Here is a 114,298-nt window from a genome sequence, read left to right on the forward strand (position 1 = left end):
GAATCGGACCACGAAAATCCGACCCGCCTGGTGATCGTCCCGCGCTCCAACCGGGTGGATATGGAGCAGGTGATGAACCACCTGTTCGCCACCACCGATCTGGAGAAGAGCTACCGCATCAACCTCAATATGATCGGTCTCGACGGCCGCCCGGCGGTAAAAAACCTGCTGGAGATCCTCAGCGAATGGCTGGTGTTCCGTCGCGATACCGTACGTCGCCGTCTGAACCACCGGTTAGAGAAGGTCCTTAAGCGCCTGCATATCCTTGAAGGTTTGCTGGTGGCGTTCCTCAATATTGATGAAGTCATCGAGATCATCCGCACGGAAGATGAGCCGAAGCCAGCCCTGATGTCGCGCTTTGCCATCAGCGAAACCCAGGCGGAAGCGATTCTGGAACTGAAACTGCGCCATCTCGCCAAACTGGAAGAGATGAAGATCCGCGGCGAACAGAACGAGCTGGAAAAAGAGCGCGATCAGCTGCAGGCGATTCTGGCCTCTGAACGTAAGATGAACAACCTGCTGAAGAAAGAGCTGCAGGCCGATGCCGATGCTTTCGGCGACGATCGCCGCTCGCCGCTTCACGAGCGTGAAGAAGCGAAAGCGATGAGCGAGCATGATATGCTGCCGTCTGAGCCGGTCACCATCGTTCTGTCGCAGATGGGCTGGGTGCGCAGCGCCAAAGGGCACGACATCGACGCCCAGGGGCTGAGCTATAAAGCGGGCGACAGCTGGAAAGCCTCGGCGAAGGGCAAGAGCAACCAGCCGGTGGTGTTTATCGATACCACCGGGCGCAGCTATGCCATCGATCCGATTACCCTGCCCTCGGCGCGTGGCCAGGGTGAGCCGCTGACCGGCAAGCTGACGCTGCCGCCGGGCGCGACCGTGGAACATATGCTGATGGAAGGCGACGATCAGAAACTGCTGATGGCCTCCGACGCCGGCTACGGTTTTGTCTGCACCTTCAACGATCTGGTGGCGCGCAACCGCGCCGGCAAAGCGTTGATCACCCTGCCTGACAACGCGCATGTGATGCCGCCGCTGGTCATTGAGGACGAGTCCGATATGCTGCTGGCCATCACCGCCGCCGGGCGGATGCTGATGTTCCCGGTCAGCGATCTGCCGCAGCTGTCGAAAGGCAAGGGCAACAAAATCATCAACATTCCTGCGGCGGAAGCCGCCGCCGGCCAGGACGGTCTCGCACATCTGTTTGTCCTGCCGCCGCAGAGTACGCTGACCATTCATGTCGGCAAACGGAAGATCAAACTGCGTCCGGAAGAGCTGCAAAAAGTCACCGGCGAGCGCGGCCGCCGCGGTTCGCTGATGCGCGGTCTGCAGAAGATTGACCGTGTTGAAATTGACTCGCCGCGCCGCGCCGCGGCAGGCGATAGCGAAGAGTAAGCGCTTCTCCTCCCGTCTTTGACGGGAGGAGGCGAAAAAAAGCCGCAAAATCGTTGTTTATTCAGGCGTTGCGATTAACAATGTCCATCATCAGGGGCCCAGGAAGAACGGTCCCGGCCTGCGCAGAACTTGTGAGCCTGCCTTCTGCCAGCAGCGAATAATTCTAAGCGGTTTGGGTTTTAGAGGTAGCTATGCTATTCATTTTTCGAGTAATTTTTGTGGTCATTTATTGCATCGTAGTGTGCATACTTGGCTGTCTGTACTGCTTGTTCAGCCCGCGTAATCCAAAACATGTTGCCACTTTCGGCCATCTGTTTGGCCGCTTATCCCCGGTGTTTGGTCTGAAGGTGGAGCTGCGCAAACCTGCCGATGCGGAAAGCTATGGCAACGCGATCTACATCGCTAACCACCAGAACAACTATGATATGGTGACGGCATCTAACATCGTGCAGGCCCCGACGGTCACCGTGGGGAAAAAGAGCCTGTTGTGGATCCCGTTCTTTGGCCAGCTGTACTGGCTGACCGGTAATCTGCTGATTGACCGCAATAACCGAACCAAAGCGCACGGCACCATTGCCGAGGTCGTCAACGCCTTTAAAAAGCGTAAAATTTCGTTCTGGATGTTCCCGGAAGGGACCCGCAGCCGCGGTCGCGGTCTGCTGCCGTTTAAAACCGGCGCCTTCCACGCGGCTATTGCCGCCGGCGTGCCGATTATTCCGGTGTGTGTCTCGAATACATCGAATAAAATAAAGCTCAATCGCTGGAACAACGGTCTGGTGATTGTGGAAATGCTGCCGCCGGTGGATACCAGCCAGTTCGGTAAAGACAACGTGCGCGCGCTGGCGACGCATTGCCGCGAGCTGATGGCCGCCAAAATCGCTGAGCTGGACAACGAAGTGGCCGAGCGCGAAGCGGCCGGTAAGCAATAAGACAGGAAACGCCGCCAACGCGCGCGTATTGCTGGCGGGAAACGAATTCCCTTTTTCATTTGTCAGTATGTCATGGAGTTAATATGTCACTCAGTCGGCGTCAGTTTATTAAGGCTTCCGGCGTAGCGCTGTGCGCTGGCGCCGCGCCGCTGAAGGCCCATGCCGCCGGCCAGCAGCCTGCGCTGCCGGTTCCGCCGCTGCTGGAGTCCCGTCGCGGTCAGCCGCTGTTTCTGACGCTGCAGCGTTCACACTGGTCGTTTACGCCAGGCACCCGCGCCCCCGTCTGGGGGATCAATGGCCGCTATATGGGGCCGACGATCCGCGTCTGGAGCGGGGACGACGTCAAGCTTATCTACAGCAACCGTCTGACGGAGAACGTCGCGATGACCATCCGCGGCCTGCAGGTGCCTGGCCCGCTGATCGGCGGCGCGGCGCGCATGATGTCGCCGAACGCCGACTGGGCGCCGGTGCTGCCGATCCGGCAGAGTGCGGCGACGCTGTGGTACCAGGCCAATACGCCGAACCGGATGGCGAAGCAGGTCTATAACGGTCTGGCCGGCATGTGGCTGGTGGAGGATGAGGTGAGCAAGAACCTGCCGATCCCTAACCACTATGGCGTCGATGACTTCCCGGTGATAATTCAGGACAAACGGCTGGATAACTTCGGCACGCCGGAATATAGCGAACCGGGCAGCGGCGGCTTCGTCGGCGATACGCTGCTGGTCAATGGCGTGCAGAGCCCCTATGTCGAAGTGTCCCGCGGCTGGGTGCGTCTGCGCCTGCTGAACGCTTCCAACTCCCGGCGCTATCAGCTACAGATGAGCGATGGCCGACTGCTGCATGTCATTTCCGGCGACCAGGGGTTCCTGCCGGCGCCGGTTTCGCTCAAGCAGCTGTCGCTGGCGCCGGGGGAACGGCGTGAAATTCTGGTCGATATGACCAACGGCGATGAAGTGTCCATTACCTGCGGCGAAGCGGCGAGCATCGTCGACCGTATCCGCGGCTTTTTTGAACCGTCCAGCATTCTGGTCTCCACGCTGGTGCTGACCCTGCGCCCGACCGGGCTGCTGCCGCTGGTCACCGACAGCCTGCCGGCGCGTCTGCTGCCGACTGAGCTGCTCTCCGGCACGCCGATCCGCAGCCGGGATATCACGCTCGGCGACGATCCGGGGATTAATGGCCAGCTGTGGGATCCGCAGCGTATCGATATCACGGCGCAGCAGGGGACCTGGGAGCGCTGGACGGTGCGCGCCGACCGCCCGCAGTCGTTCCATATTGAAGGGGTAATGTTCCAGATCCGTAACGTCAACGGCTCGACCCCTTTCCCGGAAGACCGCGGCTGGAAGGACACCGTGTGGGTCGACGGGCAGGTTGAACTGCTGGTCTACTACGCCCAGCCGTCGTGGCCGCACTTCCCGTTCCAGTATCTGAGCCAGACGCTGGAGCTGGCCGACCGCGGTTCGATTGGCCAGATGCTGGTGAATCCCGCACCGTAAACTCTTCGACCCTGGCCGGCATACGGTCAGGGTTTGAGAAAATCCTCCTTCATTTCCACTATCATTCCGGCTTATAATCCACGCCCTTTTGGTTATTTTTTTATCATTTCCCCGGAAGCAATATGAGCGCAATATCCCTGATCCAACCGGATCGTGACCTTTTTTCCTGGCCGCAATACTGGGCTGCCTGTTTTGGCCCTGCGCCATTTTTACCGATGTCGCGTGAAGAGATGGATCAACTTGGCTGGGATAGCTGCGACATTATTCTGGTCACCGGCGACGCCTACGTCGACCACCCGAGCTTCGGGATGGCTATCTGCGGCCGCATGCTGGAAGCGCAGGGGTTCCGCGTGGGGATCATCTCCCAACCGGACTGGAACACCAAAGACGACTTCATGCGTCTGGGCAAACCGAACCTGTTCTTCGGGGTGACCGCCGGCAACATGGACTCGATGATCAACCGCTACACCGCCGACCGTAAGCTGCGCCATGACGACGCTTACACCGCCGGCAACGTGGCGGGCAAGCGCCCGGACCGCGCCACCCTGGTGTATACCCAGCGCTGTAAAGAGGCGTGGAAAGATGTGCCCGTGATCCTCGGCGGTATCGAAGCCAGCCTGCGCCGTACCGCGCATTATGATTATTGGTCCGATACCGTGCGCCGCTCGGTGCTGGTGGACTCCAAGGCCGATATGCTGATGTTCGGCAACGGCGAGCGTCCGCTAGTGGAAGTGGCCCATCGCCTGGCGATGGGCGAAACCATCGACCAGATCCGCGATGTGCGCAATACCGCCATCATGGTGAAAGAGGCTCTCCCGGGCTGGAGCGGCGTAGACTCCACCCGTCTGGATACCCCGGGCAAAATCGACCCCATCCCGCACCCGTATGGTGAAGATCTGCCGTGCGCCGATAACAAACCGGTCGCGCCGAAGAAACAGGAAGCGAAAAGCATCACTGTGCAGCCGCCGCGGCCAAAACCGTGGGAAAAAACCTATGTGCTGCTGCCTTCTTTCGAGAAGGTGAAAGGCGATAAGGTCCTGTACGCTCACGCCTCGCGCATTCTGCACCATGAAACCAACCCCGGCTGCGCCCGGGCGCTGATGCAAAAGCACGGCGAGCGCTACATCTGGATCAACCCGCCGGCAATCCCGCTCTCCACCGAAGAGATGGACAGCGTTTTCGCGCTGCCCTACAAGCGCGTGCCGCATCCTTCCTATGGCGATGCGCGCATCCCGGCGTATGAGATGATCCGCTTCTCGATCAACATCATGCGCGGCTGCTTCGGCGGCTGTTCGTTCTGCTCGATCACCGAGCACGAAGGACGCATTATCCAGAGCCGTTCTGAGGATTCGATCATCAATGAGATCGAAGCCATTCGCGACACGGTGCCGGGCTTTACCGGCGTGATCTCCGATCTCGGCGGACCCACCGCCAACATGTATATGCTGCGCTGCAAATCGCCACGCGCCGAGCAGACCTGTCGCCGTCTCTCCTGCGTCTACCCGGATATCTGCCCGCACATGGATACCAACCATGAGCCGACGATCAACCTTTACCGTCGCGCCCGCGAGCTGAAGGGCATCAAGAAGATCCTTATCGCTTCCGGGGTACGCTATGACATCGCGGTCGAAGATCCGCGCTATATCAAAGAGTTGGCGACCCACCACGTCGGCGGCTATCTGAAGATCGCGCCGGAGCATACCGAAGAGGGCCCGCTGTCGAAGATGATGAAGCCGGGAATGGGCAGCTACGACCGCTTTAAAGAGCTGTTCGACACCTATTCGAAGCAGGCGGGTAAAGAGCAGTATCTGATCCCGTACTTTATCTCCGCCCACCCGGGGACCCGTGATGAAGACATGGTGAACCTGGCGCTGTGGCTGAAGAAGCACCGCTTCCGTCTCGACCAGGTGCAGAACTTCTATCCGTCGCCGCTGGCGAACTCGACCACCATGTATTACACCGGCAAAAACCCGCTGGGCAAGATCGGCTATAAGAGTGAAGAGGTGGTGGTGCCGAAGGGCGATAAACAGCGCCGTCTGCACAAAGCGCTGCTGCGCTATCACGATCCGGCCAACTGGCCGCTGATCCGTCAGGCGCTGGAGGCGATGGGCAAGAAACACCTGATTGGCTCACGTCGCGACTGCCTGGTGCCGGCGCCGACTCTCGATGAGATGCGCGAAGCGCGTCGCCAGAACCGTCATACCCGCCCGGCGCTGACCAAGCACACGCCGATTGTGCATCAGCGTTCTAACGGTGGCGCAACGGCGAAAAAGCCCGTTAAACGGGGTAAAGTCGCCGGGCGTTAAGCCTGACTTTGCGCCCGGCAGCGTTTCGCTGACCGGGCGGTTTCTCAAGCCGGACACGCGTCAGCGCTGCCCGGCTTTTTTACCTGTTATCCGCCGAACTGATCCGGGTCGGGCCCCAGACGCTTGCCCTGATCCAGCCTGGCAATCTCCCCCAATTCTTCTTTATCCAGGCGGAAATCCCAGACGTTAAAGTTTTCGGCGATGCGCGACGGCGTGACGGATTTCGGGATCACCACCAGACCGCTGTCGAGATGCCAGCGGATGACAATCTGCGCCGGCGTTTTGCCATATTTATCAGCCAGCTGATGGATAACTTTCTGATCGAAGACGCCCTTACCGCCCTGGGCCAGCGGGCTCCAGGATTCGGTCTGGATCTTGTGGGTGGCGTTCCAGGCGTGCAGCTGCCGCTGCTGCAGCAGCGGATGCAGCTCTATCTGGTTGATCACCGGCGCGACGCCGGTTTCATCAATCAGCTTCTGCAGATGCGGCACCTGGAAATTACACACGCCGATGCTCTTCGCCAGCCCCTGCTGCTGCAGCTCAATCAGCGCCTGCCAGGCCTCGACGTAATGGCCGATAGCCGGCACCGGCCAGTGGATTAAATAGAGATCCACATAGTCCAGCTTCAGCTTGCTGAGGCTCTCTTTCAGCGCCTCGTGCGGCCGTTTTTGATCGTCGTTCCACAGCTTGGTGGTGATGAATAGCTCATCGCGATTGACGCCAGCGCTTTGCAGGGCGTTGCCGACGCCAGCCTCATTTTGGTACGCGGCGGCGGTGTCAAAAGAGCGATAACCGACTTCCAGCGCCTTATGAATGGCGGAGACGACTTCCTCGTTGCCAGCTTTCCACACGCCGAGACCCAGCTGCGGCATCAGGTTGCCGTCGTGTAGTTTTATAACGGTTGGATGTGTCATGCCTTCCTCCTGTTAATGAACTCGGCGAAGCAGGATCCGCCGAGGGGTAGCATTAAGTCTGGACGAAATAGCTAAAAACGGTAGTAAAAACACCTCTCCCCGACGTTTGTTTAACGTAAGGGGAGGTGAATCAGGCGGGGTAACTTAGCGGGCAGCCTCGTAGATACGACGGCTGACGTCCAGGGTGATATCCTGGTGCTCGCCCAGTTTGGTCATGCCGTGCTCTTCCAGTTTCGCCAGCAGCGCCGGGATGGAGCTACCGTCGAGACCGTAATCGGAGAGGCGGGTCGGCACGCCCATCTGCTCGAAGAACTGGCGCGTCGCGGCGATGGCGGCATCGATGCGCTGGTCGTCTGAGCCCTCGGTGATATGCCACACGCGCTCCGCATATTGCAGCAGCTTCTCGCGCTTGGTATCGCGCTTCTCATTCCACAGCGCCGGCAGAACGATAGCCAGCGTCTGGGCGTGATCGAGACCATGCATCGCCGTCAGTTCGTGACCAAGCATATGCGTTGCCCAGTCCTGTGGCACGCCAGCGCCGATCAGGCCGTTCAGCGCCTGGGTCGCGGCCCACATAATGTTGGCGCGCACGTTATAGTTTTCCGGCTCCTGCAGCGCTTTCGGGCCATCCTCGATCAGGGTCAGGAGAATGCCTTCGGCGAAGCGGTCCTGAATTTTGCCGTCAACCGGGTAGGTGACGTACTGTTCTACGGTATGGACGAAGGCGTCAACCACGCCGTTGGCGACCTGGCGCGGCGGCAGGGTATAGGTGTAGACCGGATCGAGGATCGCGAACTGCGGCTGAACGTGGGAAGACATAAACGCACGTTTGTCGCCGGTGGTTTTCCGCGAAATCACCGCCCCTTTGTTTGATTCAGAACCGGTCGCCGGCAGAGTGAGAACCGAGCCCATTGGAATGGCGCTGGCGATCTTACTGCCATAGGTTTCCAGAATTTCCCACGGATCGATGTTGGCGTCATAGTGCGCTGCTGCCGCGATAAATTTGGTGCCATCCAGCACCGAACCGCCGCCGACCGCCAGCAGGAAGGTGACCTTCTCTTCGCGGGCGAGCTTCACCGCGTTCATCAAGGTTTCGTAAGACGGGTTCGGCTCGATGCCGCCAAATTCAAGGACGTCCAGGCCATTCAGGGCGGTCAGTACCTGATCCAGGACGCCCGTTTTTTTCACGCTGCCGCCGCCGTAGGTGATCAGTACGCGAGCTTCCGCCGGGATCTGTTCACGCAGTTTTTCAATCGCGCCTTTGCCAAACAGAATGCGGGTTGGGGTATGCAGGTCAAAATTATTCATTGCTTGAGTCCTCAAAAGAGTAAAACCGCCGACAGGGACGATACCGCTGCCCGATGACGGTTATTGTGGTCCTGGCGCCGTTGCCCCTCAATGCACATTTCTGCCTATGTCTTGCCTATTTCTCCATATGGCTGGAGAATTTGCGGCGGCCTGCGCACAATGTACGGGTGAAGAAACATCGGGAGAGACGGTGGCAATGCAACACGCAGAGATATGTCAGACTCTGACAGAAAAGGTTAACCAGCTGAAAGATAAGCACGAAATGTTAAGTTCGCTACTACCCGACGTCCGCCTGCTGTACGGGACGCAGCCGGGACCGCGGATGCCGGTGATGTACCAGCCGGGGATCGTTTTTCTCTTTTCTGGCCATAAAATTGGTTATATCAATGAGCGGACGTTTCGCTACGATACAAACGAATATCTGCTGCTGACCGTACCGCTGCCTTTCGAATGCGAAACCTTTGCCACCCCGGAGGTGCCCCTGGCCGGCATGCGCCTGAACGTCGATATCCTGCAACTGCAGGAGCTGCTGATGGATATTGGCGAGGATCCGCTGTTTCAGCCCGCCGTCGCCTCCAGCGGGATAAACTCCGCAGTGCTCTCGGAGGATATCTTGTGCGCTGCTGAACGGCTGCTCGACGTGATGGAGCGGCCGCTGGACGCGCGGATCCTTGGCAAGCAGATCGTCCGCGAAATTCTCTACTATGTGCTGACGGGACCCTGCGGCGGCGCGCTGCAGGCGCTGGTCAGCCGGCAGACCCACTTCAGCCTGATTAGCCGCGTACTCAAGCATATCGAGAGTCAATACACCGAAAACCTCAGCGTCGATCGGCTGGCGGCGGAAGCGAATATGAGCGTGTCGGCGTTTCACCATAATTTTAAATCGGTGACCAGTACTTCGCCGCTGCAGTATCTGAAAACCTACCGTCTGCACAAGGCGCGCATGCTGATGATCCATGACGGGATGAAGGCCAGCGCGGCGGCGATACAGGTGGGCTATGAAAGCCCTTCCCAGTTCAGTCGCGAGTTTAAGCGCTACTTCGGGATGACGCCCGGGGAAGACGCCGCGCGTATTCGTACGATGCAGGGAATGTAATACCGGGGAGGGAGCAGGCCGGGCGGGCGCAGCCCCCCGGCAGTCGACATCAGGCGCTGCAGTATTTCTTTTTGATCACCACGAACAGCGTGCCGAGCAGGCCAGCCAGCAGCAGGGCAATCGGCAGGATCATCAGGCAGGTCATCACCTGATCTTCATGACGCTTCACGAATGGGATCATGCTCAGCGCATAGCCGAGGCCCGTGACCACGCCGACCCACAGCAGGGCGCTCAGCCAGTTGAAGAACTGGAAGCGGCGGTTCGGCAGACCGGAAATCCCCGCCATGGTTGGCAGCAGGGTACGGACAAATGCCAGAAAGCGGCCCGCGAGCAGCGCCAGCAGACCGTGGCGGTCAAACATGCAGGTGGCGCGCTGATGGTATTTATGCGGCAGGTGCGCCAGCCAGCCTTTCACCGTTTGCGTATTGCCCAGCCAGCGCCCCTGTACATAGCTCAACCAGCAGCCGAGGCTGGCGGCGGCGGTCAGAATGGCGATAGTGGGCACAAAGTCCATGACGCCTTTAGCAATCAGCGCGCCGGCGAGCAGCAGCAGGCTGTCTCCAGGTAAAAAGGAGGCAGGCAGCAGCCCGTTTTCCAGAAACAGGGTCGCGAACATAACCAGATATACAACGCCCACAACATGAGGGTTCGCCAGTGCGGCAAAATCATGTTGCCACAGCGCGGCGACAATCTCTTGAATGACAACCATGGACTTTCCTAAGTGGTACCGTATTGTTGACTAGTGTACTCCTGAAGAGACCCGAGCACCTTGATCCCGGGCGCAACAAAAGCGGCCGCTCCGATAAAAAGCGTCCGCTATTGTTGCCACTGACTGTCACTTTACACGATACGCGCGAAGCCCGCTGCTAAATCCGCCTGCAGATCGTCAACATTTTCGAGACCAATGTGCAAACGGATCAGCGTGCCGCTGAAGTCGACTTCCGCATCCGGTCGGATGTGAGCGATTTGCTCCGGCTGATTGGCCAGAATCAGCGATTCAAAGCCGCCCCACGAGTAGGCCATGCTGAACAGGCTGAAGTTGTCGAGATACGCTGCCAGCTCAGCGTCGTTGAGACGCTTGTTGAGCACAAAAGAGAACAGCCCGCTGCTGCCGGTAAAATCGCGCTTCCAGAACTCATGGCCTTTACTGCCGGGCAGAGCGGGGTGGTTGACCCGCGCCACCTGCGGATGCTGCGCCAGCCACTCGGCGATGCGCAGGCTGCTTTCATGATGCTGACGCAGGCGGACGCCCAGCGTGCGCAGGCCGCGGCTGGTCATATAGGCGGTATCGGCGTCCAGCATTTGCCCCATCAGATAGGCATTCTCACGCAGCTGCGGCCAGCAGCGCGCGTTCGCCACCGCGGTGCCGACCATGGCGTCGGAGTGGCCGATCAGGTATTTGGTGCCTGCCTGAATAGAAATATCAATGCCAAAATCCAGCGCTTTGAACAGGATCCCCGCCGCCCAGGTGTTATCGATCATGATAATCGCTTCCGGGGCGACCTGACGCACGGCGGCGACAATCGCCGGCACATCGTGCACTTCCATGGTGATGGAGCCGGGCGATTCCAGGAACACCACCCGGGTCTCAGGGCGAACCAGACGGGCAATATCGGCGCCGATTAAGGGATCGAACCAGCTGGTGGTCACGCCGAGTTTGGCGAGAATTTTGGTACAAAAATCCTGGCTTGGCTCATAGGCGGTATTGGTCATCAGCACATGGTCGCCCTGCTCGACAAACGCCAGGATAGTGTTGGCCACCGCGGCGGCGCCGCAGGGGAAGAGGGCGCAGCCGGCGCCGCCCTCCAGCTCGCACATCGCTTCCTGCAGCGAGAAGTGGGTCAGGGTGCCGCGACGCCCGTAGAACAGCTCGCCGTTGGCCCGATTGCGGGTGGCGTGCTTTTTGGCCTCTACGGTGTCGAAAACCAGCGATGACGCGCGCTGGATCACGCTGTTCACTGAGCCCTGGGTATATTTTTTGCTCCGCCCGGCGTTGACCAGCGCGGTATCAAGATGTTTATCAGCCATGTTGATGAACCTGTTTTTATACGTCTGGACGTCTAAACTAGCATGAATCTTCTTTTCTGTACCAGCGCGCTGCCGATACAGGCGAAAATTTTACCAGGCCCGCGGTTAGCCACTTTTTTACTGCGTAAGCGCAAGGAAAATAAACGTGATTTGCTGCACAGTGTAAATACTAATGAGAACCACTATCAATTCGATGTCGTTTTGATATTATTGTGGGCAGATTTTGTGATTATCGTCGTGGAGATAGAGCGTGGGTAATAATTTGATGCAGGCGGATCTCTCCGTTTGGGGTATGTATCATCATGCCGATATTGTCGTTAAGGTGGTGATGATTGGCCTGATTCTGGCGTCGGTCGTCACCTGGGCCATCTTCTTCGGTAAAGGGGCGGAAATCCTCGCCAGCAAGCGTCGCCTCAAACGTGAACAGCAGCAGCTGGCGGAAGCCCGCTCTCTCGATCAGGCCAGCGATATCGCCAGCGCCTTTGAGGCGAAAAGCCTCACCACCCAGCTTATCAATGAAGCGCAGAACGAACTCGAACTCTCCGCCGGTGCCGAAGACAATGAAGGCATCAAGGAACGAACCGGTTTCCGCCTTGAGCGCCGCGTCGCGGCCGTCGGTCGCCATATGGGGCGCGGCAACGGCTATCTGGCCACCATCGGCGCCATTTCGCCGTTCGTGGGCCTGTTCGGCACCGTCTGGGGCATCATGAACAGCTTTATCGGCATCGCCCAGACCCAGACCACCAACCTTGCGGTGGTGGCGCCGGGCATCGCGGAAGCGCTGCTGGCGACAGCTATCGGTCTGTTCGCCGCCATCCCGGCGGTGGTCATCTATAACATCTTCGCCCGCATGATCGGCAGCTATAAGGCCTCGCTCGGCGACGTCGCCGCTCAGGTCCTCCTGCTGCAAAGCCGCGACCTGGACCTCAGCGCCAGCGGCGTGAAGCCGGTGCGCAGCGCGCAGAAATTACGGGTAGGTTGATCGGCTATGGCGATGCGTCTTAATGAAAATCTGGACGATAACGGCGAAATGCATGAGATCAACGTGACGCCGTTTATCGACGTCATGCTGGTTCTGCTGATTATCTTCATGGTAGCCGCGCCGCTGGCGACGGTCGACGTGAAGGTGAATCTGCCGGCCTCCTCCAGCCAGCCGCAACCGCGACCGGAAAAACCTATCTACCTGTCGGTGAAGGCGGATAAGAGCATGTTCCTCGGCAACGACCCGGTGACCGAAGCGAATATGATTAACGCCCTGGATAGCCTGACCGCCGGCAAAAAAGATACCACCGTCTTCTTCCGCGCGGATAAAACCGTCGATTACGAGACGATGATGAAAGTGATGGATACCCTGCATCAGGCGGGCTATCTCAAGATCGGGCTGGTGGGCGAAGAGACCGTCAAAGCCAAATAACCCGATGCTTTTCCTGAAAAGGCTGGCCGCGCGCCGGCCTTTTTTATTGTCCTCTGCCAGCGAAGTGTTGGCCTGGCGTTGCCATCACGTTATCTGTCTGAGATATAATGTCGCTTCTTTTTGTTAACTGACAGGATCTTATGGAACGCTTTCTGGAAAATGCTATGTACGCCTCGCGCTGGCTGCTGGCGCCGGTTTATTTTGGCCTCTCGCTTGGTCTGATTGCGCTGACCATCAAATTTTTTCAGGAGATCTTCCACATACTGCCGCATATTTTTAGCGTCAGTGAGTCGGATATGATTCTGACCCTGCTGTCGCTGGTGGATATGACCCTGGTGGGCGGTTTGCTGGTGATGGTGATGTTCTCCGGGTATGAAAATTTTGTCTCGCAGCTGGATATTAACGAGGGTAAAGAAAAACTCAGCTGGTTGGGCAAAATGGACGCGACGTCGCTGAAAAATAAGGTTGCCGCCTCCATCGTGGCGATCTCCTCTATTCACCTGCTGCGGGTGTTTATGGATGCGAAAAACGTCCCGGACAATAAGCTGATGTGGTATGTCATCATCCATCTGACCTTTGTGCTGTCGGCCTTTGTGATGGGCTACCTCGATCGTCTGACCAAAGTGAAACACTGATCCTTTCTCTCCCGGCGGCGTTAGCCGCTGGGCTGTTTCTCCCCGTTTCTGCTGTTCTGCGCTGGCGTATGTCCGGGCTTCTGCTTTGCTTAAAGGGCGCTTAACAACGGAGGCAGGGTGATGACGCGATTAACGGCCAAAGATTTCCCGCAGCAGCTGCTCGAGTATTATGACTACTATGCCCACGGTAAAATCAGCAAACGCGAGTTTCTCCAGCTGGCGGGGAAATATACCGTCGGCGGGATGACCGCGCTGGCGCTGTTTAATCTGCTGAAGCCCGACTATGCCCTGGCAGAGCAGGTACCGTTCACCGACCCGGATATCCGCCCGGAGTATATTCATTATCCCTCTCCTGATGGCCACAGCGAAGTGCGGGCTTACCTGGTGACGCCGACGAAAATAGCCGACAAAGCGCCCGCCGTGGTGGTGGTTCATGAGAACCGCGGCCTGAACCCCTATATTGAAGACGTAGCCCGGCGGGTAGCGAAAGCGGGGTATATCGCGCTGGCGCCCGATGGCCTGAGCTCCGTCGGCGGCTATCCGGGGAATGATGATGAAGGCCGCGCGCTACAGCAGAAAGTCGATCCCGTGAAGCTGATGAATGACTTTTTTGCGGCGGTCGAATTTATGGCGAAGCATCCGCAGGCGACGGGGAAGGTCGGTATCACCGGTTTTTGCTACGGCGGCGGCGTCAGCAACGCGGCGGCGGTGGCGATCCCGGAGCTGGCCTGCGCGGTGCCGTTTTACGGCCGCCAGCCGCCGCTGAAGGAGGTCGATAAAATTAAAGCGCCGCTGCTGCTGCACTATGCCGGCCTCGATAGCGGCATTAATGAAGGCTGGCCCGCCTATGAACAGGCGTTGAAGGAACACCATAAAGTCTATGAGGCCTATCTCTATCAGGGCGTGAATCACGGCTTTCATAATGATTCCACGCCGCGCTACGATCGGGCTGCGGCGGACCTGGCCTGGCAACGCACGCTGGCATGGTTTGAGAAGTATTTACGCTAGCGCAAACGTCATAAATAGCGCTACCGCTCGCTCAAAAAAACGCTATATAATTTATTATATAACGATTGGGAGAGCTTGATGGAAAATCATTTTGGCAAAGGCTTAATGGCGGGGCTACAGGCATCCTATGCTGATACCGCCGCGCATGCGGCGAATTTTTGCGCCGACTATAAACGCGGGTTTGTGCTTGGTTACTCGCACCGCATGTTTGAAAAAACCGGCGACCGCCAGCTCAGCGCGTGGGAAGCGGGGATCCTGACCCGTCGCTATGGCCTTGACAGAGATATGGTGATGGACTTCTTCAAAGAGAGTGGTTCCTCGACCGCGATGCGCTACTTTATGGCGGGCTATCGGCTGGAAAGCTAACAACCGGAGGCGGTTGCCTCCGGCTGGTCAGAGCGTTACGCCTGGCGCTTATCTTCCGTTTGGGTGTCAAAGTCGCGGGCGTCGTGGCGCTCATGCAGCTGCTCATTGAGCGGGCCGTTGGTGCGGTTCACGATGCGTCCCCGCTTGACGGCGGGGCGGTTGCCGACATCCTGCGCCCAGCGCAGCACGTTGGTGTAGCTCCCGGCGTCGAGGAACTCCGCCGCGTTATAGACATTGCCCAGCACCACGTTGCCATACCATGGCCAGACCGCCATATCGGCGATGGTATACTCCTCGCCGGCCACATAGCGACCGCGGGCGAGCTGTTTGTCCAGCACGTCGAGCTGGCGTTTGGCTTCCATGGTAAAGCGATCGATCGCGTACTCGATCTTCACCGGCGCATAGTTATAGAAGTGGCCGAAGCCGCCGCCGAGGAAGGGCGCGGCGCCCTGCAGCCAGAACAGCCAGTTAAGGGTTTCAGTGCGGCCGGCGGGATCCTTCGGCAGGAAGAAGCCAAATTTTTCCGCCAGATAGAGAAGAATGTTGCCGGATTCGAATACTCGGGTGGGCGGCGTGGTGGAGTGATCGCTCAGCGCCGGGATCTTCGAGTTCGGGTTGATGTCGACAAAGCCGCTGGAAAACTGATCGCCTTCGCCAATGCGTATCAGCCAGGCGTCGTACTCCGCGCCGCTGACGCCCAGCGCCAGCAGCTCCTCCAGCATGATCGTCACCTTCTGGCCGTTGGGCGTGCCAAGTGAGTATAGCTGGAGCGGATGGGTTCCCACCGGCAGGACGCGTTCATGAGTCGCGCCGGAAACGGGACGGTTGATGTTGGCGAACGCGCCGCCGCTGTTTTGCTTCCATTCCCACACTTTTGGTGGCTGGTAGTTTTGCTCTGACATGCTGGTTTGCCTTTTTCGTGGATGTACAAAAAGTGTAGCAGGTGACCTCAGGCCATAATCCGCGCGGCCCACACGCTGACATCATCGCCGCTGCCCAGATCCGGCTGCACCAGACCATTGACCATAAAGGTCGGCGAGACATGGATGCCGTTCTGGCGGGCATATTTGCTGTGCCACTTGATCACGTCCTGCAGCTCCGGGCGGGCAAAGGCGGCTCCCAGCAGGACGTGACTGTAGCGCTCAATGCGTTCAATGATTTGCTGCGGCGTGGCGTTCATGTTCGGCCCGCTGCAGTGATCGGTAAATTCAAACTCTTCCCGATGGTCTGCCACGGCCTGCATCACCTTATGCGCCTGCTCTCTGCCATGCGGCAGGGTGGACGCGGCGAGGATGCAGCGGACAATCACCCCGGAGAACAGATGCCACGGCTGCGACTGCAGCCGTATCTTGATGGTTACGTTATCGGCGCCGACCTCATCGAGCAGATCGTCGAGTTTATTAAACGCGCGGACAGAGTAGGGGCAGGTGGGCTCAAGGAACACCTCAAACGTCCGCGGGCCGTGTCCCCAGACCAGCGGTTGGGCATTCAGATGCGAGGGTGTGCTCATTGTCGACTCCTGATGTTGCGTTGTTTTTTTGTTATATCACCGATAACGATATCACTTCTGCTTTCGGCTGCAGGGTTATTTTCCTTAACGGCACGATTAGCGAAACGAATGAGTGGTATCATCGTTACACCTCTGTCTGGTAAGTGCCTGCGGCAGGATAAGAAGAGGGAGTTTTGTTTCGCCAACTGCCCGGGCTGCATTTATTTGAGGTCAGGCTAAATGAGCAAAGGATCGACAAGCAGTGACGCCCCGTTTGGGACATTGTTAGGCTACGCGCCCGGCGGCGTGGCAATTTATTCATCGAATTACAGTAGCTTAAATCCGCAGGACTATCCGGATGACGCGACGTTTCGCAGCTACATCGGCAATGAGTATATGGGGCATAAATGGCAGTGCGTTGAATTTGCGCGCCGCTTTCTGTTCCTGACCTACGGGTTTGTCTTTACCGATGTGGGGATGGCCTATGAAATCTTCTCCCTGCGCTTTCTGCGCGAAGTGGTCAATGACAATATTCTCCCGCTGCAGGCCTTCGCCAACGGCGCCCGTCGTCCGCCGATCGCCGGTTCGCTGCTGATCTGGCAGAAGGGCGGCGAGTTTAAGCACACCGGCCACGTCGCGGTGATCACCCAGCTTGTCGGCAATAAGGTGCGTATCGCCGAGCAGAACGTCATTCACTCGCCGCTGCCGCAGGGCCAGCAGTGGACCCGCGAGCTGACCCTCGAGGTCAACGCCGGCCGGTACACCATCAAAGATACCTTTGCCGATACCGAAATTTTAGGCTGGATGATCCAGACCGCCGATACCGAACACAGCCTGCCGCAGCCGGTACTGCCGGGCGAGGCGATGGCGATCAAGGGCGCGCGGCTGCCGAACAACGGCCAGTTCCGCGGCAAATGGCTGAACGAGAAAGATCCGCTGCAGAAAGCCTACGTGGCGGCCAACGGCCATTTTATCAATCAGGATCCCTATCAGTATTTCACCATCAGCGAAAGCGCCGAACAGGAGCTGATTAAAGCCACCAACGAGCTGCACCTGATGTATCTGCACGCCACCGATAAGGTAATGAAGGATGATAACCTGCTGGCGCTGTTTGATATCCCGAAAATCCTCTGGCCGCGTCTGCGTCTCTCGTGGCAGCGCCGGCGTCATCATATGATCACCGGGCGCATGGATTTTTGCATGGACGAGCGCGGGCTGAAGGTGTACGAGTACAATGCCGACTCCGCCTCCTGCCATACCGAAGGCGGGCTGATCCTCGAGCAGTGGCTGAAGCAGGGCTACTACGGCACGGGTCACAATCCGGCCGAAGGTCTGCTCGATGAGCTGGCGGGGGCGTGGAAACACAGCCGGGCGCGGCCATTCGTGCACATCATGCAGGACAAGGATCTGGAAGAGAATTACCACGCGAAGTTTATCCAGCGTTCGCTGACCCAGGCCGGTTTTGAGAGCAAAATTCTCTTTGGCCTCGATGAACTGCGCTGGGATGCCGCCGGCCAGCTGATCGACGCCGACGGGCGGCTGGTCAACTGCGTCTGGAAAACCTGGGCATGGGAAACCGCCATTGAGCAGGTGCGCGAAGTCAGTGCCGATGAGTACGCGGCGGTGCCGATTCGTACCGGACATCCGCAGAATGAGGTGCGACTGATTGACGTCCTGCTGCGTCCTGAAGTATTGGTATTCGAACCCCTGTGGACGGTGATCCCGGGCAACAAAGCGATCCTGCCGGTGCTATGGTCGCTGTTCCCGCATCATCGCTATCTGCTGGATACCGATTTCGTGGTTAACGACGAGCTGGCGAAAACCGGTTATGCCGTGAAGCCCATTTCCGGACGCTGCGGGAACAATATCGATCTGATCGGGCCTCAGGATGAGGTTCTGGATCAGACCAGCGGCCAGTTTGTCGATCGTAAGAATATCTACCAGCAGCTGTGGTGCCTGCCGAAAGTGGATGGCAAGTATATCCAGGTGTGCACCTTTACCGTCGGCGGTAACTACGGCGGTACCTGCCTGCGCGGCGATTCGTCGCTGGTGGTGAAAAAAGAGAGCGACATAGAGCCGCTGATCGTATTGAAAGATAAAGCGTGATGTGCTGACCCCGGATAGCGGCTCGCGCCCTGTCCGGGGAGAGCGCAGAGACACGAACCAGGATAGCCCGGTCCGGTAAGCGCCGCCGGGGACCACCTGCAACAAAGCCAAGATAATTAACACAACAACAAGACAGAAAAGGAAAATAGTATGCACGATCGGCGTCTCGCCGCCCGCGCGGGTGAACTCAAGCCCTCCGCCGTCCGCGAACTTCTCAAGCACAGTAAACTGCCGGGCGTGATCTCGCTTGGCGGCGGCATTCCGGCCCCGGAACTGTTTGATACCGAAGGCCTGGAGCTGGCGGTGCAGAAGGTGATGAGCGAGCGTTTTCATGACGCATTTCAGTACGGTCTGACCGAGGGCTACCCGCCGCTGCGTCAGGCGGTGAGTGAAATCTGCCACTCCCGTGGCGTGACCTGTTCAGCCGCTCAGGTCTATATCACCTCCGGCTCCCAGCAATCGCTGGATATCGTTGCCCGCACGCTGCTCGATCCAGGCGATACTATCGTCGTTGAGCGACCCACCTATCTGGCGGCGCTGCAGGTGTTTCAGCTGGCGCAGGCCAATATTCTCAGCGTCGATACCGATGATGACGGGATGCTGGTGGAGCAGCTGGCTGACCTGCTGGAGACCACCCGCGTCAAAGCTGTTTACCTGGTGCCGACGTTCGGCAACCCCGGCGGTAAAACGCTGAGCGAGGCGCGTCGTCGCCGGCTGGTCGAGCTGGCGAAAAAATATGACTTCGTCATTCTGGAAGACGATCCCTACGGTGAAATTAGCTTTACTGACGCCGTGCGACGCCCGCTCTATCAGCACGCTGTTGAGCTGGGCTGTGAAGATCAGGTGGTTTACACCTCGACGTTTTCAAAGATCCTCGCGCCGGGGATGCGTATCGGCTGGATCGTCATGCCGGACTGGCTGGCGCAGCAGACGGTGATCGTGAAGCAGGCGGCGGATCTGCATACCAATATGCTGTCGCAGGTGATCACCGCGGAATACCTCAGCCTGAACCGGCTGGATAACCAGATTGCGTTGATTCGCGAAGACTATCGCAAGAAGTGCGTGGCGCTGGCCGATGCGCTGGAAAGCCGCCTTGGCGAGCACCTGGAATTCAGCCGCCCGCAGGGGGGGATGTTCCTGTGGGCGCGTTTCCGCTATCCGTTCGATACCATGGAATGGATGAAGAAAACGCTGGAAAACGGCGTGGTATACGTTCCGGGGGAAGCGTTTTATCACGATAATCCGGATACCCGTACCCTGCGTCTTTCCTACTCAACGGTGTCGGAAGCGGGGCTGCTGACCGCCGTTGAGCGGCTGGCGGCCTCCCTGTAACGGTCCTGCTGTGCGCCGCTTAGCGGCGGCGCATCCTCTTCGCTTCAATAGCGAGAGGGAGTGACGCTAGCGTTCAGCGCTGGGGTCACTCCGTATCGACGATGCGATCATCCAGCCAGACCAACATCAGCGCTGCGAGAAAAGCCACCGCAAAGGTACCAATAAACAACCACATAGATGTCCCTCACGGGTTAATTATTTTGCTGATTTTACCGGAGAGCGATCGTTTCGGTCGGAGATGGAGATTTTTGTCCCAGCCGAGTGGCTGGCGAGAGAGAAAAAGTCATCGGCATCAATATCGAAGTTAAGAATAATTTCCCTGTATTCCCCACCGTTAATTAACGCTTTGGCTTCTTTAACACTACTGGCAATAATGACAGGCATCAGTTTTATCTCATTTTGAAAACTGAGAAGCAAAATAAGAGTTAGTTCGTACCAGATCAACTACTTTTTATCGTATGCGACCGCAGAAAAAAACGTCCTCCTGTGGCTCGGTGATAGAGGAGGATTTTGTGACAGCGATCGGCTCGTCAACAGCGGGATCTTATCGGGCGCTGTGACGGGCTGCGGTTTCGCCAGCCCGCCGGGATTATTTACCCTGCTGTTTTGCTCGTAATATCTCGCCACAGCGCTGCTGGTCCTGACGCAGCGCCTGCTGTTCCTGCGGGCTGAGCTGATGCCAGGTGTCCAGCATCCGCTGCCCCAGCGCCGGCAGGTAATGTGCTTTATGCAGCGCGTAGTCAGAATTCCCCCCCTCGACGATGTTTTGCATATCGTGGAGGAACTGGCGGCTGTCGTCATGATCGATCACGCAAAATACCGCCCGGTAGTAAGCTTCGTCTTCCTCGGTGTAATGCGGAGTGAACCACCAGACCAGCAGCACGGTAAGCGCCAGCAGCGGGATAATTAAGGATAATTTTTTCAACATCAGTTTTTCGGCCGGAGACAATCAGCCGTCAGTGTACCTGCAACGACGGCCTGATGTAAGCGCCGGCCCCGGCGGGCCGGCACAGGCTAGTAGCCGACCGGGTAGATGCGGCCGGTTTGCACCCCTTCAATGCTGCGGCGATAGGCCTGTGCTACGGCGGCGGCGGGAACGCTGGCAAAGCCAGGGAAAAAGTCGCCGTAGGCCGCCAGCGACTCGCTGAGCACGGTGGGGCTGATGAGATTAATGCGGATCCCGCGCGGTAGTTCGCAGGCGGCGGCGCGCACAAAGCCTTCCAGACCGGCGTTAACCGTCGTGGCATTGACGCCCTGAGCAATCGGCTCCTGCGCGACAATGCCGCTGACCAGAGTAATCGACCCGCCGTCGCGCAGGAAATGCTGGCCGATCAGCGCCAGACGAATTTGCCCCAGCAGCTTGTCCTGCAGACCGAGGTTGAACTGGCTATCGGTCATGGTGCTTAACGGCCCAAAGTGCAGATTGCCGGTGGTGGAGACGATGGCGTCTACTTCGCCGGTCTGCGCAAACAGCGCCTCGACGCTCCCCTGGGAGGTAATATCCACCTGATAATCCCCCCGGGTGCGGCCGACGCGGATAACGTCATGTCTCTGGCCCAGTTCTTCGCTGACCGCGCGACCAATGGTGCCGCTGGCACCGATAACGATAATTTTCATGGCTGACTCCTGGTGAGGTGAAAGCCTATTCTTTAATAAAATGGATATCGGATAAACTGGCTAAAAGTTAGAACATTACTAACCAGAGGTTAGCAATATGGATAAGCTGCGAGGGATGGAGACGTTTATTGCCGTGGTGGAGTGCGGCAGCTTTACCGGGGCGGCGTCGCGCCTGGGGCTGTCGGCGGTAATGGTCGGGAAATACATCGCCCATCTGGAAGCCCAGCTGGCGACGCGTCTGCTAGAGCGTAACACCCGACGCCAGAGCCTCACCGACGCCGGGCGGGTCTATTTTGACGAAGCGAAACGGGTGATGGAGCAGGTCTCCATCGCCGAAAGCGCCGTTGAGCGGCTGCGGCTGGCGCCCGCCGGCACCCTGCGGGTGAGCGCGCCCACCTCGTTCGGCGCCAGCGTGATCGCCCCCCTGACCGCCACCTTTCTGCAGGCCTGGCCAGCGGTCCGGGTGGAACTGGATCTGACCAACCGGATGGTCGATCTGGTGGATGAAGGTTTCGATCTGGCGATCCGCATTGGCGAGATCCATCAGGAGGATCTGGTGGCCCGCTATCTGGCGCCCTATCGGATGGTGATCTGCGCCGCGCCGGCTTATCTGGCGCGTTACGGAACGCCAGGGACGCCGGAAGATCTCGCCGATCATCTCTGCCTGTCCCATACGGTCTGGACCGCCCGCAACGAGTGGCGGCTGCCGGGCATGGAGGGGGAAGTGCGCTGGAAGCGCGATGCGGTTTTGCGCTGCAACGATGGCTATGCGCTGCGCCAGGCGGCGATCGCCGGGGCCGGGCTGCTGATGCAGCCGGAGGTGCTGCTGGCCGATGCGCTGGCCAGCGGCAGCCTGATGCGGGTGCTGGAGGCGTGGACCCCACAGCCGAGGCCCGTGCATCTGCTCTGGCGCCAGGATCGCCGGCCCCTGCCGAAGCTGACGCAGTTTATCGCCCACCTTCAGGAGGGAATGGCCGACGCGCTGGCGACGACCCGCGCGTCGGAATAATCACTCCTCCCGTAGCGCCTGCTGCCAGTCGGCAATCAGATCGTGAGGATCTTCGATCCCGACCGACAGGCGGATCAGCTGCGGCGTGATGCCGTTCGCCAGGCGCTTCTCCAGCGGGATCGAGGCATGGGTCATGCTGAAGGGCTGGCTCACCAGGCTCTCCACGCCGCCCAGACTCTCCGCAAGGGTGAACCAGCGCAACTTGTTGATAATGCGTTCGGCGTAACCGTCATCGCCCTTCACCACGACGGAAATCATGCCGCCGGGCAGGGCCATTTGCTGGCGCGCCAGCTGATGGTGCGGGTGCGAGGCCAGCCAGGGGAACCAGACTCGCTCCACCTCCGGCTGTTGTTCCAGCCATTCGGCGAGCTGCAGCGCGTTCGCGCTGTGTCGCTCCATCCGCAGCGCCAGGGTGCGGATGCCGCGTAGCGTCAGGAAGCTGCTGAACGGGTCGAGTACACCGCCTACCGCATTCTGCAGGTAGCCAAGCTTTTCCGCGAGCTCAGCGTTATCGCCAACCACCGCCAGGCCGGCGACGACATCGGAATGGCCGTTGAGGTACTTGGTCGCGGAGTGGACCACCATATCAAACCCATACTCCAGCGGGCGATGGATCGCCGGCGAGGCGAAAGTGTTATCGGCGACGCTGATCAGGTTATGGCGGCGCGCGATGGCGGCGATGGCGCTGAGATCCGCCAGCTTCAGCAGCGGGTTGGTGGGCGTCTCCACCCAGATCATGCGCGTATCGGGGCGGATCGCCGCTTCAATCCCCACCAGGTCGTCGGGTTTCACCCAGCTCACCTGCAGACCAGCGCTACGGCGGCGAACGTTTTCCAGCAGGCGGTAAGTACCGCCATACACATCATCGACCGCCACCAGGTGGCTGTCCTTATCCAGCAGCTCCAGCACGGTGGAGATGGCGGCCAGCCCGGAGGCGAACGCGTAGCCGTGCGTGCCGTTTTCCAGGTCGGCGATCGCCGTCTCCAGCGCGTGGCGGGTAGGATTCCCGCTACGGGAATATTCATAGCCGGTATGCTGCCCCGGCGCCGGCTGAGCAAAAGTGGAGGTGGCATAAATCGGCGGCATCACTGCGCCGTGGCTGTCGGTGAAGGTTCCGCTATGTACGCTCAGGGTGTGGATAGATGACATAAAAAATTCCTTATTGTGCGACTCGGTTACGCCAGGCGGTCAGTACATCGCTGCGGGTGACCAGGCCAAGAAAACGCGCGTTGTCAGCGATCACTGCCACCAGACCGCGATCGAGAATGGCCTGCAGTTCGCTCTCTGGCGCACGCTTATCGAGAGTTTCAACATGGCGGCTCATCGCTTCACTGACCGGCAGAGAGAAGCGTTGGCGATCGCCCTTTACGTGGCGGATCAAATCCCACTCATCGACGATGCCGACCACGCGGCCATCCTCCAGCACCGGCAGCTGGGAGATGTCATACAGCCGCATGCGGGTAAATACTGCGGCCAGGGTGTCGTCCGGCGCGGCCGTGACGGTGGCGCCTTCGTCATGGCGCAGGGCGATAAAATCACTGAGATCGCCCTGTTCGGGGCGGGCGATCAGCCCCTGCTGGCGCATCCAGTCGTCGTTGAACATTTTTGACAGGTATTTATTGCCGCTGTCGCAGGCGAAGGTCACTACCCGCTTCGGACGGCTTTGCGCCCGGCAGTAGCGCAGCGCGGCGCTGAGCAGGGTGCCGGTGGAGGAGCCGGCCAGCACCCCCTCGACCTGCAGCAGCTGGCGCGCGGTGAGGAACGCTTCGCGGTCGCTGACGCGATAGGCGGTATGCACCCCTTCCAGCCTGGCCAGCGGCGGGATGAAATCTTCTCCAATCCCTTCGACCAGCCAGGATCCCGTTTCGCCGTAGCGTCCGGTATCAACCTGATCGGCAAGGATCGAGCCCGCCGGATCGGCGAGGATAAATTCCGTTTTCGGCGAATGTTCTGCAAACCAGGCCTGAAGCCCGCCCAGCGTGCCGCCGGAGCCAACGCCGACGACGATGGCGTCTATGTCGCCCTCCAGCTGCTGGAAAAGTTCTGGCGCGGTGGAGGTAGCGTGCGCCAGCGGATTAGCGTCGTTGTTAAACTGGTCGATGTAAAAAGCCCCCGGCGTTTCATCGGCAAGGCGGCGGGCATAATCCTGGTAGTAGGCCGGGTGGCCTTTATTGACGTCGGAGCGGGTGAGCAGCACCGTCGCGCCCAGCGCCCGCAGGTGAAAGATTTTCTCGCGGCTCATTTTGTCCGGCACCACCAGGATCAGGCGGTAATTTTTCTGCGCCGCAATCAGCGCCAGGCCGAGGCCGGTATTGCCGGCGGTGGCTTCGATAATTGTCCCGCCGGGCGCCAGTTTGCCCTGGCGCTCGGCTTCGTTAATCATCGACAGCGCAACCCGATCTTTAATTGAGCCGCCCGGGTTCTGATTTTCCAGTTTTAAAAACAGACTGCAGGGGCCGGTATCCAGTTTGTGCAACTGGAGCAGGGGAGTATGACCGATCAGGTCGCTCACGGAATGAAACAGTGACATAACCATTTACCCACTCGTTTAAGATATTTTTGCATGGTAGGTCTGTGAAATCGGTTATTTAAAGAATATTTCTCTGTCATTTAGCGCAAAATGGAATATAAGATGCTGTTTAGCCATCCGGAGGGAAAGCGGGGTAGCCGCCTGGGCGGATCGATTGCCAGAAAAGGGCGTTTTTAGCCGCTTTTGGCGAAAAAAAGGCGATTTTAATCAGCGTGTTATCTGATATCTGGCAATGTATTTGCGAAAAGATTCTATGGGGAATAGGCCTGCGCTTGCCGTTAAGTGGCAGCGGGCTGGCCAGGAGAAAAACGCAGCAGGGAAATCACGGCTTAACGGAGTTCGATGGAGAGTCCGGATGCAGAAAAGCAAAAACCCGCCTTTTGGGCGGGTTCTTTAAATAGTGGTGCTGGAGCAGCAACTTAGCGCGTTACCTGACGGGCTGGGACAGCGGATGCTGGACGATCTGGCTGGCCGCATGAAAGCGACAGAGGTCAGGAACGTCACGGCCTACCTGCTGGCGAACCTTAAACAGGCAAGGGAAGGGCAGTTTAACGTTGGTGATACGGGGGCAGCACATCCGTCTGCAAAGCCAAAATCGGTTGTAGTGCCACCATTTGCTGGGAAAAAAGAGGTCAAACGTGCCTAAAGAGAGTTTGGATCCGGTGTGATGGCTGAGATCCGGGAGCATTATTTCAGGTCATAATGTTAACAGTGTTGACAGTGTCAACAGTGGTAGTTGTTGAGCTTTACCTCGGGATGTATCATTCCAAAGACTGCTGTGAAATGACGACGTACATAATATATTTATAAGGAAAAAAAGTGAGTAATTCGACCAAATATCATTGGACTGAGGAATATCATGACACTTTGAAGGATATGAATCCTAATGATGCAATTAAAGATGTCGAGAGTATGAGTGATCATGATGTACTATATAGAGTTAATATGCGAAAGTTTCAACAGGACTATATAGCGGATTATCTTGAGTATTTATGGGAACTCAGCCCTAAGGATTTCTGGCGTCATATTGAAATTATGTTTTCCGATGAAACAGAGCTTCTATTATCTGATAATATGAATTTTGTTTGTATTTTATGCAATGAAGTTGCCCCTGTGTCAGTAATAAATAGTGTTGTGAAATATACTGTGGATAAATGGATTGGTGATGGGTTCGAGACGATTAATGAATCTTTATATAAGGATATTTTATCTGAAATAATCCAAGAGCAAAATAAACTTTCAATTTCAGGTATTAAATTAATAGATATCTACCCTAGTGATCAATCAGGGATGGATGAGTTAGAGAAAGCATTCAATGAAATAATTGGTAGGGAAATACGAAACTCCTATAAAAGCTGGTGATATCATGGTTCAATACAACTCATTCACGATTGATTATATCTCTGGAATAATTAATTGTCTTGATATAGAGTTAGATAATGATGGGAATGCCATTATTTTTCCTGATGATGTGTCTGTTAAGAAGTTGAGTGCCTTGAAAGAACATTTCAGTTCTATATGGGAGAGGGCGAATAGTGCTATAGATATATGTGTTCAAAAGCATGATGCTAAGATTCAATCTGGAATGTTCGGGTTGGTTAATGATTTTAAAAGGGCAATGCAGATTGGTTTTTTAATATCGGATCGTGTCGTATTAATTGATTACTTATATGAAAGAATATTAAATAGAAAAGATTTGGCGGAAGTTAATATTCCTCATTTATGCACTGTTGTTACTGAGCTGGCTAGCTTACTACCTCTTGCTCAGACTGGTCGTGTCGTTATTATACCCACTCCTTTTCAGTGGCATGAAGAATCGAAGAGAATGATGGTCGAATGCATTAAAAATGATGTAGAGATTAATGTAAGTATTATGTCATTTATTAACTTGTGGTCGATTACTAAAAAATGCAACTTACACCCTTATACGATTGCTGAATCTAAAGATAACTATGATGAATTGATGTCAGTCAACATTACATCTAGTAAAATACTAACAAAAACCTCATTAGATTATGCATACAAAGGTCTGTTAGGCGCTCTTCTAACAGAAGATATGCTGGCGAAGGAGGGTTTTGTGACTATTGATAATATTTCCCTGTCTAATTTCCAAAATATTGTTCAATCTGAAAAAAAATTCCATTATGAGTTTATTAATAGAATTAATGCTGGTGGGGAAATTAATCTTAATGAAATGGCTATTGATTTAGAAAAAGCTATTTTAGATGAAATAAAAAACACAGATAAGAATAAATTAAAAAATTTTCTCCCTCAAGGGATAGCTGCCTCATCCATTGGTAGTTATGGATTGGCTTATTTTTGTTCTGCATCATTAACTCTGAATGCAATGGCCTCGATACTGGGCATTTCTTCTACGATTCTAGGATTGTTAAATAAGGATAATGAAAGTAATGATCCTGTTGTTAAGGTTTTTTGTGAGTTGAGAAAACATGGTTTTTAATTCATATGCAGAAAATAATGTCAAATATAATTAGAATGGTTATGTAGGTGGGATAAATGGGATATTTTATGGGCAACGTATGGTTTTATTGCCCATATATTTCGAGCTATTTATTATTCGGATTTTTTTTTATGTTTATCAAGTAAGTCAAGACATAACTCTGCACAAATGATTGCATGTTCAGCAGCATCCTGCCCGATAGCTAGAATATCATGCGCAGCACTATTCCCCTCCTCCCTTAAACTATCGGCTATATAAAAAAGATGATGCTCAAGTTTTTCTACATCAATATGTTTATATACATCGTTTCTGTCTATATCTTTCCTTTTCTTTTTATTATCCCTGATCTCTGGTACTAATAGATGTTCAAGCCGTTTTGCTAATGAAGGCATTTCATTTTCTTTATCGGTTTTATCCGTGTTATAAGGGTTGTTTATTCTCCATATCTTTTGAGTCTCAATATCAATTATCTTTCTACAGACGATACCAACAGCATCCCACGCGCTAATTCTAAAGCAACTTTTGGCTTGGGTCAGAAGATCATATGGTGACGTAACTAGAGGAGATTCGAAATATTGGGGTGGGTCAATAGGGGGAATATCAAAGTCAATAATAATATCTTCATTTTCCGATAGTGTAAGTGTTTTGTTAGCATAACTTTCAAGTGTAGATTCTTGGGTAATCTTATCATTATTGATCGAAATATTTGCGGTAACGTAATTTTTACAATTGTCACAGTAGGTTGCAACTGAGAAAGCATGAAAACAAAATGTCTTCCACTCATCATGATGAAAAATATCGTACGCCAAAGCACTATTTTCAGAACTGATTGCTAAAGCTATAAATCTTTGTTTTTGACTGCACTTTGGACAAATTGCATGAAAATTCAATTTCATTATTCAAAACTCCGTGTAAAGAAATATGCTCGACTATCTTTACTGTAACTGATATCTATCCGTGAGGAATTAATTATTATTGTTTTATAGTTTTTTATTGTGATCAGTTTCAAAAATCCATGACCATTTCCATCACGTTAACTTTCAACGGATGGATTCCCATGTCAGACAAAACAGAAAAGAAAGTAGGTGCGCTGCATTCTGAATTGCGCATCGAGCTACATACCCAATATGCTATTAACACCTGGAGCGGGCGACCAGCCTCAGATGGCAAGCCTTCACTTATCGGGATGCCACTGTTTTTCCGACTCATTTCCCGGATTAACCGCGATTCACTGGCCGATAATCCGTGGGCGGATGCGGCCCTGGTTGAAGTGGAAACATTACTGGAGACAGCCAGTCAGCAGCTCCAGAAATGGCTGAACGATATTGATGCCGTGATGGCGATGCTGCCAGCGAACGCTTCTGTTTCCGGGGTCACCTCCAAAGCGCCGCTAAATATCGGCGTTCACAGCCATACCCCACTGGGATACCGCTGCGTTTACCTCCTTGTTGGATTTGATCAGCTTATTCTGCGTGTCTTTCAGGCGCATCATTACGGCCTGATGTCGCTTAAAGAGCGCAAAGCCTGGTTACATCGTGGTAGCCATCAAATTCGTCGTATCTTCTCTGTTGCTCTGCGTTACCGTTCTCATCCCGTTACCCGCCAGGATATTGCCTCAGATAACGACATTGCCCGACAGGCTATCGAACAATTTGGGGAACTGGACAGGGCGATCCTGCTGGGAACCCGCCGTTCCCGCTTTTCTCCGCCGGTAAGCGCCGAAAGTATTAAGGCGCTGAAAGCCGCCTTCAAACGTCAGTCACGCAAAGAGAAAGCGGCAAAGCAGGAGGTGCAGGATGAGCAGCAATAAAACAGCTTTTACCGGATTGTTCATCCTGAGTACCAGCCTGAGTGGGTGTGCGAGTGTTGACAGTGTCAACAGTGCGATAAACCAGATTAGCGGCGGGATCTTCTCAATCGGTTCCGCACCGGCAGACAGTGGTCCGGCGGTGTTGTCAAAAGGCGTACCGCAGGCCAGCCACAAAATTGCGCAGGAATACCGTGTTCCAGTTGATGTTGATACCGCAGCTGCGCGGGTAAAACGCTACTACCGCTTTATCTCTGCTGAAGAAGTAGCGCAGCTACGTAACAACGGTACGCAAAGTGGAGGGTGGACTGCCGCTTCAGTAGCCGATGGTGCATGGGTAGGGGAGAAGGCGACATTTACTTATTCACCCCACCGCGTGGCCGGGCATAACTGCCTGGCCGTTCAGGTAGTGGGGAAGACGGGAACGGTTAACCTGCTGCTGACAGTTACTGGCAGTCTGCGCTGGCCTACGATGGATGATTATAAGCATGGGGTACGCTGGTATATCAATATGCCTGATGCTGTGGATGTGGTTTATTTGGTTAGAGAGTTAGCTAATCTTATCTGAGTTGTGATATTTGCTTTTGGTATGGCATACTGTTTTTTACAAAAAAATATAGTTTAAGGGGGGCGTGTGATTAATTTAGAACAATCATTAGAAGCATTTGTTAAATCTGAACATCATGTGATGGTTATTAAAGGCGATTGGGGTGTTGGGAAAACATATGCTTGGAATAAGTATATAGAAACTCACGGTGGTAGTTTGACTCAAATTGCATATTCTTATATATCTCTTTTTGGGAAGAATTCTCTTCAAGATATTAAGAAGAGTATTTTTCATTCCGCGAAAGCGATCAGTTCAAAAGAACAGGTCGAAAATGAGATGAGAAAACAGTTAGAAACTGCTAGTAGTCTATTTAATCATGTGCCTTGGTTAAAAGATAATTTATTTGTGACTTATGTAAATCAGGCTTTTTTCTGGATTAAAAAAGCTGTTGCTAAAATTGGAGTTGTGTCTCGGCACGCTGATTCAATTCCATACGTGAACAAAGCACTAGGTGTAGTTTCTACTCTTGAGTATGCTTTGGTTAATAATTATATTATTTGCTTTGATGATCTGGAAAGAAAGGGGAACGGTCTAAGTGTAAAGGATATTATGGGTTTAATTGATGAGTTAGCACAAAGGAAAAAATGTAAAATAATTCTTGTCTTTAATGAAGATTCTCTTTCAGACGAAAATGATAAAAAAACATTTAAAGAATATAGGGAGAAAATTGTTGACCTAGAATTAAAATATGATCCTGTCGTAAAGGATAATTTTGATTGTGTTTTTGCAAAAAGTTATTCCCATTATGAGTGTATATTTAATGTTTCTGATAAGTTAAATATTAGGAACATTAGAGTGCTAAAAAAAATAAGGAATGCAATTAATTCCTTCGAACCTTTTTTATCTGATGCTGACAATTTGGTCCGAAATGAGTTTGTGTTGCATGTAACATTACTTTGCTGGAGTTACTACACCCACTTAGACGATCTTTCTTATGAAGAGTTTCGGAGGTTATTAAGGGATAAGTCGTGGTTGAGTTTTGCTGGTAAAAAAGAAAATGAATACACATTAGCAGAAAAGTTATACGCTAGTCTAGCAAGTTCTTTAAATTTTAGAAAATCTGTTTTTGATGATGAGATAGATTTTTTCATAAAAAATGGATATGTGAGAGATCGCAATGGATTCAGAGATATAATTAGTCAAAAAAATAATGAAGCAAAAATTTCTAGGTTAGAGGAGCGAATACAGCAGGCATGGTCCATTTATCATGGATCTTTTGTAGATAATAAAGATACATTTATCGAAGCGTTAGTTAGTATATTAGATTGTGAATTAAACGATGTGGATGTTAGAAGTTTTGACTCTATGATTTCAATATTGCAAGACTTCAATTATCCGGTTGAATCTTATATCAAAAAGTATAGTGAAATATTAAGGGCTACACGAGATTTTTCAGATGCAAGAAGTAGGATGATTCTACGGGATATTAGGAGTAAACCTCTTCGTGAAAAGATTAATGAATTAATTGAGGGTGGAAAAAACCATACTATTGACGAAGTTGCGGAAGCATTGATGAAGTCAAATGGTTGGGATTCTGATGTAATTGATTATCTATCACAAGTATCAGTGGAGGAACTTGTTGGTTGGATGAAGTCGAATCCAATTGAATTAATCGATAAAATTAGATATGGTTTGCTCAAATTTAGTAATGTGCAATCATCTGATCCAAAATATTCAATCATAACCGAAAATGTCACCGCTGCTTTAAAAATAATTGCCAGTGAAAATGACTTCAATAGATTTAGAATAGAGAATATGTTTGGTATTAAGTTGGACGGTGTTTAAGCGCAAATAGTCGATTAAATTTTAATGTTGAAGTTATAATTTTTTGCAGCTTGTTTTTCTAATACCGCGCACCCTGTGATTTTCCCCATCACAGGAGTGCTCTATGACACCTTCAAAGTTCTTGATCCCGCTGCTGGCCGTTGCTGTTCAGACACCGGCAGCGACCATTGTCTACACCGACAGCCATCATCCCCCATTAAATGCTTCCAGCGGTCAGGTGATTTACCTGGATGCCCCGGATATCGATTGATGGAACAACATCGGGACGCTGAGACAGGGGAGGGGAACAGCAGTATGTTCAACGGTCGCAGAAATGCGCTACTCCCGGCGTGGTTCTGGCTAACGGTGATGAATGTTTTTCGCTATACGGCCATACGGCAGAACCAGCTTCTGCATATCCGGTTGGGCGATATCAACCTTGAGGAACGGTGGATTGACCTGAACATCGAGGGGGCTAAAAACCATCGGGAGCATCGTGTGCCGATAGTGTCAGCGTTGTATCCGTCGCTGGAGGAATTGGTCAGAAAAGCCGGTGAGGCAGGGATGGAGTCGGGTGATCAGGTATTCAATGTGGGCTGGTTTGACCTGATGAGAAAAAGTAAGTACCCGGAGGTGATGAACGAGTACCCGCTGAGGGCGTTCTTCCGCCGCTTGTCCCGGGAGTGTAAGTTCACGATCACACCGCACCGGTTCCGCCATACGGTGGCAACGCACATGATGAAATCACCCGAACGTAATTTATACGCGGTGAAGAAACTGCTGGGCCATGTCAGCATAACATCAACGCTGGAATACATTGATGAAAGTGTTGATAGCCTGCGGGATATACTGGAAACCGAATTGATGTAGTGAGAAAGACTTCAGGAATGGCGTCAAATACTTACATTATTTGACATTGAAAAGATTTCTTGCAAATATCAGACGCGAAAAAACAGACTTGCGTGAACAAGTCTGTTTCTCAAGAGCCTTTCTTCAACAGCAAGTAACAGCGTTACATCGTGTTTTTACTGGCTCGCCTTCGTGTCCGTCAGAGTTGCATCTTGCAAAACTGACCAACCGGCTTTGAATAAGTGGTGCCCGGACTCGGAATCGAACCAAGGACACGGGGATTTTCAATCCCCTGCTCTACCGACTGAGCTATCCGGGCAACGGGGCGCATTAAACCGTAATCGCCGCGCCTCGTCAACGAAATTTATCTGTTTTGCAGCAGACTGAACAATCTATCACCACATTGCGCTAAAAGCACGCGTCTTCAGGCAAAAAACAGCGTCCAGGCCGCTGAAATCGGCATCGCCAGCACCAGCGCAGGCAGCATATTCACCACGGCAAACATTTTTATTCCGCAGATGCGCAGCCCGGTGGCCACCAGCAGCATACCGCCGACGGCGCTGAAATCCGCCAGCATCATCGGCGTGGTGAGCGGCATAATGATCGCCGCGCAGGCCGCGAGGGTCAGCTGGATAAGCAGCATCGGCACGCTGATGGCGGCGACGGCAATGCCCAGGGTGCAGGCGAAAATGGTGGCGGTGAAAAAATCAAGAAACGCTTTGGCAATCAGAATGCTGGCGTCGCCGGTCATCCCTTCGCGCATGGCGCCGAAGACGCCGGTGCCGCTGGCGCAGAACAGGACGATAATCGCCACATAGCTCTGAATATAGGAGTCATGAGCCGAGGCCTTTTTCTTACCCTTCGATGACAGCAACTGCTGAAGCTGACTGACCAGCGTATTTATGCCTTTTTCCATATTGCATATTTCGCCGAGCAGCGTTCCCACCAGGGTCGACAGCACCATCACCGGCAGATTGGCGCATTTAATCACCAGTAAAATACCGATGCCTAATGACGCCAGGCCAAAAATTGAGGTCATGGATGTGCGGATCCGTTCCGGCAACCGCTGGCTGAGTAAGGCGCCTAACACGCCGCCGACCAGCACCGCGCTGGCATTAATAAAAGGTCCTGTAACCACGCTGACTCCTGTTAAATATCCCTGATAACCGACTGATTATGACGTTAACCCGCCGTGAAAGCTTGTGTATCCGTGATATAAGTGCATACGGTTTTCATCTTGCGCCTGTCAGGGAAAGGTGCCATGATTGCGCGAATTTTCTCCTCCCTGATATGAGGCCGCCGATGACGACACTGCCATTACCTCGCCAGCGACGCCGCGCACAGATGCGTGGGCTGCCTCATCTTGCTACGCTTACCCCTCCGTTCACCATGCGGTGAAGGACACGTATGCTCACTGTAGGGCAACAGTAAGATCGGACGCGTCTGCTTTTACTGATGTCCGGCGGTCGGAGCTGAATCCGTCAGACCCGGACACATCGTTGGGCAAGGTTTCCCTTGTCTGAGATTTTTACACTCCCGATACGGGCATTTGCGCTTATGAAATCCATGCACATTGCCGCCAGCTGCGAGCTGGTCACCCGCTTGTCCACCCACCGCCGCGTTGTGGCGCTGGACAGTACCGATTTTACCGATGTGGCGGCAGTCGTCATCACCGCCGCGGACAGTCGCAGCGGTATCCTAGCCCTCCTCAGGCGTAGCGGATTTAACCTGCCGGTCTACCTGCTGAGCGAGACGGCGGTCGATAAGCCGGAGGGGGTACAGGCGGTGATCGCCGGTAAAGATCAGGAGTGGCTCGAGCTGGAAGCGGCGGCCTGCGATTATGAAGCGCGTCTGCTGCCGCCGTTTTTCAATACGCTGACCCAGTACGTCGAAATGGATAACAGCACCTTTGCCTGTCCGGGACACCAGCACGGGGCCTTTTTCAAAAAGCACCCCGCAGGCCGTCAGTTCTATGACTTTTTTGGCGAAAACGTCTTTCGCGCCGATATGTGTAACGCCGACGTAAAATTAGGCGATCTGCTGATCCACGAAGGGTCGGCCAAGCATGCGCAGAAGTTCGCCGCGAAGGTCTTTAATGCGGATAAAACCTACTTCGTCCTAAACGGCACCTCGGCGGCCAACAAAGTTGTGACCAACGCGCTGTTGACCCGCGGCGATCTGGTGCTGTTCGATCGCAACAACCACAAGTCAAACCATCACGGGGCGCTGATTCAGGCAGGGGCGACGCCTGTCTATCTTGAAGCCGCGCGCAATCCGTTCGGCTTTATCGGCGGCATTGACGAGCGTTGCTTTGATGAGCGCTACCTGCGGGATCTCATCCGCGAAGCGGCGCCTGAGAAAGCCACGGCCGCTCGCCCGTTTCGCCTGGCGGTGATCCAGCTCGGGACCTATGACGGCACGGTCTATAACGCCCGCCAGGTGGTCGATAAAATCGGCCACCTCTGCGATTACATCCTGTTCGACTCGGCGTGGGTGGGCTATGAGCAGTTTATCCCGATGATGGCCGACTGTTCGCCGCTGCTGCTGGAGCTGACGCCGGACGATCCGGGCATTTTTGTCACCCAGTCCGTACACAAGCAGCAGGCCGGTTTCTCGCAGACGTCGCAGATCCATAAAAAGGATAACCATCTGCGCGGCCAGGCGCGCTTCTGTCCGCACAAACGGCTGAATAACGCCTTTATGCTGCATGCCTCCACCAGCCCGTTTTATCCGCTGTTCGCCGCGCTGGACGTCAACGCCAAAATTCACGAAGGCGAGAGCGGCCGCCGCCTGTGGGCCGAATGCGTGGCGCTGGGCATCGAGGCGCGCAAAGCGATCATCGCCAACTGTAAGATGATTCAGCCCTTTATTCCGCCGATGGTGGCGGGGCGCCCATGGCAGGATCACCCGACCGAAGCGATCGCCCGGGAGCGTCGTTTCTTCAGCTTCGAACCGGGCGCGCGCTGGCATGGTTTCGAGGGCTATGCCGACGACCAGTATTTTGTCGACCCGTGCAAGCTGTTGTTGACCACCCCTGGCATCGACGCGGAGAGCGGGGAGTACAGTGAGTTCGGCATCCCGGCGACCATTCTGGCGCATTACCTGCGGGAAAACGGCATCGTGCCGGAGAAGTGCGATCTCAACTCGATTCTGTTCCTGCTGACGCCGGCGGAAAGCGCCGAAAAAATGGCGCAGCTGGTGGCGATGCTGGGGCAGTTTGAACAGCATATTGAAGCGGATACGCCGCTGGCCGATGTGTTGCCGACCATCTACAACAAATATCCGGTGCGCTATCGCGACTATACCCTGCGCGAGTTGTGCCAGGAGATGCACGATCTGTACGTCAGCTTTGACGTGAAGAGCCTGCAAAAAGAGATGTTCCGTAAACGGAGCTTCCCGCGGGTGGTGATGAATCCCCAGGATGCCAACCGCGAATTTATCCGCGGCGACGTGGAGCTGGTGCGTCTGAGCGAGGCGGAGGGCCGCGTCGCGGCGGAAGGGGCGCTGCCGTATCCGCCGGGGGTATTATGCGTGGTGCCCGGTGAGGTCTGGGGGGGCGCTGTGCTGCGCTATTTCCTCGCGCTGGAGGAGGGGGTCAATATGCTGCCGGGCTTCTCGCCGGAGCTGCAGGGAGTCTATAGCGAGACGGATCCGGACGGCATTAAGCGGCTGTATGGCTACGTGTTGAAGGGATAAAAAAACGCCCCGCCGAACAGGCGGGGCGTTTTACTTTTGCCGATCACGCGCTCTGCTGCGCGGCGGTCGGCTGTCTGACGTGTTTGTATTTGAACAGCGCCACGAAGGCAAAAGCCAGCGCCAGCGAATAGCCGGCGAAAATCAGCCACACGCTCTGCCAGTTAGTGATCCCTTCGACGGTAAAGTACTCCACCACTTTGCCGCTCACCATGCCACCGAGAATACAGCCGAAGCCGTTGGTCATCATCAGGAACATCCCCTGGGCGCTGGCGCGGATTTCCGGGCGCACCTCTTTCTCAACGAACACTGAACCGGAGATGTTGAAGAAGTCGAAGGCGCAACCGTAGACGATCATCGACAGTACCAGCAGCACGGTGCCGAACGGCGTCGGGTCGCCAAAGGCGAACAGGCCGAAGCGCAGCATCCACGCCACGATACTCATCAGCATGACGTTCTTAATGCCATAGCGGCTGAGGAAGAACGGGATGGTCAGGATAAACAGGGTCTCGGAGATCTGCGAGATCGACATCAGCACCGAGGCGTGTTCGACGATAAAGCTGCCGGCAAACAGCGGATCTTTATCGAAGCTGTGCAGGAAGGTATTACCGAACATGTTGGTGATTTGCAGCTCGGCGCCGAGCATCATTGAGAAGATAAAGAAGATGGCCATGCGCTTGTTTTTAAACAGCGCGAAAGCGTTAAGCCCCAGCATCTCCGTCCAGCTTTGATTACGCTGGGCGTTAGCCACCGGGATCGTCGGCAGCGTCAGGGTGAACAGCGCCAGCAATACCGACAGCGTCGCACCGATGTACAACTGCATATGGCTCAGCTCAAAGCCGGAGAAGCTGACGCCCCACATGGCGAAGATAAAGCCGATAGTGCCCCAGATACGGATCGGCGGAAAATCGGTAACGATATCCAGCCCCGCCGACTGCAGGCGATAGTAAGAGATGGTGTTAATCAGCCCCAGCGTCGGCATATAGGCCAGTGAGTTGAGGAGGATCACGAGGAACATTTCGCCCGGCGTGGTGACCTGCGCCGCCAGATACAGCGTCAGCGCACCCACCAGGTGACAAACGGCATACACCCATTTGGCGCTAATCCACTTATCGGCGACGATGCCGAGCAGCGTCGGCATCAGCACCGCGGCGATACCGAGCGAGCTATAAACCGCGCCGATTGCTGCGCCGTCAAACTTCAGGGTGACAAACATGTATGAGCCAAGCGTGGTAAGCCAGCTCCCCCAAAGACAGAACTGCAGGAACGACAGTATTTTGAGCTGCAGCTTAAGATTCATGTAGTTATCCTCACGAATATGGGCTTGTTATGTTTTTAAAATAACATTAAACCCGTTATTTTGATGCGATTCTATCATTCGCCAACCGAAGGCTTCTGTTAACTGCCGCAGAAAACCGAAAGATATTGCACCGTATGGCGCAGAAAAAACGCGGCCTCAGCGCGGGGCTGAGGCCGGTGTCAGGAGGGGGTTATTTACGGCGGTAGCTTTTCTGCGCCGTGTTAACTTTATACAGATAGCGGCGCGATTCCGCCGAAGGATGACGGGTAGTCAGGGTCTGGTAGACGTCCCCTGGCGCCATGCTGTTGATGATATTCGCCGCCTGGACTTTATCGCTGGAGAAGACCCGCAGCACGCTGCCGGCGCCGCCGTTATAGGCGGTGATCACCGCGTAGCGACGCGAGGTGGGGTTATCGATGCCGGCGAGGTAGACATTGTTCAGCATCGCCAGGTAGGCGGTACCGGTGTCAATGTTATTCGCCGGGTCGAACAGATAGCTGCGGCTTGGCAGGCCCGATTTACCCTGGGAACGGAAGACGTCTCTGCCGGCGCTGTGCTGGACCACCTGCATCAGCCCCATGGCGTCGGCATGGCTGACCGCATAAGGGTTAAAGGAGGATTCGGTCTGCATAATCGCGAGGATCAGCGACTCATCAACCCCATACTTACGCGAGGCCTGACGCACCATGCCGAGGTATTTATGCGCACGTTTGTCGAGGTGGTTCGGCACCAGGTTAATGGTGATGCTGTAGACCACGCGCAGGCCGTTGTTGCGGCTCTTCAGGCGGGTTTGCAGCAGATAGTCGGCAAAGCGCGCGGCGCGCCACTCCCAGCGAATCGATGCCCCGGTGTTATCCACCACCTGGCCATAGAGGAACGGCTCTTTGGAGATCTGAATGTCATCGACATCGGAATAGAGGTCGATGGAGTTGGGGTCATCGCCCATCAGCAGGGTTTTGACGATCGCCTGGCGCAGTCGTCCGCGCGGATCGGTGCCGGCGATGGTCTCGACGGTGATTGTCCCTTCATCGAAGTTGATGTGGCTGCGGGTTTGATACTGGTCGGTGTATTTGACGTAGTCCTTCGGCCCGGCGAGCAGGACTTCGTTGTACCCCCAAATGTTCTCGATGTTGTGGGCAAACTGGCCCATCAGGATATCAAAACCGTTGGTATCCTTGACCCAGGCCTCGTTGTATTCGGCGCCTTTTTTATTGGAGCTGGAACACGAAACGAGCAACGGCGCAATCAGCGCGAGCGCTAAGTATTTTTTCATCATTCCGGGCGTGCGTGTTGTGTTTGTTTTTAAAAGGCCGCAGGGCCCTTACTGTTTTTCCGGCGGCGTATAGCCTTCGATGTGCACGTCTTTCCCTTCAAACAGGAACTGCACCATCTCCTGCTCCAGCAGCTTGCGGTGCTCCGGGTTCATCATGCTGAGCTTTTTCTCGTTGATCAGCATGGTCTGCTTGTGCTGCCACTGCGCCCAGGCTTCTTTGGAGATTTCGTTGTAAATGCGCTTCCCGAGTTCGCCCGGATACAGCTGAAAATCCTGGCCGTCCGCTTCACGCTGCAGGAAGGTACAAAAAATGGTTCTGCTCATAATCAATCCTCTTTGATAGCCGAAAATTTATACCGGCGTTCCGGCTTTTAACTGTTGCAACAAACGCTCCACGGGGGCCGCCAGACCGACCGACGGCGGCTGCGCTAAGTTATACCAGAGTGCGTTGCCTTCATCCATGCATGCGCCAGATGAGTGCACTGTAAGCCACATCGGCACAATATCCAGATGGAAATGGCTGAAAGTGTGGCGAAAAGCGGTGAGCTGCGTCAGATTATCGGCCTTAATCTGGCGCTGTGCCAGCCACTCGCGCAGGCCCGCTTCGTCGGCAAACTGCGGAAAACAGAACAATCCGCCCCACAGGCCCACCGGCGGACGCTGGGCGAGAAACACCTCGTCGCCGTGCTGCATCAGCAGGAAATAGCCGGTGCGTTCCGGAATGGTCTGCTTCGGTTTTTTGCCCGGATATTCTGCCCATGAATGATTGGCGTAGGCCACGCAGCCGTTGCTCAGCGGGCACAGTTCGCACTTCGGCTTCGAGCGGGTGCAGACCATCGCCCCGAGGTCCATCATCGCCTGGTTAAAGCGCTCCACGCCTTTCGCCGGCGTGACCGCTTCGCTGATCTCCCACAGCCGTTTTTCCACCTCTTTTTTCCCCGGCCAGCCGCTGACAGCATAGCAGCGGGCGAGCACGCGCTTCACGTTGCCGTCGAGAATCGGATAATGCTGACCGAGCGAAAGGGATAAAATGGCCCCCGCCGTTGAGCGCCCGACGCCGGGAAGCGCCGCCACTTCGTCAAAGGTCTGCGGGAATTCGCCGCCGTGCTGCGTTGCCACCTGCTGCGCCGCTTTGTGTAAGTTGCGCGCCCGCGCGTAGTAACCCAGTCCGGTCCACAGATGCAGCACCTCATCCAGCGGCGCGTTGGCGAGATCGACCACCGTGGGGAAACGCGCCATAAAGCGTTCAAAATACGGGATAACCGTGGTCACCTGGGTTTGTTGCAACATCACTTCGGAGAGCCATACTTTGTAGGGCGTCTTGGCGATTTGCCAGGGCAGGGTTTTACGCCCGTATTTGTCGTACCAGTCCAGGACCTGGGCTGAAAATTGCGTGGCGAGAAAAGTCAAAGCTACGGCTCCGGGATCGCGATTACAGGGTGGCAGATTGCAGCACAAGGCCGAGTGGCTGTAAACCCTTGCATCCGCCGGGTAACTTTGGATAATGCCCGTTTTCCGAACACTTTCACTAGCAGACCTAACTTTTATGAAAAACGACGTCATCTCTCCGGAATTTGATGAAAACGGCCGTCCGCTGCGCCGTATTCGTAGCTTCGTCCGTCGCCAGGGCCGCCTGACGAAAGGGCAGCAGCATGCGCTGGATAACATTTGGCCGGTGATGGGCGTTGAATTCAACGATGCGCCGCTCGATTTCGCCGCCCTGTTTGGCCGCGAAGCGCCGGTCACCCTCGAAATTGGCTTCGGGATGGGCGCCTCGCTGGTGGCGATGGCAAAAGCCAAACCGGAACAGAATTTCCTCGGCATCGAAGTGCACTCCCCGGGCGTCGGCGCCTGTCTGGCCTCGGCCGAAGAAGAAGGTGTGCAAAACCTGCGCGTGATGTGTCACGATGCGGTGGAAGTGCTGCACACTATGATTCCGGATAACTCGCTGAATATGGTGCAGCTGTTTTTCCCTGACCCGTGGCACAAAGCGCGCCATAATAAACGTCGTATCGTGCAGCCGCCTTTCGCCGAGCTGGTGAAAAGTAAACTGAAGCTCGGCGGCGTCTTCCATATGGCGACCGACTGGGAAGCCTATGCCGTCCATATGCTGGAAGTGATGTCCTCGCTGGAAGGATACCGTAACCAGTCGGCAAGCAACGATTACGTACCGCGCCCGGAATCGCGCCCGGTAACCAAATTTGAACAGCGTGGCCATCGTCTCGGCCACGGCGTATGGGACTTAATGTTCGAGAGGGTGAAATAATGGCCAAGAATCGTAGCCGTCGTCTGCGGAAAAAAATGCATATCGACGAGTTTCAGGAGTTAGGCTTCTCCGTCGCCTGGCGTTTCCCGGAAGGGACCAGCGAAGAACAGATCGACCAGACGGTCAACGATCTGATCGAAGAGGTGATTGAGCCGAACAAGCTGGCCTTTGACGGCAGCGGCTATCTCTCCTGGGAGGGGCTGATCTGCATGCAGGAGATCGGTAAATGTACCGAAGAGCATCAGGCCATCGTGCGCCAATGGCTGGAAGCGCGTAAGTTAGAGGATGTGCGCACCAGCGAACTTTTTGACGTCTGGTGGGACTAAGTTTGACAAGGGTCGGCAACTGCCGGCCCGTTTTGTCTTAAGGGAGTTTTATGATGCGTAAAACGCTGCTGGCGGTGGCGCTCTCCGTCACCGCTTTGTCTGCCCATGCAGACTACCAGTGTAGCGTCACGCCGCGTGACGATGTGATCCTCACCCCGCAGCAGGTCCAGGTGAAAGGGGAAAATGGCAATCTGGTGATCAAACCGGACGGTAACCTGACCTTTAACGGCAAGGCCTATGCCCTCAGCGCCGCCCAGCGCGAGCAGGCCCAGGATTATCAGGCCGGTCTGCGCAGCAGCCTGCCGTGGATTGACGAAGGCGCGCGTTCGCGAGTCGAAAAAGGCCGCAAGGCGCTGGATAAAATCATTACCGAACAGGTCGGCGCCGACAGCAGTATGCACGGTCGTCTGACTAAGCTGGACGCGCAGCTGAAAGAACAGATGAACCGCATTATTGAGCGCCGCAGCGATGGCCTGACCTTCCACTATAAAGCCATCGACCAGGTGCGCGCCGACGGCCAGCAGCTGGTGAATCAGGCGATGGGCGGCATTCTGCAGGACAGCATTAACGAGATGGGGGCGAAAGCGGTGCTCAAAGGCGGCGGCAACCCGCTGCAGGGCATTCTCGGCAGCCTCGGCGGTCTGCAAACCGCGATTCAGGACGAGTGGAAAAACCAGGAGGCCGATTTCCAGCAGTTTGGTAAAGACGTCTGCAGCCGAGTGGTCTCCCTTGAGGACAGCCGCAAAGCGCTGGTGGGCTCGTTAAAGTAAGCGACATCCCGCTACCTGCGTCCGCAGGTAGCAAAATCAGATTTCATTTATCCTGCCTGCGGTGGCGAACGCCTTATGATGCCTGCTGTATTCATAAAAGGAATTTGCTGATGAAAGAGGCATGGAAAACGCTCACCGTCCTGATGATCGCTTCCCCTTGTTACGTGCTGGCGGATGCCAACACGCCAACAGACGACGTGGTGAAAAAGCAGTTTGCTGAACAGACTGGCGGGATTATGCGCTTGCAAAGTGTGACGCTAAAGCAGCTCGACGCCCGGGGAAATCAGGCGACCTATATGCTGGAAGGCGATATGGCCGCCGCGGAAGATCTCTATATTTGCGTCGGCGTCGCGGGAGATTACTTTTTTTATGAGCGAGTCTGGACCAGGGGGCGGCCGGTAAAATTCTCCGCCATGATGACCTCGGTAGGGACCAAAGACTCCGGCTGGCAGACCGAATTCTTTTCGCTGCAAATGGCGGCGAAGAGGGGCGGGAGAACCTTGAAGGAAATCGGAGGGGATGAAAGTAAAAACCTGATCGTTAATGACCACAAATTTATGGCGCAATTTGCCAAAATTAACGCCAGCTTTGCCGCCAGCAAAGCCACGATGAAGACGTTGCAAGGGCAACAGGATGCGCTGAAAACCGAGATCGCCGCGTTAGAGGAGCAGATTAACCGTTCATGGGGTACGGATGCGAACGGCAAGACGCTCGATCGCAGCGACGTGCAGCAGGCGATGCTGGAAAAAATGTATGAAGTAGATCGGCAAAACGATCCGCTGAAATTCGAGAATCATTACTACAAAACTATCTATGAACCCGCCCTGACCGCCTGTCAGAAAAAAGCGGTTTGCGATGCCGGGCCGCTGCGCGCCGAGCGCGATGCTGTGCTGAATGAGCAGAAGCGTAACTATTATCGCCAGCATAAAGAGATGAGTGAAAATATCAAAGCGGAGATGGCCGCGCGCGATAAAAAGATAGCGCCGCTGCAGAAGCAAAAAGGCGAACTGAGCGCTCAGCTGATGGCGCTGGAGATACGCTATCGGGATTTGGCTCGCGACGAAAAATACTGGCAGGAGGGGCTGGAGAAGATGCGCCGCGACGGGGTCCTTAAGTAGCCGAATCAGGTTCGGAATGGCCCGGCTGCGCCTGGCGGGTATAGGCTTGTCGGATGACACAATGTTCTGATATTGAAGATTTTTGCCTGACGGGCAGGGCGCTAAGCGCCGCCCGGGCAGAAGCGTTAGCACGGGGGCTAACGCTCGTTTTTCCTCAGGGAGGAGAGCCCCTTCTCTTGGGCAAAACCCTACATCAGCCCCAGCAGCTGTGGAATAAACAGCGAGATCGGCGGGATATAAACAATCATCATCAGCGCGATCAGCAGGGCGGCGTAGAACGGCAGCAACGGTTTGATGAGCTGCTGAATTTTCACTCCTGAAATGGAGCAGCCGACAAACAGCGCGCTGCCTACCGGCGGGGTCAGCAGGCCGATGCACAGGTTAGCGACCATCATGATGCCGAAATGAACCGGATTCATGCCTAAATCCTCAGCAATGGGCAGAAATATCGGCGTGAAAATCAGCACAGCTGGGGTCATATCCATAAAAATGCCAACGATTAGCAGCACGATATTTATCAACATCAGGATCACCACCGGGTTTTCCGACACCCCCATTAGCGCATCGCTTATCATGTAGGGAATGTCGGCGTTGGTCATCGCCCACGACATGCCCACGGAAAAGCCAATCAGCAGCAGCACAATAGAGGTCATGACTACCGATTCCAGAATCAGCTTCGGCAGATCGCGCCACTTCACTTCCCGATAGATCAGTACCGACAGGATAAAGGTGTAGACCACGGCGATGGCAGAGGCTTCCGTCGCGGTAAAAATGCCGCCAAGGATCCCGCCCATCACAATGATGACCAGCAGCAGGCTGGGCAGAGCATCGAAAGAGGCCTTTGCCGCCTGGGCGCAGGTCGGCCGTTCGGAAACCGGATAGCCGCGGCGTTTAGCGATGCAGCCGCAGACCAGCATAATAGCCAGGCCCATCAGGATGCCCGGCAGATAACCGGCCATAAACAGCGAGGCCACCGAGACGCCGCCAGCTGTCAGGGAAAAGACAATAAGGACGTTTGACGGCGGAATAAGCAGACCCGTGATGCAGGATGAGACGTTTACCGCTGTGGAAAAGGTCGGATCGTAGCCTTTCTGAGTCTGAATGGGGTTGAGCGTGCCGCCTACCGCCGCGGCGGCGGCGACGGCTGAACCGGAAATCGAGCCGAACATCATATTGGCCAGCACGTTGACGTGGCCCAGAGAGCCCGGCACGCGTCCGACCATCACCTGCGCCAGATTGATTAAACGTATGGCAATCCCGCCGCTGTTCATCAGGGTTCCGGCAAAGATAAAAAAGGGGATGGCCAGCAGCGCGAAGTTATCAAGCCCGTTCGCCAGGCGTTGAGACACGGTAATCACCGCGATATCCCAGGGAAACATCAGCAGCATTGAACCAACGGTAGCGATACCGATGGCGAAGGAGATGGGAACGCCAATACAAACCAGAATAAAGAAAGCGCCAAACAGCGTCAGTGCAATATAGCTATCCATGAGTGCTCCTTATTCTGCATGTTTGATGTTTTTCAGGCCGTTACTGATAAAACACAATGCGTAAAACATCATCATGATGCCGGTGAGCGGCAGGATCAGATACACGTAGCCCATAGGGATCTGCATCGCGGCTGAGACCTGGGCGGTCGACAGCGTTTTTGCAATCAGTTTTACGCCGCCGGTCACAATAACTGCGCCGGCAAACAGCAGGATCAGCAGGTTAATGATGACGCTGAAAAGCGCCTGCCTGCGGGGAGAGAGCGTCATGGTGAGTAAATCAATCGCCAGGTGACGCTGGGCGCCGACCGTATAGGCCGCGCCCAGTAGCCCGACCCAGATCATTAAGAAGCGCGCCAGCTCGTCGGTCAGGGTGCTTGGCTGGTTGAGCACGTAGCGGCTGAATACCTGCCAGACGACGCAGACAACCAGCGCAATCATTACAGCGACAGAGAAGGCGGCGATGGTGCGGTCCACCGCCAGCTTAATGCGGTTAAGTATCATCGTTGATTTCCTGGTGCAAACGGGCCAGCGGCCGGCCCGTTAAAGGTTATTCCGCGGCAGCTTCAAATTTGGCCAGCAGGGCGGCCTGGCTGGGATCTTTTTTAAAGTCATCGTATAGCGGCTGCACGGCGGCGCGGAACGGCGCTTTATCTACTTTGACTATTTCTCCGCCCAGGGCTTTGGCCTGCGCGCGGGTATCGGCATCGATCTTCCGCCACAGCTGTTGCTGATAAATCTCTGAGGCTTTCGCCGCTTTGATCAGAATGTGCTGCTGATCCGGCGTCAGCTTGTCCCAGGTTTTGCTGGAGATAACTAGGAAGTCAGGGATGGAGGCGTGCTCATCTTCAGAGAAGACTTTCGCGATTTCGATATGGCGCGTCTGCACCCAGGAGGGAACGTTATTTTCCGCGCCGTCAACCACCCCCTGCTGCATGGCGGTATAAACTTCACCAAAGGAGATGGGGGTCGGGGAACCGCCCATTAATTCGACCATTTTTAACGTTGTCGGACTGGCCTGGACGCGGATCTTCAGTCCTTTTAAATCTTCCGGTTTAGTAATGGGCTTTTTGGCATAAAAGCTTCGCGTCCCGGCGACATAAGCGGAAAGGGCAAAGAATCCTTTCTCTTTCGTCGAGTTCATTATTTCCTTGCCCACCTCGCCGAAGACGACTTTATTGAAGTGATTCTGGTCGTTAAACAGGAAGGGTAAATTATAAATGGCGTAAATATTATCGAAAGACTCCAGATCGCTGGCGGAACCTTTGGTCATATCCAGCGCGCCATTTTGTAATAACTCCATGGTCTCGCGCGCGCTGCCCATCTGACTACTGGGGTAAATACGAATCTTCATCTTACCGTCAGAAAGCTGGTTTACCTCTCTGGACATCTCCTCCAGCGCCTGATGCACCACATGGCTGCGCTCAAGGTTATGTGCCAGTTTTAACGTGACTTTTTCAGCCGCGACGGCCCCTGCGGAGAGTAGGGCCAGTAAAGCTATACCTACCAGAGAACGATAAAAAGGGTATTTTTTCATGAGTTGGCTCCATGCACTTGGGATAATTGGTCAATATCTTTAGCATCATGCTTTATTTCTGTATGACATATTATCTTTGTTGTCGTACATCTTTAAGCTACCTGACTCACACTTTCTGGCAATGAGGTAAGGAAATAACCGATCTTATTGCTGGATTGATATTTGGCTTGTATTAATTAATGCAAATTAATTTGAGGGTGGAATATTTAATAAGAATGAATCGGATATAATAAGGTAGATATGGCGGAGGAATCGAGTTATTCCCATTCCCGCACTCTGCCTGGCGGGAATGGGATAACGATATTTATTCGCTAAGGAATAGTTCGAGAAGAGAATTTAAAAACAGCTTTCCATGCTCGGTGATCTGCCAGTTCTCCTCGTCTTCCTGCAGATAGCCCTGAGCTATCGCCGCGTCCAGCTGCGGACGGATCGCCGCTTCATCAAGACCGGTATAACGGCGGAATTCCGCGCGCGGCGCGGCCTCCAGCAGGCGAAAACGGTTCATAAAGAACTCAAACGGTTTATCCGCCTCTTCCACATCATGCTGACGTTCGAGGTAGCGGCCTTCCATATAGCCGCGCGGGTGGCGAGTTTTGGCGGTACGCAGAATGCGCCCGTCCGGGAAGGTTATCTTGCCGTGCGCGCCGCAGCCGATGCCAAGGTAGTCGCCAAAGCGCCAGTAATTGAGATTATGCTGACACTGATAGCCCGGTTTGGCGTAAGCGGAAGTCTCGTACTGCTGGTAGCCGGCGGCGCTCAGCAGCTGATGCCCCTGCTCGAAAATATCCCATAGCGCGTCGTCATCCGGCAGCACCGGCGGCCGGGAGCCGAACAAGGTGTTCGGCTCAATGGTCAGCTGGTACCACGAGAGATGCGGCGGGTTGAGAGCAATGGCCTGACGCAGATCGTCCAGCGCCTCCTCCAGAGACTGGTCCGGCAAACCGTGCATCAGGTCGAGATTGAAACTGCGCAGGCCCAGGCCGCTGGCGAGGCGTGCCGCGCGTTTGGCCTCTTCCGGGCCGTGGATCCGCCCCAGCCGCTGCAGCTTCGGTTCGCTAAAGCTTTGTACGCCGATGGAGATGCGATTCACCCCGGCGCGCTGGTAATCAACGAAGCGATCGGCCTCCACGGTGCCCGGGTTGGCTTCCATGGTGATTTCCGCCCCGGCGGCCAGCGGCAGGCAGGCGCGGACGCCATCGAGCAGGGTTTGCATGGCCGGGCCGGACAGCAGGCTCGGCGTACCGCCGCCGATAAAAATGGTGCCTATTTCCCTTCCCTGGGCATACTGCGCATCGGCCCGCAAATCGTTCAGCAGATGCTGGACGTAGTCATCGTGCGGCACTTCGCCTTTCAGCGCATGCGAATTAAAGTCGCAGTACGGGCATTTCTGCACGCACCAGGGAATATGGATATAGAGACTCAGCGGCGGCAAATTAGCCATTACGTAATGCTTCCAGTAACAGTTTCAGCGCCTGCCCGCGATGGGAAATAGCGCTCTTTTCTTCACGGCTCAGTTCGGCCGCGGTTTTTCCTTCTGACGGGACGAAGAAGATCGGATCGTAGCCGAAACCGCCCTGACCCGCGGCTTTCCGGGCGATCACCCCAGGCCAGCTGCCGTGGCACACCAGCGGCGTGGGATCCTCGGCATGGCGCAGATAGACCAGTACGCAGTGGAATTGCGCCTGGCGCTGGTCGTCCGGCACGTCCTGCATGGCGTCGAGCAGTTTCTCAAGGTTCTGCTGGTCGCTGGCGTCGACGCCGGCATAGCGGGCGGAGTAGATGCCCGGCGCGCCGCCCAGGGCATCGACGGCCAGACCGGAATCGTCGGCGATAGCCGGCAGGCCGGTGACCTGCGCCGCATGACGCGCCTTCAGAATCGCATTTTCAATAAAGGTCAGGCCGGTCTCTTCCGCAGACTCGACGCCCAGCTCGGTCTGAGCGACGATATCGAGACCAAAATCTTCCAGCAGCGAGGCCAGTTCGCGCACTTTACCGGCGTTGCCGGTAGCGAGGACGACTTTTTGCATGATGAATCCTGTTTATTCAGTTAGCGCCGCGACCGCAGTCGGGATCTGTTGTGGGGCGATGATTTTAACTTGCTTATGGCGGCCCAGCTCGCCTTTTTCAATCAGTACCTGGCTTTTGGCGACGCGGAACTGTTTGGCGAGAAATTTCACCAGATGGGCATTGGCCTGGCCATCAACGGGCGGGGCGGTAATGGCGACTTTGAGCTCGTCGCCATGCACGCCCACGATGCTGTCGCGGCTGGCCTTCGGCTGAATATACAGCCTCAGCACCAGCCCGTCAGCGCAGCTTTCAACGGCACTCATAGCGCCATCCACAGCCCCGGCAGCAGTACGTTACCGGTGGCCTGCAGCACCTCGGCGATACCCATATTGATCACGTACAGCAGCAGCACCAGCACCATCGGTGAGAAATCGATACCGCCCATCGACGGCAGCAGGTTGCGGATAGGGCGCAGCAGCGGGTCCGCCAGCTGCATCAGCACATACTCCACCGGGCTGCGTCCCTGGCTGACCCAGCTCATGATCGCCATCAGCAGGAGCACCCAGAAGATCAGCGAGCCGATGGTTTTCAGCAGAATAAGCAGGGCGGAGATCCAGATGATCGGCTGGAAGGTGATCACCATAAACAGTACGATCGCTTTGATGACGCAGAGGATGAATGCCACCAGCAGCGAGGCGCTGTCAATCGGCCCCATTGCCGGGATAATCCGGCGCAGCGGCCCGACAATCGGCTGCGTGGCCTTTACCACAAACTGCGAAAACGGGTTGTAAAAGTCGCAGCGCGCCCACTGCATCCAGACGCGTAACAACACGACCATCGTGTAAAGCTCAATGACCGTTGAAAGCAGGAAAGTCAACGTCTTCATGGCGTTCCTCAGATTCCTTATTATTTGCTGTAGTCGCGCGCACCAAAAATGGCCGTGCCGATGCGCACCATTGTGCTTCCCGCCGCGATAGCGGCTTCCATATCGTCCGACATTCCCAGAGACAACGTATCGACCGTGGGGTACCGCGTTTTTAACCGCGCAAATGCTACCGCCATTTGCTGGGCGACGGCAAACTGCCTTACATATTCTGACTCAGGCGCGGGGATCGCCATCAGGCCGCGCAGCTCCAGATGAGGTAACTCAGCGATCTCCGCCGCCAAGGCATCGAGCGCTTCCAGCGGGATGCCGGATTTACTCTGCTCATCGCTAATGTTGATTTGAATCAGTACCTTCAGCGGCGGTAAATGCGCCGGGCGCTGCTCGTTCAGGCGGGTGGCGATTTTCAACCGATCGACGGTGTGGCACCAGTCAAAATGTTCGGCCACCAGCCGGCTTTTGTTGGACTGCAGGGGGCCAATAAAGTGCCACTGCAGACCGCTGACGCCTGCCTGCTGGAAATGGTTAATCTTCTCCACGCCCTCCTGGACGTAGTTTTCACCAAATGCCCGCTGGCCTGCCGCGATGGCTTCTTCGATCGCGCTCGCAGGTTTCGTTTTACTCACTGCAAGCAATGTCACTTCTTCTGGCGCACGCCCGCAACGGGCGGCGGCACCGGAGATTTTGTCCCGGACCTGTGCCAGGTTATGCGCAATATCGTTCATATTCCGAGGATGAGTTATGAAGCTGGAAGAAATCGTAGCCCTTAGTGTAAAGCATAATGTCTCCGATCTACACCTGTGCAATTCCGCCGCACCGCGCTGGCGGCGGCAGGGCAAGCTGGAGGCCGCTCCCTTTCCCGCGCCGGATATCGCGGATTTACTCAACGACTGGCTCGATGCCGCACAGTTCCAGCACTGGCAGGAGCACGGCCAGATTGACTTTGCGCTGACTCTGGCCTGCGGTTCGCGGCTACGCGCCAGCGCTTTCGCCCATACGCGCGGAATATCGCTGGTGCTGCGTCTGCTGCCCGTCCAGTGCCCGCGTCTGGAGACGCTGGGCGCGCCGCCTGCGCTAAGCGAACTACTGGCGGAAGAGAGTGGCTTGCTGCTGGTCACCGGGGCGACGGGCAGCGGCAAGTCGACTACCCTGGCGGCGATGGTCGGGCATCTCAACCAGCATCTTGATGGCCATATTCTGACGCTGGAGGATCCGGTGGAGTTTATTCATCACAGCGAGCGCTGCCTGATCCAGCAGCGGGAGATTGGCCGTCACTGTCCTTCGTTCTCCGCGGCGCTTCGGGTGGCGCTGCGCCAGGACCCGGATGTGATCCTGCTTGGGGAGTTACGCGACAGCGAAACCATCCGTCTGGCGTTGACGGCTGCGGAAACCGGGCATCTGGTGATGGCGACATTACACACCCGCGGCGCGGCGCCGGCGGTGGAGAGATTGATCGATGTCTTTCCGGCAGAGGAGAAAGATCAGGTTCGGAGTCAGCTGGCCGGAAGCCTGTGCGCGGTGCTGGCGCAAAAATTATTACCCGCACGTCAGGGCGGCAGAGTTGCGCTATACGAGCTTCTGGTCAATACGCCGGCGGTGGCGAATTTGATCCGCGAAGGAAAAGTGCACCAGCTGCCCGGTGTAATGCAGACCGGGATGCAGGCCGGAATGCTGACATTTACCCAGAGTTTTCAGCAACGTGTGGCCACAGGCCAGCTGTAAGGGGGGCGTGAAGCGGGTTGGGTGGTTAAAATGATGTGTTAACTGAATGTTTAAATACTGTTTCTGGATATTATTTGATAATACAAATAATCTTTCTGAATAAATTCAAATAAGACATTCAGCTGAGATATTTCGACAGTGAATACGCATTTCCAGGAAAAAAGTTTGATTACCTTTTGACAGCTTTGCGGTATTCGATTTATGCTGTTTACGGGAATAGGATGATTCTCATGGAATAACGTTTCAATTTGTAAATTGCTAAGGCTATTTATAAATTCATGACTGATAGTATATTTTTTTATTCATTTAACCACCATGACGGTGGATAGCAGCTAAGGAGAGTTTTAAGTGATTAATTTAAATGGAAATTCATCATCTTCTCGTCAGGTTACATTTATTACCCACCCGTCAATCCAGAGTAAAGCCTTTGCCAGCTATCTCAGCGAAACCCTGATGGCACCGGTAGTTTTACAAAATATTAATAAACCGCTGGCGCAGCGACTGGCGAAAGACTCTGTAATATTATTTGATATCGCCGTTTCAAATAAGAAATTAAACGGGGTGTGGCGAGATATTATTCGGCTGCAGTCAGATAATCCCCGCTTGCTGATTATCAACAGCGCGCAAAAGTATGAGTTATACGAAATGGCGCAGTGGCCGGCTTTATATGGCGTGTTCCGCCATGACGATGATGAATCGCGCTTAATTGAGGGCGTCAAGGCCGTGCTGAACGGCGAACAGACGGCTGAATTGAGCGTGATGCACCCGGCGATGTACGCTGCGGACCATACATCGGCGCCGGTTGAAAACTCGCCGCTGACCGAACGAGAATGCGAGATCCTCAACGAACTGCGCTGCGGCGCGACCAACCTGGATATTGCCCGCGCGCTGTTTATCAGCGAGAACACGGTGCGGACGCACCTGTATAACGTGTTCCGTAAGCTGAGCGTTAAGAATCGCACCCAGGCGGTGAGCTGGGCTAACGAACATCTGCGCCACTAGGCGGGAGGATCTGCGCCGTTAGCGGTTCGCCGGCGGCGCAGAAGACAGAGCTTAAAAGCTCTGCTCGAAGTAGCTTTCCAGAATGACCACCGCAGAGGCCGAATCGACGCTGCCTTTATTCAGCGCCCGATAGCCGCCGTGTTCGAACAGGCCCGCCCGGGCCTCAACCGTACTCAGACGTTCATCGTGGAGAAGGATCGCGACGCCAAAGCGGCCATGAATTTTATTGGCGAAATTACGTGCGCGCGCCGTCAGCGGTTGCTCGGTGCCGTCCATATTCAGCGGCAGGCCGACGATCACCGCCTCAGGCTGCCACTCCTTAAGCAGTTTTTCGATGATATTCCAGTCCGGTTTGCCGTCCTGCGCCTTCAGCGCCGGCAGTGGCCGGGCGGTGGCGGTGATGCGTTGCCCCACCGCCACACCGATGCTTTTCGTCCCGAAATCAAAGCCGAGAAAGGTTCCGCTCATCATGCATGCCCCGCGACGCCTGGCATCGTCACGATGTCGATGCCAATCAGTTTAGCCGCCTCGCGCCAGCGATCGGCGATGGGCGTACGGAAAAGAATATTCTGGTCCGCCGGGGCGGTGAGCCAGGCATTATCTAAAATCTCCTGCTCCAGCTGCCCTTTCTCCCACGAGGAGTAGCCCAGCGCAACCAGCACGTTGCCCGGCTGCCGGTCGGTGCCTAAGGTTTCGAGGACATCCCGCGAGGTGGTGATCACCGTGTTATCCGAGATACGGATGCTTGAGGAAAAGTCAGAGGGCGGGGTATGTAAAATAAAGCCGCGGTCTTCCGCCAGCGGGCCGCCCAGCATCACCGGTTTATCCAGGCGGATCTCCGGATTACGCGGCTCCGGGACAATTTTGAGCTTCTCAAGGATCCCTTCCACCTGCAGATTTTCCAGCGGCTTATTGATAATAATGCCCATGGCACCCTCGTCGTTATACTCGCAGATATAGACCACGGAGCGGCGGAAAATGGGGTCCTGAAGCGCAGGCATGGCAATCAGAAAGTGATGCTGTAAATTCATTGTCAGAGGTTCTGTTCCTGGTTCAAAAAGCAACACCCAGTATGCGGGCAAAGTAGAATGGTGTCGATGCACTTTATCTGGCAGGCGCCTGAGCGGCGCCTGGCTGGAAGGGTTTCACCAGCGCGGCGATCCGCGCTCGCTGTGCCCTGAGCGGACGTTCGTCCGCCGTAGTGCTTATCGGGCGAGACGTCTTTCAATAGCGTCCATCAGCATGCCGGTGATCGAAATATCCGGGAAGGCGGCTTCGATCTCACGTACGCAGGTGGGGCTGGTGACGTTAATTTCCGTCAGACGGTCGCCGATGATATCCAGGCCGACGAAGATAAGACCTTTGGCCTTCAGCGTCGGGCCGACGCGGCGGGCGATGTCCCAGTCGCTTTCGGTTAGCGGGCGGGCTCCGCCGCGGCCGCCGGCGGCCAGATTGCCGCGGGTCTCGCCGCCCTGCGGAATGCGCGCCAGGCAGTAAGGCACCGGCTCGCCATCCACCACCAGCACGCGCTTGTCGCCATCTTTAATGGCTGGCAGATAGTTCTGCGCCATGCAGTAGCGGCTGCCCAGCTCGGTCAGCGTCTCGGCGATAACCCCAAGGTTCGGATCGCCGGCTTTGACGCGGAAAATAGAGGCGCCGCCCATGCCGTCGAGCGGCTTCATGATGATATCGCCGTGCTTTTCCCAGAAGGCTTTCAGCTGGGCTTTATTGCGGGTGACCAGCGTTTCCGGGGTCAGCTCGGAGAACCAGGCGGTGAACAGCTTCTCGTTACAGTCGCGCAGGCTCTGCGGCTTGTTGACGATAAGCGTGCCTTTCTCTTCCGCTCGCTCCAGAATATAGGTCGCATAAATAAATTCGGTATCAAACGGCGGATCCTTACGCATCAGAATGACGTCAAGATCCGCCAGCGGCAGGTCCTGTTCGCCGGTGAAGTCATACCATTTGTCGTAGTTCTGTTCGACGCTCAGCGTGCGCGTCCGGGCGCGGGCTTCGCCGTTGATCAAATAGAGGTCGTTCATCTCCATATAATGGAGTTCATAGCCGCGACGCTGCGCCTCCAGCAACATAGCGAAGCTGGTGTCTTTCTTGATGTTGATGGTTGCGATGGGATCCATCACGATGCCGAGCTTGATCATGGTTCTTCTCCGTTAACGCCTCAACCTAAGTCGCCAAAACGCACCTGCAGGGCGGTGATGGCGGTGAGCGCAGTAGTCTCTGTACGCAGAACGCGCGGTCCCAACAGGATATCAGTAAACTGGTATTTCGCGGTCATCGCTATCTCTTCAGCCGACAGCCCGCCTTCCGGGCCAATCAGCAGACGGACGCGTTCAACCGGCAGCGGCAGCGTGTTAATGCTGGCGCTGGCGCGCGGGTGCAGGTTGAGCTTCAGCCCGCTGTCCTGCTCGGCGCACCACTCCTCCAGCTGCATCGCCGGACGAATTTCCGGTACCACGTTACGACCGCTCTGTTCGCAGGCGGCAATAGCGATTTTCTGCCACTGCTGGATCTTTTTCTGCAAACGTTCAGCGTCCAGTTTAACGCCGCAGCGCTCGGAAAACAGTGGCGTTATGAGGCTTACCCCGAGTTCGATCGATTTCTGGATGGTGAATTCCATTTTTTCGCCGCGGGACATCACCTGGCCTAAATGGATATGCAGCGGCGATTCCCGATCGTCGGGTTCGCCACTGAGGACTTCAACCGCGACGTTTTTCTTACCGGCCTCGGTGATGACGGCGTCAAACACCTGGTTACTGCCGTCGAAGAGCTGAAGGTGCTGACCAGCGGTCATGCGCAGGACGCGGCCGACGTGGTTGGCCGCGTCATCGCTCAACGCGATCAGGCTGCCGACAATGAGGCGTTCTGGATGATGGATGCGAGGAATGCGCATGCTTGATATTCCGTTCTTTGCGCAGATGCCAGCTTCCCGCCATTGGGCGGGAAGCACAGGGCTGCAAATTAACAATTGCCGCTAGTGTAGGTTAGCTCTTTTGCGCCTGGCAAGCCTGCAGGACATACGGATTATGGTTGCCCTGTACTTTCGCGATGCGTTCATCGCGTTCACACTCCCAGGCGGTGACCGGGTACTGTTTATTCCAGGCAGTAAACAGCTGAGTTTGCTGGCGGGAAAGATTCAGCTGGTAGCGGTCGCGCATATAGAAGTAGGTGCGGGCGATGGCGCCGCGTGCGCGGTCAGGGGGCTCGGCGATTTTATCTTTAAAATCGACCTTCATGGTGCACTGGCCGTACTGGCCTTCACCGCCGTTCCACTGGCTGTACATAAAGTTGCCGCGATCGCCATTCACTTCTCCCACCGCCGGCTGCAGATTGTGCATGTCGCTTTCCATCTTGCGGTACTCCGGATCTTTGGCGCAGTTTTTACGTCCGCCCTCCTGCCAGCACTGGCGCTGATGGCCGAACTGCCACGCCGGCACCACGTGTTCCCATTCAACCCGGCTGGCGCGGTTCTCATTTTTACGCACTTTATAGCCGCAAGATTCCAGATCGATAACGCCTTTTTTACCCTGCCAGTCAATTTTACAGCCGCAGTAAAAGTCGCCGGGAACGTCGGCGTTTACTTTGACGCCAGCGGCCTTGGCCTGGGAAAAGCTGGTAATTTCGGCGGCCGCAAGCGGGCCACTCACTGCCGTGCACAATACTGCAACGGCTAAAACATGCATACGGGACATCGTTCACTCCGTGTCAAAACGAGCCCGCAACGTAGCGAATGAGGGTGCCGGATGCAATCAGTCAGATCAGAAAGTTTCTAATTAATTCCAATGGTTATTTTTCAGCCACCAGCAGATCGCCGCAGCGCACGCAGCGGTAAGTGGCTTCGCCGCGCACCACCCGGTTATGGCGACGAACGGTGAGCTGATGCTGCTGGCAGCGGCAGCGGTAGGGGAAGGTATTCTGGCGGACCGAATCAAGTTCAAAACGGTGGGTGCGACGCGCGGGAACGCCCAGGACGCTCTCCATCATCCATTTCCACTCTTTGCCGTGCGGGGCTACCCGGCCAAAGTGTTGCCACACCAGCAGGTGCGCCAGCTCATGGGGCACCACTTCATCGATAAACTCCTGCTGATTCTCCAGCAGCAGCACCGGGTTTAAACGAATTTCGTTTTTCTCCAGCCAGGCGGTGCCGGCGGAGGTACCGCGCTGCTGGTAGACCAGTGTCGGCTCCGCGTAGCGGCGTTCCAGCTTGAGGTTCGCTTTGGCGAGATGCTCCCGCAGGCTGCGCATCACGGCCTGCTGAATAGCGATGGGAATACGGGGTGTTTTCATAGCGCCAGAGGATAGTGCGGCGGAGGGGGGAGAGCAAGAGGAAGCTTCCTCCCGTGAGGGGAGGAAGCTCAGGCGGGTTAATCGCGGGCGCCGATCTCGCGCAGCGGACGACCCTGCATCAGGTTGCGTTCGATATGTTCCAGCGAGACGTTTTTGGTTTCCGGGATCAGCCACAGCGTCAGCAGGATAAACAGCACGTTCAGACCGCCGTACACCCAGAAGGTGTTGGCGCTGCCCAGCGAATTAAGCATGGTCAGGAAGGTGGCCCCGACAATCATGTTGGCAATCCAGTTGGTCGCCGTGGAGCAGGTGATACCGAAGTCGCGGCCTTTCAGCGGCTGGATTTCGGAACACAGTACCCAAATCAGCGGGCCGGCGCTCATGGCGAAACCGACGATAAACATCAGCAGCATCAGGACGGCGATGTACTGGGCGGTTGAGGAGTGAATGCCGATGTGCATCATGCTGCCCAGCACGCCCATCCCCGCGGCCATGACGATAAAGCCAAGGATCAGCGTCGGTTTACGGCCCCAGCGGTCGACCAGACCGATGGCGATAAAGGTAGCCAGCACGTTAGTCAGGCCGACGATCACCGTCCCCCACATCTGCTCGGTGGTGTTGGCATAGCCCGCCAGCTCAAAGATCTTCGGCGCGTAGTACATGATGACGTTCATCCCGGTGAACTGCTGCATCACCTGCAGCAGAATGCCGAGGAACACCGCGCGGCGGAAGTTGCTGTTGTCTTTAAACAGCGACCAGCCGGACTGTTTTACCTTCAGGCTTTCGCGGATCTCGTCGAGTTCGCGTTTCGCTTCGGCGCTGGTATCGCGCAGGCGCAGCAGCACGCGCTCGGCATCGACAAAGCGACGTTTAGCGGCGAACCAGCGCGGGCTGTCCGGCAGGAAGATAACGCCGATCAGCAGCAATACCGCCGGAATAATGATTACGCCGAGCATCCAGCGCCATGCGCCGCTGTAGCTGAAAGCGGTGTCGGAGAGGTAGGCGCCAAGAATACCGATGGTGATCATCAGCTGGTACATGGAAATCATACTGCCGCGAATTTTCTCCGGAGCGATTTCCGACAGATACAGCGGCGCGGTGTAGGAGGCGACGCCCACCGCCAGGCCCAGCAGCACGCGGGAAACCAGCAGGATCTCGACGTTTGGCGCGGCGGCGGAGAACAGAGAGCCGGCGACGAAGAGGATGGCGCCGATCATCAGGCTCTTTTTACGGCCCAGTTTGAAGGAGAGCCAGCCGCTGCCGACCGCACCGACGGCGGCGCCGAACATCATGGAGCTGACCACCCACTCCTGAGTGTGAGCGGAAATCTGGAACTCATTGGCAATAAAGGGTAACGCACCCGCAATAACACCGATATCAAGGCCGAACAGCAGGCCAGCCAGCGCGGCGAGGAAACAGACGAAGAACGTCATGGTCTTGTTTGAACGCCCTTGTTTTTTGTTGTCAGGCATAACGCCCTCCAGTTGAGTTATTGATTCTGTCGATGGTTAGCGTAGGACACTCGTCGGTAAAAAAACGTGATTATAGTCACGGCTGTGTAATCGTTTCCACAAAGGTAAAGAAACGTAATTCATTAAATGCTTTTTAAATCAGCAATATAAATAAGGATAGACGACAATTTTAAAAACGGTAATCAGAGTTAACCGAAACAATATGTAACATTGTGAAAAATGCACGCATGAGAAGGCGCTTGCAGGCAGCAATCGACCATTGTCATGATGTAATCGCTTTCATTGCATCGCCGCGGTTCGCTGAAGCAGGGCATGGGAGGGTGGGTAACGGACATAAAAAGGCCAGCGCGAGACTGGCCTTGAAGAGTGGAAGCGGGGAGATTATTTCAGACCAGCCGCTTCGCGCAGCAAGGCCGCTTTGTCGGTTTTTTCCCATGGGAAATGTTCGCGACCAAAGTGACCGTAGGCAGCGGTTTCTTTGTAGATCGGGTGCAGCAGATCCAGCATCTGAATCAGGCCGTACGGACGCAGGTCGAAGAACTCGCGCACCAGCAGGGTCAGCTGTTCAGAAGGCACTTTTTCTGTACCAAAGGTTTCCACCATGATGGAAGTCGGCTCTGCAACGCCGATGGCGTAGGAAACCTGAATTTCGCAACGGTCAGCCAGGCCTGCGGCAACGATGTTTTTCGCCACATAGCGCGCCGCATAGGCTGCGGAACGGTCAACTTTAGATGGATCCTTACCGGAGAAGGCGCCGCCGCCGTGACGAGCCATGCCGCCGTAGGTATCGACGATGATCTTACGACCGGTCAGACCGCAGTCGCCCATCGGGCCGCCGATAACGAAACGGCCGGTTGGGTTGATGAAGAATTTAGTGGACGCGCTCAGCCATTCGGTTGGCAGAATCGGTTTGATGATCTCTTCCATCACCGCTTCCTGCAGCGATTTCTGGTCGATATCTTCCGCGTGCTGCGTGGACAGCACCACCGCGTCGATGCCGACGATTTTGCCGTCGTCATACTGGAAGGTCACCTGGCTTTTCGCATCCGGACGCAGCCACGGCAGGGTGCCGTTTTTACGTACTTCAGCCTGGCGCTGCACCAGACGGTGAGCGTAGGTCACCGGCGCCGGCATCAGCACGTCGGTTTCGTTGGTGGCGTAGCCAAACATCAGCCCCTGGTCGCCTGCGCCCTGTTCCAGCGGATCGGCACGGTCAACGCCCTGGTTGATGTCCGGAGACTGTTTACCAATGGCGCTCAGTACGGCACACGAGTTGGCGTCAAAGCCCATATCGGAATGCACGTAGCCAATTTCGCGGACGGTGTTGCGGGTGATCTCTTCAATGTCAACCCATGCGCTGGTGGTGATTTCGCCGCCTACCAGCACCATGCCAGTTTTGACATAGGTTTCACATGCGACACGCGCTTTCGGATCCTGCTCGAGGATCGCATCCAGCACGGCATCGGAGATTTGGTCAGCAATTTTGTCAGGATGCCCTTCTGATACGGACTCAGACGTAAAAAGGTGTTTTGCCATATTTTATTTCACCTGTGGACGATTCGGATAGCTCATACTGTTGTGTAATGTGGCTTTGGTGGATAATCAGCGCAAAGCCGCGCAGGTAGCGACACGAGCAGTCTGAGTGTTAATCAGTATAGACGGATTAACTTCTGGACGGCTATTTTAGGTCAAATCTTAAGCCCATTTCCAGCCTTTTTTGATGGCGGTCGCATTTATCGGAAAACTCGCCTGGCAAATTTTCCTGACAACCGCGCAAACCTGCACATTTTTATTTTGCTTTTTACCCCGCTTCTCGGTATAAAACGCCGCGCGCGGCTCATTAAAAAAGCGCACGGGGATCTCCCCGTGGTGCCACTTCCAGCCGGGTTAAGCAGTCTGTATTTACAGAATCTCGCAACGGCATAGCGCCTGTTGCCCGGTATGTATAGCTTTGGCTTGTCGCCGACCCTGACCCAGGGCGGTGTGGAGGTGATACCAGATAATGAACCAACGTTTTTCGCTTGATTCGTCGCGTCGTTCTGTCGCGCGTCAGCACTCCGCAACCTGCATCTCTCTCATGCAAACCAGCCGATGTTCACCCCATCTCGGCGCTTCTCAGGATTCCAGGGCCGGTCGGTCGTCAGAAAACTGAACAAGGGCGCTCTTGCCTGGCAAGAGTTTTCTCGTGGTTTCTCCGGACTGTCATACTCTGTTCGGCTACGTGTTTTACGATGATATGAATAAAAAACCGGTCGCGCAGTCGCAAAACCAGCAGATAGTGCTGGGCTTTAGGACTGTTCATGGGTTGTTATCGCATCTTTGGACTGCGATAGTAGTTAACTGTCTTACACTTATTATTAAAAATTGAGGTTCGCTATGTCTGACGACATGTCTATGGTTTCGCCTTCGTCAGCAGGCGAACACGGTGTACTACGTTCCATGCAGGAGGTAGCGATGAGCTCCCAGGAAGCCAGCAAGATGCTGCGTACTTATAATATTGCCTGGTGGGGCAATAACTATTATGACGTCAACGAACTGGGCCACATCAGCGTTTGCCCGGATCCGGACGTCCCGGAAGCGCGCGTTGACCTCGCTGAATTAGTCAAAGCGCGCGAAGCGCAAGGGCAACGCTTGCCGGCGCTGTTCTGCTTCCCGCAGATCCTGCAGCACCGCCTGCGCTCAATCAACGCCGCATTCAAGCGCGCGCGCGAATCCTACGGCTATAACGGCGATTACTTCCTGGTCTACCCGATCAAGGTGAACCAGCATCGTCGCGTCATCGAATCGTTGATCCATTCCGGCGAGCCGCTGGGTCTGGAAGCCGGTTCGAAAGCGGAACTGATGGCCGTGCTGGCGCACGCCGGGATGACCCGCAGCGTCATCGTCTGTAACGGCTATAAAGACCGCGAATACATCCGCCTGGCGCTGGTGGGCGAGAAGATGGGCCACAAGGTCTATCTGGTCATCGAGAAGATGTCGGAGATCGCCATCGTGCTGGAAGAGGCCGAGCGCCTGAACGTGGTGCCGCGCCTTGGCGTGCGCGCGCGTCTGGCCTCGCAGGGGTCCGGTAAATGGCAGTCTTCCGGCGGCGAGAAGTCCAAGTTCGGCCTCGCGGCGACCCAGGTTCTGCAGCTGGTGGAGATCCTGCGTGCCGCAGGACACCTCGACAGCCTGCAGCTGCTGCACTTCCACCTCGGCTCGCAAATGGCTAACATTCGCGATATCGCCACCGGCGTGCGTGAATCGGCGCGTTTCTACGTCGAGTTGCATAAGCTGGGCGTCAATATCCAGTGCTTCGACGTCGGCGGCGGCCTGGGCGTGGATTACGAAGGCACCCGCTCGCAGTCTGACTGCTCGGTGAACTACGGCCTGAACGAATACGCTAACAATATCATCTGGGCCATCGGCGACGCCTGCGAAGAGAACGGCCTGCCGCACCCGACGGTGATCACCGAGTCCGGCCGCGCGGTGACCGCGCACCACACCGTGCTGGTTTCCAACATCATCGGCGTGGAGCGCAACGAATACACCGAGGCGACCCCGCCGGCGGAAGACGCCGCGCGCCCGCTGCAGAGCATGTGGGAAACCTGGCTGGAGATGCACGAAACCGGCAATCGCCGCTCGCTGCGCGAATGGCTGCACGACAGCCAGATGGACCTGCACGATATCCATATCGGCTACTCCTCCGGCACTTTCAACCTGCAGGAGCGCGCCTGGGCAGAACAGCTGTATCTGAACATGTGTCATGAAGTGCAGAAGCAACTCGACCCGAGCAACCGCGCCCATCGCCCGATTATTGATGAGCTGCAGGAGCGCATGGCGGATAAAATCTACGTCAACTTCTCGCTGTTCCAGTCGATGCCGGATGCGTGGGGGATCGATCAGCTGTTCCCGGTGATGCCGCTGGAAGGGCTGAACAAGTCGCCGGAGCGCCGCGCGGTGCTGCTGGACATCACCTGCGACTCGGATGGCGCCATCGATCACTACGTGGACGGCGACGGGATCGCCACCACCATGCCGATGCCGGAATATGACCCGGAGAACCCGCCGATGCTGGGCTTCTTTATGGTCGGCGCCTATCAGGAAATCCTTGGCAACATGCACAACCTGTTCGGCGATACCGAGGCGGTAGACGTGTTCGTCTTCCCTGACGGCAGCGTTGAGGTTGAGCTGTCCGACGAGGGCGATACCGTGGCGGATATGCTGCAGTACGTGCAGCTGGATCCCAACACGCTGCTGACCCAGTTCCGCGATCAGGTGAAAAACACCGGCCTGGACGACGCGCTGCAGCAGCAGTTCCTCGAAGAGTTCGAGGCGGGTCTGTACGGGTACACTTATCTGGAAGACGAGTAACCACTGATGCCCGGTGGCGCTGCGCTTACCGGGCCTGCGTATGGCGGCCGCCTAAGGCGAAGCCGTCATCCGGCAGAAGGCGATACTCACTTGAACCCGTATGCATTACCGGCGATAATTCACGCCAATAAGCGATTTATCTATCAAACCCTTCCTCGTCGGGCCTAACGACGCGGAGGGGTTTTTTTATACTTATTTTTTACGTTCCACGACTGTGAAAAGAGGTCATATCCATGAGCACTTTAGGTCATCAATACGATAACTCCCTGGTATCCAATGCCTTTGGCTTCCTGCGTCTGCCGATGAATTTCATGCCCTACGACAGCGATGCTGACTGGGTGATCACCGGCGTCCCGTTCGATATGGCGACCTCCGGGCGCGCGGGCGGCCGTCATGGCCCGGCGGCGATCCGTCAGGTTTCCACCAATCTCGCCTGGGAGCACAACCGTTTTCCGTGGAACTTCGACATGCGCGAACGCCTGAACGTGGTTGACTGCGGGGATCTGGTGTACGCCTTCGGCGACGCGCGCGAAATGAGCGAGAAGCTGCAGGCCCACGCCGAGAAGCTGCTGGCGGCCGGCAAGCGCATGCTCTCCTTTGGCGGCGACCACTTCGTTACGCTGCCGCTGCTGCGCGCCCACGCCAAGCACTTCGGTAAAATGGCGCTGGTGCATTTCGATGCCCACACCGACACTTACGCCAACGGCTGCGAGTTCGACCACGGCACCATGTTCTACACCGCGCCGAACGAAGGGCTCATCGATCCGAACCACTCCGTACAGATCGGTATTCGCACCGAATTCGATAAAGATAACGGTTTCACCGTGCTTGATGCGGGCCAGGTTAACGACCGCAGCGTCGATGACGTGATTGCCCAGGTGAAGCAGATCGTTGGCGATATGCCGGTGTACCTGACCTTTGATATCGACTGCCTGGATCCGGCGTTTGCGCCAGGAACCGGTACCCCGGTTATCGGTGGGCTCACCTCTGACCGCGCGATCAAGCTGGTGCGCGGTCTGAAGGATCTGAACATCGTCGGGATGGACGTGGTGGAGGTCGCCCCGGCCTACGATCAGTCCGAAATCACCGCCCTGGCGGCGGCGACCCTCGCGCTGGAGATGCTGTACATCCAGGCGGCGAAGAAGGGCGAATAACCCGAGGTCACCCCAACCCTCTCCCTTCCGGGGAGAGGGTACCGCACGGCACAGGGGGTTAATCAAGGCGCCGGACGGTTGCTCCTGCTGGCCGGGAGAGGGCCGACCCGCAGGAGAGGGTTCATCAGGTGCTTAAAACACGTTAAATGGATATTCGACGTAGAACCGCACTTCATTACCGCTGACGTTATAGTCGCTGGCGTTGCTGGAAACCCGCAGTACCGAATAGCGAAGCCTGAATTTCAAATCTTTCGCCGCCCCGTTTTGCACCTGGTATTGAACCTGGTTGAACCATTCATGTTCTTTGCCGTTGCTGGTCTCTGACGTTTTAATGTTATCCCCGCGCACGTAGGCGGTGGTCCAGGTCAGTCCCGGTAGCCCCAGCCCGGCAAAATCCAGTCCATACGATGCCTGCCAGGAGCGTTCATCTTCCCCGTTAAAATCAGACCAGTAGGAGTTGGCCAGCCAGATGGTGTTCCCGCCATCGCCGACGCCGCCCTGGTTCTGGTAGCCGCCGTAGTGGTAGCCGGTGCTGCCGCTGCTTTGCTGGTAAGCAACCTTAAAGGTATGGATATCCCAGATGTAGCTGGCGGCCAGGCTCCAGATACTGTTGCTGCGTCCGGTGTCATTGGCATCGGCATATTGCTGATCCAGGCGTGAGTGATAGCCGTTGAAGTCGAGAACCAGCTGTTGGTTGGCGGCGAACGGCTGCTGATAGTTCAGGCCGAGATACTGTTTGTTCAGCACATCTTCGACATGCGACGCATACAGCGCGCCGCTGAGCTGGTCGTTGAACCGGTAGCTGGCGCCGCCGAAGGACAGGCTTTTCAGACCGCTGTTATGGCTGTCGTCGCTTTTACGCTGCTGATCGGTCAGGTAGCCGGCGTTAATTTCCAGACCGTCGATTTCGCGTGAGGTCAGCATGGTGCCGGTATAGCTCTCGTACAGCAGACGTGAATCATCGGCGTAGACGATGGGCAACATCGGGCGCTGACTGCCGTAGCTGAGCACGGTATTCGAAAAGCGCATTTTGCCGGTGGCGCCGAATTTCGCGAGGTCGGATTTTGCCCGGCCGTCGTCATCCTGGGCGAAAAAGTCAATGCCGCCCGCGCCGCTGCGGCCGCGGCCGCCGTCGAGGCGCACGGCGTACTGGGCGATGCCGTCCACGCCGAAGCCGACCGGTCCCTCGGTAAAGCCGGATTCGAAGGTGGCGATAATTCCCTGGCCCCATTCGGCTTTATCCGGCAGCCCATCGCGATAATCGCGTTTGATATACGCGTTACGTAAAAAGAGATCCAGATGGCTGTCTTCAATAAAGCCCTGGCTGGTAGATTGTTGGCTGGCGAAAGCCGGCGCGGCGGCAATAATGCCAAGTGCGATGAATGATAATTCTTTTTTCACTGAGGGCACTTCTCTGTCTGTCGATATATTCAAGGGAATCACTGCAATCGCGATATTCTCCTGAAATAATGTCAAAAGCAATCATTGTGTGAGCAATGGTATCGGCAGGAAACAAGCGGTGTGGCGCATGCTGGCCAGGTTTGGCGAAGAGGGGTGGACTATTTAATATTTGGTCTAACCCGGCTCTGAAAGGCGGATTGTGTACGCCGTTTTTCATTTGCCAAATAATATTTTGCTGAGTGACAGCATATAAAATAATTGGCTGCGACGAGGTGAAATAATAATTAACGGTTTGTGCGCTTAAGTTATCAATTGATGCGGCTAAATATTTTTACTGGCAGATATAAAAGGGAGGCAGTCATGCCTCCCGCTGGCGATTATTTAATCCCGTCGGCCTTCATGCGATCGCGAATATGCTGGGCGCGCGCTTCTGAGGCCGGGTGATCGTCAAACATCGAGCTCTGACGGCCGGCTTCCAGCTTGGCCAGTTTCTCGAAGCTGGTGGCCAGTCCCGACGGATTGATGCCGCGCTTACGCAGCAGGTCGTAAGAGTAGTCGTCCGCTTCCGATTCCTGGCGCTGGGAGAACTGCGAGTTCACCAGTTTTTCACCCAGATCGCCGAGCTGCGACTGGGACAAGCTGCCGACGATGCCGCCGGCGGAGGCCGCCGCCGCGCGCACGGCGTTGGTGCCCAGGGCGACCTGCATGCCTTTCTTCACATGGCCCAGCGCGACGTGGCCCATTTCGTGGCCGATCACCGCCTCGACTTCATTATCGTTCATCAGATCCATCAGCCCGCTGTAGACGCGGATGCAGCCGTTAGCCATGGCGAAGGCGTTGACATCCTTGGTCTCATAGACCTTGTAGTTCACGGGCTGACCATTGATGTTATCGCCCAGCGCGGCCGCGATTTTGTTCAGCCGCTGGCTGTATTCACTGCTGGCCGGGGCGATTTTCGCTTTGGCGTCCATCTCTTTACAGGCCTGGTCGCTTAAGGTTTTCACCTGCGCGTCGCTGAGGGAGTATGCCTGGAAGGCTTCGGCCCCTGAGCTGAGCAGACCGTTGGAGTCCATGTTCTGACATCCGGTGAGCGTTGCTGCGATCCCAAGAGCAAGTACGGTTGAGCGAATTTTCATTTTTTATCTTCCACAATCTTATGGTTGTTTATCCGACAATACGGCGACGGCAGGGAACCGTATTCTGCGTAAATTATAAAGAGTATCGCAGGATGCGGGCGAGCGGATTCCGGCGTAGCACAACCTGTTCCAGAGATTTCTTAAAGGGCAAAAGGATGCTCCATGTACATGACTTGTCGCTTGGGTTACATTGTTCACACTTTTTTCCGGCGTAGCCCAAAACGCGCTCTCGTCAAGTCGTTAAGGGCATGGCCTTCAACAGTCCGAACTGGAGTCAAAATGTCCTCACGTAAAGAGCTTGCTAACGCTATTCGTGCGCTGAGCATGGACGCTGTACAGAAAGCCAAATCCGGCCACCCGGGTGCCCCGATGGGTATGGCTGACATTGCCGAAGTGCTGTGGCGTGATTTCCTGAACCATAACCCGAACAATCCGGCCTGGGCTGACCGTGACCGTTTTGTACTGTCCAATGGCCATGGTTCGATGCTGATTTACAGCCTGCTGCACCTCACTGGCTACGATCTGCCGATTGAAGAGCTGAAAAACTTCCGCCAGCTGCACTCTAAAACCCCGGGTCACCCGGAAGTCGGCTACACCGCGGGCGTGGAAACCACCACCGGTCCGCTGGGCCAGGGTATCGCTAACGCGGTCGGGATGGCTATCGCCGAGAAAACTCTGGCGGCGCAGTTCAACCGTCCGGGCCACGACATCGTCGACCACTACACCTACGCCTTCATGGGCGACGGCTGCATGATGGAAGGCATTTCTCACGAAGTGTGCTCTCTGGCCGGTACCCTGAAGCTGGGCAAACTGGTGGCCTTCTATGATGACAACGGCATCTCTATCGACGGCCACGTTGAAGGCTGGTTCACCGACGATACCGCCAAACGCTTTGAAGCCTACGGCTGGCACGTGGTGCGCGGCGTTGACGGTCACGACGCTGACGCCATCAAACGCGCAGTAGAAGAAGCGCGCGCGGTCACCGACAAACCGTCCCTGCTGATGTGCAAAACCATCATCGGCTTCGGTTCGCCGAACAAAGCCGGTACCCACGACTCCCACGGCGCGCCGCTGGGCGACGCCGAAATCGCCCTGACCCGCGAAGCGCTGGGCTGGAAACACGCGCCGTTTGACATCCCGTCTGACATCTATGCGCAGTGGGATGCCAAAGAAGCCGGTCAGGCGAAAGAAGCGGCATGGAATGAGAAGTTCGCTGCTTACGCCAAAGCCTTCCCGCAGGAAGCAGCCGAATTCACCCGTCGTATGAAAGGCGAGATGCCGTCTGACTTCGACGCGAAAGCCAACGAGTTCATCGCGAAGCTGCAGGCCAACCCGGCGAAAATCGCCAGCCGTAAAGCCTCTCAGAACGCCATCGAAGCTTTCGGTCCGCTGCTGCCGGAATTCCTCGGCGGTTCCGCTGACCTGGCGCCGTCCAACCTGACCCTGTGGTCTGGTTCTAAGCCGATCAACGAAGACACCGCGGGTAACTACATTCACTACGGCGTGCGTGAGTTCGGTATGACCGCTATCGCCAACGGTATCGCGCTGCACGGCGGCTTCCTGCCGTACACCTCCACCTTCCTGATGTTCGTGGAATACGCGCGTAATGCGGTACGTATGGCCGCGCTGATGAAACAGCGTCAGGTTATGGTCTACACCCACGACTCCATCGGTCTGGGCGAAGATGGCCCGACTCACCAGCCGTTAGAGCAGGTGGCTTCTCTGCGCGTAACGCCGAACATGTCCACCTGGCGTCCGTGTGACCAGGTTGAATCCGCGATTGCGTGGAAATATGGCGTCGAGCGTCAGGACGGTCCGACCGCGCTGATCCTCTCCCGTCAGAACCTGGCGCAGCAGGAGCGTACCGAAGAGCAGCTGGCGAACGTGGCCCGCGGCGGTTACGTGCTGAAAGATTGCGCCGGCCAGCCGGAGCTGATCTTCATCGCCACCGGTTCCGAAGTGGAGCTGGCGGTGGCCGCGTGGGACAAACTGACCGCCGAAGGCGTGAAGGCGCGGGTGGTCTCCATGCCGTCCACCGACGCGTTCGACAAGCAGGATGCGGCCTACCGTGAAACCGTACTGCCGAAAGCCGTGACCGCGCGCGTTGCCGTGGAAGCGGGTATTGCTGATTACTGGTTCAAATACGTTGGCCTGAACGGGGCGATCGTTGGCATGACCACCTTCGGTGAGTCTGCGCCGGCTGAGCAGCTGTTCGAAGAGTTCGGCTTCACCGTCGACAACGTGGTCGCTAAAGCGAAAGCGCTGCTGTAATTGCGGTTACGGTGCGGGCTGATGCCCGCACCGTAACCCTCTCCCACAGGTGAGGGGGCAAACGCCAAAAACGGTAACCCCTGGGTTACCGTTTTGCTTTTACCTCGCCACCCGGCTTTTTTGTATCTGCTATTCCTGAACCATGTAATACGGTTGTAAATTATTCCAGCAAAAATGTGATGTGAGTCATATAGCTGGTTTATTACGCTGGACAAACATTCCTTTTATTCCTCGTTTGGCTTATTCTAGCTGAAGCGTTTCAGTCGTTTAAATGTTCGACAATTAATCAATCAGTCGCAGTTTGCAGCTGGTAAGGTTTCCCTCAGAGCGTAGCTGGATTACTCTGTCAGCCACCTCATAACAGGGACAGCCTTGCAGGAGATCTATGACCATTCGCATCGCGATTAATGGCTTCGGTCGTATTGGACGCAACGTGGTTCGTGCGCTATATGAATCCGGGCGCCGTGCGGAAATCACCGTGGTGGCTATCAATGAGCTGGCGGATGCTGCGGGCATCGCGCATTTGTTGAAATATGACACCAGCCATGGCCGTTTCGCCTGGGATGTTCGTCAGGAGCGCGAGCAGCTGTTTGTTGGCGATGATGCCATCCGTCTGCTGCACGAGCCGACCATTGCGGCGCTGCCCTGGCGCGAGCTGGCGGTAGACGTGGTGCTCGACTGCACCGGCGTTTACGGGAGCCGTGAACACGGTGAGGCGCACCTGCAGGCTGGGGCGAAGAAAGTGCTCTTCTCCCATCCCGGCGGCAACGACCTCGACGCGACGGTGGTGTACGGCGTCAATCAGGATGAACTCCGCGCCGAGCATCGCATTGTCTCCAACGCCTCCTGCACCACCAACTGCATTATTCCGATCATTAAACTGTTAGATGATGCCTATGGCATCGAGTCCGGCACCGTCACCACCATTCACTCGGCGATGCATGACCAGCAGGTGATTGACGCCTACCATCCGGATCTCCGGCGTACCCGCGCGGCCAGCCAGTCGATCATTCCGGTGGATACCAAACTGGCGGCAGGGATCACCCGTATTTTCCCGCAGTTTAATGACCGTTTTGAAGCGATTGCCGTGCGGGTGCCGACGATAAACGTGACGGCAATTGACCTGAGCGTGACGGTCAAAAAACCGGTAAAAGCATGTGAAGTCAACCAGTTGCTGCAAAAAGCAGCACAAGGTGCATTTCATGGTATAGTTGACTATACGGAATTACCGTTGGTCTCAACAGATTTTAACCACGATCCGCACAGCGCCATCGTCGATGGCACGCAAACCCGGGTCAGTGGCGCGCATCTGATCAAAACGCTGGTCTGGTGCGATAACGAATGGGGCTTTGCTAACCGAATGCTCGACACGACGTTAGCGATGGCGGCTATTGGTTTCAGGTTCGACGCGTAAACGTCGACAAAACTTTATGAATCAACGAGAGGATTCACCATGTCTGTAATTAAGATGACCGATCTGGATCTGGCTGGTAAACGCGTTTTTATCCGTGCGGATCTGAACGTACCAGTTAAAGACGGGAAAGTAACCAGCGACGCACGTATCCGTGCCTCTCTGCCGACCATTGAACTGGCGCTGAAGCAGGGCGCGAAAGTCATGGTTACTTCTCACCTGGGTCGTCCGACCGAAGGCGAGTACAACGAAGAATTCTCTCTGCTGCCGGTTGTTAATTACCTGAAAGACAAACTGTCCAGCCCGGTACGTCTGGTTAAAGACTACCTGGACGGCGTGGAAGTCGCTGCCGGCGAGCTGGTGGTGCTGGAAAACGTTCGCTTCAACAAAGGCGAGAAAAAAGACGACGAAGCGCTGTCCAAAAAATACGCCGCGCTGTGCGACGTGTTCGTGATGGACGCTTTCGGTACCGCGCACCGCGCGCAGGCTTCCACCCACGGTATCGGCAAATTTGCTGACGTGGCGTGCGCAGGCCCGCTGCTGGCCGCTGAACTGGACGCGCTGGGTAAAGCGCTGAAAGAGCCGGCTCGTCCGATGGTCGCTATCGTCGGTGGTTCTAAAGTATCCACCAAACTGACCGTGCTGGATTCCCTGTCTAAAATCGCTGACCAGCTGATCGTCGGCGGCGGTATCGCCAACACCTTCGTTGCCGCTCAGGGCCACAACGTCGGTAAATCCCTGTACGAAGCGGATCTGGTTGATGAAGCCAAGCGCCTGCTGAGCACCTGCGATATCCCGGTTCCGACTGACGTTCGCGTCGCGACCGAGTTCTCCGAAACCGCAACGGCGACTCTGAAATCTGTTAACGACATTAAAGATGACGAGCAGATTCTGGACCTCGGCGACGTTTCCGCACAGAAACTGGCTGACATCCTGAAAAACGCCAAAACCATCCTGTGGAACGGCCCGGTTGGTGTATTCGAATTCCCGAACTTCCGTAAAGGGACTGAAATCGTGGCTAACGCTATCGCGGACAGCGAAGGTTTCTCCATCGCCGGCGGCGGCGACACCCTGGCAGCGATCGACCTGTTCGGCATCGCTGACAAAATTTCCTACATCTCCACTGGCGGCGGCGCGTTCCTTGAATTCGTCGAAGGCAAAGTCCTGCCGGCAGTAGCGATGCTCGAAGAGCGCGCTAAGCAGTAATTCAGTTCAGGCGGGGAAACCCGCCTGTTTTTCAGCGCGCTTAAGGGCTCGCGAACCTTCTTCAACGGTCGAAGATACAGATACAGGACTAAGTAACATGTCTAAAATTTTTGATTTCGTAAAACCGGGCGTCATCACTGGCGACGACGTTCAGAAAGTGTTCCAGGTAGCGAAAGAAAACAACTTTGCACTGCCGGCGGTAAACTGCGTAGGTACTGACTCCATCAACGCCGTTCTGGAAGCTGCTGCGAAAGTTCGCTCTCCGGTTATCGTTCAGTTCTCTAACGGCGGCGCGGCGTTCATCGCAGGTAAAGGCGTGAAAACTGACGTTCCTCAGGGTGCTGCTATCCTCGGCGCTATCTCTGGCGCGCACCACGTGCACCAGATGGCTGAGCACTACGGCGTGCCGGTTATCCTGCACACTGACCACTGCGCGAAGAAACTGCTGCCGTGGATCGACGGCCTGCTGGACGCGGGTGAAAAACACTTCGCCGCTACCGGCAAACCGCTGTTCTCTTCTCACATGATCGACCTGTCTGAAGAGTCTCTGCACGAAAACATCGAAATCTGCTCTAAATACCTGGCGCGCATGGCCAAAATGGACATGACCCTGGAAATCGAACTGGGTTGCACCGGTGGCGAAGAAGACGGCGTGGACAACAGCCACATGGACGCTTCCGCCCTGTACACCCAGCCGGAAGACGTGGATTACGCGTACACCGAGCTGAGCAAAATCAGCCCGCGCTTCACCATCGCCGCTTCCTTCGGTAACGTACACGGCGTGTACAAACCGGGTAACGTCGTTCTGACCCCGACTATCCTGCGCGACTCTCAGGAATATGTTTCCAAGAAACACAACCTGCCGCACAACAGCCTGAACTTCGTCTTCCACGGCGGTTCCGGTTCTTCCGCTCAGGAAATCAAAGACTCCGTTAGCTACGGCGTAGTGAAAATGAACATCGATACCGACACCCAATGGGCAACCTGGGACGGTATCCTGCAGTACTACAAAACTAACGAAGCTTACCTGCAGGGCCAGCTGGGCAACCCGAAAGGCGAAGACCAGCCGAACAAGAAATACTACGATCCGCGCGTATGGCTGCGTGCTGCACAGACTTCCATGGTGACTCGTCTGGAGCAGGCATTTAAAGAGCTGAACGCGATCGACGTTCTGTAAGAAAAATCTGTTTCTTACCCTGAGGCCCGCAGCAATGCGGGCTTTTTTATTAGCTTAACAACAGGATAGCGCGGCAGAAAACTGTGATCCATTTGGCAAAACGTGCACTTATTGTTTACCCTATAACCTGACTGCCCTGTCGCAGGCTGAGTTATTTACTTCCCCCTGGGGGATTCATAAGGAATGTTAAATGGAAGATTTGAACGTTGTCGATAGCATCAACCACGCCGGGACGTGGCTGGCACGCAACCAGGAGCTGCTGCTGAGCTATGCCGTCAACATCGTCGCGGCTATCGCTATCCTGATCGTCGGGATGATCGTGGCGCGCGTCGTCTCTAACACCGTCAACCGCCTGATGCTGGCGCGTAAAATTGACGCCACCGTTGCCGATTTTCTCTCCGCGCTGGTGCGCTATGCGGTTATCGCCTTTACGCTGATTGCCGCCCTGGGCCGCGTGGGCGTGCAGACCGCCTCGGTCATTGCGGTACTGGGCGCCGCGGGTTTAGCCGTCGGTCTGGCGCTGCAGGGGTCACTGTCTAACCTCGCGGCTGGCGTACTGCTGGTGATGTTCCGCCCGTTCCGCGCCGGTGAATATGTCGATCTCGGCGGCATTGCGGGTACCGTACAGAATGTGCAGATTTTCTCCACGACCCTGCGCACCGTCGATGGCAAAATCGTGGTGGTGCCGAACGGCAAAATTATCGCCGGCAACATCATTAACTTCTCCCGCGAACCGGCGCGCCGCAATGAGTTTATTATCGGCGTCTCTTATGATGCCGATATCGACAAGGTGAAGCAGCTCCTGACCTCGATTATCGAATCTGACGATCGTATTCTGCGCGATCGGGAAATGACGGTGCGCCTGAACGAACTCGGCGCCTCGTCGGTGAACTTCGTGGTGCGCGTGTGGAGCAAAAGCAGCGATCTGCAAAACGTCTACTGGGATATCCTCGAGCGCATCAAGCGTGAATTTGACGCCAATGGCATCAGCTTCCCTTATCCGCAGATGGATGTTCATGTGGTGCGCCTGCCGGAAAAAGCCGAGTAAACCACCACTCAGTGACTCAGGCCGGCCATGCCGGCCTTTTTTAATGGCTCACTATTAGCTTCGCTTATTAATGATTAATACTTTCAATTTCCGCTAATAATTTATTCGCGTTATAGTCAGCGCCACTCTCGAAGACAGCGGAAAAATCCTCATGTTTACCTATTACTTTCAGGGCCTTGCCCTGGGAGCGGCAATGATTTTGCCGCTTGGCCCACAAAATGCTTTCGTGATGAACCAGGGCATCCGTCGTCAGTATCACCTGATGATTGCCTTGCTGTGCGCCGTCAGCGACTTGCTGCTGATCTGCGCCGGCATTTTTGGCGGCAGCGCGCTGCTGATGCAGTCCCCCTGGCTACTGGCGCTCGTGACCTGGGGCGGCGTGGCCTTTTTACTGTGGTACGGCTTTGGCGCGCTGAAGACGGCGTTCAGTCAGAATCTTGAGCTCGCCAGCGCCGAGGCGATGCAGCAGGGGCGCTGGAAAATCATTATCACTATGCTGGCGGTCACCTGGCTGAATCCGCACGTTTATCTGGATACGTTTGTGGTGCTGGGCAGCCTGGGAGGCCAGCTGGCGATGGAGCCGAAGCGCTGGTTTGCGCTGGGAACCATTAGCGCCTCTTTCCTGTGGTTCTTTGGTCTGGCGCTGTTGGCCGCCTGGCTGGCGCCGCGGCTGCGTACCGCCAGAGCCCAGCGGATCATCAACATTGTCGTCGGCGCCGTCATGTGGTTTATTGCGTTTCAGCTGGCAAAAGAGGGCGTCGTCCATATCCAGGCGTTGCTCAACTAAGCGTTGTCCGATGGACTTTCCTGCTGTACGCGCTAAGCTTGCTGGCATGCGTCCCGTAAGGGCGATTCAAGTAACATGGAGAAACGACAGTGAAGTTAAAAGTCTTAGCCCTGGCGGCAACACTCGGATTTAGCACGATGGCGGCACAGGCAAGCGAATTGCCGGACGGTCCGCACATTGTGACTTCAGGCACAGCAAGCGTTGCTGCGGTTCCGGATATCGCTACCCTGGCGATCGAAGTGAACGTGGCGGCAAAAGATGCCGCATCGGCAAAAAAACAGGCTGACGATCGCGTTGCGCAATACCTCTCTTTCCTCGAAAAGAGCGGCATTGCGAAAAAAGACATCAACTCGGCGAATCTGCGTACCCAACCTGATTACGACTATCAGAACGGGAAAAGCATTCTGAAAGGCTATCGCGCGGTGCGCACCGTCGAAGTGACCTTGCGCCAGCTGGATAAGCTCAACGGTCTGCTGGATGGCGCCCTGAAAGCCGGTCTGAACGAAATTCGCTCCGTCTCGCTGGGCGTTGCGCAACCGGACGCTTACAAAGATAAAGCGCGTAAAGCGGCGATCGACGACGCCGTGCACCAGGCGCAGGAGCTGGCCGCAGGTTTCCACAGCAAGCTGGGGCCAGTGTACAGCGTACGCTACCATGTCTCTAATTATCAGCCGAGCCCGATGGTTCGCATGATGAAGGCCGCTGACGCTGCGCCGGTTTCCGCCCAGGAAACCTACGAGCAGGCGACTATCCAGTTTGACGACCAGGTCGACGTCGTGTTTGAACTGCAGCCGGCGCAGGCCGCGGCACCGGCGAAACCGGCTGAAGCGCCGAAACCGGCCCAGTAAGCGATAGAAACAAAAAAGCCACTTCAGCGAAGTGGCTTTTTTTATGCCCGCGGCTTAATCCTGACGCAGCACCTTGTGACCGTAGTCGATGAGCGCATCGGTCACCCGCCGCATCATGCGGCTTTCCGGGGCAAAGCGGTGCCAGTAGAGCATACGGCGCTGAAACAGGCCGGGAGTGAGATCGATAAGCTCGCCGCTGTTGAGCTCTTTTTCGATCTGCAGATGCGGGATCATACAGCAGGTAGTGCCCTGGCGCGCCAGCTGGACGAAGGCTTCCGACGAGTTGACGATATGGCAAGGGACGCTGCCCGGCGGCAGGTCGAAGTTTTGCTGCAGAAAGGCCTGATGCATATCGTCCAGATGGTCGAAGGCGACGACCGGCGCTTTCAGCAGCGCCGAACGCGTTACGCCGTTCGGGAAGTAGCGTTGCGCAAACTCTTTTGAGGCGACAAACAGGTAATCGAGCGCGCCGAGCTGATCCACCAGGCAGCTTGGCAGCGCCTGCGGCTGGATACTTACCGCGCCGACCACTTCGCCACGGCGCAGGCGCTCCTGGGTGCGGGTTTCATCTTCCACCTGCAGGTTGAGACGAATAGGGGAGTCCGACAGCACATTAGCCAGCGCCGGCAGCAGCCAGGTCGCCAGACTGTCGGCGTTCACCGCCAGCGACAGCAACAGCGGCGTGGAGCCAGTCTGCTCGTCGCCCAGCCACTCCTCTTCCAGCAGTTCAACCTGGCGCAACAGAGCCAGCAATTTTTGTCCTTGCTCGGTTGGGCGCGGCGGCACGGTACGTACCAGCAGCGGCTGGCCGAACATATTTTCCAGCTGCTTAATTCGCTGTGAGACGGCGGACTGGGTAATACATAGCTTCTGCGCGGCGCGCTCAAATCCTCGTTCTCTAATCACCGCGTCCAGCGCTTGTAGTGTCCTGTAGTCCGGTCGTTTCATTATTCTGGCGTGCCCCCATAACTAATCGTTATCTCGCACTATGACATAAATTTTTATTTGATACAGACGAAATTGGTCTGCTCTGTTGTGTGATCTGCATCGCAGGGACATTTCCACTGTCGATGTTCTATAATGCGCCACAGGCATTCACATCTCGGACCATGATTATGACGCAGGATGAACTGAAAAAAGCGGTAGGTTGGGCAGCGCTGCAATACGTACAGCCAGGGACCATTGTGGGCGTTGGCACCGGCTCGACGGCGGCCCATTTTATTGACGCGCTGGGCACCATGAAAGGGCAGATCGAAGGGGCGGTCTCCAGCTCCGATGCCTCCACCGAGAAGCTGAAAAGCCTCGGGATCACCGTCTTCGATCTCAACAGCGTCGATCGCCTGGGGATCTACGTTGACGGCGCGGATGAGATCAACGGTCACATGCAGATGATCAAAGGCGGCGGCGCGGCGCTGACCCGTGAGAAGATCATCGCTTCGGTGGCCGATAAATTTATCTGCATCGCCGATGCCTCCAAGCAGGTCGATATTCTGGGCAAATTCCCGCTGCCGGTTGAAGTCATTCCGATGGCGCGCAGCGCCGTTGCACGCCAGCTGGTCAAGCTGGGCGGTCGTCCGGAATACCGTCAGGGCGTGGTGACCGATAACGGCAACGTGATCCTTGACGTGCACGGCCTGGAAATTCTCGATGCTATCGCGCTGGAAAACGCGATTAACGGCATTCCTGGCGTCGTGACCGTAGGGCTGTTCGCCAATCGCGGCGCCGACGTGGCGCTGATCGGCACCGCTGACGGTGTGAAAACCATCGTAAAATAGTCTGTCTGCAGGGAGCCAACCGGCTCCCTCGCAAATATTTTTTCACCTGGTGCAATTTAGTGACTTCTGTCACATTTGTGCAACCATTCTGATTAACGCGCTACCGTTCATTATCTTTCTGGTGTTTTGTCCTGCCATTTCCTTCTGAATGACATTTCTTCAGGACGGCGACGCAAACGTTCATATTGCCGCGATAGTTTTTTTTGATATGTTGCTGAGACGAACTTTCGTTCAGCACGACATCAGTTAAGACAAAACAGGACGGGGAAATGGCTAAGGTATCACTGGAAAAAGACAAGATTAAATTTCTGCTGGTTGAAGGTGTGCATCAAAAGGCAATCGATAGCCTTCGCGCGGCAGGTTACACCAACATTGAATTTCATAAAGGCGCGCTGGATTCCGAACAGCTGAAAGCGTCGATCCGTGATGCCCATTTCATCGGCCTGCGTTCCCGTACCCATCTGACTGAAGAGATTTTCGCCGCGGCGGAAAAACTGGTTGCCGTCGGCTGCTTCTGCATCGGTACCAACCAGGTGGATCTGAACGCCGCCGCGAAGCGCGGTATTCCGGTGTTTAACGCGCCATTCTCCAATACCCGTTCGGTGGCCGAGCTGGTGATCGGTGAGCTGCTGCTGCTGCTGCGCGGCGTGCCGGAAGCCAACGCTAAGGCGCATCGCGGCGTATGGAATAAGCTGGCGGTGGGGAGCTTTGAAGCGCGCGGCAAGAAACTGGGGATTATCGGTTACGGCCACATCGGCACCCAGCTCGGCATTCTGGCGGAATCGCTGGGGATGCATGTTTTCTTCTATGATATTGAGAACAAACTGCCGCTCGGCAACGCCACTCAGGTACAGCATCTCTCCGACCTGCTGAACATGAGCGACGTGGTCAGCCTGCACGTGCCGGAAAACGCCTCCACCAAAAATATGATGGGCGCGGAAGAGCTGGCGCTGATGAAGCCGGGCGCGCTGCTGATCAACGCCTCCCGCGGTACCGTGGTGGATATTCCGGCGCTATGCGATGCGCTGGCGAGTAAGCATCTGGCCGGGGCGGCAATCGACGTCTTCCCGACCGAACCCGCGACCAACAGCGACCCCTTCACTTCGCCGCTGTGCGAATTTGATAACGTGATCCTGACTCCGCATATCGGTGGCTCCACTCAGGAAGCGCAGGAGAACATCGGTCTGGAAGTGGCCGGCAAGCTGGCGAAGTACTCTGACAACGGGTCAACCCTGTCGGCGGTTAACTTCCCGGAAGTTTCTCTGCCGCTGCACGGCGGACGCCGTCTGCTGCACATCCATGAGAACCGGCCGGGCGTCCTGACCGCCATCAACCAGATCTTCGCCGCGCAGAGCATCAACATTGCCGCCCAGTATCTGCAAACGTCGCCGCAGATGGGTTACGTGGTTATTGATATCGAAGCGGAAGAAGACGTTGCCCAGCAGGCGCTGCAGGCAATGAAAGCGATCCCGGGGACTATCCGCGCCCGTCTGCTGTTCTAATCATTTTTGCCTCTCGGGCAGGTCGCGTACCTGCCCGTTTTTTTGTTAATACTTTCCAGGCTGAATTTCTCGTCCCCGCGTACCTACCAACACCAGGTTTTGCCCGGGGTGATCACCGCCGGCAGCGGGATATCCCACTCTTCGCTCGGCAGGGTGTCCACCTGCTGGCAGTCGTGCGCGTAGCCCACCGGCTGCAGGCGATACTGCTGCCAGTGTTGCAGCGTCCGGTCGTAAAAACCGCCACCCATCCCCAGCCGTTGGCCGCCGGCATCGAAGGCCACCAGCGGGGTGACCAGCACATCGAGTTCAGCGAGCGGCAGCACGTCGCGCACGTCGAGCTTCGGTTCGCGGATCTTCAGGCGATTCACTATCAGTTCGCTCTGCGGATGGTAATGTAAAAACAGCAGGTTACCGGGGCTAAACGGATGCAGCACCGGGAGATAGACTCGCTTACCGGCCCGCCAGAGCTGGTCGATCAGCGGTTGGGTGTCCAGCTCGCCGTCAAAGGAGAGAAACAGCGCCACGGTGTGGGCGAGAACCACCGGCGGCCAGGCCATCATCCGCTCTGCGGCCTGCAGGGCAAACTGCCGCTGTTGCTCAGGGCTGAGCGCGCGTCGACGCTCGCGGATCTGCTGGCGAATGTGCTGGCGGGAGAGCAGGGTATCGGGCTGTAGAGTCATGCAGGTCTCATGGCGAGCAGGCGAAACAATAGAAAACAGTGTAATACAGTGCGGCATCAGCCGAAAACAGGCGTGGGGAAATAATGCGAGGTAAGGAAGGGAATCTCCGAGATGCCGCCGCAGGCTGTAACCCTTGAACCCTTGGTTCAAGGTGAATGTGTCGTCACAGTTTTAAGGCTTCTCGGACGGACCGAGCATGCTCACCAACCGTGGAGCGCCACATTCTTGTGGTATGAAATATCGGCTCAGGGGACTGGCCCGCTTGCAAACATCTCAGAGAAATTTTGTTCCTGGAGTTACTCTAACACAGTTAACTGCAAAGTGTTATTCAAACTTCGACCCTGGTCTTTCGCTTATGCGACCTTGCTCAAGCAATGCTTGCTCGATGGTCTGCTGAAGCATGCGAATGCGCTGCTCCATACTGGAAGCGTAGTCGCGGGTCTTCGCTTTTTCCTGAGTCAACTCATAGCTGATGTTCAACGCGGCGATGAAGACCAGCTGCTCAGTATTTGTGACTCTAGTGCGTTCTTTTAAATCTTGCAACCGCTGATTAAGGTCTTCAGCTGCCTGATTCAGGGCATCCCTTTGTTCAGGCGGGCAATTCACTCGCAGTGAACGGCCGAAAATTTGGAGATCTACGGGTTGTGCAGACATGCCACCTTCCTGCTGATTGACTGCGCTGCCTTCACACCCTGACCCGGGTCTGCGAAGGGGCGACACTATAGCTACCCTGGTGCGAAGATACAAGCCCTATTCTGGTTCACCAGGGTCCAAAGTGGTAGCATACCATGAATATTCCTCCCAACGATGACGAATGCGCATGTCTATACAGAACGAAATGCCTGGTTACAACGATGTAGACCAGTTACTGAACCAACAAGGGGTAGGGCTTACCCCGGCCGAGATGCACGGTTTGATCAGCGGATTACTGTGCGGCGGCAACACGGACAGCAGCTGGCAGCCGCTGGTGCACGACCTGACCAACGAAGGTCTCGCCTTCGGCCATGAGCTTGCCCAGGCGCTGCGTAACATGCATTCCGCCATCAGCGACTCACTGGATGACGATGGCTTCCTCTTTCAACTGTATCTGCCGGAAGGCGATGCGGTGAGCGTCTTTGACCGCGCCGACGCCCTCGCCGGCTGGGTCAACCACTTCCTTCTCGGCCTTGGCGTTAGCCAGCCGAAGCTGGATAAAGTGAAAGACGAAACCGGGGAAGCGATTGACGATCTGCGTAATATTGCCCAACTGGGCTACGATGAAGACGAAGATCAGGAAGAGCTGGAGATGTCTCTGGAGGAGATTATCGAGTATGTCCGCGTAGCCGCACTGCTGTGCCACGACACCTTTGCGCGTCAGCAGCCAACCGCACCGGAAGTCCGCAAACCGACATTACACTAACTAAAATTCGTTCAGGGGGCGTCATGACTCAGCAGGAATTTCTCTCGCGTCGCCAGGCGCTGTTGGCGCAGATGCAGCCAGGCAGCGCGGCGCTGATTTTCGCCGCACCGGAAGCGGTGCGCAGTGCAGATTCGGAATATCCCTACCGGCAGAACAGCGATTTCTGGTACTTCACCGGCTTCAACGAACCGGAAGCGCTGCTGGTGTTGATTAAAAGCGATGAAACCCACAACCATAGCGTGCTGTTCAACCGGGTTCGCGATCTGACCGCTGAGATCTGGTTCGGTCGCCGTCTGGGCCAGGAGGCCGCGCCGGCGAAGCTGGGCGTTGACCGGGCGCTGGCGTTCAGCGAAATCAACCAGCAGCTGTATCAGCTGCTCAACGGTCTGGACGCTATCTATTTTGCCCAGGGCGAATATGCCTATGCCGATGAGATTGTGTTCAACGCCCTCGAAAAACTCCGCAAAGGCTCGCGGCAGAACCTGCAGGCGCCGAACTCGGTGATCGACTGGCGGCCCATTGTGCATGAGATGCGCCTGTTCAAATCCGCGGAAGAGCTGGCCGTGATGCGCCGCGCCGGGGAGATCAGCGCCCTGGCCCATACCCGGGCGATGGAAAAATGCCGCCCTGGCATGTTCGAGTATCAGCTGGAGGGCGAAATTCTCCATGAATTCAATCGCCACGGCGCGCGCTTCCCCTCCTATAACACCATCGTTGGCGGCGGCGAAAACGGCTGCATTCTGCACTACACCGAAAACGAATCTGAACTGCGCGACGGCGATTTAGTGCTGATTGACGCCGGCTGCGAGTATCGCGGCTATGCCGGCGACATTACCCGCACCTTCCCGGTGAACGGCAAATTCAGCCAGCCGCAGCGCGAAATCTACGATATCGTGCTGGAATCGCTGGAGACCGCGCTGGAACTCTATCGCCCGGGCACCTCAATCTGCCAGGTGAACCAGGAAGTGGTGCGCATTATGATCACCGGCCTGGTGCGGCTGGGGATCCTCAAAGGCGAGGTTGACGAGCTGATCGCCAACAATGCCCACCGCCCGTACTTTATGCACGGTCTGAGCCACTGGCTGGGGCTGGATGTACACGATGTCGGTCACTACGACACCGACCGTTCTCGCGTCCTGGAGCCGGGGATGGTGCTGACCGTCGAACCGGGGCTGTATATCGCCGCCGACGCCGACGTGCCGGCGCAGTACCGCGGCATCGGCATCCGTATTGAAGATGACATCGTCATTACCGAAGACGGCAACGAAAATCTCACCGCCGGCGTGGTGAAGAAGGCGGATGAGATCGAAGCGCTGATGGCGGCGGCGCGCCAGTCATGAGCGTGCTGATCGTCGGCGGCGGGATGACCGGGGCGACGCTCGCCCTGGCCATCTCCCGTTTGACCGGCGGCGCGCTGCCGGTCCATCTGATTGAGGCGCAGGATCCCCAGTCGGCTCGCCATCCCGGCTTCGACGACCGGGCGATCGCCCTGGCCGCCGGCACCTGCCAGCAGCTGGCGCGCATCGGTGTCTGGCAACGTCTCGCCGAGCGGGCGACGGCTATCCAGCGGGTACACGTCAGCGACCGCGGCCATGCCGGTTTTGTGAATCTGGCGGCGGCGGATTATCGCCTGCCGGCGCTGGGTCAGGTGGTTGAACTCCACGATGTCGGCCAGCGACTGTTTAGCCTGCTGCGCGAGGCGCCGGGCGTGACGCTGCATTGCCCGGCGAAGGTGGCAGCGGTCAGCCGCAGCCAGGAGAGCGTCAGCCTTACCCTTGAGGGGGGCGAAACGATCAGCGGCAAGCTGCTGGTGGCAGCGGACGGTTCGCGTTCGTCGCTGGGCGCCCGCTGCGGCATCAGCTGGCAACAGCAGCCCTATGAGCAACTGGCGATTATCGCCAACGTAAGCACCGCGCTGCCCCACGAAGGCCGCGCTTTCGAACGTTTTACCGAGCATGGCCCGCTGGCGATGCTGCCGATGTCGCAAGGGCGCTGCTCGCTGGTGTGGTGTCATCCGCAGTCGCGCCGCGACGAGGTGCTGAGCTGGTCTGACGAACGCTTTTGTCAGGAGCTGCAGCAGGCGTTCGGCTGGCGTTTGGGGCGCATTACCCACGCCGGGAAGCGCAGCGTCTATCCGCTGGCCCTCACCACCGCCAGCCGCGCGGTGTCGCACCGCCTGGCGCTGGTCGGTAACGCGGCGCAGACGCTGCACCCGATTGCCGGGCAGGGCTTTAATCTCGGCCTGCGCGATGTGATGAGTCTGGCGGAGCTGCTCGCTGACGCCCATCTCAGCGGCGAAGATGTCGGCCATTATCCGCTGCTGTGTCGCTATCAGGCGCGCAGAACAGGGGATAAAGCCGCCACCATCGGCGTGACCGATGGGCTGGTGCATCTGTTTGCCAACCGTTGGGCGCCGCTGGTGGCGGGGCGCAATGTCGGTCTGATGGCCATGGAATTATTTACCCCGGCGCGCGATGCGCTGGCGCAGCGTACCCTCGGTTGGGTTCCCCGTTAAGGAGTAGAACGTGCAAAGTGTTGATGTTGCCATTGTTGGCGGTGGAATGGTGGGGCTGGCGGTAGCCTGCGGTTTACAGGGCAGCGGCCTGCGCGTCGCGGTGCTGGAGAAAGCGGAGCCGCAGCCGCTGGCTGCCGATGCGCCGCCGGCGCTGCGCGTGTCGGCAATAAACGCCGCCAGCGAAAAGCTGCTGACGAAGCTGGACGTCTGGCGCGAGATCGTTGCCCGACGCGCCAGCTGCTATCACGGAATGGAAGTGTGGGACAAAGACAGCTTCGGCCGCATTAGCTTTGATGACCAGAGCATGGGCTTCAGCCATCTGGGCCATATTATTGAAAACGCCGTGGTGCATTATGCGCTGTGGCAGAAGGCGCAGCGCTGCGCCGACGTCACCCTGCTGGCGCCTGCGCAACTGCAGCAGGTGGCGTGGGGCGAAAATGAGGCCTTTCTCAGCCTGCAGGACGGCAGCATGCTCACCGCGCGTCTGGTGATCGGCGCCGATGGGGCGAATTCGTGGCTGCGCAATAAAGCCGATATTCCGCTGACCTTCTGGGATTACCATCATCACGCGCTGGTGGCGACTATCCGTACCGCTGAGCCGCATCAGGCGGTGGCGCGCCAGGTATTTCATGGCGACGGGATCCTCGCCTTCCTGCCGCTCTGCGATCCGCACCTGTGCTCGATCGTCTGGTCGCTGTCGCCGGCGGAGGCGCAGCGGATGCAGGAGGCTGATGAAGCCACCTTTAACCAGGCGTTAAATATCGCCTTCGATAATGGCCTTGGCCTCTGCCAGCTGGAAAGCGCACGTGAAGTCTTCCCGCTGACCGGCCGCTATGCCCGCCAGTTCGCCGCCCACCGCCTGGCGCTGGTCGGCGATGCCGCGCATACCATCCACCCGCTGGCCGGGCAGGGCGTCAACCTCGGCTTTATGGATGCCGCCGAGCTTATCGACGAACTGAAGCGTCTGCACGCCCAGGGCAAAGATATCGGCCAGCATCTTTATCTGCGCCGCTACGAGCGCAGCCGCAAGCACAGCGCCGCGCTGATGCTGGCGGGTATGCAGGGCTTCCGCGACATGTTTTCCGGTAGCCATCCGGCGAAGAAGTTCCTCCGCGACATGGGGCTGAAACTGGCCGATACGCTGCCGGGCGTGAAACCGCAGCTGATTCGCCAGGCGATGGGCCTTAACGATCTGCCTGCCTGGTTACGTTAACCGCGTCACACTTCTTTCACCCGGCCTGCGCGCCGGGTTTTCCCCCTCATTTGAAATATTCTAATTTCACCTCTTTTTTCGCATTAGATTTATTAATGCGTCCTTTTTTTTGTTAAAGAAATTAGGGCTATAAAATCGCACAAAACACCATCATTACCTAATTAGAGCCGCGGTATTGTTAATTTTATGTGGCGTAAATCGCTTTTTCCCAGTCAATAACTCTGTAGGCTTTTCGGCGGATTTTAGTCATAAGCTAATGTGATGCCCTGAATGAGCTTATGGTTTAGCGCCGGGTTCGGTGGTAAGTTCAGGCAAAAGAGAACGTTTGCGTCGGTGTCCGTCAGCGATGCCGACGCCCCATTTCGTGGCGAAAAATCGCCGACAATCTCGTGGCTGGTTCCGTTTTATTCGATGAGGAAAAGATGGCTCAACAGACTCCGTTGTATGAACAACACACGCTGTGCGGCGCGCGCATGGTGGATTTCCATGGCTGGATGATGCCGCTGCATTACGGATCCCAGATTGATGAGCACCATGCGGTGCGCGGCGACGCAGGCATGTTCGATGTGTCGCATATGACCATCGTTGATTTCCACGGCAGCCGGACCAGAGAGTTCTTGCGCTATTTGCTGGCCAACGACGTGGCGAAGCTCACCACTCCGGGCAAAGCGCTCTACACCGGCATGCTGACCGCCTCCGCCGGCGTCATCGACGACCTGATTGTCTATTTCCTCTCTGAAGATTATTTCCGCCTTGTTGTTAACTCCGCCACCCGCGAAAAAGACCTCGCCTGGATTTCCGAACAAGCTGAACCTTACGGCCTTGAAATCATCGTTCGCGACGATCTGTCGCTGATCGCGGTTCAGGGGCCGCAGGCGAAAGCGAAGGCGGCGACGCTGTTCACCGACGCGCAGCGTCAGGCCGTGGAAGGTATGAAGCCGTTCTTCGGCGTGCAGGCCGGCGAGCTGTTTATCGCCACCACCGGCTATACCGGCGAAGCGGGTTATGAAATCGCCATGCCGAACGAGCAGGCGGCGGATTTCTGGCGCGGTCTGCTGGACGCTGGCGTTAAGCCGTGCGGTCTCGGCGCGCGCGATACCCTGCGCCTGGAGGCCGGGATGAACCTGTATGGCCAGGAGATGGACGAAGGCGTCTCTCCGCTGGCGGCGAATATGGGCTGGACTATTGCCTGGGAACCGGCGGATCGTAATTTTATCGGTCGCGAAGCGCTGGAGATGCAGCGTGAAAAGGGCACCGAACAGCTGGTTGGCCTGGTGATGACCGAGAAAGGCGTCCTGCGCGGCGGCCTGCCGGTACGTTTTACCGATAGCGACGGTACTCAAAAAGAAGGCATTATCACCAGCGGCACCTTCTCGCCGACCCTGGGCTACAGTATCGCGCTGGCTCGCGTGCCGGCCGGGATAGGCGACACCGCGGTGGTGCAAATTCGTAACCGTGAAATGCCGGTAAAAGTGACTAAACCTGGTTTTGTACGCAATGGCAAAGCCATTGTGTGATTTCCCTTTTTTGGAGATGAATTGATGAGCAACGTACCAGCAGAACTGAAATACAGCAAAGAACACGAGTGGCTGCGTAAAGAAGCGGACGGCACCTATACCGTCGGGATCACCGAGCATGCGCAGGAGCTGCTGGGCGATATGGTATTCGTTGATCTGCCGGAAGTGGGCGCCACCGTTGAAGCGGGCGCCGATTGCGCGGTTGCCGAATCCGTGAAGGCGGCTTCCGATATTTATGCCCCGATCAGCGGTGAAATCGTTGCCGTTAACGAAGAGCTGAACGACTCGCCGGAACTGGTCAACAGCGACCCGTACACCGACGGCTGGATCTTCAAAATCAAAGCCAGCGATGAAGCGCAGGTTGCCGCGCTGCTGGATGCGACCGCCTATGAAGCTCTGTTAGAAGACGAATAAATACGTTTCATCCTTCACGCTGCAGGGGCGTTGGCTTCCTGCCGCGCGGACGATTTTGCGTATTCCGGCCCGGTAAGCATCAGCGTTTGCCGGGCAAACCAGTCAGACAATCACGATTCACCGCACGTTTCAGGAACCATCGCTCATGACTCAGACTTTAAGTCAGCTTGAAAACCGCGACGCCTTTATCGAACGTCACATTGGCCCGGACGCTCAGCAGCAGCAAGAGATGCTGAAGACCGTCGGCGCGGATTCGCTTAACGCCCTGATCGGCCAGATTGTGCCGCAGGATATCCAGCTGGCGACCCCACCGCAGGTGGGCGACGCGACAACCGAATTCGCCGCGCTGGCAGAGCTGAAGGCGATCGCCGGTCGCAACAAGCGCTTCAAGTCTTACATCGGCATGGGCTACACCGCCGTGCAGCTGCCGCCGGTTATTCAGCGCAACATGCTGGAAAATCCGGGCTGGTATACCGCCTATACCCCTTACCAGCCGGAAGTCTCCCAGGGCCGTCTGGAATCACTGCTCAACTTCCAGCAGGTTACGCTGGATCTCACCGGGCTGGATATTGCTTCCGCTTCGCTGCTCGATGAAGCGACCGCCGCCGCCGAAGCGATGGCGATGGCCAAACGCGTCAGCAAACTGAAAAACGCCAACCGTTTCTTCGTCGCCGCCGACGTCCATCCGCAAACCCTGGACGTGGTGCGCACTCGTGCGGAAACCTTCGGTTTCGACGTGATCGTCGATGACGCCGACAAAGTGCTCGATCACCAGGATGTTTTCGGCGTGCTGCTGCAGCAGGTGGGCACCACCGGCGAAATCCACGATTACAGCAAACTGATCGCCGAGCTTAAAGCGCGCAAAGTGATTGTCAGCGTCGCTGCCGACTTTATGGCGCTGGTGCTGCTGACGGCGCCGGGCAAGCAGGGCGCGGATATCGTCTTCGGCTCCGCCCAACGCTTCGGCGTGCCGATGGGCTATGGCGGCCCGCACGCGGCCTTCTTCGCGGCGAAAGATGAATTCAAACGCTCCATGCCGGGCCGGATTATCGGCGTATCGAAAGATGCGGCGGGGAACACCGCGCTGCGCATGGCGATGCAGACTCGCGAACAGCACATCCGCCGCGAGAAAGCGAACTCCAATATTTGTACCTCGCAGGTGCTGCTGGCCAACATCGCCAGCCTGTACGCGGTATTCCACGGCCCGGCGGGTCTGAAACGTATCGCAGGCCGCATTCATCGCCTGACCGACATTCTGGCCGATGGCCTGCAGAAGAAAGGGCTGAAGCTGCGTCATGCCCACTACTTTGACACCCTGTGCGTGGAAGTGGCGGATAAAGCCGCGGTGCTGGCGCGTGCCGAAGCCCTGCAGATTAACCTGCGCAGCGATATTCACGGCGCGGTGGGCATTACGCTCGATGAAGCGACCACACGCGAAGACGTGCTCAACCTGTTCCGCGCCATCGTCGGCGACGATCATGGTCTGGACATCGATACCCTGGATAAAGACGTGGCGCTGGACAGCCGCTCCATCCCGGCGGCGATGCTGCGCGACGATGCGATCCTCACCCATCCGGTGTTCAACCGCTACCATAGCGAGACCGAGATGATGCGCTACATGCACGCCCTGGAGCGTAAAGATCTGGCGCTGAACCAGGCGATGATCCCGCTGGGCTCCTGCACCATGAAGCTGAACGCCGCGGCGGAGATGATCCCCATCACCTGGCCGGAGTTCGCTGAGCTGCACCCGTTCTGCCCGGTAGAGCAGGCGGAAGGGTATCATCAGATGATCGCTCAGCTCTCCGACTGGCTGGTGAAACTGACCGGCTATGACGCCGTCTGCATGCAGCCGAACTCCGGCGCGCAGGGCGAATATGCTGGCCTGCTGGCGATTCGCCACTACCACGAGAGCCGCAACGAAGGCCATCGCGATATCTGCCTGATCCCAAGCTCCGCGCACGGCACCAACCCGGCTTCCGCGCAGATGGCGGGTATGCAGGTGGTGGTGGTCGCGTGCGACAAAAACGGCAACATCGATCTCGCCGACCTGCGTGAAAAAGCAGAGCAGGCGGGGGCGAATCTCTCCTGCATCATGGTCACCTATCCGTCGACCCACGGCGTATATGAAGAGACCATTCGCGAAGTGTGCGAGATCGTGCACCAGTTCGGCGGCCAGGTTTACCTTGACGGCGCCAACATGAACGCCCAGGTCGGGATCACCTCTCCGGGCTATATCGGCGCTGACGTTTCGCACCTCAACCTGCATAAAACGTTCTGCATTCCGCACGGCGGCGGCGGCCCGGGTATGGGCCCAATCGGCGTGAAAGCGCACCTGGCGCCGTTCGTGCCGGGTCACAGCGTGGTGCAGATTGAAGGGATGCTGACCCGTCAGGGCGCGGTTTCCGCTGCGCCGTTCGGCAGCGCGTCCATCCTGCCGATCAGCTGGATGTATATCCGTATGATGGGCGCGGAAGGGCTGAAGCAGGCGAGCCAGAACGCGATCCTTAACGCCAACTACATCGCTACCCGTCTGAAAGACGCCTACCCGGTGCTCTACACCGGTCGCGATGGTCGCGTGGCGCACGAATGTATTCTCGATATTCGTCCGCTGAAAGAAGAGACCGGCATTAGCGAGCTGGATATCGCCAAGCGCCTGATCGACTTTGGCTTCCATGCGCCGACCATGTCCTTCCCAGTAGCGGGTACGCTGATGGTTGAGCCGACGGAATCGGAAAGCAAGGTAGAGCTGGACCGCTTTATCGACGCGATGCTGGCGATCCGCGCGGAAATCGACCGCGTCAAAGCCGGTGAATGGCCGCTGGAAGACAACCCGCTGGTGAACGCGCCGCATACCCAAGGTGAGATCGTTGGGGAATGGAACCATCCGTACAGCCGCGAGCTGGCGGTATTCCCGGCGGGTCTGCACAACAAATACTGGCCGACGGTGAAACGCCTGGACGACGTGTACGGCGACCGTAATCTGTTCTGCTCCTGCGTGCCGATGAGCGAATATCAGTAACATGCGGAATTAGCTATACTTTTAAAGGCGCTGCGGCGCCTTTACTTTTTGGGAGAGAAGCATGGGGATAGCACTGATTAGCGGCGCGAGCCGCGGAATAGGCCGGGCGACGGCGCTGCTGCTGGCGCAGGAAGGGTATACTGTCGCGGTCAATTATCATCACAATATTAACGCTGCCACCGAGGTGGTGAATACCATTGTTGCCGCCGGCGGCAAAGCCACGGCGCTGCGGGCGGATATCAGTGATGAAGCGCAGGTGATGGCGATGTTTGAGGCGATTGACCGCATGGGCGAGCCGCTGACGGCGCTGGTCAACAACGCCGGGATCCTCTTTACCCAGTGTGCGGTGGAGAGCCTGAGCGCCGAGCGCATTAACCGCGTGCTGGCGACCAACGTGACCGGCTATTTCCTCTGCTGCCGCGAGGCGGTCAAGCGCATGGCGCATCAGCATGGCGGCAAGGGCGGGGCGATAGTTAACGTGTCGTCGGCGGCGTCGCGCCTTGGCTCGCCGGGAGAATATGTAGATTACGCCGCATCGAAAGGGGCGGTGGATACCCTGACCACCGGGCTGGCGCTGGAGGTGGCGGCGCAGGGGATCCGGGTAAATGGCGTGCGTCCTGGGCTGATTTATACCGAGATGCACGCCTCCGGCGGCGAACCGGGGCGCGTGGATCGGGTGAAGCATTCGCTGCCGATGCGGCGCGGCGGTCAGCCGGAAGAGGTCGCTCAGGCCATTGCCTGGCTGCTGAGCGACAAAGCGTCCTATGTGACGGGCAGTTTCCTCGAACTGGCGGGCGGTAAATAATCCGCTGATGCCAATTGCCCGGCGGCGCTGCGTTTGCCGGGCATGGGGGTAAGGCGAACGGTAGGCCGGGTAAGGCGTAGCCGTCACCCGGCATAAAGTCCGGTAAAGTGGCTGGCTTACCAGGAGGCCAGCCACAGCCGTAGACGCATTCCCCAGCCGCTGGTCCAGCCGGTGGTGACCGACTTCACCTCGCCTCGATAAATCACCACCAGCGTTGGCGTCACCCGAATGTCCCACTGCCGCGCCAGCTGGCCGCTCGGGTCATTCACCGTCGGCAGCGCCAGTTTCTTTCTGGCAAGCCACGTCTCCAGCGCGGCGTTATCGCCGGATCGCAGGGCCACGGTCAGCACATTGCCGCCATCGGCGGCAAGCGATGCCACCGACGGCGTGGTGTAGCGACAGACCCCGCACCAGGTGGCCCAGACGTACAGCAGCAGCGGCTTTTGCTGGCTCATGGCGTTCAGATCCACCATCCTGCCGTCGAGGGTGTGCAGCGATGTGACGCTGATGTTTTGCGGCAGCGCGGGCTGGCGAAAATAATCCACCGCCAGACCCACCGCCGCGCCAATCAGCAGCCACACCGCCAGCTCACGCAGCCAGCGCCTGAGCTTACTGGCCACGGGCTTTCGCCAGCTGCTCTTTCACCAGCCCCTCCAGTTCGTCAGCAGGGATCGCCCCGGCCACCATCTGATCGCCGATGATGGTCGCCGGCGTACCCTGAATATTCAGCACCTGCGACAAAATCAGGTTCATCTTCAGCGAATCCATGGTCTTGTCATCGAGACTGACGCTGTCGGTGGCGGTTTTCTTCTGCGCTGCGGCGATGCTGGCGTCATCGTGATAGCCTTTTTTCGCCATCAGCCGCTGATGCAGCGCCCAGAACTTATCGGGCTGCTGGCGCCAGGTAGAGAGCGCCGCTTTGGCGGCATTGACCGAACTTTGCCCCTTGAACGGCAGCAGCTTCACGATCAGCTGGATGTCCGGGTTATCGTGGACGATTTTTTCCAGCATCGGATCAAACTGTTTACAGTAAGGACAGTTGTAATCGGTAAACGAGACGATCGTCAGCTTCGGCGCTTTGGCGCCGGTGCGCGGGCTGTTCGGATCGTTAAACAGCAGCTGCGCCAGCTGGTCATTACCGTTTGCTGGTGGTTCTTCCGCCGGGGCGGCGAAGCTGAAGGCGGATACGCACAGCAGCAATAAGGCGGTGATAGCTCTCATGTTAGTTTCCTTTGGCGGCGGACAGGGTGGCGAGGAGGTGGTCGCGATCTAACAGCGCAGGCAGGATCTCTCCCTGCGGCAATCCCGGTCCGTAAACCTGGTTAAACGGCACCGCGGCGCTGCCGCGGTCGGTTAAAAACTGACTAATCGTGGCGGAGGGGCGGCTCCAGTCGCCGCGCAGGGCGACCACGTCCGGCGCTAACAGCGCCTGCTGGACGTCATCGCGCAGCAGCACGTTGTATTTATTGGCTTTACAGGTCACGCACCAGTCGGCGGTGACATCAATAAACACCCGCTTATGTTCCGCCAGGGCGCTGGCGATAGCCTGCTCGCTGAGCGGCTGCCAGTTAACCCGGTCGCGGCGCGGGCCCTCGCCGTCAGGTTGGGAGACAAAGGCGACGGCGCCGGCCACCACGATGGCCAGAGCCCCTGCGCGCAGCGCTGTCCGCCAGCGGTAGCGCCAGGCGGTGGCCAGCAGCACGGCTACGGTCAGTATCACCAGCAGGGTAAGCACCGGGGTACGGCCGATGTGGATCGTCAGCAGGCTGACCAGCCATAGCGCCGAGCCAAGCATCATCACCCCCAGCGCCACCCGCAGATGATTCATCCAGCGGCCTGGGCGCGGAAGGCGTTGCGCCAGCCCCGGCCAGGCGACGATCAGCAGCCACGGCAGGCTCATGCCGATCCCCATGGCGAAGAAAATCCCCCACAGCAGCGGCAGCGGCGCCACCAGCGCCACCGACACGGCGGTGCCAAGGAACGGCGCGGTGCAGGGTGTCGCCAGCAGGGTGGCGAAGGCGCCCTGCCAGAAATGGCCCATTAAGCCGTTGCCGCCTCGGGTGGCGAGGAAGGTGCTGGCGGTGGAGGAGAGGCGGATTTCGAACAGCCCCAGCAGACTGGCGCTGAACAGGACCATCACCAGCGCCATGGCGCCGATAAACCACGGGTTCTGGAACTGGATCCCCCAGCCGAGCGCCTGATTACCCAGGCGTAGCGCGGTCATCATCAGCGCCAGCGCCAGGAACGAGACGACGATCCCGCACGCCGAGGCGAGGAACTGTCGGCGCACCGCGCCGCGTTCGCGATGTTCGGTTTGCACCAGCGAGCCGAGCTTCATCGCCAGCACCGGCAGGACGCAGGGCATTACATTGAGGATAAGCCCCCCGGCCAGCGCCATCAGCAGCACCCAGCCTAACGCCGCTCCCGGCGCGGCGCTGCCTGCGCGGATAGCGAGCTGGCTTTCCTGCGCCTGGCCGCTATCCGCCAGCACCAGCGACAACGTTTTACCGCGTAGATCCGGCGCCGCTTCGCCCCAGCTATCGGTGACCGGCACGCTGGCGGTTAGCGTATCGCCGCGGGTGGTAAAGCTCGGCTTGCCGAAATCGACATCCTCCATGCTGTCGATAAACAGCGCTGGTTGCTGCCAGCCGGCATCACGGCGGGCGGTCACCGTCAGTTTGCCGCTGACGTAGCTGGCGTTCAGCTGCGAAGTCAGGCCATCGCGCAGCGGCAGCGTGCCCATCGCACGGGTGTAATCGTAGGCAAAACCCTCTCCTGGCGGGGCCGTCATATCCAGCGAAAAGGGATAGTCAGTGAGAATGCAGACATTGCTGCAGGTGGATAATGTCAGTACGCCGCTGAGCGTCGGCGGTATCTTCCCGCGCAGGGTCATCGGGAAGCTGACGTCGCCGTGATATCCCTGAGTGGAAATGCCCGCAACGTCGAAACGCTGCGGCGTCGGCCAGCGCCAGTCAACCGCCAGCGGCGTGCCCCAGGCGATAGCCGGCGCGATGCCGCCTTCCCCTGGCGAACGCCAGTAGGTTTTCCAGCCCTTTTCCAGCGCCACGTCTAAAAGCAGGCGGGTATCGCCATTGCTCTCGGTTTGCGCCCGCAGGCGCACGCTGGCGTGTTGATTATCGGCGGCGCGTAGCCAGCCGCTGTCGGCGGCCTGGCTGACGGGCAGCCATAGCCAAAGCAGGCAGACCAGTAGTCGCCTGAATAACATAGACATAAATTTGCTCCATAAATGATGAATTAACCTGAACTGTCAGGAAAATCACTCACTCACGGAAGACGCATAATCGCAGATGCACCCGCAATCGGGGCGGGGAGATAACGCGGGGAGGCCACTGGCGTTCGATACGCGGCGGGATCGCCGCCAGCACCGCCAGCAGCAGGGTGATAGCCAACAGCGCCCCTTCGAACAGCATCGGCGGGACGGCCATCAGCGACTTGGCGCTGAGCTCGCACGGCGTGACCGGCGCGTCGGCCTTATCCTGGGTTTGCTGTAGCGACGGGCTGTCGGCAGCGAGGTTCATGACCAGCGCGTGCATCCCGGCCATTCGCTGGGCGGTGCAGACCAGCACCACCATACAGGCCAGGAGGACAAAAAGAATGGCTTTGCGTTGTCGCTTAATCATGAGCGCCTCAAATATTCACGAGGCATATCTTATCGGGCGAACGCGTTTTGGCAATGGTAAAGCTGTAAAGAAGTGTCTGGCGGATAAGCGATTTGCCCTCCCCCGGCCGGGAGAGGGCAGTCAATTACAGATTCTCACCGTTGCTGGCGATGACCTCTTTGTACCAGTTGAAGCTCTTCTTGCGCGAGCGGGACATATCGCCGGTGCCGTCGTCGTGTTTGTTGACGTAGATGAAGCCGTAGCGTTTGCTGTACTGGCCGGTGGTGAAGGAGACGCAGTCGATGCAGCCCCACGGGGTATAGCCCATCAGTTCGACGCCGTCGTAGGTGACGGCTTTCATCATCTCTTCGACGTGGGCGCGCAGGTAGTCAATGCGGTAGTCATCGTTGATGCTGCCGTCGGCTTCGACTTTGTCGTAGGCGCCAAAGCCGTTCTCGACGATAAACAGCGGCTTCTGGTAGCGCTCATACAATTCACACAGGGAATAGCGCAGACCGACCGGGTCAATCTGCCAGCCCCAGTCGGAGGCTTTGACGTGCGGATTCGGCACGCTGCCTTCGAAGCCGGAAATGGCGTCGCCGGTGCCGCCTTCGGCTTTCACCGCGTTGGTCATGTAGTAGCTGAAGCCAAGATAAGCGCAGGTGCCTTCGCGCAGGATCTGCGCGTCGCCATCTTCCATCTGGATGTTGAAGCCGCGGCGCTCCCACTCATTCAGCACATAGCTCGGATAGTAACCGCGCAGCTGAACGTCGGTAAAGACGTAGCGCTCGCGCATCGACTCCTGAGCAAACATCACATCTTCCGGTTTGCAGGAGTAAGGGTAGAGGGCGACCATCGCCAGCATGCAGCCGACCTGCATGTCCGGGTTAATACCACGCGCCGCTTTCACCACCAGCGCGCTGGCGACGAACTGATGGTGCAGCACCTGGTACATGGTCTCTTCCGGGTTGTCATGCTCGGTATAAACCACCCCGGAGCAGCAGTAGCCGAACAGCGGCGCGCGCCAGTTACGCTGGTTATTGATCTCGTTGAAGGTCATCCAGTATTTCACTTTGTGCTTATAGCGCTCGAAGACCACTTCGGCGAAGCGCACAAAGAAATCGACCACTTTACGGTTGGTCCAGCCGCCGTACTGCTGCACCAGGTGCAGGGGCATCTCGAAGTGGGAGAGGGTGATCACCGGCTCGATGTTGTACTTCAGCAGCTCGTCGAACATGTCGTCGTAGAACTTCAGCCCCTCTTCATTCGGCTGGGTCTCGTCGCCCTGCGGGAAGATGCGGGTCCAGGCGATGGAGGTACGGAAGCATTTGAAGCCCATCTCGGCGAACAGTTTGATGTCTTCTTTGTAGCGGCCGTAGAAATCCACCGCTTCGTGGTTGGGGTAATATTTGCCGGCTTCAACCTGGTGGGTGATTTCACGCGGCACGCCGTGCGCCCCGCCGGTCAGTACGTCGCAGATGCTCGGGCCTTTGCCGCCCTGATCCCAGCCGCCTTCAACCTGATGCGCGGCAACCGCGCCGCCCCATAAAAAATCTTTCGGAAGGGTTAATTTTTTCATCCTGGCTAATCTCTCTAATAACTATTGCTCTCGAGTCTAGCAAAGTGAAATTGAATGTCACGATATAACAAATTACGCCAAACGTAATATGTTACATCGAAAAAACAGGCTGTTATTTTTAGCTGATTTTGCGCGCTAATTTACGTCCGAGCGTTTCGAGAATATAGATCACTGGAATTTGCGTCGTAATATCGTAGACACCGCCAATGCGCGTCTGCGGCACGTGCCAGGAGAGATTGAAATCGGCCAGTTTGGCCAGCCGCGAGTGTTCGTGACTGGTAATGGACATCACCTTGCAGCGGTGCAGGCTGAACTGGCTGGCGAAGCGCAGGATCTCTTCCGTCTCGCCGGAGACGGAAAGCACGATCGCCAGCGCGTTACGGGCCATATCGTTAGTCACCGGAAAATAGGGGTCATCAATATGATTACTAAATTTCCCGACGTTGGAGAAGAAGCGGGCGCCATATTTCGCCAGCGCGCCCGAGGTGCCTGCGCCGACGAAAATAATACGTTCGGAGGCGAGAATAATATCGACGGCCTGCTCGAGTAATTCATCGAACTCGTCATTATTAACGCTTTTAAAAAAGCTCATGATTTCGCTGGCGCTGATATTTGCCTGTTGAGGCTCGTTCTGCTCAAGATATAATTTAAAGCGCACGCGAAATTCAGAGTAGCCCTCGCACTGCAGTTTGCGGCAGAAGCGCAACACGGTGGTGGTGGAGACGCCGGCGGCTTCGGCCAGTTCGCGGATGGTCATGTACATCACTTTGTCACGATTCTTAATGACGTAGTGGTAGACCATCATCTCAAGATTATTGAGACTGGCGACAGCGGCGTGGGAGAACATACTCACAGTGGCGAACTCACAATTCATAATGACCAGGACGGAATTATATCATGCAGGCCAATGACATTACCTTTTTTCAGCGCTTTCAGGAGGACATCCTCGCCGGGCGCAAAACGATCACCATTCGCGATGCGGCGGAGTCGCACTTTAAGCCCGGCGATGTGCTGCGCGTCGGGCGCTATGAAGACGACGGCTATTTTTGCACCATCGCCGTAACCGCGACCTCGACGGTGACTCTCGACACGCTGACCGACCAGCATGCTCAACAGGAGAATATGACCCTCGGGCAGCTGCGTCAGGTCATCAGCGACATCTATCCCGGCGAGAACCAGTTTTATGTCATTGAATTCAAAACGCTTTAAGACAATCAGGAACAGCTGTGAGTTGAAATAAAATTGTAACTTCATGATTTTAATGTGTTTACAAATATACATCGTTTTATTTTAGCTAACAGGTGTTCACTGGAATCATTCTCAGTTACCCTAAGTGGGCAATGAAAGCGTTCTTGTTTTCACGGAGTCAAATATGGTGCGCAAACCATTAATCACTCAGGGATATTCTCTGGCAGAGGAAGTTGCCAACAGCATCAGTCATGGGATTGGGCTGGTGTTCGGTATCGTCGGCCTCGTGCTCTTGCTGGTGCAGGCGGTGGACACTAACGCCAGCGCGACGGCGATCACCAGCTACAGTCTGTACGGCGGCAGCATGATTATGCTGTTTCTCGCCTCCACGCTCTATCACGCGATCCCGCATCAGCGGGCGAAACAGTGGCTGAAAAAGTTCGACCACTGCGCCATCTACTTGTTAATCGCCGGGACCTATACGCCGTTTTTGCTGGTAGGGCTGAACTCGCCGCTGGCGAAGGGGTTGATGATCGTCATCTGGAGTCTGGCGCTGCTGGGGATCCTGTTTAAGCTGACCATCGCGCACCGCTTTAAAATCCTGTCGCTGGTGACCTATCTGACCATGGGCTGGCTGTCGCTTATCGTGGTCTATCAGTTGGCGGTAAAGCTGGCGGTGGGCGGCGTGACGCTGCTGGCGGTCGGCGGGGTGGTGTACTCGCTCGGGGTCATCTTCTACGTCTGCAAACGCATTCCCTATAACCACGCTATCTGGCATGGCTTCGTGCTCGGCGGCAGCGTGTGTCACTTCCTGGCGATCTATCTGTACGTCGGCCAGTCCTGATAAACATCCCACGGTGGCGCTGCGCTTACCGTGGCTACGGTTATCTGCGGCCTGGAAATCCCACGGTGGCGCTACGCTTACCGTGGCTACGGTATTTGCAGTCAAGTAGCCCGGCTAAGGCGCGAGCGCCGCAAGCCGGGAGTCATAACGCTTTATTACGCGTCTTCCAGTGAATAGGGCAGCGGTTCGATGCGCAGGCTGCCGGCATCGTCGCGCACGCGGAACACGCTGTCCGGCTCCATATCGTTATTCATCACCACCTGCACCAGCAGCTGGCCATCATCCAGCTGAACCGCCGCAAGCACCGTACCGGTGCGGCGCCAGTTTTCGCCCATCTTCAGCTCCAGATCTTCTCCGGCCTCCGGCACCCGGCTGGCGGTACCTGACAGCGTCCACAGCGCGCGCTTATTGGCGCCGCGGAATTTCGCCCTGGCGACCATTTCCTGGCCGGTATAGCACCCTTTTTTGAAGCTGATACCGCCCAGCGCCTGCAGGTTGGTGGCCTGCGGAATGAACTGCCCGCTGTTGGCGCTGTCGATAACCGGCAGACCGGCTTCAATATTCAGCGCCAGCCACTGCTGGCTGTTGTTGAGCTGCGCTTCGCCACGCAGCGCGTCGGTGACGCGATTGGCGGTGTCGACATCGGTCACCAGCAGGAAGCGTTCGCCCGGGTGTTCAAACCACAGCAGGCTGGTGGCGCCTTCGCTAATCACCGGCGTCGCGGCGTCGGGCAGGGCGGCGAACAGCGGCGCCAGCGCGGCGCGCGCCTGGAAGCCGGCCACCCCCAGCAGAACCAGATCGTCGTTGGCGGCGATGGTGACTTTGGAGAAGACGGCATATTTTTTCAGCTCGGTCAGCTGCGCGTCGCGCAGGCTGCGGCGCTCAATCCACGCGAAGCCGCCGTCGCGGCGGAATACGCGCAGGTTGCTCCACATCTTGCCTTTGGCGTCACAGTGGGCGGCAAGCAGATGCTGGGCATCGGTGAGACTGCTCACATCGGCGGTAATCTGCCCCTGCAGATATTTTTCGCTGTCCGGTCCGCTAATTGTCGCCAGCGCCCAGTCATCCAGGGTCATCAGCGTTAACGGCAGACGAGCGGAAGAGGAAGGCTGACGCGGAGGAAAAGGTGTAAAAGCCATAGTCATATCCTGAATCGCTTAACGCAGTGTGTGTGACCAATGGTAAAAGAGCTATAGTGCATTGCAAGCGCTTTCAACAGGCCATTTGTGCGCTGACGTTTGGCGACGGCCTGACGCGGGAAAACAATAAGCCCATCATTATTTTATGGTTTTTATGGAAGGATGCTCGCATTCAGCGATATTCCTGTAAAGTTACGGCAGAAAACGGGTTAAACTAACCTATATTTTGCTGCTGGAAGGTCAACATGGACATTAACAATAAAGCACGTATCCACTGGGCATGCCGCCGCGGGATGCGCGAACTCGACATCTCCATCATGCCGTTCTTTGAGTATGAGTACGATACCCTCAGCGACGCTGACAAACAGCTGTTCATTCGCCTGCTGGAAAATGACGATCCGGATCTGTTCAACTGGCTGATGAACCACGGCAAACCGGCCGATGCGGAGCTGCAGCGGATGGTAACCTTAATTCAGACACGGAATCGGGAACGTGGTCCTGTGGCAATCTGATCTCCGTATCTCCTGGCGCGCGCAGTGGTTTTCCCTGCTGCTCCACGGCGTTGTGGCGGCGCTGGTGCTGCTGGTTCCCTGGCCGTTAAGCTACACCCCGATCTGGCTGCTGCTGCTGTCGCTGGTGGTCTTTGACTGTGTGCGCAGCCAGCGACGGATCCATGCCCGTCGCGGGGAGATAAAACTGCTCACCGATTCCCGGCTGCGCTGGCAAAACGCCGAATGGGAGATCCTCGGGACGCCGTGGGTCATCAACAGCGGTATGCTGCTGCGTTTGCGCCATGTCGATACCCGACGCGGTCAGCATCTGTGGCTGGCGGCGGACAGCATGGATCCCGGAGAGTGGCGGGATCTGCGCCGGCTTGTGCTGCAAAAACCGGCGCAGGAGTAAGCGGCGTCAGGAGAAGTGTTCGGCCATTTCGCCGAGGATCTGCTCGCACCAGCTCTGGATGCGCTCGTCGCTCAGGTCGTACTGGTTGGTTTCATCCAGCGCCAGGCCAACGAACAGTTGGCCATCAGCGATCACCGGTTTCGGGCTGGTGAACTCATAGCCTTCGGTTGGCCAGTAGCCGACAAACTTCACGCCTTTGGTCGCCAGCTTGTCATGCAGCATGCCCAGCGCGTCAAGGAACCATTCGCCATAGCCCAGCTGATCGCCCATGCCGTACAGCGCGACGATTTTGCCCTCCAGGTCCAGGGTGTCCAGCTGGTCCCAAACCGCTTCCCAGTCTTCCTGAATTTCGCCGAAATCCCAGGTCGGGATGCCGAGGATCAGTACATCGTACTGGCTCATCAGGGCGGGGGAGTCATCTTTCAGATTGTGCAACGTCACCAGCTCAGGGCCGATGATATCGCGGATTTTCTCCGCGGCCATTTCGGTGTAGCAGGTACTGGAGCCGTAAAACAGACCTATATTCATCGCGTAAACATCTCGATTCTTGCTGTGAATGGCGGGCAGTGTACCAGAAAGGCGTCCTCTTAAGGCATAATGAGAGCGTTTAACGAACAAAGAGGCCGATGTGAAACAGGATCTGGCACTAATCGAACAGTTTCTCGATGCCCTTTGGCTGGAGCGCAATCTGGCGGAGAATACGCTCAGCGCCTACCGTCGCGATTTGACGATGCTGGTGGAGTGGCTGCACCATCGCGGCCTGTCGCTGGTAAGCGTCGGCAGCGACGACCTGCAGGCGCTGCTGGCCGAGCGGCAGTCCGGCGGCTATAAAGCCACCAGCACCGCGCGCCTGCTGAGCGCCGTGCGTCGTTTCTTCCAGCATCTGTACCGGGAAAAAATTCGCCCGGACGACCCCAGCGCGCTGCTGGCCTCGCCGAAGCTGCCGCAGCGGCTGCCGAAGGATCTCAGTGAGGCGCAGGTTGAGCGTCTGCTGCAGGCCCCGCTGGTGGAGCAGCCGCTGGAGTTGCGCGACAAAGCGATGCTGGAGGTGCTGTATGCCACCGGCCTGCGCGTCTCGGAGCTGGTGGGGCTGACGATGAGCGACATCAGCCTGCGCCAGGGCGTGCTGCGGGTGGTGGGCAAAGGCAACAAAGAGCGGCTGGTGCCGCTGGGGGAAGAGGCGGTACTGTGGGTGGAAAATTACCTCGAGTATGGTCGCCCCTGGCTGCTGAACGGCGTGGCGTCGGATGTCTTATTTCCCAGCCAGCGCGCCCAGCAGATGACGCGTCAGACCTTCTGGCACCGGATTAAACACTATGCCGTGCTGGCGGGGATCGACAGCGAAAAGCTCTCCCCGCACGTGTTGCGCCATGCGTTCGCCACGCATTTGCTCAATCATGGCGCCGACCTGCGCGTGGTGCAGATGCTGTTAGGACACAGCGATCTCTCCACCACGCAGATCTACACCCACGTGGCGACCGAGCGTCTGCGACAACTTCATCAACAGCACCACCCGCGGGCGTGAGTGCTGAACAAAAGGACTGAGTATGAAAAAAGGTTTATTGATGTTCACCCTGCTGGCGGCTTCCCTTTCCGGGGCGGCGCATGCCGATAGCGCGGCAATTAAACAGTCGCTGGCGAAGCTGGGTGTGCAGAGCACCGATATTCAACCATCGCCGGTTTCCGGGATGAGCACGGTGCTGACCGACAGCGGCGTACTGTATGTCACCGACGACGGCAAGCACATCATCCAGGGGCCGATGTACGACGTGAGCGGCGCGCAGCCGGTCAATGTCACTAACCAGCTGCTGCTGGGTAAACTGAACGCGCTGAGCAACGAAATGATTGTCTACAAAGCGCCGAAGGAGCAGCACGTCATTACCGTCTTCACCGACATCACCTGCGGTTATTGCCACAAGCTCCATGAGCAGATGAGCGACTACAACGCGCTGGGGATCACCGTGCGCTATCTCGCCTTCCCGCGCCAGGGACTGCAGAGCCAGGCGGAGCAGGATATGAAGGCCATCTGGTGCGCGAAAGATCGCAACAAAGCGCTGGATGACGCTATGAACGGCAAGGGCGTGCAGCCGGCGAGCTGCAGCGTGGATATCGCTAAACACTACACCCTTGGCGTGCAGATGGGCGTCAACGGTACCCCGGCGATGGTCCTCAGTAACGGCATGGTGCTGCCGGGCTATCAGGGGCCGAAAGAGCTGAAGGCGTTCCTCGACGAGCATAAAAAACAGACAAGCGGTAACTGATTCGAGTGAAACAACAGATACAACTACGCCGCCGCGAGACGGTTGACGGCGTCGATTTACCCGCCGATCTGCCGCCGCTGCTGCAGCGGCTGTATGCCAGCCGCGGGGTGCGCAGCGCCCAGGAGCTGGAGCGCAGCGTCAAAGGCATGCTGCCGTGGACGCAGCTCACCGGCGTTGAAAAAGCGGTCGGGATGCTGCACGACGCTTTCCAGAAAGGGTTGCACATTGTCGTAGTCGGCGATTTTGACGCCGACGGCGCCACCAGCACCGCGCTCAGCGTGCTGGCCCTGCACGCGCTGGGCTACGGCAACGTCTCCTACCTGGTGCCGAACCGTTTTGAAGACGGCTACGGCTTGAGCCCGGAAGTGGTCGATCAGGCCCACGCCCGCGGCGCGCAGATGATCATGACCGTCGACAACGGGATCTCGTCCCATGCCGGCGTCGATCATGCCCATGCGCTGGGGATCCCGGTGCTGGTAACCGATCACCACCTGCCGGGGGAGACGCTGCCGGCGGCGGAGGCCATCGTTAACCCTAACCTGCGCGATTGCGACTTTCCGTCGAAATCGCTGGCCGGGGTCGGGGTGGCGTTCTATCTGATGCTGGCGCTGCGCACCTTTCTGCGTGATAACGGCTGGTTCGATGCCCGCGGCATCGCCGCGCCGAACCTTGCCGAGCTGCTGGATCTGGTGGCGCTTGGCACCGTTGCCGACGTCGTGCCGCTGGATGCTAACAATCGTATTCTCACCTGGCAGGGGTTAAGCCGCATTCGCGCTGGCAAATGTCGGCCCGGCATTAAGGCGCTGCTGGAGATTGCCAACCGCGATCCGCAAAAGCTGGCGGCCAGCGACCTCGGTTTTGCCCTCGGGCCGCGCCTGAACGCGGCGGGGCGGCTGGACGACATGTCGGTCGGCGTCGCGCTGCTGCTGTGCGATAACATTGGCGAAGCGCGCGTGTTAGCCAATGAGCTTGACGCGCTCAACCAGACGCGCAAAGAGATCGAGCAGGGGATGCAGGCGGAAGCGCTAACGCTCTGTCAGCAGCTGGAACGCAGTAGCGATACCCTGCCCGGCGGGCTGGCGATGTACCATCCGCAGTGGCACCAGGGGGTGGTCGGCATCCTCGCCTCGCGAATTAAGGAACGTTTCCACCGGCCGGTGATCGCCTTTGCGCCCACCGGCGACGGTACGCTGAAAGGCTCCGGCCGCTCCATTCAGGGGCTGCATATGCGCGATGCGCTGGAGCGTCTCGATACGCTCTATCCGGGGCTGATCCTGAAGTTCGGCGGCCACGCGATGGCGGCAGGATTATCGCTGGAAGAGGCGCGCTTTGAGGAGTTTCAGCAGCGCTTTGGCGAGCTGGTGACCGAGTGGCTGGATCCCGCGCTGTTACAGGGCGAGGTCGTTTCCGACGGGCCGCTGGCGGCGGCTGAGATGAGCATGGAAGTGGCGCAGATGCTGCGCGACGCCGGGCCGTGGGGACAGATGTTCCCGGAACCGCTGTTTGACGGCCGTTTCCGCCTGCTGCAGCAGCGGCTGGTGGGCGAGCGTCACCTGAAGGTGATGGTCGAGCCGGTTGACGGCGGCCCGCTGCTGGACGGTATCGCCTTCAACGTGGATACTTCCATCTGGCCCGACAACGGCGTGCGTGAAGTCCAGTTAGCCTACAAGCTCGACATCAATGAGTTCCGCGGCAACCGCAGCCTGCAGCTGATCATCGATCACCTCTGGCCAAATTGACAACAGTGTATGAATAAGGGCGCGAATCCGGTAGAATTCCGCTCTTATCACCGCATTTTGACAAATCCATTAAAAGAAACCGACCATGTTTGAAATAAATCCGGTAAAAAACCGCATTCAGGACCTCACGGAGCGCTCCGACGTTCTTAGGGGGTATCTTTGACTACGATGCCAAGAAAGAGCGTCTCGAAGAAGTAAACGCCGAGCTGGAACAGCCGGACGTCTGGAATGAACCTGAACGCGCTCAGGCGCTGGGTAAAGAGCGTTCTTCCCTGGAAGCCATCGTAGATACCCTGGATCAGATGTCCCAGGGGCTGGAAGACGTTGCCGGCCTGCTGGATCTGGCCGTGGAAGCGGACGACGAAGAGACCTTCAACGAAGCCGTCGCCGAGCTGGATACCCTGGAAGAGAAGCTGGCGCAGCTTGAGTTCCGCCGCATGTTCTCCGGCGAATACGACAACGCCGATTGCTACCTCGATATTCAGGCAGGCTCAGGCGGCACCGAAGCCCAGGACTGGGCCAGCATGCTGATGCGCATGTACCTGCGCTGGGCGGAAGCGCGCGGCTTTAAGACCGAGATCATCGAAGAGTCCGAAGGTGAAGTCGCGGGCATTAAATCCGTGACCATCAAGATCATTGGCGATTACGCTTACGGCTGGCTGCGTACCGAAACCGGCGTTCATCGTCTGGTGCGTAAGAGCCCGTTCGATTCCGGCGGCCGCCGTCATACCTCCTTTAGCTCTGCGTTCGTTTACCCGGAAGTTGAAGACGATATCGATATCGAAATTAACCCGGCCGACCTGCGCATCGACGTTTACCGCGCCTCCGGCGCCGGTGGGCAGCACGTTAACCGTACAGAATCCGCGGTGCGTATTACCCACATCCCGACCGGGTTGGTGACGCAGTGCCAGAACGACCGTTCGCAGCACAAGAACAAAGACCAGGCCATGAAGCAGATGAAAGCGAAGCTTTATGAGCTGGAGATGCAGAAGAAAAATGCCGAGAAGCAGGCGATGGAAGACAACAAGTCCGATATCGGCTGGGGCAGCCAGATCCGCTCTTACGTGCTGGATGACTCGCGTATTAAAGATCTGCGTACCGGGGTGGAAACCCGCAACACTCAGGCGGTGCTCGACGGCAGCCTGGACCAATTTATCGAAGCAAGTTTGAAAGCAGGGTTATGAGGAACCAACATGTCTGAACAACAAGCACAGGGCGCTGACGCGGCAATTGACCTTAATAATGAACTGAAAACCCGTCGCGAGAAGCTGGCTGCGCTGCGTGAGCAGGGCGTCGCTTTCCCGAACGATTTCCGTCGTGACCATACCTCTGACCAACTGCACGCTGACTTCGATGCCAAAGAAAACGAAGAGCTGGAAGCGCTGAACGTTGAAGTGGCCGTGGCTGGCCGCATGATGACCCGCCGTATCATGGGTAAAGCGTCCTTCGTCACTCTGCAGGACGTTGGCGGCCGCATCCAGCTGTACGTAGCGCGCGATGACCTGGCGGAAGGCGTTTACAACGACCAGTTCAAAAAATGGGATCTCGGCGACATCATCGCCGCCCGCGGTAAGCTGTTCAAGACCAAAACCGGTGAGCTGTCTATCCACTGCACCGAGCTGCGTCTGCTGACCAAAGCCCTGCGCCCGTTACCGGACAAGTTCCATGGCCTGCAGGATCAGGAAGCGCGCTATCGTCAGCGTTACCTCGACCTGATCTCCAACGATGAATCGCGCAACACCTTTAAAGTGCGTTCGCAGATCCTGGCGGGTATCCGTCAGTTCATGGTTGGCCGCGGCTTTATGGAAGTGGAAACCCCGATGATGCAGGTGATCCCGGGCGGCGCCTCCGCGCGTCCGTTCATCACCCATCATAACGCGCTGGATCTGGACATGTACCTGCGCATCGCGCCGGAACTGTACCTCAAGCGCCTGGTCGTGGGCGGTTTCGAACGCGTCTTCGAGATCAACCGTAACTTCCGTAACGAAGGGATCTCCGTTCGTCATAACCCAGAGTTCACCATGATGGAACTCTACATGGCCTATGCGGACTATAAAGATCTGATCGAGCTGACCGAATCCCTGTTCCGCACCCTGGCGCAGGACATTCTCGGCAACACCGAAGTGCCTTACGGCGACCAGGTGTTCGACTTCGGCAAGCCGTTTGAAAAACTGACCATGCGCGAAGCGATCAAGAAATACCGTCCGGAAACCGAGATGGCGGATCTGGATAACTTCGATTCCGCGAAAGCGATCGCTGAGTCTATCGGTATCAAAGTGGAGAAGAGCTGGGGTCTGGGCCGTATCGTGACCGAGATCTTCGAAGAAGTGGCGGAAGCGCACCTGATCCAGCCGACCTTCATCACTGAATACCCGGCGGAAGTTTCTCCGCTGGCGCGCCGTAACGACGTCAACCCGGAAATCACCGACCGCTTTGAATTCTTCATCGGCGGCCGTGAGATCGGTAACGGCTTTAGCGAGCTGAACGACGCCGAAGACCAGGCGCAGCGCTTCCAGGACCAGGTTGATGCGAAAGCCGCGGGCGACGACGAAGCGATGTTCTACGATGAAGACTACGTGACCGCGCTGGAGCACGGCCTGCCGCCGACCGCCGGTCTGGGTATCGGTATCGACCGCATGGTGATGCTGTTCACCAACAGCCACACCATCCGCGACGTGATCCTGTTCCCTGCAATGCGTCCGCAGAAATAATCGCGTCTTGTGAAATGCAAAAACCCGGCTTGCCGGGTTTTTTTATGTCTGACGTGAGGCCTGAAGGCTGGCGGCGTAAATGTCTTATCCGGGCTACGCAACAGCGCAGAACCGTCGGCCTGTGCAAGCGTAGCGCCGCCAGGCAACGATGACAGGTACGGAGTCGCTTTTTGCGCCGGGTGGCGGCTGCGAGAATAGTCAGCTTACCCGCGCACACGCGCAACAAAGTCGGTCAGCGCCTGGCGAGCGTCCCGATTTTCCGCTTCCAGCACCATCCACGGGCTAAACGCCCACGGCGTGGCGGCCAGCGCGCTTAACATCATTGCCAGGTCAACCCACTGATAATCCATGACTTCATCGTCGTTAGGCAGCACTTCGCTCACCACGCGCGCGGCATACACCGGGCATACTTCGTTCTCAACGATGCCGTTCGGGGCGACCGCCCGGTAGCGGAAGGCCGGGTGAACCGGCACGATATCGGCGATCTCCACGCCGAGTTCGAAGCGACAGCGGCGCGTGACGGCCTGCTCGAAGGTCTCGCCCTGCTGGGGGTGTCCGCAGACGGAGTTGGTCCACACCCCGGGCCAGGCTTTTTTGCCCAGCGAACGGCGGGTGACCAGCAACTGCCCCTGCTGATTAAACAACCAGCAGGAAAACGCGAGATGTAAAGGGGTATCAAGCGTGTGGGCGGCATACTTCTCCAGCATACCGGCAGGCTGATCCTGCTCATCCAGTAAAATGACGTGTTCCCCGGCCATGACGACTCCTGAAAATAAAAAATGACCCGGCACAAACCCGCCGGGTCATGTACTCAGGCCTCTAGGGTAGCCCATAAATGGGAGAAAGGCATTACCAAAACAAGCCCTGGAGTCCGCTCTGTGAGCGGCAACGCGTCATGGCGGGTAAGTCCACCACGATGTGCGGCTCCAGCAGCAATTGCTGTCCGTCGCGGGCCGTATTCGATGGCGGGGGGCTATTGGTTTCGCCATCAGGGATGACGCCCTGCGCCGCGGACTGGTATGATATTCGCCCTGGTTGCGAGGTAAGTGGTTGTGTTAAGTGCAGGATGCCTGATGATGAAACGCGTTTATATGACACTGATGCTGGTGGTAAGCCTGGCGCTGGCCGGCTGCTCCAGCAACTCCGATTCCGGTACGACCTACACCGTCAAACGTGGCGATACCCTGTATGGCATCTCCCGCACCACCGGCACCAGCGTTCGCGATCTGGCCCGCCTGAATAATATCTCGCCGCCCTACACCATTGAGGTGGGGCAGAAGCTGAAGCTTAACGGCAGCAGTTCAACGAAGACAACGAAGAAAAAATCTTCCTCCACGCGCACGGCGGCGGTCACCCCTTCGTCCGCGGTACCTCAGTCCTCCTGGCCGCCGGTGGGACAGCGCTGCTGGCGCTGGCCGACCAGCGGTAAAGTGGTCCTGCCTTATTCCACCGCCGATGGCGGCAATAAAGGCATTGATATCGCCGGGACTCGCGGCCAGCCCGTGTACGCCGCCGGGGCGGGCAAGGTGGTCTACGTCGGCAACCAGCTGCGCGGCTACGGCAACCTGATCATGATTAAGCACAGCGAGGATTACATCACCGCCTATGCCCACAACGATAAGCTGATGGTGAATAACGGCCAGAGCGTGAAGGCCGGCCAGCAAATAGCCACCATGGGCAGTACGGATGCCGACTCAGTGCGTCTGCATTTCCAGATCCGCTATCGGGCGACGGCCATCGATCCGCTGCGCTACCTGCCGCCGCAGGGCAGTAAGCCTAAGTGCTAAAAGGTTATTTTATCGCCAGTCAGCATCCGGCGGGCTTGTCACAGGGTGCGTAAGGGCTATAATGCTTCTCGCACCTCTTCGCGGGCGTAGTTCAATGGTAGAACGAGAGCTTCCCAAGCTCTATACGAGGGTTCGATTCCCTTCGCCCGCTCCAGAATTTCCCTAACGTATTAATTCTACTATCTTTTTCAAAACCATACGTGACGGCGCTCGTGATCCTCCTACAAAGGGGTCATACAGCCGATGGCGCAGCGTGATAATCTATATCGACGTCCAAGTGGTATCTATGTTCTGCGGATCACCGTTCCGGTTCGTTATCGCGCCCTGATAGGGCAGCGTGAAATTCATGCATCTACCCGCACAACCCACCTTGCAAATGCCAGAGCTATTGCCGCGCGTTTGCTGGAGAAGTGGTATGCGTCTCTGGAAGAGTTCAGGCAAGTGGATAAAGAGAAGATCAGGGGCAATGCCCCATTGTAGACTGGCGCTGGCAAAATCAGCTTGGCATTGTTTTGCGATTCATTTGGGGTTGGGGTTGAGACTGTCGTCCAGCATCTCCTGGCAGACAATGTGCCGCTGTATGCCCTTGTATCTAACCAGCGTGGCTTTCTGATTGATGATTTCAGCACGCTTGAGCGTGATCCTGATACGCATGGGTTCGTTTTGAATAACATTGCGTATGACGGTGCTGAGGCTGCGGTAAACGGCTATATGCAGCTTTATCAGCCGCAGTTTGCCCTTGTTGAATTGCTGAACGGGCGAGAGGTTGAGGTTACGGCATTCAGGGCTAACAACGGCAATCCTCTTTCCCTCTGGTTGTTGGATTTACCCGGGGTGACGCTGAATGCAAGTTCTTTGTTCATCAACAACGTGCAGGCTGAAAAACTGCGTAGCGCTTGGGATAAGGCGCTTGCGAAATCGGAGCCAACATTAAGTGCTCTGCCATGCGCTCCGGTAGGTGTAACACCAGCGATTCCTGTGGCCGCTACCATCAACCCGTATTGCAACCCGACATATGCGAGCATGACAGTTTCAGCAGTGCTGGAAGCGTTTCTGGTCTACAAAAATACGGGTGATATCAAGTTGGCCAGCGAGGGTAAAATTCGTTCCAGAATTGCACACTTCACGGAGATCATGGGCGATATGTCCTTGAGTGGGCTGGATCGTGATGTCGTGAAGGACTACGTCAACAGAATGCAGAATATGCCCGGCAAATCTGTATTTGATGCGGCGAAAATACAAGATTTCAGATACGCATAAGCTGATTGAAACGGCATTGGCTGATGGTCAGTCGGTCATAAGCCGAGATGCGATTGGCAGGCATATTGAATCACTGGGTTCAATGCTCAAATGGGCTAAGAGCGAACGTTATCTTTTTGATAACCCTGCTGAGAATGTGCTGGCTCAACGCCGTGTGATGGTGCGTGAGCAGGATCGCCGCGACCTCTTCACCAATGATGAACTAGTGCAAATTTTCTCGGCTGATTGGTTTAAGAAAGGCGCGGGAACGTCCAATCAATACGGACGTTATACGAGCTTCCGCCCGTTTCATTACTGGTTGCCTCTGCTGGCATTATATGTGGGAGGGCGCATCAATGAGCTTTGCCAGCTTTATCTGACGGATATCCGCGAAGATAAAAACGGTGTTGCCTATATTGATTTTAATCTGGATGCGCCGGATAAGATGATGGATGAAGAGACGCAGACTGGGGGCGATAAGTCCTTGAAAACGGTGAATGCTATCCGTCAGGTTCCCTTACATCCACGATTGATCGAACTAGGGTTACTTGAGTATGTGGATGCGCTGAAAGCCGCCGGATATGATCGTCTTTTCCCTGAGTTAAAGCACAACAAAATCAAAGGATATCGTGCCGCCGACTCAAAATGGTTTAACGAAAACTACTTTGGCAAAGTCCTTGGGTTTCCCCGTGACGGTAAGAAAACGTTCCATTCGCTGAGGCATACTTTCATCAATGCCGTAGACGAGTTTGAGAGCAATGAACGCACGATTGCGCAGCTTTTTGGACATGTTCGGGGCAGCACTAACGCGATGACAACCTATCGTAAGGATGCTGATGTGGGAGAGCAATTTGGCGTGATTTCGCAGCTTCGCTACAGTTTGCGTGATATTACGCGGTTTGATTCGCAAGCGGGTATCAAGGCGGTCATCGACGCACGGCGCAGGCATAAATCGTAAGATGCGCCAAACGCGCCAGGAAGCTCTGTGGCGCGTTTTTATCAAAGATAGTGTCTATCAGAGCAAAAGTTGCATTAGCCCTCGCTTGTGCTCTCTGTATCTGTAACCTAACAAATCAGCTAAAATAATTGTATTAGATAACTTTATATAGAGGATGAATTAATGGACAGCTACATGGAGCCAGATCTGGAGAAAACTTATATAAGCCCCAGCTTGCCATCTTTTGGTAACAAAGATTTGAAAATACGAATTGCCTCAAAAGCGATAGTTAGTAATGAAGGATATGAGTTCGCAAAAATTAAGGATGAAATTATACTCAGGCACAAGCTAGATGCATCAACTTATATAACAGCGAAGTTTTTTGAAAGTAGCAAGGAAATATTTGTTCTATCTATTCAAAAGTTTTCCACGCAAACTGGACAGCCTTATGGTTCTGGTTTTTCTTTTATAGGTGATGAAATTGGTAAGTTTATTGAATTTCTAGCTAACATTAATTCAATGGGCTTTAACGGCAATGGTCCCATGAAAATTACGGATGAGGAGCTTAGGGAAATCGTTTTAACTAATAACCAAGCTTCACAACTTTTAAATGGGAATGAGGTGGCTATCTCTGAGGCGCTTAAAACACATGTGACTAAAAAAGATATTATATCAATAGCATACCGTAAAAAACAACTTGATACATTTAATCGACTTCTTAATGATGAAGCATTTTTTGAATATGCTAAGAAAGAAAAAAACTGTTCGAATGAGGCTTTGTGGCAAAAGTTTTTTGAAAAAAATCCTTGGATTTTTGGATATGGATTAAGTTATATCTACTTATCAAGTTTGAACGATAAGAAAATAGAGCAAGTTGTTCAGGGAGTGCAGGTTGGCCAACATGGAAAACGAGTTGATGGATTGCTGAAAACAAGAGGTGCAATTTCTAATCTATGTTTCGTTGAAATAAAAACAAATACAACTGGTTTACTAGCTAATACTCCATATCGCTCAGGTTGTTGGGCCCCATCTAGTGAATTAACTGGTGCGGTGGCACAAATTCAAGGGACAGTTTCTTACGCTATGGATTCAATAAAAAGGAATTTAAATTTAACAGATTTTTATGGGGATCCAACGGGGGAGGAGCTATTTAATTTTAATCCAAAATCATTTTTGGTTGTAGGTAATCTCTCTCAGTTTTCATCTGATAATGGTATCAATCATGATAAATTGCGGTCGTTTGAAAATTTTAGAAGCAATTTGATACGTCCAGAAGTTATCACTTTTGATGAGCTGTATGAAAGAGCTCGGTTTATTGTTGCATTTAGCGAAAATATATGATCTCTTTTTTATATGAAAACTATAGATACCCCATAATGATCAAGGGGCTACAAATATTGTGGCTCCATGAACTGTATCCCTAATTATTTATTTTCGAAGCCCGTCCACGCTTTCTGGTGGTAGGTTCATTACTGTTCTAATGCTGGTTCCAATGCTGCGAATAATGTCTTCGCGTGGGCCGCTGCGCCAGTCATCGCTTGCATAAAAAGCATTGAGAATCGCAGCCATTTTTTCAGCGCTGTCAAAGGCGCGAATCAGGTAGTAGCAATCCGGATCATGAAGCGAGTTACCAAACGACACGACATCGATCCCGTGTCATTGGTGTAGGGGAACACTGATTTCCTGCATGATGGCATGAAAAGCGGCACCGCTGCCTTTGCGTAAGGTGTATTGCAGTATTTCGACGATTCTCAAGCGTTATCTCCGTGTCGTCTCTGAGCGACTCCTGGCTAATAGCAATAAAGTAAACCGGACCGGGCCATGAAGCTACTACTAATCAGACAGTTCAGTCATCCGTAAGCAGAAGCAGCAAGCCCCCTCAGACGCGCTGGGAAGCTCTCTGGCGAGTTTTTTAAATAAGGTAGTGGAAATCATGGTGCAAAATTCGCGGCGCTCTCATAGAGTTCCTGGCGTAGCCAAGTGAAACAGGTTGCATTCGAATGGAATCAAAATGCCGCGTGATAACCTGTCATAACTATATTATGCGGCCACACATAATCCCGGCTATAAAAGCTCAAAAACTTCTCCGGCAAGTTTTTGAGCTGATGGCTGTTACCAGTCTTTTGCAGCAGAGCTACTTTCAGTCAAGATCTCACGTTTGTATTGTTCAACAATATCATTCAACGCTTTTTTAGCTTTTGCTTGTCCACCAACAGTCATATTTGGCGAATCTATAGCAGGGAACGCAATCCCGCTGGCTACATGAGCCGGACGATAAATGTGGATATCATCAAAGGTAATGCGTGCTTTATCATCCTTTGTGTCGATTTTCATAGTGAATTTATATCGAACATCTTCATTAGCCAAGCAATCATTAAAACCGTCACATGGGTATTTAACATTCCCTTTACCAACAATCGAACCTTCTTCTTTATCGGCATATTGAATCACGCTGTTAGAATCAGTGAAGGCCTTTGCAACCCAAATTTTGGAACTGCTGTAAAGTGCATCCTTTTTAACCCCGGGAACGTTAACAACACTGACTATACTACCCAGCGGTTGTTTAGCTGCTTCCATATCTGGTGAGGTCACACAACCAGTCAACACTGTAATACTGGATGCAATTAAACTTGCTAAAATAGCTTTCATCATTACTTTGTTCATTCGATTTGTCCTTAGCGCATTTTTATTAAGTGCAGTATGTAAATATGGCGCGGAATGAAGTTGGTTTCTCAAAGCCGCAGGAAAGGTCTCGCTTTTCTATTGTCAGCCATAGTGGATATAGGCCATAACAGCGACAGCAACGAGTGCGCCAAAACGTAATAAGCCTTTACGATGCTTGGTTACCCATTTCCGCTCGTAACGCAGCGGCGTGTAGAATGGAGTTACCCATTTAAGGAACTCTGCGTTGAGGTTGTCCAAAGACACTTCGGGTTCTTTAAGATTGCTGGCGACGATGTATTGGCGTCGTAGTAAATCGACCCGGCAGTTACCGATGCGTTCTCTTTCAGTTGTAAGCTCAGACTCATCAACGAAATTAAACGACTCTATGACAACTTGGTGTGCGGCCTGTAAATCTTTATGGGTGACAAAAGCATCACAGGTGATCAGGCTCCCTTGAGAGGTGAATGTCTGGAGGTCGATGCCGTGAGTTGCTTGTAAATTATCAATTAGTTGTTGTCTGATGCCTCTATCAAATGGCCGGATGTAACCCCATTTGGGATCGATATCTCGACCACACTCCACATAGCTGAAAAACTCGCCTTCTATGGAATTGCCATGCCAATCAAAGCGCACATAACCATCCGGTTGGGCTTGGTAATAACTGGATACGGGCATAAGCTTCCTTGAGAAAGACGATCAGAAAATTCCTAAGTAGCTAATTGAACTATGTGGGAGAGAATTTTTCAACAATGTTTATCTGCAAGTATAAGGATGATTTTGCAACCCCCGAAGTTTTTGAACGCAATGCCTAAGAGGGGGGCTTCCAAACCTAGGACCTCCACTTTTTCGCGCCCAGCTTATTTGGCTGCATTTGCACCGCGAACACGTTGAAGGTTAACAATGTTTGGTTCGTGTTTGATTGAAAGGAACAGCAACCAACAAACAGTGATAACTACGGTATGTAAGCTAATAGTTGAGTTGCTATATATAGTTATTAAGAGAACTGCATCCAGACCAGCAGGAATGCGGCTTCTTTCTTGCTGATTGTCACTTTTTTTTGGAATAGGGGAACGGGCCGCGGCTCAAACGTTGAGACGGCGTAAAGCACCTTTGACGGAGTTTTGCAGATTGTTAACAACCGCCAGATGAGAGCTTTCTTTACGCAGGCGCTTATCACCGTTGACCATCATCCAGCTACGTTTATCCCTACGGCCGATATTATCGAAAGAATGCAATCCGCGTTCGGCTGTAGCATCGTTCACCTTACGAACCGCATTGATAGCGGTAACCCGGAACATATCACCGTTAGCCATCATTTCAGGTTCAATTGGTTTGCGAAATTTGAACAGGTGAGTGAGGGTTTCAAATCGAAAGCGCTGCATGTCGCTAAGACGGTGAAGAGAGTAGTGAGTGAGCGCTGCACCTTTTAACGTGACTTCAACACGAGCGCGTTGCTCTTCTACAGGTAGTTTCTGACCGTTGTCAGTGCGTTTGTAGTAGACCTGCCACGAGATGTTGTCCCACTTGTTACCTGTCCTGAAGTTTCGATATGGAGTGATACGTGTTCCGGGGAAAAGGTAGACGTTTTTCCACGAAGTGGGATTGAATTGCCTTGGTCGGGTTCCGTTACTAAATAGGCTTGTCTGAAGCCGATAGGTCATTGCTCTTGTCGCTGATACTGACCGTTGCTTATGCCTGAAATCGCAGAAAACTTCGACTCCCACGATTTGCGGCTCATGCACAAAGGGGAAACGGTTTTGCAGTGATTTGAGTGCCGTTTCCAGCTTCCCGCAATGTTTTACCAGTAGATCGCGGAAGCGAATCCGAAACACATCGTTAGTGTTGCTTATCATGGGCTTTACCCACGGTTTTATGTTGTTACCGGGACGGAGTTCGCGTGATGTCAACTTTGAGATACGTAGGCCGCAGGGTTCAACCCAGAGTTTTAATCCAGTGAGTTTATGTAGTTCGTCTTGGATGAAGCGATACTGGGTCCGTTTGGATAAACTGACTTTTATGTCCAGCCAGTCGATCCCGGCTGAAACCTTAAAGGATTTGCGGTCTGCTTCGGTAGCTTTGCATTTTCGACTTTTCATAGTGCGACCTTATTGAACGAAACCTCAAAAAACGCCCATAGGGTCATTAGCTGATGGGGGAATTTGAGTGTGTTTTGAGCAAGGTAGCACAACGATTTTCTTATAAAAACCTTATTTTTCATGGGACTGCGTTCAGTTTTTGAAAGCACTCATCGTCATTGGTTTAAAGGTATGAGAACACTGTCATTTTTCATATATAAAGGATGCCTTGGCTCACCTGTGGCGTTTAAGACGAAGCACATTGCGCTCGCTGGTAATAGCTGACGGATGGCCATTGAGCGTTTAAGGTGTCTGCCTTCGTTTCCCCATGCAGCAACGATAAGGCCTGCTCCG

114 protein-coding genes, 2 tRNA genes, 1 other RNA gene and 2 pseudogenes (2 of these 119 running past the window's edge) are annotated in these 114,298 nt (G+C 56.1%); 64 read left to right on the plus strand and 55 right to left on the minus strand.

What is annotated here, in order from left to right:
• From parC to K5R89_RS01165, 4 genes and pseudogenes are all read left to right on the plus strand, one after another.
• Positions 1-1,398 carry the 3' portion of a DNA topoisomerase IV subunit A gene (gene parC, locus K5R89_RS01150; RefSeq protein ID WP_004205224.1) on the plus strand. It extends 861 nt beyond the left edge of the window, so 1,398 of the gene's 2,259 nt are visible here — the last part of the coding sequence; its start codon lies off the left edge, out of view; it ends in the stop codon at positions 1,396-1,398.
• 191 nt (positions 1,399-1,589) lie between these two features.
• Positions 1,590-2,327, plus strand: a complete 738-nt coding sequence (gene plsC, locus K5R89_RS01155) for a 1-acylglycerol-3-phosphate O-acyltransferase (protein WP_004205223.1) — start codon at positions 1,590-1,592, stop codon at positions 2,325-2,327.
• Positions 2,328-2,410: 83 nt separating this feature from the next.
• The gene (ftsP, locus tag K5R89_RS01160; protein ID WP_023291023.1) at positions 2,411-3,823 is read left to right on the plus strand and encodes a cell division protein FtsP; all 1,413 of its coding nucleotides are present in this window, start codon (positions 2,411-2,413) and stop codon (positions 3,821-3,823) included.
• Positions 3,824-3,856: 33 nt separating this feature from the next.
• Positions 3,857-6,069 (plus strand): annotated as a pseudogene (locus tag K5R89_RS01165) (YgiQ family radical SAM protein); the annotation flags it as partial.
• A 146-nt stretch (positions 6,070-6,215) separates the two neighbouring features.
• Here K5R89_RS01165 and dkgA read toward each other — a convergent pair.
• Positions 6,216-7,043 (minus strand): 2,5-didehydrogluconate reductase DkgA, encoded by an 828-nt coding sequence (dkgA, locus tag K5R89_RS01170; RefSeq protein ID WP_032454068.1) that lies wholly within the window; start codon positions 7,041-7,043, stop codon positions 6,216-6,218.
• Between the two features lie 144 nt (positions 7,044-7,187).
• Positions 7,188-8,351, minus strand: a complete 1,164-nt coding sequence (gene yqhD, locus K5R89_RS01175) for an alcohol dehydrogenase (RefSeq protein ID WP_044524721.1) — start codon at positions 8,349-8,351, stop codon at positions 7,188-7,190.
• A gap of 196 nt (positions 8,352-8,547) precedes the next feature.
• Here yqhD and K5R89_RS01180 point away from each other — a divergent pair, with 196 nt between their 5' ends.
• Positions 8,548-9,447: an AraC family transcriptional regulator gene (locus K5R89_RS01180; RefSeq protein ID WP_217259137.1), complete on the plus strand. Its 900-nt coding sequence runs from the start codon at positions 8,548-8,550 to the stop codon at positions 9,445-9,447.
• A gap of 49 nt (positions 9,448-9,496) precedes the next feature.
• Here K5R89_RS01180 and yghB read toward each other — a convergent pair whose 3' ends face one another.
• Together yghB and metC are read right to left on the minus strand one after the other, a co-directional pair.
• Complete coding sequence (gene yghB / locus K5R89_RS01185) at positions 9,497-10,156, minus strand: DedA family general envelope maintenance protein YghB (RefSeq protein WP_004205217.1); 660 nt, start codon at positions 10,154-10,156, stop codon at positions 9,497-9,499.
• 131 nt (positions 10,157-10,287) lie between these two features.
• Positions 10,288-11,475 carry a cystathionine beta-lyase gene (gene metC, locus K5R89_RS01190; protein WP_032454065.1) on the minus strand — a complete coding sequence of 396 codons (1,188 nt, stop codon included), beginning with the start codon at positions 11,473-11,475 and terminating at the stop codon, positions 10,288-10,290.
• Between the two features lie 250 nt (positions 11,476-11,725).
• Here metC and exbB point away from each other — a divergent pair, with 250 nt between their 5' ends.
• The 5 genes from exbB (at position 11,726) to K5R89_RS01215 (ending at position 14,898) form a co-directional block, all read left to right on the plus strand.
• On the plus strand, positions 11,726-12,457 hold the full coding sequence (exbB, locus tag K5R89_RS01195) for a tol-pal system-associated acyl-CoA thioesterase (protein ID WP_004174395.1): 732 nt from the start codon (positions 11,726-11,728) through the stop codon (positions 12,455-12,457).
• Between the two features lie 6 nt (positions 12,458-12,463).
• Entirely contained in the window at positions 12,464-12,889 is a 426-nt protein-coding gene (exbD, locus tag K5R89_RS01200) for a TonB system transport protein ExbD (protein ID WP_002916785.1), read from the plus strand.
• 140 nt (positions 12,890-13,029) lie between these two features.
• Positions 13,030-13,524, plus strand: a complete 495-nt coding sequence (locus K5R89_RS01205; RefSeq protein WP_004105804.1) for a TIGR00645 family protein — start codon at positions 13,030-13,032, stop codon at positions 13,522-13,524.
• A 120-nt stretch (positions 13,525-13,644) separates the two neighbouring features.
• Entirely contained in the window at positions 13,645-14,532 is an 888-nt protein-coding gene (gene yghX, locus K5R89_RS01210; protein ID WP_147733509.1) for a YghX family hydrolase, read from the plus strand.
• A 78-nt stretch (positions 14,533-14,610) separates the two neighbouring features.
• Positions 14,611-14,898 (plus strand): DUF2623 family protein, encoded by a 288-nt coding sequence (locus K5R89_RS01215; protein WP_004205207.1) that lies wholly within the window; start codon positions 14,611-14,613, stop codon positions 14,896-14,898.
• Between the two features lie 35 nt (positions 14,899-14,933).
• Here the strand turns inward: K5R89_RS01215 and yghU are convergent, their stop codons facing one another.
• Complete coding sequence (gene yghU / locus K5R89_RS01220; protein WP_032454062.1) at positions 14,934-15,800, minus strand: glutathione-dependent disulfide-bond oxidoreductase; 867 nt, start codon at positions 15,798-15,800, stop codon at positions 14,934-14,936.
• 47 nt (positions 15,801-15,847) lie between these two features.
• Positions 15,848-16,408 carry a thioredoxin domain-containing protein gene (locus tag K5R89_RS01225; protein WP_004150918.1) on the minus strand — a complete coding sequence of 187 codons (561 nt, stop codon included), beginning with the start codon at positions 16,406-16,408 and terminating at the stop codon, positions 15,848-15,850.
• Between the two features lie 20 nt (positions 16,409-16,428).
• Here K5R89_RS01225 and K5R89_RS01230 point away from each other — a divergent pair, with 20 nt between their 5' ends.
• The 3 genes from K5R89_RS01230 (at position 16,429) to K5R89_RS01240 (ending at position 19,825) form a co-directional block, all read left to right on the plus strand.
• Positions 16,429-16,551, plus strand: a complete 123-nt coding sequence (locus tag K5R89_RS01230; RefSeq protein WP_032454061.1) for a hypothetical protein — start codon at positions 16,429-16,431, stop codon at positions 16,549-16,551.
• A gap of 76 nt (positions 16,552-16,627) precedes the next feature.
• Positions 16,628-18,493, plus strand: coding sequence for a bifunctional glutathionylspermidine amidase/synthase (gene gss / locus K5R89_RS01235; protein WP_032454060.1), 1,866 nt, complete (start codon positions 16,628-16,630; stop codon positions 18,491-18,493).
• Positions 18,494-18,643: 150 nt separating this feature from the next.
• Complete coding sequence (locus tag K5R89_RS01240; RefSeq protein WP_004205205.1) at positions 18,644-19,825, plus strand: PLP-dependent aminotransferase family protein; 1,182 nt, start codon at positions 18,644-18,646, stop codon at positions 19,823-19,825.
• 195 nt (positions 19,826-20,020) lie between these two features.
• Here the strand turns inward: K5R89_RS01240 and K5R89_RS01245 are convergent, their stop codons facing one another.
• From K5R89_RS01245 to K5R89_RS01255, 3 genes are all read right to left on the minus strand, one after another.
• Complete coding sequence (locus K5R89_RS01245; RefSeq protein WP_004205204.1) at positions 20,021-20,209, minus strand: hypothetical protein; 189 nt, start codon at positions 20,207-20,209, stop codon at positions 20,021-20,023.
• A 205-nt stretch (positions 20,210-20,414) separates the two neighbouring features.
• On the minus strand, positions 20,415-20,753 hold the full coding sequence (locus K5R89_RS01250; RefSeq protein WP_032426102.1) for a hypothetical protein: 339 nt from the start codon (positions 20,751-20,753) through the stop codon (positions 20,415-20,417).
• Positions 20,754-20,839: 86 nt separating this feature from the next.
• Positions 20,840-21,442, minus strand: coding sequence for a short chain dehydrogenase (locus tag K5R89_RS01255; RefSeq protein WP_032454058.1), 603 nt, complete (start codon positions 21,440-21,442; stop codon positions 20,840-20,842).
• Positions 21,443-21,539: 97 nt separating this feature from the next.
• Here K5R89_RS01255 and K5R89_RS01260 point away from each other — a divergent pair, with 97 nt between their 5' ends.
• Complete coding sequence (locus tag K5R89_RS01260) at positions 21,540-22,451, plus strand: LysR family transcriptional regulator (protein ID WP_044524712.1); 912 nt, start codon at positions 21,540-21,542, stop codon at positions 22,449-22,451.
• On the opposite strand, the gene K5R89_RS01265 is transcribed toward K5R89_RS01260, so the two are convergent.
• Positions 22,452-23,600, minus strand: coding sequence for a PLP-dependent aspartate aminotransferase family protein (locus K5R89_RS01265; protein WP_087826667.1), 1,149 nt, complete (start codon positions 23,598-23,600; stop codon positions 22,452-22,454).
• A gap of 10 nt (positions 23,601-23,610) precedes the next feature.
• Positions 23,611-24,987 (minus strand): cystathionine beta-synthase, encoded by a 1,377-nt coding sequence (locus K5R89_RS01270; protein WP_165454422.1) that lies wholly within the window; start codon positions 24,985-24,987, stop codon positions 23,611-23,613.
• 445 nt (positions 24,988-25,432) lie between these two features.
• Between K5R89_RS01270 and K5R89_RS01275 the strand changes: the two genes are divergently transcribed.
• From K5R89_RS01275 to K5R89_RS01285, 3 genes are all read left to right on the plus strand, one after another.
• Positions 25,433-25,627, plus strand: coding sequence for a hypothetical protein (locus tag K5R89_RS01275; protein WP_254242770.1), 195 nt, complete (start codon positions 25,433-25,435; stop codon positions 25,625-25,627).
• 173 nt (positions 25,628-25,800) lie between these two features.
• Positions 25,801-26,343, plus strand: coding sequence for a hypothetical protein (locus K5R89_RS01280; protein ID WP_064189588.1), 543 nt, complete (start codon positions 25,801-25,803; stop codon positions 26,341-26,343).
• A gap of 4 nt (positions 26,344-26,347) precedes the next feature.
• Positions 26,348-27,442: a hypothetical protein gene (locus K5R89_RS01285; protein WP_217259129.1), complete on the plus strand. Its 1,095-nt coding sequence runs from the start codon at positions 26,348-26,350 to the stop codon at positions 27,440-27,442.
• 113 nt (positions 27,443-27,555) lie between these two features.
• Here K5R89_RS01285 and K5R89_RS01290 read toward each other — a convergent pair whose 3' ends face one another.
• On the minus strand, positions 27,556-28,338 hold the full coding sequence (locus tag K5R89_RS01290) for a hypothetical protein (RefSeq protein WP_064189590.1): 783 nt from the start codon (positions 28,336-28,338) through the stop codon (positions 27,556-27,558).
• A gap of 161 nt (positions 28,339-28,499) precedes the next feature.
• Here K5R89_RS01290 and K5R89_RS01295 point away from each other — a divergent pair, with 161 nt between their 5' ends.
• The 5 genes and pseudogenes from K5R89_RS01295 to K5R89_RS01315 form a co-directional block, all read left to right on the plus strand.
• The gene (locus tag K5R89_RS01295; RefSeq protein WP_217259136.1) at positions 28,500-29,252 is read left to right on the plus strand and encodes a PFL_4669 family integrating conjugative element protein; all 753 of its coding nucleotides are present in this window, start codon (positions 28,500-28,502) and stop codon (positions 29,250-29,252) included.
• Positions 29,239-29,817, plus strand: a complete 579-nt coding sequence (locus K5R89_RS01300) for a hypothetical protein (protein WP_217259128.1) — start codon at positions 29,239-29,241, stop codon at positions 29,815-29,817. Before K5R89_RS01295 ends, K5R89_RS01300 begins: the two co-directional genes overlap by 14 nt.
• A gap of 66 nt (positions 29,818-29,883) precedes the next feature.
• A complete protein-coding gene (locus K5R89_RS01305; RefSeq protein ID WP_217259127.1) occupies positions 29,884-31,641 on the plus strand; it encodes a P-loop NTPase fold protein in 1,758 nt (585 codons plus the stop codon).
• Positions 31,642-31,744: 103 nt separating this feature from the next.
• Positions 31,745-31,891 carry a hypothetical protein gene (locus K5R89_RS01310; RefSeq protein ID WP_254242769.1) on the plus strand — a complete coding sequence of 49 codons (147 nt, stop codon included), beginning with the start codon at positions 31,745-31,747 and terminating at the stop codon, positions 31,889-31,891.
• Positions 31,892-31,950: 59 nt separating this feature from the next.
• A pseudogene (locus tag K5R89_RS01315) lies at positions 31,951-32,490 on the plus strand (site-specific integrase); the annotation flags it as partial.
• A gap of 222 nt (positions 32,491-32,712) precedes the next feature.
• Here the strand turns inward: K5R89_RS01315 and K5R89_RS01320 are convergent.
• Together K5R89_RS01320 and K5R89_RS01325 are read right to left on the minus strand one after the other, a co-directional pair.
• A tRNA-Phe gene (locus K5R89_RS01320) sits at positions 32,713-32,788 on the minus strand.
• 105 nt (positions 32,789-32,893) lie between these two features.
• Entirely contained in the window at positions 32,894-33,607 is a 714-nt protein-coding gene (locus K5R89_RS01325; RefSeq protein ID WP_023291007.1) for a DUF554 domain-containing protein, read from the minus strand.
• Positions 33,608-34,026: 419 nt separating this feature from the next.
• On the opposite strand from K5R89_RS01325, the gene K5R89_RS01330 reads away from it, so the two are divergent.
• Positions 34,027-36,165: an ornithine decarboxylase gene (locus tag K5R89_RS01330; RefSeq protein WP_023291006.1), complete on the plus strand. Its 2,139-nt coding sequence runs from the start codon at positions 34,027-34,029 to the stop codon at positions 36,163-36,165.
• Positions 36,166-36,208: 43 nt separating this feature from the next.
• Here the strand turns inward: K5R89_RS01330 and K5R89_RS01335 are convergent, their stop codons facing one another.
• From K5R89_RS01335 to mutY, 4 genes are all read right to left on the minus strand, one after another.
• Positions 36,209-37,462 carry a nucleoside permease gene (locus tag K5R89_RS01335; protein WP_049014214.1) on the minus strand — a complete coding sequence of 418 codons (1,254 nt, stop codon included), beginning with the start codon at positions 37,460-37,462 and terminating at the stop codon, positions 36,209-36,211.
• 190 nt (positions 37,463-37,652) lie between these two features.
• Entirely contained in the window at positions 37,653-38,735 is a 1,083-nt protein-coding gene (mltC, locus tag K5R89_RS01340) for a membrane-bound lytic murein transglycosylase MltC (protein ID WP_002916629.1), read from the minus strand.
• A 48-nt stretch (positions 38,736-38,783) separates the two neighbouring features.
• Positions 38,784-39,059, minus strand: coding sequence for an oxidative damage protection protein (locus K5R89_RS01345; protein ID WP_004105744.1), 276 nt, complete (start codon positions 39,057-39,059; stop codon positions 38,784-38,786).
• A gap of 27 nt (positions 39,060-39,086) precedes the next feature.
• The gene (gene mutY / locus K5R89_RS01350; RefSeq protein ID WP_017899765.1) at positions 39,087-40,145 is read right to left on the minus strand and encodes an A/G-specific adenine glycosylase; all 1,059 of its coding nucleotides are present in this window, start codon (positions 40,143-40,145) and stop codon (positions 39,087-39,089) included.
• A gap of 136 nt (positions 40,146-40,281) precedes the next feature.
• Between mutY and trmB the strand changes: the two genes are divergently transcribed.
• From trmB to K5R89_RS01370, 4 genes are all read left to right on the plus strand, one after another.
• Entirely contained in the window at positions 40,282-41,001 is a 720-nt protein-coding gene (trmB, locus tag K5R89_RS01355; RefSeq protein WP_004205192.1) for a tRNA (guanosine(46)-N7)-methyltransferase TrmB, read from the plus strand.
• Positions 41,001-41,327 carry a YggL family protein gene (locus K5R89_RS01360; RefSeq protein WP_023291003.1) on the plus strand — a complete coding sequence of 109 codons (327 nt, stop codon included), beginning with the start codon at positions 41,001-41,003 and terminating at the stop codon, positions 41,325-41,327. The genes trmB and K5R89_RS01360 overlap by 1 nt, the downstream gene beginning before the upstream one ends.
• Positions 41,328-41,377: 50 nt before the next feature.
• A complete protein-coding gene (locus K5R89_RS01365; protein WP_032428990.1) occupies positions 41,378-42,097 on the plus strand; it encodes a DUF2884 domain-containing protein in 720 nt (239 codons plus the stop codon).
• 110 nt (positions 42,098-42,207) lie between these two features.
• Positions 42,208-43,215: a DUF1202 family protein gene (locus tag K5R89_RS01370; RefSeq protein WP_064158001.1), complete on the plus strand. Its 1,008-nt coding sequence runs from the start codon at positions 42,208-42,210 to the stop codon at positions 43,213-43,215.
• A 188-nt stretch (positions 43,216-43,403) separates the two neighbouring features.
• Here the strand turns inward: K5R89_RS01370 and K5R89_RS01375 are convergent, their stop codons facing one another.
• From K5R89_RS01375 to K5R89_RS01410, 8 genes are all read right to left on the minus strand, one after another.
• Positions 43,404-44,705 (minus strand): TRAP transporter large permease, encoded by a 1,302-nt coding sequence (locus K5R89_RS01375; RefSeq protein WP_217259126.1) that lies wholly within the window; start codon positions 44,703-44,705, stop codon positions 43,404-43,406.
• Between the two features lie 9 nt (positions 44,706-44,714).
• Positions 44,715-45,206 carry a TRAP transporter small permease gene (locus K5R89_RS01380; protein ID WP_044524703.1) on the minus strand — a complete coding sequence of 164 codons (492 nt, stop codon included), beginning with the start codon at positions 45,204-45,206 and terminating at the stop codon, positions 44,715-44,717.
• Positions 45,207-45,252: 46 nt separating this feature from the next.
• Positions 45,253-46,239, minus strand: a complete 987-nt coding sequence (locus K5R89_RS01385; RefSeq protein WP_101989448.1) for a TRAP transporter substrate-binding protein — start codon at positions 46,237-46,239, stop codon at positions 45,253-45,255.
• A gap of 304 nt (positions 46,240-46,543) precedes the next feature.
• Positions 46,544-47,680: a radical SAM family heme chaperone HemW gene (hemW, locus tag K5R89_RS01390; protein ID WP_101989447.1), complete on the minus strand. Its 1,137-nt coding sequence runs from the start codon at positions 47,678-47,680 to the stop codon at positions 46,544-46,546.
• A complete protein-coding gene (locus K5R89_RS01395) occupies positions 47,673-48,266 on the minus strand; it encodes an XTP/dITP diphosphatase (protein ID WP_087826650.1) in 594 nt (197 codons plus the stop codon). The genes hemW and K5R89_RS01395 overlap by 8 nt, the downstream gene beginning before the upstream one ends.
• A gap of 12 nt (positions 48,267-48,278) precedes the next feature.
• Positions 48,279-48,569: a DUF167 family protein YggU gene (yggU, locus tag K5R89_RS01400; RefSeq protein ID WP_004205183.1), complete on the minus strand. Its 291-nt coding sequence runs from the start codon at positions 48,567-48,569 to the stop codon at positions 48,279-48,281.
• The gene (locus K5R89_RS01405) at positions 48,566-49,132 is read right to left on the minus strand and encodes a YggT family protein (protein ID WP_002916613.1); all 567 of its coding nucleotides are present in this window, start codon (positions 49,130-49,132) and stop codon (positions 48,566-48,568) included. Before K5R89_RS01405 ends, yggU begins: the two co-directional genes overlap by 4 nt.
• Positions 49,133-49,152: 20 nt before the next feature.
• Positions 49,153-49,854: a YggS family pyridoxal phosphate-dependent enzyme gene (locus tag K5R89_RS01410; RefSeq protein ID WP_004205181.1), complete on the minus strand. Its 702-nt coding sequence runs from the start codon at positions 49,852-49,854 to the stop codon at positions 49,153-49,155.
• Between the two features lie 16 nt (positions 49,855-49,870).
• Between K5R89_RS01410 and K5R89_RS01415 the strand changes: the two genes are divergently transcribed.
• Positions 49,871-50,851 (plus strand): type IV pilus twitching motility protein PilT, encoded by a 981-nt coding sequence (locus K5R89_RS01415; protein ID WP_032454049.1) that lies wholly within the window; start codon positions 49,871-49,873, stop codon positions 50,849-50,851.
• Between the two features lie 348 nt (positions 50,852-51,199).
• On the plus strand, positions 51,200-51,853 hold the full coding sequence (locus tag K5R89_RS01420) for a LuxR C-terminal-related transcriptional regulator (RefSeq protein ID WP_032454048.1): 654 nt from the start codon (positions 51,200-51,202) through the stop codon (positions 51,851-51,853).
• Positions 51,854-51,904: 51 nt separating this feature from the next.
• On the opposite strand, the gene ruvX is transcribed toward K5R89_RS01420, so the two are convergent.
• The 9 genes from ruvX to K5R89_RS01465 all read right to left on the minus strand — a co-directional run bounded on the left by ruvX (position 51,905) and on the right by K5R89_RS01465 (position 59,481).
• On the minus strand, positions 51,905-52,321 hold the full coding sequence (ruvX, locus tag K5R89_RS01425) for a Holliday junction resolvase RuvX (RefSeq protein WP_004205178.1): 417 nt from the start codon (positions 52,319-52,321) through the stop codon (positions 51,905-51,907).
• Positions 52,321-52,884 carry a YqgE/AlgH family protein gene (locus tag K5R89_RS01430; RefSeq protein WP_002916603.1) on the minus strand — a complete coding sequence of 188 codons (564 nt, stop codon included), beginning with the start codon at positions 52,882-52,884 and terminating at the stop codon, positions 52,321-52,323. Before K5R89_RS01430 ends, ruvX begins: the two co-directional genes overlap by 1 nt.
• 174 nt (positions 52,885-53,058) lie before the next feature.
• Positions 53,059-54,009, minus strand: a complete 951-nt coding sequence (gene gshB / locus K5R89_RS01435; RefSeq protein ID WP_221853856.1) for a glutathione synthase — start codon at positions 54,007-54,009, stop codon at positions 53,059-53,061.
• Positions 54,010-54,029: 20 nt separating this feature from the next.
• Positions 54,030-54,761, minus strand: coding sequence for a 16S rRNA (uracil(1498)-N(3))-methyltransferase (rsmE, locus tag K5R89_RS01440; RefSeq protein ID WP_023290991.1), 732 nt, complete (start codon positions 54,759-54,761; stop codon positions 54,030-54,032).
• A 91-nt stretch (positions 54,762-54,852) separates the two neighbouring features.
• Positions 54,853-55,560, minus strand: a complete 708-nt coding sequence (endA, locus tag K5R89_RS01445) for a deoxyribonuclease I (protein ID WP_217259125.1) — start codon at positions 55,558-55,560, stop codon at positions 54,853-54,855.
• 94 nt (positions 55,561-55,654) lie between these two features.
• Positions 55,655-56,155, minus strand: coding sequence for a SprT family zinc-dependent metalloprotease (locus K5R89_RS01450; RefSeq protein ID WP_032428989.1), 501 nt, complete (start codon positions 56,153-56,155; stop codon positions 55,655-55,657).
• A gap of 77 nt (positions 56,156-56,232) precedes the next feature.
• Positions 56,233-57,627, minus strand: coding sequence for a sugar porter family MFS transporter (locus K5R89_RS01455; protein WP_004205171.1), 1,395 nt, complete (start codon positions 57,625-57,627; stop codon positions 56,233-56,235).
• Positions 57,628-58,008: 381 nt separating this feature from the next.
• On the minus strand, positions 58,009-59,163 hold the full coding sequence (gene metK, locus K5R89_RS01460; protein ID WP_004205170.1) for a methionine adenosyltransferase: 1,155 nt from the start codon (positions 59,161-59,163) through the stop codon (positions 58,009-58,011).
• 159 nt (positions 59,164-59,322) lie between these two features.
• A complete protein-coding gene (locus tag K5R89_RS01465) occupies positions 59,323-59,481 on the minus strand; it encodes a hypothetical protein (protein WP_032428987.1) in 159 nt (52 codons plus the stop codon).
• Positions 59,482-59,863: 382 nt separating this feature from the next.
• Between K5R89_RS01465 and yqgB the strand changes: the two genes are divergently transcribed.
• The 3 genes from yqgB (at position 59,864) to speB (ending at position 63,134) form a co-directional block, all read left to right on the plus strand.
• On the plus strand, positions 59,864-59,995 hold the full coding sequence (gene yqgB, locus K5R89_RS01475) for an acid stress response protein YqgB (protein WP_002916578.1): 132 nt from the start codon (positions 59,864-59,866) through the stop codon (positions 59,993-59,995).
• An 8-nt stretch (positions 59,996-60,003) separates the two neighbouring features.
• On the plus strand, positions 60,004-61,980 hold the full coding sequence (gene speA, locus K5R89_RS01480; protein ID WP_004205167.1) for a biosynthetic arginine decarboxylase: 1,977 nt from the start codon (positions 60,004-60,006) through the stop codon (positions 61,978-61,980).
• Positions 61,981-62,213: 233 nt separating this feature from the next.
• Entirely contained in the window at positions 62,214-63,134 is a 921-nt protein-coding gene (speB, locus tag K5R89_RS01485; RefSeq protein ID WP_004205166.1) for an agmatinase, read from the plus strand.
• Between the two features lie 132 nt (positions 63,135-63,266).
• Here the strand turns inward: speB and K5R89_RS01490 are convergent, their stop codons facing one another.
• Positions 63,267-64,535 carry an OprD family outer membrane porin gene (locus K5R89_RS01490; protein WP_023290988.1) on the minus strand — a complete coding sequence of 423 codons (1,269 nt, stop codon included), beginning with the start codon at positions 64,533-64,535 and terminating at the stop codon, positions 63,267-63,269.
• A 377-nt stretch (positions 64,536-64,912) separates the two neighbouring features.
• A complete protein-coding gene (locus K5R89_RS01495) occupies positions 64,913-65,671 on the minus strand; it encodes a M48 family metallopeptidase (RefSeq protein WP_017899781.1) in 759 nt (252 codons plus the stop codon).
• Positions 65,672-65,950: 279 nt separating this feature from the next.
• Here K5R89_RS01495 and tkt point away from each other — a divergent pair, with 279 nt between their 5' ends.
• The 7 genes from tkt to K5R89_RS01530 all read left to right on the plus strand — a co-directional run bounded on the left by tkt (position 65,951) and on the right by K5R89_RS01530 (position 74,419).
• Positions 65,951-67,942 carry a transketolase gene (gene tkt / locus K5R89_RS01500; protein ID WP_101989445.1) on the plus strand — a complete coding sequence of 664 codons (1,992 nt, stop codon included), beginning with the start codon at positions 65,951-65,953 and terminating at the stop codon, positions 67,940-67,942.
• 385 nt (positions 67,943-68,327) lie between these two features.
• Entirely contained in the window at positions 68,328-69,356 is a 1,029-nt protein-coding gene (gene epd / locus K5R89_RS01505; protein WP_004205289.1) for an erythrose-4-phosphate dehydrogenase, read from the plus strand.
• A gap of 39 nt (positions 69,357-69,395) precedes the next feature.
• The gene (pgk, locus tag K5R89_RS01510) at positions 69,396-70,559 is read left to right on the plus strand and encodes a phosphoglycerate kinase (RefSeq protein WP_023290986.1); all 1,164 of its coding nucleotides are present in this window, start codon (positions 69,396-69,398) and stop codon (positions 70,557-70,559) included.
• Between the two features lie 97 nt (positions 70,560-70,656).
• Complete coding sequence (gene fbaA / locus K5R89_RS01515) at positions 70,657-71,736, plus strand: class II fructose-bisphosphate aldolase (protein WP_008806452.1); 1,080 nt, start codon at positions 70,657-70,659, stop codon at positions 71,734-71,736.
• A gap of 190 nt (positions 71,737-71,926) precedes the next feature.
• Complete coding sequence (locus K5R89_RS01520) at positions 71,927-72,784, plus strand: small-conductance mechanosensitive channel MscS (protein ID WP_023290985.1); 858 nt, start codon at positions 71,927-71,929, stop codon at positions 72,782-72,784.
• Positions 72,785-72,935: 151 nt separating this feature from the next.
• Positions 72,936-73,571 (plus strand): arginine exporter ArgO, encoded by a 636-nt coding sequence (gene argO, locus K5R89_RS01525; RefSeq protein WP_048298259.1) that lies wholly within the window; start codon positions 72,936-72,938, stop codon positions 73,569-73,571.
• Positions 73,572-73,660: 89 nt separating this feature from the next.
• On the plus strand, positions 73,661-74,419 hold the full coding sequence (locus K5R89_RS01530) for an oxidative stress defense protein (RefSeq protein ID WP_023290983.1): 759 nt from the start codon (positions 73,661-73,663) through the stop codon (positions 74,417-74,419).
• Between the two features lie 54 nt (positions 74,420-74,473).
• On the opposite strand, the gene argP is transcribed toward K5R89_RS01530, so the two are convergent.
• Complete coding sequence (argP, locus tag K5R89_RS01535; protein ID WP_002916497.1) at positions 74,474-75,367, minus strand: DNA-binding transcriptional regulator ArgP; 894 nt, start codon at positions 75,365-75,367, stop codon at positions 74,474-74,476.
• Between the two features lie 167 nt (positions 75,368-75,534).
• Between argP and rpiA the strand changes: the two genes are divergently transcribed.
• Both rpiA and serA read left to right on the plus strand, forming a co-directional pair.
• Positions 75,535-76,194, plus strand: coding sequence for a ribose-5-phosphate isomerase RpiA (gene rpiA, locus K5R89_RS01540; RefSeq protein WP_002916495.1), 660 nt, complete (start codon positions 75,535-75,537; stop codon positions 76,192-76,194).
• Between the two features lie 269 nt (positions 76,195-76,463).
• On the plus strand, positions 76,464-77,696 hold the full coding sequence (serA, locus tag K5R89_RS01545) for a phosphoglycerate dehydrogenase (protein WP_008806446.1): 1,233 nt from the start codon (positions 76,464-76,466) through the stop codon (positions 77,694-77,696).
• A gap of 83 nt (positions 77,697-77,779) precedes the next feature.
• On the opposite strand, the gene K5R89_RS01550 is transcribed toward serA, so the two are convergent.
• The 3 genes from K5R89_RS01550 to zapA form a co-directional block, all read right to left on the minus strand.
• The gene (locus K5R89_RS01550; protein WP_049014205.1) at positions 77,780-78,376 is read right to left on the minus strand and encodes a 5-formyltetrahydrofolate cyclo-ligase; all 597 of its coding nucleotides are present in this window, start codon (positions 78,374-78,376) and stop codon (positions 77,780-77,782) included.
• 99 nt (positions 78,377-78,475) lie between these two features.
• A non-coding RNA gene (gene ssrS, locus K5R89_RS01555) (6S RNA) lies at positions 78,476-78,659 on the minus strand.
• 41 nt (positions 78,660-78,700) lie between these two features.
• The gene (gene zapA, locus K5R89_RS01560) at positions 78,701-79,030 is read right to left on the minus strand and encodes a cell division protein ZapA (protein ID WP_004205298.1); all 330 of its coding nucleotides are present in this window, start codon (positions 79,028-79,030) and stop codon (positions 78,701-78,703) included.
• A 166-nt stretch (positions 79,031-79,196) separates the two neighbouring features.
• Here zapA and K5R89_RS01565 point away from each other — a divergent pair, with 166 nt between their 5' ends.
• From K5R89_RS01565 to K5R89_RS01600, 8 genes are all read left to right on the plus strand, one after another.
• Positions 79,197-79,775, plus strand: a complete 579-nt coding sequence (locus tag K5R89_RS01565) for a YecA family protein (protein ID WP_002916486.1) — start codon at positions 79,197-79,199, stop codon at positions 79,773-79,775.
• Positions 79,776-79,798: 23 nt separating this feature from the next.
• Positions 79,799-81,115, plus strand: a complete 1,317-nt coding sequence (pepP, locus tag K5R89_RS01570) for a Xaa-Pro aminopeptidase (RefSeq protein WP_004205299.1) — start codon at positions 79,799-79,801, stop codon at positions 81,113-81,115.
• A complete protein-coding gene (gene ubiH / locus K5R89_RS01575) occupies positions 81,112-82,290 on the plus strand; it encodes a 2-octaprenyl-6-methoxyphenyl hydroxylase (protein ID WP_023290982.1) in 1,179 nt (392 codons plus the stop codon). Before pepP ends, ubiH begins: the two co-directional genes overlap by 4 nt.
• 10 nt (positions 82,291-82,300) lie before the next feature.
• Positions 82,301-83,503 carry an FAD-dependent 2-octaprenylphenol hydroxylase gene (ubiI, locus tag K5R89_RS01580; protein ID WP_032454040.1) on the plus strand — a complete coding sequence of 401 codons (1,203 nt, stop codon included), beginning with the start codon at positions 82,301-82,303 and terminating at the stop codon, positions 83,501-83,503.
• A 422-nt stretch (positions 83,504-83,925) separates the two neighbouring features.
• The gene (gene gcvT / locus K5R89_RS01585) at positions 83,926-85,020 is read left to right on the plus strand and encodes a glycine cleavage system aminomethyltransferase GcvT (RefSeq protein ID WP_023290980.1); all 1,095 of its coding nucleotides are present in this window, start codon (positions 83,926-83,928) and stop codon (positions 85,018-85,020) included.
• A gap of 24 nt (positions 85,021-85,044) precedes the next feature.
• Positions 85,045-85,434, plus strand: coding sequence for a glycine cleavage system protein GcvH (gcvH, locus tag K5R89_RS01590; protein ID WP_023290979.1), 390 nt, complete (start codon positions 85,045-85,047; stop codon positions 85,432-85,434).
• Positions 85,435-85,579: 145 nt separating this feature from the next.
• Positions 85,580-88,453: an aminomethyl-transferring glycine dehydrogenase gene (gene gcvP, locus K5R89_RS01595; RefSeq protein ID WP_107112160.1), complete on the plus strand. Its 2,874-nt coding sequence runs from the start codon at positions 85,580-85,582 to the stop codon at positions 88,451-88,453.
• A gap of 61 nt (positions 88,454-88,514) precedes the next feature.
• Positions 88,515-89,258: an SDR family oxidoreductase gene (locus K5R89_RS01600; protein ID WP_101989442.1), complete on the plus strand. Its 744-nt coding sequence runs from the start codon at positions 88,515-88,517 to the stop codon at positions 89,256-89,258.
• 116 nt (positions 89,259-89,374) lie between these two features.
• On the opposite strand, the gene K5R89_RS01605 is transcribed toward K5R89_RS01600, so the two are convergent.
• From K5R89_RS01605 to K5R89_RS01630, 6 genes are all read right to left on the minus strand, one after another.
• Positions 89,375-89,878: a protein disulfide oxidoreductase gene (locus tag K5R89_RS01605; RefSeq protein WP_101989441.1), complete on the minus strand. Its 504-nt coding sequence runs from the start codon at positions 89,876-89,878 to the stop codon at positions 89,375-89,377.
• Positions 89,868-90,479, minus strand: a complete 612-nt coding sequence (locus tag K5R89_RS01610; protein WP_023290975.1) for a thioredoxin domain-containing protein — start codon at positions 90,477-90,479, stop codon at positions 89,868-89,870. Before K5R89_RS01610 ends, K5R89_RS01605 begins: the two co-directional genes overlap by 11 nt.
• 1 nt (position 90,480) lies before the next feature.
• Positions 90,481-92,490 carry a protein-disulfide reductase DsbD gene (locus tag K5R89_RS01615; protein WP_101989440.1) on the minus strand — a complete coding sequence of 670 codons (2,010 nt, stop codon included), beginning with the start codon at positions 92,488-92,490 and terminating at the stop codon, positions 90,481-90,483.
• Between the two features lie 49 nt (positions 92,491-92,539).
• On the minus strand, positions 92,540-92,899 hold the full coding sequence (locus K5R89_RS01620) for a hypothetical protein (protein WP_064158014.1): 360 nt from the start codon (positions 92,897-92,899) through the stop codon (positions 92,540-92,542).
• Positions 92,900-93,023: 124 nt separating this feature from the next.
• Complete coding sequence (locus tag K5R89_RS01625) at positions 93,024-94,457, minus strand: 6-phospho-beta-glucosidase (protein ID WP_101989439.1); 1,434 nt, start codon at positions 94,455-94,457, stop codon at positions 93,024-93,026.
• Between the two features lie 118 nt (positions 94,458-94,575).
• Complete coding sequence (locus K5R89_RS01630) at positions 94,576-95,304, minus strand: MurR/RpiR family transcriptional regulator (RefSeq protein ID WP_049014197.1); 729 nt, start codon at positions 95,302-95,304, stop codon at positions 94,576-94,578.
• 50 nt (positions 95,305-95,354) lie between these two features.
• Between K5R89_RS01630 and yqfB the strand changes: the two genes are divergently transcribed.
• Positions 95,355-95,666 (plus strand): N(4)-acetylcytidine aminohydrolase, encoded by a 312-nt coding sequence (yqfB, locus tag K5R89_RS01635; protein WP_023290970.1) that lies wholly within the window; start codon positions 95,355-95,357, stop codon positions 95,664-95,666.
• A gap of 163 nt (positions 95,667-95,829) precedes the next feature.
• Complete coding sequence (locus K5R89_RS01640) at positions 95,830-96,489, plus strand: hemolysin III family protein (protein WP_008806429.1); 660 nt, start codon at positions 95,830-95,832, stop codon at positions 96,487-96,489.
• Positions 96,490-96,644: 155 nt separating this feature from the next.
• Here the strand turns inward: K5R89_RS01640 and ygfZ are convergent, their stop codons facing one another.
• Complete coding sequence (gene ygfZ, locus K5R89_RS01645) at positions 96,645-97,628, minus strand: tRNA-modifying protein YgfZ (RefSeq protein WP_023290969.1); 984 nt, start codon at positions 97,626-97,628, stop codon at positions 96,645-96,647.
• A 245-nt stretch (positions 97,629-97,873) separates the two neighbouring features.
• Between ygfZ and sdhE the strand changes: the two genes are divergently transcribed.
• Both sdhE and K5R89_RS01655 read left to right on the plus strand, forming a co-directional pair.
• The gene (sdhE, locus tag K5R89_RS01650; RefSeq protein WP_002916312.1) at positions 97,874-98,140 is read left to right on the plus strand and encodes an FAD assembly factor SdhE; all 267 of its coding nucleotides are present in this window, start codon (positions 97,874-97,876) and stop codon (positions 98,138-98,140) included.
• Positions 98,121-98,531, plus strand: a complete 411-nt coding sequence (locus K5R89_RS01655; RefSeq protein WP_023290968.1) for a protein YgfX — start codon at positions 98,121-98,123, stop codon at positions 98,529-98,531. The genes sdhE and K5R89_RS01655 overlap by 20 nt, the downstream gene beginning before the upstream one ends.
• 6 nt (positions 98,532-98,537) lie before the next feature.
• Here the strand turns inward: K5R89_RS01655 and fldB are convergent, their stop codons facing one another.
• Positions 98,538-99,059, minus strand: coding sequence for a flavodoxin FldB (gene fldB / locus K5R89_RS01660; RefSeq protein WP_004205324.1), 522 nt, complete (start codon positions 99,057-99,059; stop codon positions 98,538-98,540).
• 100 nt (positions 99,060-99,159) lie between these two features.
• On the opposite strand from fldB, the gene xerD reads away from it, so the two are divergent.
• The 5 genes from xerD to lysS all read left to right on the plus strand — a co-directional run bounded on the left by xerD (position 99,160) and on the right by lysS (position 105,242).
• Positions 99,160-100,056 carry a site-specific tyrosine recombinase XerD gene (xerD, locus tag K5R89_RS01665; RefSeq protein ID WP_044524682.1) on the plus strand — a complete coding sequence of 299 codons (897 nt, stop codon included), beginning with the start codon at positions 99,160-99,162 and terminating at the stop codon, positions 100,054-100,056.
• A 22-nt stretch (positions 100,057-100,078) separates the two neighbouring features.
• Positions 100,079-100,792: a bifunctional protein-disulfide isomerase/oxidoreductase DsbC gene (gene dsbC / locus K5R89_RS01670; RefSeq protein ID WP_002916301.1), complete on the plus strand. Its 714-nt coding sequence runs from the start codon at positions 100,079-100,081 to the stop codon at positions 100,790-100,792.
• 5 nt (positions 100,793-100,797) lie between these two features.
• Positions 100,798-102,531 carry a single-stranded-DNA-specific exonuclease RecJ gene (recJ, locus tag K5R89_RS01675; protein ID WP_217259124.1) on the plus strand — a complete coding sequence of 578 codons (1,734 nt, stop codon included), beginning with the start codon at positions 100,798-100,800 and terminating at the stop codon, positions 102,529-102,531.
• Positions 102,532-102,616: 85 nt separating this feature from the next.
• A protein-coding gene (gene prfB / locus K5R89_RS01680; protein ID WP_101862173.1) for a peptide chain release factor 2 occupies positions 102,617-103,715 on the plus strand; the annotation gives its coding sequence in 2 pieces (ribosomal slippage) (positions 102,617-102,691 and positions 102,693-103,715; 1,098 coding nt in all).
• A 9-nt stretch (positions 103,716-103,724) separates the two neighbouring features.
• Complete coding sequence (gene lysS, locus K5R89_RS01685) at positions 103,725-105,242, plus strand: lysine--tRNA ligase (protein WP_008806422.1); 1,518 nt, start codon at positions 103,725-103,727, stop codon at positions 105,240-105,242.
• A gap of 203 nt (positions 105,243-105,445) precedes the next feature.
• Here the strand turns inward: lysS and idi are convergent, their stop codons facing one another.
• On the minus strand, positions 105,446-106,000 hold the full coding sequence (idi, locus tag K5R89_RS01690; protein ID WP_048298249.1) for an isopentenyl-diphosphate Delta-isomerase: 555 nt from the start codon (positions 105,998-106,000) through the stop codon (positions 105,446-105,448).
• 315 nt (positions 106,001-106,315) lie between these two features.
• On the opposite strand from idi, the gene actS reads away from it, so the two are divergent.
• The 6 genes from actS (at position 106,316) to K5R89_RS01710 (ending at position 110,546) form a co-directional block, all read left to right on the plus strand.
• The gene (gene actS / locus K5R89_RS01695; protein ID WP_064155574.1) at positions 106,316-107,029 is read left to right on the plus strand and encodes an amidase activator ActS; all 714 of its coding nucleotides are present in this window, start codon (positions 106,316-106,318) and stop codon (positions 107,027-107,029) included.
• 80 nt (positions 107,030-107,109) lie between these two features.
• Positions 107,110-107,183 (plus strand) — tRNA-Gly (locus K5R89_RS01700).
• Between the two features lie 89 nt (positions 107,184-107,272).
• Positions 107,273-107,509: a DUF6538 domain-containing protein gene (locus K5R89_RS27315; RefSeq protein ID WP_225319953.1), complete on the plus strand. Its 237-nt coding sequence runs from the start codon at positions 107,273-107,275 to the stop codon at positions 107,507-107,509.
• A gap of 21 nt (positions 107,510-107,530) precedes the next feature.
• A complete protein-coding gene (locus K5R89_RS27320; RefSeq protein ID WP_227523328.1) occupies positions 107,531-108,289 on the plus strand; it encodes a hypothetical protein in 759 nt (252 codons plus the stop codon).
• Positions 108,290-108,305: 16 nt separating this feature from the next.
• Positions 108,306-109,226 (plus strand): site-specific integrase, encoded by a 921-nt coding sequence (locus K5R89_RS27325; protein ID WP_228744775.1) that lies wholly within the window; start codon positions 108,306-108,308, stop codon positions 109,224-109,226.
• 162 nt (positions 109,227-109,388) lie between these two features.
• Complete coding sequence (locus K5R89_RS01710; RefSeq protein ID WP_087826630.1) at positions 109,389-110,546, plus strand: Shedu immune nuclease family protein; 1,158 nt, start codon at positions 109,389-109,391, stop codon at positions 110,544-110,546.
• 87 nt (positions 110,547-110,633) lie between these two features.
• On the opposite strand, the gene K5R89_RS01715 is transcribed toward K5R89_RS01710, so the two are convergent.
• The 5 genes from K5R89_RS01715 to K5R89_RS01735 form a co-directional block, all read right to left on the minus strand.
• Positions 110,634-110,855 carry an NIPSNAP family protein gene (locus tag K5R89_RS01715; protein ID WP_225319974.1) on the minus strand — a complete coding sequence of 74 codons (222 nt, stop codon included), beginning with the start codon at positions 110,853-110,855 and terminating at the stop codon, positions 110,634-110,636.
• A 462-nt stretch (positions 110,856-111,317) separates the two neighbouring features.
• The gene (locus K5R89_RS01720) at positions 111,318-111,869 is read right to left on the minus strand and encodes a DUF4468 domain-containing protein (RefSeq protein WP_087826628.1); all 552 of its coding nucleotides are present in this window, start codon (positions 111,867-111,869) and stop codon (positions 111,318-111,320) included.
• A gap of 102 nt (positions 111,870-111,971) precedes the next feature.
• Positions 111,972-112,544: a hypothetical protein gene (locus K5R89_RS01725; RefSeq protein ID WP_062773135.1), complete on the minus strand. Its 573-nt coding sequence runs from the start codon at positions 112,542-112,544 to the stop codon at positions 111,972-111,974.
• 407 nt (positions 112,545-112,951) lie between these two features.
• Positions 112,952-113,965, minus strand: coding sequence for a hypothetical protein (locus K5R89_RS01730; RefSeq protein WP_101989436.1), 1,014 nt, complete (start codon positions 113,963-113,965; stop codon positions 112,952-112,954).
• Positions 113,966-114,120: 155 nt separating this feature from the next.
• Positions 114,121-114,298 carry the end of a DUF1643 domain-containing protein gene (locus K5R89_RS01735; RefSeq protein ID WP_062773141.1) on the minus strand. It continues 293 nt past the right edge of the window, so only the last 178 of its 471 coding nucleotides appear in the window; the start codon falls outside the window, past its right edge; the stop codon is at positions 114,121-114,123.

It is taken from the genome of Klebsiella sp. TF21-TM, from assembly GCF_019753495.1.
GTDB lineage: Bacteria > Pseudomonadota > Gammaproteobacteria > Enterobacterales > Enterobacteriaceae > Klebsiella > Klebsiella quasipneumoniae.

Coding starts and splice junctions, on each gene's coding strand:
- dsbC (WP_002916301.1), top strand. CDS start 100,079: ATGAAAAAAGGTTTATTGATGTTCACCCTGCTGGCGGCTTCCCTTTCC.
- K5R89_RS01255 (WP_032454058.1), bottom strand. CDS start 21,442: ATGAAAATTATCGTTATCGGTGCCAGCGGCACCATTGGTCGCGCGGTC.
- K5R89_RS01380 (WP_044524703.1), bottom strand. CDS start 45,206: ATGATACTTAACCGCATTAAGCTGGCGGTGGACCGCACCATCGCCGCC.
- K5R89_RS01295 (WP_217259136.1), top strand. CDS start 28,500: ATGTCAGACAAAACAGAAAAGAAAGTAGGTGCGCTGCATTCTGAATTG.
- fldB (WP_004205324.1), bottom strand. CDS start 99,059: ATGAATATAGGTCTGTTTTACGGCTCCAGTACCTGCTACACCGAAATG.
- K5R89_RS01345 (WP_004105744.1), bottom strand. CDS start 39,059: ATGAGCAGAACCATTTTTTGTACCTTCCTGCAGCGTGAAGCGGACGGC.
- K5R89_RS01640 (WP_008806429.1), top strand. CDS start 95,830: ATGGTGCGCAAACCATTAATCACTCAGGGATATTCTCTGGCAGAGGAA.
- zapA (WP_004205298.1), bottom strand. CDS start 79,030: ATGTCTGCACAACCCGTAGATCTCCAAATTTTCGGCCGTTCACTGCGA.
- K5R89_RS01410 (WP_004205181.1), bottom strand. CDS start 49,854: ATGAACGATATTGCGCATAACCTGGCACAGGTCCGGGACAAAATCTCC.
- K5R89_RS01375 (WP_217259126.1), bottom strand. CDS start 44,705: ATGGATAGCTATATTGCACTGACGCTGTTTGGCGCTTTCTTTATTCTG.
- fbaA (WP_008806452.1), top strand. CDS start 70,657: ATGTCTAAAATTTTTGATTTCGTAAAACCGGGCGTCATCACTGGCGAC.
- gcvH (WP_023290979.1), top strand. CDS start 85,045: ATGAGCAACGTACCAGCAGAACTGAAATACAGCAAAGAACACGAGTGG.
- K5R89_RS01725 (WP_062773135.1), bottom strand. CDS start 112,544: ATGCCCGTATCCAGTTATTACCAAGCCCAACCGGATGGTTATGTGCGC.
- lysS (WP_008806422.1), top strand. CDS start 103,725: ATGTCTGAACAACAAGCACAGGGCGCTGACGCGGCAATTGACCTTAAT.
- yqgB (WP_002916578.1), top strand. CDS start 59,864: ATGAATAAAAAACCGGTCGCGCAGTCGCAAAACCAGCAGATAGTGCTG.
- trmB (WP_004205192.1), top strand. CDS start 40,282: ATGAAAAACGACGTCATCTCTCCGGAATTTGATGAAAACGGCCGTCCG.
- K5R89_RS01330 (WP_023291006.1), top strand. CDS start 34,027: ATGAAATCCATGCACATTGCCGCCAGCTGCGAGCTGGTCACCCGCTTG.
- speA (WP_004205167.1), top strand. CDS start 60,004: ATGTCTGACGACATGTCTATGGTTTCGCCTTCGTCAGCAGGCGAACAC.
- ftsP (WP_023291023.1), top strand. CDS start 2,411: ATGTCACTCAGTCGGCGTCAGTTTATTAAGGCTTCCGGCGTAGCGCTG.
- metC (WP_032454065.1), bottom strand. CDS start 11,475: ATGGCTGATAAACATCTTGATACCGCGCTGGTCAACGCCGGGCGGAGC.
- K5R89_RS01495 (WP_017899781.1), bottom strand. CDS start 65,671: ATGAAAATTCGCTCAACCGTACTTGCTCTTGGGATCGCAGCAACGCTC.
- ruvX (WP_004205178.1), bottom strand. CDS start 52,321: ATGAGCGGAACCTTTCTCGGCTTTGATTTCGGGACGAAAAGCATCGGT.
- K5R89_RS01615 (WP_101989440.1), bottom strand. CDS start 92,490: ATGTCTATGTTATTCAGGCGACTACTGGTCTGCCTGCTTTGGCTATGG.
- gcvP (WP_107112160.1), top strand. CDS start 85,580: ATGACTCAGACTTTAAGTCAGCTTGAAAACCGCGACGCCTTTATCGAA.
- K5R89_RS01455 (WP_004205171.1), bottom strand. CDS start 57,627: ATGCCTGACAACAAAAAACAAGGGCGTTCAAACAAGACCATGACGTTC.
- ubiH (WP_023290982.1), top strand. CDS start 81,112: ATGAGCGTGCTGATCGTCGGCGGCGGGATGACCGGGGCGACGCTCGCC.
- K5R89_RS01520 (WP_023290985.1), top strand. CDS start 71,927: ATGGAAGATTTGAACGTTGTCGATAGCATCAACCACGCCGGGACGTGG.
- K5R89_RS01710 (WP_087826630.1), top strand. CDS start 109,389: ATGGACAGCTACATGGAGCCAGATCTGGAGAAAACTTATATAAGCCCC.
- K5R89_RS01205 (WP_004105804.1), top strand. CDS start 13,030: ATGGAACGCTTTCTGGAAAATGCTATGTACGCCTCGCGCTGGCTGCTG.
- K5R89_RS01215 (WP_004205207.1), top strand. CDS start 14,611: ATGGAAAATCATTTTGGCAAAGGCTTAATGGCGGGGCTACAGGCATCC.
- K5R89_RS01365 (WP_032428990.1), top strand. CDS start 41,378: ATGATGCGTAAAACGCTGCTGGCGGTGGCGCTCTCCGTCACCGCTTTG.
- pgk (WP_023290986.1), top strand. CDS start 69,396: ATGTCTGTAATTAAGATGACCGATCTGGATCTGGCTGGTAAACGCGTT.
- K5R89_RS01250 (WP_032426102.1), bottom strand. CDS start 20,753: ATGTTGAAAAAATTATCCTTAATTATCCCGCTGCTGGCGCTTACCGTG.
- K5R89_RS01260 (WP_044524712.1), top strand. CDS start 21,540: ATGGATAAGCTGCGAGGGATGGAGACGTTTATTGCCGTGGTGGAGTGC.
- yghU (WP_032454062.1), bottom strand. CDS start 15,800: ATGTCAGAGCAAAACTACCAGCCACCAAAAGTGTGGGAATGGAAGCAA.
- K5R89_RS01450 (WP_032428989.1), bottom strand. CDS start 56,155: ATGAAAACACCCCGTATTCCCATCGCTATTCAGCAGGCCGTGATGCGC.
- hemW (WP_101989447.1), bottom strand. CDS start 47,680: ATGGCTAATTTGCCGCCGCTGAGTCTCTATATCCATATTCCCTGGTGC.
- K5R89_RS01180 (WP_217259137.1), top strand. CDS start 8,548: ATGCAACACGCAGAGATATGTCAGACTCTGACAGAAAAGGTTAACCAG.
- argO (WP_048298259.1), top strand. CDS start 72,936: ATGTTTACCTATTACTTTCAGGGCCTTGCCCTGGGAGCGGCAATGATT.
- epd (WP_004205289.1), top strand. CDS start 68,328: ATGACCATTCGCATCGCGATTAATGGCTTCGGTCGTATTGGACGCAAC.
- tkt (WP_101989445.1), top strand. CDS start 65,951: ATGTCCTCACGTAAAGAGCTTGCTAACGCTATTCGTGCGCTGAGCATG.
- rsmE (WP_023290991.1), bottom strand. CDS start 54,761: ATGCGCATTCCTCGCATCCATCATCCAGAACGCCTCATTGTCGGCAGC.
- K5R89_RS01730 (WP_101989436.1), bottom strand. CDS start 113,965: ATGAAAAGTCGAAAATGCAAAGCTACCGAAGCAGACCGCAAATCCTTT.
- yghB (WP_004205217.1), bottom strand. CDS start 10,156: ATGGTTGTCATTCAAGAGATTGTCGCCGCGCTGTGGCAACATGATTTT.
- K5R89_RS01385 (WP_101989448.1), bottom strand. CDS start 46,239: ATGAAAAAATACCCTTTTTATCGTTCTCTGGTAGGTATAGCTTTACTG.
- K5R89_RS01620 (WP_064158014.1), bottom strand. CDS start 92,899: ATGATTAAGCGACAACGCAAAGCCATTCTTTTTGTCCTCCTGGCCTGT.
- K5R89_RS01600 (WP_101989442.1), top strand. CDS start 88,515: ATGGGGATAGCACTGATTAGCGGCGCGAGCCGCGGAATAGGCCGGGCG.
- K5R89_RS01370 (WP_064158001.1), top strand. CDS start 42,208: ATGAAAGAGGCATGGAAAACGCTCACCGTCCTGATGATCGCTTCCCCT.
- plsC (WP_004205223.1), top strand. CDS start 1,590: ATGCTATTCATTTTTCGAGTAATTTTTGTGGTCATTTATTGCATCGTA.
- K5R89_RS01395 (WP_087826650.1), bottom strand. CDS start 48,266: ATGCAAAAAGTCGTCCTCGCTACCGGCAACGCCGGTAAAGTGCGCGAA.
- K5R89_RS01335 (WP_049014214.1), bottom strand. CDS start 37,462: ATGAATCTTAAGCTGCAGCTCAAAATACTGTCGTTCCTGCAGTTCTGT.
- K5R89_RS01630 (WP_049014197.1), bottom strand. CDS start 95,304: ATGTTCTCCCACGCCGCTGTCGCCAGTCTCAATAATCTTGAGATGATG.
- argP (WP_002916497.1), bottom strand. CDS start 75,367: ATGAAACGACCGGACTACAGGACACTACAAGCGCTGGACGCGGTGATT.
- K5R89_RS01610 (WP_023290975.1), bottom strand. CDS start 90,479: ATGAGAGCTATCACCGCCTTATTGCTGCTGTGCGTATCCGCCTTCAGC.
- K5R89_RS01720 (WP_087826628.1), bottom strand. CDS start 111,869: ATGAACAAAGTAATGATGAAAGCTATTTTAGCAAGTTTAATTGCATCC.
- K5R89_RS01310 (WP_254242769.1), top strand. CDS start 31,745: ATGACACCTTCAAAGTTCTTGATCCCGCTGCTGGCCGTTGCTGTTCAG.
- yggU (WP_004205183.1), bottom strand. CDS start 48,569: ATGAGTGCCGTTGAAAGCTGCGCTGACGGGCTGGTGCTGAGGCTGTAT.
- sdhE (WP_002916312.1), top strand. CDS start 97,874: ATGGACATTAACAATAAAGCACGTATCCACTGGGCATGCCGCCGCGGG.
- K5R89_RS01415 (WP_032454049.1), top strand. CDS start 49,871: ATGAAGCTGGAAGAAATCGTAGCCCTTAGTGTAAAGCATAATGTCTCC.
- K5R89_RS01290 (WP_064189590.1), bottom strand. CDS start 28,338: ATGAAATTGAATTTTCATGCAATTTGTCCAAAGTGCAGTCAAAAACAA.
- K5R89_RS01565 (WP_002916486.1), top strand. CDS start 79,197: ATGTCTATACAGAACGAAATGCCTGGTTACAACGATGTAGACCAGTTA.
- yghX (WP_147733509.1), top strand. CDS start 13,645: ATGACGCGATTAACGGCCAAAGATTTCCCGCAGCAGCTGCTCGAGTAT.
- exbD (WP_002916785.1), top strand. CDS start 12,464: ATGGCGATGCGTCTTAATGAAAATCTGGACGATAACGGCGAAATGCAT.
- K5R89_RS01265 (WP_087826667.1), bottom strand. CDS start 23,600: ATGTCATCTATCCACACCCTGAGCGTACATAGCGGAACCTTCACCGAC.
- K5R89_RS01360 (WP_023291003.1), top strand. CDS start 41,001: ATGGCCAAGAATCGTAGCCGTCGTCTGCGGAAAAAAATGCATATCGAC.
- K5R89_RS01405 (WP_002916613.1), bottom strand. CDS start 49,132: ATGAAGACGTTGACTTTCCTGCTTTCAACGGTCATTGAGCTTTACACG.
- gshB (WP_221853856.1), bottom strand. CDS start 54,009: ATGATCAAGCTCGGCATCGTGATGGATCCCATCGCAACCATCAACATC.
- yqfB (WP_023290970.1), top strand. CDS start 95,355: ATGCAGGCCAATGACATTACCTTTTTTCAGCGCTTTCAGGAGGACATC.
- K5R89_RS01300 (WP_217259128.1), top strand. CDS start 29,239: ATGAGCAGCAATAAAACAGCTTTTACCGGATTGTTCATCCTGAGTACC.
- pepP (WP_004205299.1), top strand. CDS start 79,799: ATGACTCAGCAGGAATTTCTCTCGCGTCGCCAGGCGCTGTTGGCGCAG.
- K5R89_RS01430 (WP_002916603.1), bottom strand. CDS start 52,884: ATGAATTTACAGCATCACTTTCTGATTGCCATGCCTGCGCTTCAGGAC.
- actS (WP_064155574.1), top strand. CDS start 106,316: ATGATGAAACGCGTTTATATGACACTGATGCTGGTGGTAAGCCTGGCG.
- K5R89_RS01245 (WP_004205204.1), bottom strand. CDS start 20,209: ATGCCTGTCATTATTGCCAGTAGTGTTAAAGAAGCCAAAGCGTTAATT.
- K5R89_RS01275 (WP_254242770.1), top strand. CDS start 25,433: ATGCTGGACGATCTGGCTGGCCGCATGAAAGCGACAGAGGTCAGGAAC.
- endA (WP_217259125.1), bottom strand. CDS start 55,560: ATGTCCCGTATGCATGTTTTAGCCGTTGCAGTATTGTGCACGGCAGTG.
- K5R89_RS01625 (WP_101989439.1), bottom strand. CDS start 94,457: ATGAAAAAATTAACCCTTCCGAAAGATTTTTTATGGGGCGGCGCGGTT.
- ygfZ (WP_023290969.1), bottom strand. CDS start 97,628: ATGGCTTTTACACCTTTTCCTCCGCGTCAGCCTTCCTCTTCCGCTCGT.
- mltC (WP_002916629.1), bottom strand. CDS start 38,735: ATGAAAAAATACTTAGCGCTCGCGCTGATTGCGCCGTTGCTCGTTTCG.
- yqhD (WP_044524721.1), bottom strand. CDS start 8,351: ATGAATAATTTTGACCTGCATACCCCAACCCGCATTCTGTTTGGCAAA.
- speB (WP_004205166.1), top strand. CDS start 62,214: ATGAGCACTTTAGGTCATCAATACGATAACTCCCTGGTATCCAATGCC.
- metK (WP_004205170.1), bottom strand. CDS start 59,163: ATGGCAAAACACCTTTTTACGTCTGAGTCCGTATCAGAAGGGCATCCT.
- dkgA (WP_032454068.1), bottom strand. CDS start 7,043: ATGACACATCCAACCGTTATAAAACTACACGACGGCAACCTGATGCCG.
- K5R89_RS01240 (WP_004205205.1), top strand. CDS start 18,644: ATGCACGATCGGCGTCTCGCCGCCCGCGCGGGTGAACTCAAGCCCTCC.
- idi (WP_048298249.1), bottom strand. CDS start 106,000: ATGGCCGGGGAACACGTCATTTTACTGGATGAGCAGGATCAGCCTGCC.
- K5R89_RS01225 (WP_004150918.1), bottom strand. CDS start 16,408: ATGAGCACACCCTCGCATCTGAATGCCCAACCGCTGGTCTGGGGACAC.
- K5R89_RS27315 (WP_225319953.1), top strand. CDS start 107,273: ATGGCGCAGCGTGATAATCTATATCGACGTCCAAGTGGTATCTATGTT.
- rpiA (WP_002916495.1), top strand. CDS start 75,535: ATGACGCAGGATGAACTGAAAAAAGCGGTAGGTTGGGCAGCGCTGCAA.
- gcvT (WP_023290980.1), top strand. CDS start 83,926: ATGGCTCAACAGACTCCGTTGTATGAACAACACACGCTGTGCGGCGCG.
- serA (WP_008806446.1), top strand. CDS start 76,464: ATGGCTAAGGTATCACTGGAAAAAGACAAGATTAAATTTCTGCTGGTT.
- K5R89_RS01270 (WP_165454422.1), bottom strand. CDS start 24,987: ATGGTTATGTCACTGTTTCATTCCGTGAGCGACCTGATCGGTCATACT.
- K5R89_RS01550 (WP_049014205.1), bottom strand. CDS start 78,376: ATGACTCTACAGCCCGATACCCTGCTCTCCCGCCAGCACATTCGCCAG.
- gss (WP_032454060.1), top strand. CDS start 16,628: ATGAGCAAAGGATCGACAAGCAGTGACGCCCCGTTTGGGACATTGTTA.
- K5R89_RS01285 (WP_217259129.1), top strand. CDS start 26,348: ATGGTTCAATACAACTCATTCACGATTGATTATATCTCTGGAATAATT.